The organism is Novacetimonas hansenii (assembly GCF_014843995.1).
GTDB classification, from domain to species: Bacteria; Pseudomonadota; Alphaproteobacteria; order Acetobacterales; family Acetobacteraceae; genus Novacetimonas; species Novacetimonas hansenii.
Genome location: NZ_CP062147.1, coordinates 1140172 through 1255514, shown reverse-complemented (window position 1 = coordinate 1255514; position 115343 = coordinate 1140172). Strand labels below are relative to the sequence as shown.

Annotated in this window: 105 protein-coding genes and 1 pseudogene (2 of these 106 only partly in view); 32 read left to right on the top strand and 74 right to left on the bottom strand. The window is 61.9% G+C overall.

Annotated elements, in window-relative coordinates; genetic code table 11:
- The 3 genes from rpoD to IFJ82_RS05410 form a co-directional block, all read right to left on the bottom strand.
- Positions 1-448, bottom strand: partial view of an RNA polymerase sigma factor RpoD gene (gene rpoD, locus IFJ82_RS05420; RefSeq protein WP_003620998.1) — the 5' portion only. The gene continues 1532 nt to the left of window position 1, outside the view; 448 of the gene's 1980 nt are visible here — the first part of the coding sequence; the start codon lies at positions 446-448; its stop codon lies beyond the left edge, outside the window.
- A gap of 234 nt (positions 449-682) precedes the next feature.
- On the bottom strand, positions 683-2557 hold the full coding sequence (gene dnaG, locus IFJ82_RS05415; RefSeq protein ID WP_003621000.1) for a DNA primase: 1875 nt from the start codon (positions 2555-2557) through the stop codon (positions 683-685).
- A 14-nt stretch (positions 2558-2571) separates the two neighbouring features.
- On the bottom strand, positions 2572-3033 hold the full coding sequence (locus tag IFJ82_RS05410) for a GatB/YqeY domain-containing protein (protein WP_192265835.1): 462 nt from the start codon (positions 3031-3033) through the stop codon (positions 2572-2574).
- 154 nt (positions 3034-3187) lie between these two features.
- Between IFJ82_RS05410 and carA the strand changes: the two genes are divergently transcribed.
- The 4 genes from carA to IFJ82_RS05390 all read left to right on the top strand — a co-directional run bounded on the left by carA (position 3188) and on the right by IFJ82_RS05390 (position 9672).
- Positions 3188-4588, top strand: coding sequence for a glutamine-hydrolyzing carbamoyl-phosphate synthase small subunit (gene carA, locus IFJ82_RS05405; protein WP_192265833.1), 1401 nt, complete (start codon positions 3188-3190; stop codon positions 4586-4588).
- Between the two features lie 13 nt (positions 4589-4601).
- Positions 4602-7859, top strand: coding sequence for a carbamoyl-phosphate synthase large subunit (gene carB, locus IFJ82_RS05400; protein ID WP_192265827.1), 3258 nt, complete (start codon positions 4602-4604; stop codon positions 7857-7859).
- A gap of 132 nt (positions 7860-7991) precedes the next feature.
- Positions 7992-8465 carry a transcription elongation factor GreA gene (gene greA / locus IFJ82_RS05395; protein ID WP_003621009.1) on the top strand — a complete coding sequence of 158 codons (474 nt, stop codon included), beginning with the start codon at positions 7992-7994 and terminating at the stop codon, positions 8463-8465.
- Between the two features lie 10 nt (positions 8466-8475).
- The gene (locus IFJ82_RS05390; protein WP_003621010.1) at positions 8476-9672 is read left to right on the top strand and encodes a threonine ammonia-lyase; all 1197 of its coding nucleotides are present in this window, start codon (positions 8476-8478) and stop codon (positions 9670-9672) included.
- A gap of 532 nt (positions 9673-10204) precedes the next feature.
- Here the strand turns inward: IFJ82_RS05390 and upp are convergent.
- On the bottom strand, positions 10205-10852 hold the full coding sequence (upp, locus tag IFJ82_RS05385) for a uracil phosphoribosyltransferase (protein ID WP_003621011.1): 648 nt from the start codon (positions 10850-10852) through the stop codon (positions 10205-10207).
- The gene (gene msrB, locus IFJ82_RS05380; protein ID WP_192265823.1) at positions 10849-11259 is read right to left on the bottom strand and encodes a peptide-methionine (R)-S-oxide reductase MsrB; all 411 of its coding nucleotides are present in this window, start codon (positions 11257-11259) and stop codon (positions 10849-10851) included. The genes upp and msrB overlap by 4 nt, the downstream gene beginning before the upstream one ends.
- Positions 11260-11346: 87 nt before the next feature.
- Between msrB and gpmI the strand changes: the two genes are divergently transcribed.
- The 4 genes from gpmI to IFJ82_RS05360 all read left to right on the top strand — a co-directional run bounded on the left by gpmI (position 11347) and on the right by IFJ82_RS05360 (position 16528).
- Complete coding sequence (gene gpmI, locus IFJ82_RS05375) at positions 11347-12900, top strand: 2,3-bisphosphoglycerate-independent phosphoglycerate mutase (protein ID WP_192265822.1); 1554 nt, start codon at positions 11347-11349, stop codon at positions 12898-12900.
- 41 nt (positions 12901-12941) lie between these two features.
- A complete protein-coding gene (locus IFJ82_RS05370; RefSeq protein ID WP_225578793.1) occupies positions 12942-14267 on the top strand; it encodes a murein hydrolase activator EnvC family protein in 1326 nt (441 codons plus the stop codon).
- Between the two features lie 150 nt (positions 14268-14417).
- Positions 14418-16019, top strand: a complete 1602-nt coding sequence (locus IFJ82_RS05365) for a S41 family peptidase (RefSeq protein WP_192265820.1) — start codon at positions 14418-14420, stop codon at positions 16017-16019.
- Positions 16016-16528, top strand: coding sequence for an RNA pyrophosphohydrolase (locus tag IFJ82_RS05360; RefSeq protein ID WP_075596061.1), 513 nt, complete (start codon positions 16016-16018; stop codon positions 16526-16528). Before IFJ82_RS05365 ends, IFJ82_RS05360 begins: the two co-directional genes overlap by 4 nt.
- Before the next feature lie 255 nt (positions 16529-16783).
- Here IFJ82_RS05360 and IFJ82_RS05355 read toward each other — a convergent pair whose 3' ends face one another.
- From IFJ82_RS05355 to IFJ82_RS05330, 6 genes are all read right to left on the bottom strand, one after another.
- Complete coding sequence (locus IFJ82_RS05355) at positions 16784-17188, bottom strand: NUDIX hydrolase (RefSeq protein ID WP_192265818.1); 405 nt, start codon at positions 17186-17188, stop codon at positions 16784-16786.
- On the bottom strand, positions 17188-18762 hold the full coding sequence (locus IFJ82_RS05350) for a DHA2 family efflux MFS transporter permease subunit (protein ID WP_003621018.1): 1575 nt from the start codon (positions 18760-18762) through the stop codon (positions 17188-17190). The genes IFJ82_RS05355 and IFJ82_RS05350 overlap by 1 nt, the downstream gene beginning before the upstream one ends.
- Positions 18759-19850, bottom strand: a complete 1092-nt coding sequence (locus IFJ82_RS05345) for an HlyD family secretion protein (RefSeq protein WP_075625019.1) — start codon at positions 19848-19850, stop codon at positions 18759-18761. The genes IFJ82_RS05350 and IFJ82_RS05345 overlap by 4 nt, the downstream gene beginning before the upstream one ends.
- A gap of 150 nt (positions 19851-20000) precedes the next feature.
- The gene (locus tag IFJ82_RS05340) at positions 20001-21755 is read right to left on the bottom strand and encodes an ABC transporter ATP-binding protein (RefSeq protein WP_040512487.1); all 1755 of its coding nucleotides are present in this window, start codon (positions 21753-21755) and stop codon (positions 20001-20003) included.
- A 188-nt stretch (positions 21756-21943) separates the two neighbouring features.
- Positions 21944-23278: a CCA tRNA nucleotidyltransferase gene (locus IFJ82_RS05335; protein ID WP_225578792.1), complete on the bottom strand. Its 1335-nt coding sequence runs from the start codon at positions 23276-23278 to the stop codon at positions 21944-21946.
- Between the two features lie 69 nt (positions 23279-23347).
- Positions 23348-23923 (bottom strand): DUF1285 domain-containing protein, encoded by a 576-nt coding sequence (locus tag IFJ82_RS05330; RefSeq protein WP_075625070.1) that lies wholly within the window; start codon positions 23921-23923, stop codon positions 23348-23350.
- A gap of 258 nt (positions 23924-24181) precedes the next feature.
- On the opposite strand from IFJ82_RS05330, the gene IFJ82_RS05325 reads away from it, so the two are divergent.
- From IFJ82_RS05325 to IFJ82_RS05305, 5 genes are all read left to right on the top strand, one after another.
- Positions 24182-25231 carry an AAA family ATPase gene (locus IFJ82_RS05325; RefSeq protein WP_075596058.1) on the top strand — a complete coding sequence of 350 codons (1050 nt, stop codon included), beginning with the start codon at positions 24182-24184 and terminating at the stop codon, positions 25229-25231.
- A gap of 8 nt (positions 25232-25239) precedes the next feature.
- Positions 25240-26319: a DUF58 domain-containing protein gene (locus IFJ82_RS05320; RefSeq protein WP_225578791.1), complete on the top strand. Its 1080-nt coding sequence runs from the start codon at positions 25240-25242 to the stop codon at positions 26317-26319.
- Positions 26316-29159 (top strand): DUF4159 domain-containing protein, encoded by a 2844-nt coding sequence (locus IFJ82_RS05315; protein ID WP_192265816.1) that lies wholly within the window; start codon positions 26316-26318, stop codon positions 29157-29159. Before IFJ82_RS05320 ends, IFJ82_RS05315 begins: the two co-directional genes overlap by 4 nt.
- The gene (locus IFJ82_RS05310) at positions 29159-31300 is read left to right on the top strand and encodes a glutamine amidotransferase (protein WP_040512494.1); all 2142 of its coding nucleotides are present in this window, start codon (positions 29159-29161) and stop codon (positions 31298-31300) included. Before IFJ82_RS05315 ends, IFJ82_RS05310 begins: the two co-directional genes overlap by 1 nt.
- A gap of 104 nt (positions 31301-31404) precedes the next feature.
- The gene (locus tag IFJ82_RS05305; RefSeq protein ID WP_003621033.1) at positions 31405-32007 is read left to right on the top strand and encodes an ankyrin repeat domain-containing protein; all 603 of its coding nucleotides are present in this window, start codon (positions 31405-31407) and stop codon (positions 32005-32007) included.
- A 34-nt stretch (positions 32008-32041) separates the two neighbouring features.
- On the opposite strand, the gene IFJ82_RS05300 is transcribed toward IFJ82_RS05305, so the two are convergent.
- The 4 genes from IFJ82_RS05300 to IFJ82_RS05285 all read right to left on the bottom strand — a co-directional run bounded on the left by IFJ82_RS05300 (position 32042) and on the right by IFJ82_RS05285 (position 35599).
- A complete protein-coding gene (locus IFJ82_RS05300) occupies positions 32042-33295 on the bottom strand; it encodes a DNA adenine methylase (RefSeq protein ID WP_192266345.1) in 1254 nt (417 codons plus the stop codon).
- Between the two features lie 22 nt (positions 33296-33317).
- On the bottom strand, positions 33318-34427 hold the full coding sequence (locus IFJ82_RS05295; RefSeq protein ID WP_040510948.1) for a site-specific DNA-methyltransferase: 1110 nt from the start codon (positions 34425-34427) through the stop codon (positions 33318-33320).
- A gap of 7 nt (positions 34428-34434) precedes the next feature.
- On the bottom strand, positions 34435-35136 hold the full coding sequence (locus IFJ82_RS05290) for a ribonuclease HII (protein WP_075596098.1): 702 nt from the start codon (positions 35134-35136) through the stop codon (positions 34435-34437).
- Between the two features lie 160 nt (positions 35137-35296).
- Positions 35297-35599 carry a CsbD family protein gene (locus tag IFJ82_RS05285; protein WP_003621041.1) on the bottom strand — a complete coding sequence of 101 codons (303 nt, stop codon included), beginning with the start codon at positions 35597-35599 and terminating at the stop codon, positions 35297-35299.
- Positions 35600-35715: 116 nt separating this feature from the next.
- On the opposite strand from IFJ82_RS05285, the gene IFJ82_RS05280 reads away from it, so the two are divergent.
- From IFJ82_RS05280 to IFJ82_RS05260, 5 genes are all read left to right on the top strand, one after another.
- Positions 35716-37176: an MFS transporter gene (locus IFJ82_RS05280; protein WP_225578790.1), complete on the top strand. Its 1461-nt coding sequence runs from the start codon at positions 35716-35718 to the stop codon at positions 37174-37176.
- A 188-nt stretch (positions 37177-37364) separates the two neighbouring features.
- Complete coding sequence (locus IFJ82_RS05275) at positions 37365-38591, top strand: MdtA/MuxA family multidrug efflux RND transporter periplasmic adaptor subunit (RefSeq protein ID WP_075596054.1); 1227 nt, start codon at positions 37365-37367, stop codon at positions 38589-38591.
- A 73-nt stretch (positions 38592-38664) separates the two neighbouring features.
- Positions 38665-41841, top strand: a complete 3177-nt coding sequence (locus IFJ82_RS05270; protein WP_062809146.1) for an efflux RND transporter permease subunit — start codon at positions 38665-38667, stop codon at positions 41839-41841.
- On the top strand, positions 41838-45137 hold the full coding sequence (locus IFJ82_RS05265; RefSeq protein WP_003621050.1) for an efflux RND transporter permease subunit: 3300 nt from the start codon (positions 41838-41840) through the stop codon (positions 45135-45137). The genes IFJ82_RS05270 and IFJ82_RS05265 overlap by 4 nt, the downstream gene beginning before the upstream one ends.
- Before the next feature lie 5 nt (positions 45138-45142).
- Entirely contained in the window at positions 45143-46729 is a 1587-nt protein-coding gene (locus IFJ82_RS05260; protein WP_003621052.1) for an efflux transporter outer membrane subunit, read from the top strand.
- Positions 46730-46943: 214 nt separating this feature from the next.
- Here IFJ82_RS05260 and IFJ82_RS05255 read toward each other — a convergent pair whose 3' ends face one another.
- From IFJ82_RS05255 to IFJ82_RS05025, 47 genes are all read right to left on the bottom strand, one after another.
- Positions 46944-47120, bottom strand: coding sequence for a DUF1328 domain-containing protein (locus IFJ82_RS05255; RefSeq protein ID WP_003621054.1), 177 nt, complete (start codon positions 47118-47120; stop codon positions 46944-46946).
- A 90-nt stretch (positions 47121-47210) separates the two neighbouring features.
- On the bottom strand, positions 47211-47426 hold the full coding sequence (locus tag IFJ82_RS05250) for a hypothetical protein (RefSeq protein WP_081254525.1): 216 nt from the start codon (positions 47424-47426) through the stop codon (positions 47211-47213).
- Positions 47427-47551: 125 nt separating this feature from the next.
- Positions 47552-48382, bottom strand: a complete 831-nt coding sequence (locus IFJ82_RS05245; protein WP_003621057.1) for an ABC transporter ATP-binding protein — start codon at positions 48380-48382, stop codon at positions 47552-47554.
- A gap of 3 nt (positions 48383-48385) precedes the next feature.
- Positions 48386-49150 carry an ABC transporter permease gene (locus IFJ82_RS05240; RefSeq protein WP_003621061.1) on the bottom strand — a complete coding sequence of 255 codons (765 nt, stop codon included), beginning with the start codon at positions 49148-49150 and terminating at the stop codon, positions 48386-48388.
- The gene (locus tag IFJ82_RS05235) at positions 49147-50187 is read right to left on the bottom strand and encodes an ABC transporter substrate-binding protein (protein ID WP_040512506.1); all 1041 of its coding nucleotides are present in this window, start codon (positions 50185-50187) and stop codon (positions 49147-49149) included. Before IFJ82_RS05235 ends, IFJ82_RS05240 begins: the two co-directional genes overlap by 4 nt.
- 175 nt (positions 50188-50362) lie before the next feature.
- Entirely contained in the window at positions 50363-50788 is a 426-nt protein-coding gene (rplQ, locus tag IFJ82_RS05230; protein ID WP_003621065.1) for a 50S ribosomal protein L17, read from the bottom strand.
- Between the two features lie 33 nt (positions 50789-50821).
- Positions 50822-51841, bottom strand: a complete 1020-nt coding sequence (locus IFJ82_RS05225; protein ID WP_003621068.1) for a DNA-directed RNA polymerase subunit alpha — start codon at positions 51839-51841, stop codon at positions 50822-50824.
- 133 nt (positions 51842-51974) lie between these two features.
- Positions 51975-52367 (bottom strand): 30S ribosomal protein S11, encoded by a 393-nt coding sequence (rpsK, locus tag IFJ82_RS05220; protein ID WP_003621069.1) that lies wholly within the window; start codon positions 52365-52367, stop codon positions 51975-51977.
- 86 nt (positions 52368-52453) lie between these two features.
- Positions 52454-52831 (bottom strand): 30S ribosomal protein S13, encoded by a 378-nt coding sequence (gene rpsM, locus IFJ82_RS05215; RefSeq protein WP_003621070.1) that lies wholly within the window; start codon positions 52829-52831, stop codon positions 52454-52456.
- 237 nt (positions 52832-53068) lie between these two features.
- Positions 53069-53728: an adenylate kinase gene (locus tag IFJ82_RS05210; protein ID WP_003621072.1), complete on the bottom strand. Its 660-nt coding sequence runs from the start codon at positions 53726-53728 to the stop codon at positions 53069-53071.
- Positions 53725-55074 (bottom strand): preprotein translocase subunit SecY, encoded by a 1350-nt coding sequence (secY, locus tag IFJ82_RS05205; protein ID WP_048858896.1) that lies wholly within the window; start codon positions 55072-55074, stop codon positions 53725-53727. Before secY ends, IFJ82_RS05210 begins: the two co-directional genes overlap by 4 nt.
- Before the next feature lie 157 nt (positions 55075-55231).
- Positions 55232-55726 carry a 50S ribosomal protein L15 gene (rplO, locus tag IFJ82_RS05200; RefSeq protein WP_003621074.1) on the bottom strand — a complete coding sequence of 165 codons (495 nt, stop codon included), beginning with the start codon at positions 55724-55726 and terminating at the stop codon, positions 55232-55234.
- 1 nt (position 55727) lies between these two features.
- Complete coding sequence (gene rpmD, locus IFJ82_RS05195; RefSeq protein WP_003621075.1) at positions 55728-55916, bottom strand: 50S ribosomal protein L30; 189 nt, start codon at positions 55914-55916, stop codon at positions 55728-55730.
- Positions 55909-56487: a 30S ribosomal protein S5 gene (gene rpsE / locus IFJ82_RS05190; protein ID WP_003621076.1), complete on the bottom strand. Its 579-nt coding sequence runs from the start codon at positions 56485-56487 to the stop codon at positions 55909-55911. Before rpsE ends, rpmD begins: the two co-directional genes overlap by 8 nt.
- 17 nt (positions 56488-56504) lie before the next feature.
- Positions 56505-56867, bottom strand: coding sequence for a 50S ribosomal protein L18 (rplR, locus tag IFJ82_RS05185; protein ID WP_003621078.1), 363 nt, complete (start codon positions 56865-56867; stop codon positions 56505-56507).
- Positions 56867-57400: a 50S ribosomal protein L6 gene (gene rplF, locus IFJ82_RS05180; protein WP_040510954.1), complete on the bottom strand. Its 534-nt coding sequence runs from the start codon at positions 57398-57400 to the stop codon at positions 56867-56869. Before rplF ends, rplR begins: the two co-directional genes overlap by 1 nt.
- An 11-nt stretch (positions 57401-57411) precedes the next feature.
- Positions 57412-57810: a 30S ribosomal protein S8 gene (rpsH, locus tag IFJ82_RS05175; protein ID WP_003621081.1), complete on the bottom strand. Its 399-nt coding sequence runs from the start codon at positions 57808-57810 to the stop codon at positions 57412-57414.
- A 12-nt stretch (positions 57811-57822) separates the two neighbouring features.
- A complete protein-coding gene (gene rpsN, locus IFJ82_RS05170) occupies positions 57823-58128 on the bottom strand; it encodes a 30S ribosomal protein S14 (RefSeq protein ID WP_003621084.1) in 306 nt (101 codons plus the stop codon).
- A gap of 105 nt (positions 58129-58233) precedes the next feature.
- Entirely contained in the window at positions 58234-58803 is a 570-nt protein-coding gene (gene rplE, locus IFJ82_RS05165; protein ID WP_040510957.1) for a 50S ribosomal protein L5, read from the bottom strand.
- Between the two features lie 10 nt (positions 58804-58813).
- Positions 58814-59134: a 50S ribosomal protein L24 gene (rplX, locus tag IFJ82_RS05160; protein WP_003621087.1), complete on the bottom strand. Its 321-nt coding sequence runs from the start codon at positions 59132-59134 to the stop codon at positions 58814-58816.
- Positions 59134-59502 carry a 50S ribosomal protein L14 gene (rplN, locus tag IFJ82_RS05155; RefSeq protein ID WP_003621089.1) on the bottom strand — a complete coding sequence of 123 codons (369 nt, stop codon included), beginning with the start codon at positions 59500-59502 and terminating at the stop codon, positions 59134-59136. The genes rplX and rplN overlap by 1 nt, the downstream gene beginning before the upstream one ends.
- 15 nt (positions 59503-59517) lie before the next feature.
- Complete coding sequence (gene rpsQ, locus IFJ82_RS05150) at positions 59518-59805, bottom strand: 30S ribosomal protein S17 (protein WP_062809149.1); 288 nt, start codon at positions 59803-59805, stop codon at positions 59518-59520.
- Between the two features lie 13 nt (positions 59806-59818).
- Positions 59819-60055 carry a 50S ribosomal protein L29 gene (gene rpmC, locus IFJ82_RS05145; RefSeq protein ID WP_040510960.1) on the bottom strand — a complete coding sequence of 79 codons (237 nt, stop codon included), beginning with the start codon at positions 60053-60055 and terminating at the stop codon, positions 59819-59821.
- A 1-nt stretch (position 60056) separates the two neighbouring features.
- Positions 60057-60473: a 50S ribosomal protein L16 gene (gene rplP / locus IFJ82_RS05140; RefSeq protein ID WP_048858897.1), complete on the bottom strand. Its 417-nt coding sequence runs from the start codon at positions 60471-60473 to the stop codon at positions 60057-60059.
- A 53-nt stretch (positions 60474-60526) separates the two neighbouring features.
- Entirely contained in the window at positions 60527-61204 is a 678-nt protein-coding gene (gene rpsC, locus IFJ82_RS05135) for a 30S ribosomal protein S3 (protein WP_003621098.1), read from the bottom strand.
- Between the two features lie 3 nt (positions 61205-61207).
- A complete protein-coding gene (rplV, locus tag IFJ82_RS05130) occupies positions 61208-61615 on the bottom strand; it encodes a 50S ribosomal protein L22 (RefSeq protein WP_003621100.1) in 408 nt (135 codons plus the stop codon).
- Positions 61616-61617: 2 nt separating this feature from the next.
- Entirely contained in the window at positions 61618-61896 is a 279-nt protein-coding gene (gene rpsS / locus IFJ82_RS05125) for a 30S ribosomal protein S19 (protein WP_003621102.1), read from the bottom strand.
- 12 nt (positions 61897-61908) lie between these two features.
- On the bottom strand, positions 61909-62739 hold the full coding sequence (gene rplB, locus IFJ82_RS05120) for a 50S ribosomal protein L2 (protein WP_048858898.1): 831 nt from the start codon (positions 62737-62739) through the stop codon (positions 61909-61911).
- A 16-nt stretch (positions 62740-62755) separates the two neighbouring features.
- Positions 62756-63052 carry a 50S ribosomal protein L23 gene (locus IFJ82_RS05115; RefSeq protein WP_174805736.1) on the bottom strand — a complete coding sequence of 99 codons (297 nt, stop codon included), beginning with the start codon at positions 63050-63052 and terminating at the stop codon, positions 62756-62758.
- 35 nt (positions 63053-63087) lie between these two features.
- Complete coding sequence (rplD, locus tag IFJ82_RS05110; RefSeq protein WP_048858900.1) at positions 63088-63702, bottom strand: 50S ribosomal protein L4; 615 nt, start codon at positions 63700-63702, stop codon at positions 63088-63090.
- Between the two features lie 12 nt (positions 63703-63714).
- Positions 63715-64398 carry a 50S ribosomal protein L3 gene (gene rplC, locus IFJ82_RS05105; protein WP_048858901.1) on the bottom strand — a complete coding sequence of 228 codons (684 nt, stop codon included), beginning with the start codon at positions 64396-64398 and terminating at the stop codon, positions 63715-63717.
- A 10-nt stretch (positions 64399-64408) separates the two neighbouring features.
- Positions 64409-64717: a 30S ribosomal protein S10 gene (gene rpsJ, locus IFJ82_RS05100; protein WP_007282720.1), complete on the bottom strand. Its 309-nt coding sequence runs from the start codon at positions 64715-64717 to the stop codon at positions 64409-64411.
- 108 nt (positions 64718-64825) lie between these two features.
- The gene (tuf, locus tag IFJ82_RS05095; protein ID WP_048858902.1) at positions 64826-66016 is read right to left on the bottom strand and encodes an elongation factor Tu; all 1191 of its coding nucleotides are present in this window, start codon (positions 66014-66016) and stop codon (positions 64826-64828) included.
- A 93-nt stretch (positions 66017-66109) separates the two neighbouring features.
- Complete coding sequence (gene rpsG, locus IFJ82_RS05090) at positions 66110-66586, bottom strand: 30S ribosomal protein S7 (protein ID WP_003621106.1); 477 nt, start codon at positions 66584-66586, stop codon at positions 66110-66112.
- A 14-nt stretch (positions 66587-66600) separates the two neighbouring features.
- Positions 66601-66972, bottom strand: coding sequence for a 30S ribosomal protein S12 (rpsL, locus tag IFJ82_RS05085; RefSeq protein ID WP_003621118.1), 372 nt, complete (start codon positions 66970-66972; stop codon positions 66601-66603).
- Between the two features lie 447 nt (positions 66973-67419).
- The gene (rpoC, locus tag IFJ82_RS05080) at positions 67420-71616 is read right to left on the bottom strand and encodes a DNA-directed RNA polymerase subunit beta' (RefSeq protein ID WP_062809150.1); all 4197 of its coding nucleotides are present in this window, start codon (positions 71614-71616) and stop codon (positions 67420-67422) included.
- 105 nt (positions 71617-71721) lie between these two features.
- Complete coding sequence (gene rpoB / locus IFJ82_RS05075) at positions 71722-75894, bottom strand: DNA-directed RNA polymerase subunit beta (RefSeq protein WP_048858892.1); 4173 nt, start codon at positions 75892-75894, stop codon at positions 71722-71724.
- A gap of 290 nt (positions 75895-76184) precedes the next feature.
- Positions 76185-76556 carry a 50S ribosomal protein L7/L12 gene (gene rplL / locus IFJ82_RS05070; protein ID WP_003621128.1) on the bottom strand — a complete coding sequence of 124 codons (372 nt, stop codon included), beginning with the start codon at positions 76554-76556 and terminating at the stop codon, positions 76185-76187.
- Positions 76557-76658: 102 nt separating this feature from the next.
- The gene (rplJ, locus tag IFJ82_RS05065; RefSeq protein WP_003621130.1) at positions 76659-77177 is read right to left on the bottom strand and encodes a 50S ribosomal protein L10; all 519 of its coding nucleotides are present in this window, start codon (positions 77175-77177) and stop codon (positions 76659-76661) included.
- 282 nt (positions 77178-77459) lie between these two features.
- Positions 77460-78155 (bottom strand): 50S ribosomal protein L1, encoded by a 696-nt coding sequence (gene rplA, locus IFJ82_RS05060; RefSeq protein WP_003621131.1) that lies wholly within the window; start codon positions 78153-78155, stop codon positions 77460-77462.
- Positions 78156-78160: 5 nt separating this feature from the next.
- Positions 78161-78595, bottom strand: a complete 435-nt coding sequence (rplK, locus tag IFJ82_RS05055) for a 50S ribosomal protein L11 (protein WP_003621133.1) — start codon at positions 78593-78595, stop codon at positions 78161-78163.
- Between the two features lie 106 nt (positions 78596-78701).
- Positions 78702-80315 carry an efflux transporter outer membrane subunit gene (locus IFJ82_RS05050; RefSeq protein WP_192266344.1) on the bottom strand — a complete coding sequence of 538 codons (1614 nt, stop codon included), beginning with the start codon at positions 80313-80315 and terminating at the stop codon, positions 78702-78704.
- A gap of 11 nt (positions 80316-80326) precedes the next feature.
- On the bottom strand, positions 80327-81622 hold the full coding sequence (locus tag IFJ82_RS05045; RefSeq protein ID WP_003621137.1) for an efflux RND transporter periplasmic adaptor subunit: 1296 nt from the start codon (positions 81620-81622) through the stop codon (positions 80327-80329).
- Positions 81619-84801, bottom strand: a complete 3183-nt coding sequence (locus IFJ82_RS05040) for an efflux RND transporter permease subunit (RefSeq protein ID WP_062809152.1) — start codon at positions 84799-84801, stop codon at positions 81619-81621. Before IFJ82_RS05040 ends, IFJ82_RS05045 begins: the two co-directional genes overlap by 4 nt.
- A gap of 188 nt (positions 84802-84989) precedes the next feature.
- Positions 84990-86414, bottom strand: a complete 1425-nt coding sequence (locus IFJ82_RS05035) for a sensor histidine kinase (RefSeq protein ID WP_003621146.1) — start codon at positions 86412-86414, stop codon at positions 84990-84992.
- Positions 86401-87138: a response regulator transcription factor gene (locus tag IFJ82_RS05030; protein ID WP_040510971.1), complete on the bottom strand. Its 738-nt coding sequence runs from the start codon at positions 87136-87138 to the stop codon at positions 86401-86403. The genes IFJ82_RS05035 and IFJ82_RS05030 overlap by 14 nt, the downstream gene beginning before the upstream one ends.
- A gap of 52 nt (positions 87139-87190) precedes the next feature.
- On the bottom strand, positions 87191-88468 hold the full coding sequence (locus tag IFJ82_RS05025) for a DNA recombination protein RmuC (RefSeq protein ID WP_062809932.1): 1278 nt from the start codon (positions 88466-88468) through the stop codon (positions 87191-87193).
- Between the two features lie 253 nt (positions 88469-88721).
- On the opposite strand from IFJ82_RS05025, the gene IFJ82_RS05020 reads away from it, so the two are divergent.
- Complete coding sequence (locus IFJ82_RS05020) at positions 88722-90059, top strand: dicarboxylate/amino acid:cation symporter (RefSeq protein ID WP_075596046.1); 1338 nt, start codon at positions 88722-88724, stop codon at positions 90057-90059.
- A 94-nt stretch (positions 90060-90153) separates the two neighbouring features.
- Positions 90154-91455, top strand: coding sequence for an MFS transporter (locus IFJ82_RS05015; protein ID WP_192265807.1), 1302 nt, complete (start codon positions 90154-90156; stop codon positions 91453-91455).
- A gap of 314 nt (positions 91456-91769) precedes the next feature.
- On the opposite strand, the gene IFJ82_RS05010 is transcribed toward IFJ82_RS05015, so the two are convergent.
- Together IFJ82_RS05010 and IFJ82_RS05005 are read right to left on the bottom strand one after the other, a co-directional pair.
- Positions 91770-92912 (bottom strand): FAD-dependent oxidoreductase, encoded by a 1143-nt coding sequence (locus tag IFJ82_RS05010; RefSeq protein WP_225578787.1) that lies wholly within the window; start codon positions 92910-92912, stop codon positions 91770-91772.
- An 833-nt stretch (positions 92913-93745) separates the two neighbouring features.
- A complete protein-coding gene (locus IFJ82_RS05005; RefSeq protein ID WP_192265803.1) occupies positions 93746-97102 on the bottom strand; it encodes an AsmA-like C-terminal region-containing protein in 3357 nt (1118 codons plus the stop codon).
- 20 nt (positions 97103-97122) lie between these two features.
- Between IFJ82_RS05005 and IFJ82_RS05000 the strand changes: the two genes are divergently transcribed.
- Positions 97123-100176, top strand: a complete 3054-nt coding sequence (locus IFJ82_RS05000; protein WP_192265801.1) for a bifunctional [glutamine synthetase] adenylyltransferase/[glutamine synthetase]-adenylyl-L-tyrosine phosphorylase — start codon at positions 97123-97125, stop codon at positions 100174-100176.
- A 98-nt stretch (positions 100177-100274) separates the two neighbouring features.
- The gene (locus IFJ82_RS04995) at positions 100275-100778 is read left to right on the top strand and encodes a peroxiredoxin (protein ID WP_003621165.1); all 504 of its coding nucleotides are present in this window, start codon (positions 100275-100277) and stop codon (positions 100776-100778) included.
- A 98-nt stretch (positions 100779-100876) separates the two neighbouring features.
- Here IFJ82_RS04995 and IFJ82_RS04990 read toward each other — a convergent pair whose 3' ends face one another.
- The 4 genes from IFJ82_RS04990 to aat form a co-directional block, all read right to left on the bottom strand.
- Positions 100877-101185: a hypothetical protein gene (locus IFJ82_RS04990; RefSeq protein WP_003621167.1), complete on the bottom strand. Its 309-nt coding sequence runs from the start codon at positions 101183-101185 to the stop codon at positions 100877-100879.
- A 237-nt stretch (positions 101186-101422) separates the two neighbouring features.
- Entirely contained in the window at positions 101423-102058 is a 636-nt protein-coding gene (locus tag IFJ82_RS04985; RefSeq protein WP_075624043.1) for a hypothetical protein, read from the bottom strand.
- On the bottom strand, positions 102055-102744 hold the full coding sequence (locus IFJ82_RS04980) for a hypothetical protein (protein ID WP_003621171.1): 690 nt from the start codon (positions 102742-102744) through the stop codon (positions 102055-102057). Before IFJ82_RS04980 ends, IFJ82_RS04985 begins: the two co-directional genes overlap by 4 nt.
- 71 nt (positions 102745-102815) lie before the next feature.
- Positions 102816-103484, bottom strand: a complete 669-nt coding sequence (gene aat / locus IFJ82_RS04975; RefSeq protein WP_075595329.1) for a leucyl/phenylalanyl-tRNA--protein transferase — start codon at positions 103482-103484, stop codon at positions 102816-102818.
- A gap of 123 nt (positions 103485-103607) precedes the next feature.
- On the opposite strand from aat, the gene IFJ82_RS04970 reads away from it, so the two are divergent.
- Together IFJ82_RS04970 and IFJ82_RS04965 are read left to right on the top strand one after the other, a co-directional pair.
- Positions 103608-104582: a 2-hydroxyacid dehydrogenase gene (locus tag IFJ82_RS04970; protein WP_192265800.1), complete on the top strand. Its 975-nt coding sequence runs from the start codon at positions 103608-103610 to the stop codon at positions 104580-104582.
- A gap of 14 nt (positions 104583-104596) precedes the next feature.
- A complete protein-coding gene (locus IFJ82_RS04965) occupies positions 104597-104785 on the top strand; it encodes a hypothetical protein (RefSeq protein ID WP_003621177.1) in 189 nt (62 codons plus the stop codon).
- A 50-nt stretch (positions 104786-104835) separates the two neighbouring features.
- Here the strand turns inward: IFJ82_RS04965 and IFJ82_RS04960 are convergent, their stop codons facing one another.
- From IFJ82_RS04960 to IFJ82_RS04950, 3 genes are all read right to left on the bottom strand, one after another.
- Positions 104836-105681 carry an EcsC family protein gene (locus IFJ82_RS04960; RefSeq protein ID WP_040510975.1) on the bottom strand — a complete coding sequence of 282 codons (846 nt, stop codon included), beginning with the start codon at positions 105679-105681 and terminating at the stop codon, positions 104836-104838.
- 313 nt (positions 105682-105994) lie between these two features.
- Complete coding sequence (locus tag IFJ82_RS04955) at positions 105995-106408, bottom strand: EVE domain-containing protein (RefSeq protein WP_192265798.1); 414 nt, start codon at positions 106406-106408, stop codon at positions 105995-105997.
- A gap of 7 nt (positions 106409-106415) precedes the next feature.
- The gene (locus tag IFJ82_RS04950) at positions 106416-106709 is read right to left on the bottom strand and encodes a YciI family protein (protein ID WP_003621184.1); all 294 of its coding nucleotides are present in this window, start codon (positions 106707-106709) and stop codon (positions 106416-106418) included.
- A 178-nt stretch (positions 106710-106887) separates the two neighbouring features.
- Here IFJ82_RS04950 and IFJ82_RS04945 point away from each other — a divergent pair, with 178 nt between their 5' ends.
- The 7 genes from IFJ82_RS04945 to ccmI are packed head-to-tail and all read left to right on the top strand — an operon-like array spanning position 106888 to position 112130.
- On the top strand, positions 106888-107676 hold the full coding sequence (locus tag IFJ82_RS04945) for a heme ABC transporter permease (RefSeq protein ID WP_003621187.1): 789 nt from the start codon (positions 106888-106890) through the stop codon (positions 107674-107676).
- Positions 107673-107834: a heme exporter protein CcmD gene (gene ccmD / locus IFJ82_RS04940; RefSeq protein ID WP_003621189.1), complete on the top strand. Its 162-nt coding sequence runs from the start codon at positions 107673-107675 to the stop codon at positions 107832-107834. The genes IFJ82_RS04945 and ccmD overlap by 4 nt, the downstream gene beginning before the upstream one ends.
- Positions 107831-108364 carry a cytochrome c maturation protein CcmE gene (ccmE, locus tag IFJ82_RS04935; RefSeq protein ID WP_003621192.1) on the top strand — a complete coding sequence of 178 codons (534 nt, stop codon included), beginning with the start codon at positions 107831-107833 and terminating at the stop codon, positions 108362-108364. The genes ccmD and ccmE overlap by 4 nt, the downstream gene beginning before the upstream one ends.
- 8 nt (positions 108365-108372) lie before the next feature.
- Positions 108373-110352 carry a heme lyase CcmF/NrfE family subunit gene (locus IFJ82_RS04930; protein WP_062809157.1) on the top strand — a complete coding sequence of 660 codons (1980 nt, stop codon included), beginning with the start codon at positions 108373-108375 and terminating at the stop codon, positions 110350-110352.
- Positions 110349-110927: a DsbE family thiol:disulfide interchange protein gene (locus tag IFJ82_RS04925; protein ID WP_062809158.1), complete on the top strand. Its 579-nt coding sequence runs from the start codon at positions 110349-110351 to the stop codon at positions 110925-110927. The genes IFJ82_RS04930 and IFJ82_RS04925 overlap by 4 nt, the downstream gene beginning before the upstream one ends.
- A complete protein-coding gene (locus IFJ82_RS04920; RefSeq protein ID WP_003621197.1) occupies positions 110924-111400 on the top strand; it encodes a cytochrome c-type biogenesis protein in 477 nt (158 codons plus the stop codon). Before IFJ82_RS04925 ends, IFJ82_RS04920 begins: the two co-directional genes overlap by 4 nt.
- 7 nt (positions 111401-111407) lie before the next feature.
- Entirely contained in the window at positions 111408-112130 is a 723-nt protein-coding gene (gene ccmI / locus IFJ82_RS04915) for a c-type cytochrome biogenesis protein CcmI (protein ID WP_192265797.1), read from the top strand.
- Positions 112131-112158: 28 nt separating this feature from the next.
- Here the strand turns inward: ccmI and IFJ82_RS04910 are convergent.
- Positions 112159-112894: pseudogene (locus IFJ82_RS04910) on the bottom strand (IS5 family transposase).
- A gap of 462 nt (positions 112895-113356) precedes the next feature.
- Between IFJ82_RS04910 and IFJ82_RS04905 the strand changes: the two are divergent.
- Positions 113357-113530 (top strand): DUF1674 domain-containing protein, encoded by a 174-nt coding sequence (locus IFJ82_RS04905; protein WP_192265795.1) that lies wholly within the window; start codon positions 113357-113359, stop codon positions 113528-113530.
- 24 nt (positions 113531-113554) lie between these two features.
- On the opposite strand, the gene IFJ82_RS04900 is transcribed toward IFJ82_RS04905, so the two are convergent.
- Together IFJ82_RS04900 and IFJ82_RS04895 are read right to left on the bottom strand one after the other, a co-directional pair.
- The gene (locus IFJ82_RS04900) at positions 113555-114070 is read right to left on the bottom strand and encodes a hypothetical protein (RefSeq protein WP_003621204.1); all 516 of its coding nucleotides are present in this window, start codon (positions 114068-114070) and stop codon (positions 113555-113557) included.
- Positions 114071-114365: 295 nt separating this feature from the next.
- Positions 114366-115343: the 3' portion of a serine hydrolase domain-containing protein gene (locus tag IFJ82_RS04895; protein WP_192265793.1), read on the bottom strand. It continues 192 nt past the right edge of the window; 978 of the gene's 1170 nt are visible here — the last part of the coding sequence; the start codon falls outside the window, past its right edge; it ends in the stop codon at positions 114366-114368.

The following is a 115343-nucleotide window of genomic DNA, read 5'->3' as shown; positions in this document are numbered from 1 at the left end:
TCCGCTTGGCGATCGCGATCTCCCCCTCGCGGGAGAGGAGTTCGACCGACCCCATTTCGCGCAGGTACATGCGCACCGGGTCATCGGTCCGGCCAAGGTTTTCGCTATCGACGTTGCCTGCGGCCGGTTCCTCGCTATCGCCCTCGGCAGGCTCCTCGCTCTTGGCTTCGGGCTCGGCCGCGGCGTCATCGGACTCGCTGTCGTTGTCTTCATTTTCGACAACCTGCATGCCCATCTCCGACAGGGCCGCCATGACGTCCTCGATCTGTTCGGACGACATCTGGTCCTGCGGCAGGACGGCATTCAGTTCGTCAAAGGTGATATAGCCCCGTTCCTTGCCACGCGCGATCAGCCTTTTGACGGCTCCGGACTGCGTATCCAGCAAGGTGGTGTCGTTGTCCTGATCACCCGAAGCTGCATCCGTTCCCGCGGCTGTCTTTGTCGCCATGCCCGATCAATCCCTACCCAGCAAATCTGTGGCCCGCCCGACCCGGGCGGAAACATCAAGGCTCCCCACATCGGGGGAACAGTGTCGCGTCCGCTGTTCCCGTTACACCGCGCATACGGCGAAAACAGGAATACGGCCATTATATCGCATACAGTTCTTTCGACAGGTGCAGGTGGTCGATTCACCCCCCGAAGTCAAGGGGCACGCCCTGATTTCCGCAAAAACACCGTCTCTTCATTGCGTATCGGGAATATCCCCGCCCCGCCGCAGCGACTCCAGCGTCAGCAGCCGGACACGCAGGCTTTCCCACTGTCGTTCATCAATCGGGCCCGTACTCATCCGCTCGGTATCAAGGCGGATATCGGCGGCGAAACGCTCCACATTCAAAAGCGCGTAAAAATGCCACCACTCCTGCCGTATATCCATCACCATCAGATCATCGCGTTCCTGCGCCGACAGTGGCAGGGGGTGCGACGACAGCACGCGTTCGCGCATGTCCGACAGGTTCGCCTCCCCTATGCGCGCACCCAACGCCTCCAGCAGCGCGGACGCATCGGCATTGCCATCCCCATCCGCCAGCATGTCGAGCATAACGGCCCGTAACGCCGACAGTTCAGGTGGCATGTCCAGGCGACAATATGCGTCCTGCACCTCCTCCAGCACCTCGGGATGACGCAGCAGAATGGCGGTCAGGATACGCATGCGCTCCATCGCCACCGATTGCGCATCAAGGTCCGGCGCCACCGGCAACACCCCCGCCAGCGATCGCGCCGCAGGCGCCGCGCCCTGCCCGCGCCCGCCACGGCCCGACATGGCGGGACGACGGCGGAAGGTGGCGAAAAAACGGTCCAGCAGGGTGGAACGGTATTCCGACGCCAGGGACTTGTCCGGGATCAGGCCCGCGGCCTCCACCAGACGCTGGCGCAGGGCCGCGCGCTGCTCCGGGCCGGGATCGCGCGTGCCCTCGCTCAGCAATCCGAACAGGACTTCGCTCAGCGGTCGCGCGCCCTCCACCAGCGCGGCCATCGCCGCCGTGCCGCGCTGACGCAACAGGCTGTCGGGGTCTTCCCCCTCCGGCAGGGTGCAAAAGCGCAGGGTCCGTTCGACATTGAGCAGTGGCAGCGCCGTTTCCGCCGCCTTCACCGCTGCGCGCTGCCCTGCGGCATCGCCATCGAAACACAGCACCGGCGCGGACGACACCTGCCACAGCGCCTCCATCTGCTCCGGCGTCAGCGCCGTGCCCAGGGGGGCAACAGCACCGGTAAAGCCCGCCTGGTGCAGGGCGATGACATCCATATACCCCTCCACCACCAGCAGTTCGGGGGCCGGGGCCGCATGCCCCCCGCCACGGGGCGCCCGCACCGCGGCACGGGCGCGGTCAAGGCCGAACAGGACGCGACGCTTGGAAAAAATCGCGGTTTCCGGGCCATTGAGGTATTTGGGCTGCCCATCGCCAAGGATACGCCCGCCAAAGGATACCAGCCGCCCGCGCCGGTCATGGATGGGAAACGTCACGCGGTTGAAGAACAGCTCGCCTTTCGGCTGCCCATGTTCATCCACGCGCATCAGGCCTGCCTGCGCCAGCAGGGGCGCCGTGATGTCCTGCGCCGCAAGCTCCGCCACCAGCCCCCCGCGCCCGTCACCGGACCAGCCCAGGCCAAACGCCGCAATCGTCTCGTCCGTCAGGCCACGACCACGCAGATAGGCCAGCCCCTCGCGTCCCTCGTTCCGGTGCAGGCGCAACCGCCAGGCCTGCTGCACCGCCTCCAGCACGTCACCCAGCGTGCGCGCCTCGCGCTGGGCCTCGCGCTGGGTGCGATCCATGCGCGGCATCTCCAGCCCGGCCGCGGTGGCAAGTTCCTCCACCGCCTCAGGGAAGGAACGGCCCTCGCTTTGCATGACAAAGGAGATCACATCGCCATGCACCCCACAGCCGAAGCAGTGGAAATGATCGTCATAGACATAGAATGATGGCGTCTTTTCCCCGTGGAAGGGGCAGCATGCCTTCCAGTTCCGGCCCGAACGCACGAGCTTCGTGCGCCGCCCGATCACCGATGTGATCGGGGTGCGCGCACGCAGTTCATCAAGGAACGCGGGGTCGAACGCCATGGATGGCTATGCCTTCAGCGTGCGGACAGCACAGACTTGACCACCGAACTTGCGATCGCGGCATCAAGCGCACTGCCGAACTGCGTCTTCAGCGCCGCCATGACACGGCCCATATCCTTCATGGAGGTCGCATCCGTGCGTTCGATCGCCTCACGCGCGGCCGCCTCGATCGTCGCTTCGTCAAGGTCGGCGGGCAGATAGGTACGGATCAGCGCGATTTCCGCCTCTTCCTTTTCCGCAAGCTCGGGGCGACCGCCCTGCAGGTACATCGCCACGGATTCCGTGCGTGACTTGACCATGCCCCGCAATGCGCCGATCACGGCATCATCGCTTACCTGGTCTTCGCCTTTCGCACGCCCTGCGATATCGAGGTCTTTCAGCTTTGCCGTAATCATGCGGATCGTGCCGACACGTTCGCTCTGCCCTGCCTTCATGGCGGTCTTGAGGTCTTCGGTGAAACGTGCGCGCAAGGACATTGTTCAAACTCCTGTTGATGATGGGGGACACGGGAACAGCCGCCCCTTGCGGGAATGTTTTTCCCACTCCCTTCAGAACGAAATGGGGCGGAATTTTCTTCCCATCCCCTTCGTCCGCTGATAGGGAATAGACCCGGAAGGGACAATCATCCAGATGCCGATGCCAATAGAAGATATCATAAAACGCCTTGGTGGCCCCGAACAGGCTGCGCGCCTGACGGGCGTCAGCACCGAGGCCGTGCGCAAATGGCGACAGGCCCGCGCCATCCCGCCAAAGCACTGGACCGTTGTGCTGCGTGAAACCGGGCTGTCCCTGTCCGACCTGCAACCCGCCACAGAATCCGACAGACCGGAGCCCCCCATGACCGCGCCCTCCCCGACCATCCCGGCCGAGCGCCCCCCCGCCGCGACCGCCGCCCTGATCCTGGCCGATGGCACCGTCCTGTGGGGACGCGGCTTTGGCGCGCATGGCGAAGCCGCGTCCGCAATCGGGGAAATCTGCTTCTCCACCGGCATGACGGGCTATCAGGAAACCCTGACGGACCCGTCCTTTGCGGGGCAGGTCATCACCTTCACCTTCCCCCATATCGGCAATGTCGGCACCACGCCCGAAGATGACGAGGCCGCGCGCATCGCCGCGCGCGCCCTGGTGGTCAAGGAAGACCTGACCGCGCCTGCGAACTGGCGTTCGGCGGAATCGCTTGATGCCTGGCTGAAGGCACGCGCCATCCCGGGCATCTGCGGCATCGACACCCGCGCGATCACACGCCGCATCCGTGATGGCGGCCCGCAAACGGCCATCGTCGCCTATCCCGCCGACGGCAACATCGACATTGCCGCCCTGCAGGCCCAGGCCCGCGCATGGCCGGGGCTGGAGGGCATGGACCTGGCCCGCGAAGTCACCTGCACGCAGGCCTATGCCTGGGACGAAGGTGTATGGCAGTGGCCGCACGGCACCACGCCCCTGCCCGCAAAGCGCCGCCGCGTCGTCGCCGTCGATTACGGGGCAAAGCGCAACATCCTGCGCTGCCTGACCTCTGCCGGGTGCGAGGTCATCGTCGTGCCCGCCACCGCCACGGCCGAAGATATCCTGTCGCACGACCCGGCGGGGGTGTTCCTGTCCAATGGCCCGGGCGACCCGGCGGCCACCGCGTCCTATGCCGTCCCGGCAATCCGCGGCGTGCTTGACGCGGGCAAGCCGGTGTTCGGCATCTGCCTTGGTCATCAGCTGCTTGCCCTGACGCTGGGGGCAAAGACCTATAAGCTGGAGCGTGGGCATCGCGGCGCAAACCAGCCCGTCAAGGACCTCGCGACGGGCAAGGTGGAAATCACCAGCCAGAACCACGGTTTCGCGGTCGATGACAAATCCCTGCCCGGGGGCGTGCGCGCAACGCATATCAGCCTGTTCGATGGATCGAACGAAGGTATCGCCTCCGACCGCCATCCCGCGTTTTCGGTGCAGTACCATCCCGAATCCAGCCCTGGCCCATCGGACAGCCGTTACCTGTTCGACCGTTTCGTCGCCCTGATCGACTCCCTTTCCCACACCGCCTGAAAGCCGTATCGACATGCCCAAACGGACAGATATCAGCTCCATCCTGATTATCGGCGCAGGCCCGATCGTGATCGGCCAGGCGTGCGAATTCGACTATTCCGGCGCGCAGGCCTGCAAGGCGCTGAAGGAAGAGGGTTATCGCGTCATCCTCGTCAATTCCAACCCGGCGACGATCATGACCGACCCGGGCCTTGCGGATGCGACCTATATCGAACCGATCACCCCGGAATTCGTCGAACGCATCATCGCGCGTGAAAAGCCCGACGCCATATTGCCGACCATGGGCGGGCAGACCGCGCTGAACACTGCCATGGCGCTCGACAAGTCAGGCTTCCTCAAGACGCATAATGTCGAGCTGATCGGCGCGAATGCCGAGGTGATCGACCGTGCCGAGGACCGGCAGAAATTCCGCGAGGCCATGGACGCCATCGGCATCGAAAGCCCACGCAGCGTCATCGCCCATACCCTGGCCGAAGCGCGTGAAGCCCTGAAGCAGGTGGGCCTGCCGTCGGTCATCCGCCCGTCCTTTACCATGGGCGGTTCGGGCGGGGGCATCGCCTATAACCGCGAGGAATTCGACCGCATCGTTACCTCCGGCCTTGATGCGTCCCCCACGACCGAGGTGCTGATCGAGGAATCCGTCCTCGGCTGGAAAGAATACGAGATGGAGGTCGTGCGCGACACGGCCGACAACTGCATCATCATCTGCTCCATCGAAAATATCGACCCGATGGGCGTGCATACGGGCGATTCCATCACCGTGGCCCCGGCGCTGACGCTGACGGACAAGGAATATCAGCGCATGCGCGACGCTTCGCTGGCGTGCCTGCGCAAGATCGGGGTGGAAACCGGCGGGTCGAACGTGCAGTTCGGCATCAATCCCGCCGATGGCCGCATGGTCGTGATCGAAATGAACCCCCGCGTCTCGCGCTCTTCCGCGCTGGCGTCCAAGGCAACGGGCTTCCCCATCGCCAAGATCGCGGCGAAGCTTGCGGTGGGCTATACGCTCGACGAACTTGCCAACGATATCACCGGCGGCAGCACCCCGGCCTCGTTCGAGCCGACGATTGATTACGTCGTCGTCAAGATCCCCCGTTTCACGTTCGAAAAATTCCCCGGCACCCCGGCCCTGCTGTCCACAAGCATGAAGTCCGTGGGCGAGGCGATGGCCATTGGCCGCTCCTTCCCCGAAGCGATGCAAAAGGGCCTGCGTTCGATGGAAATCGGGCTTGCCGGCCTCGACCCCGTGGACGCGCCGGGCGATGGCGGGCCGGACGCTTTCCGCGCCGCCCTGTCGCAGCCGCGCCCCGAACGCATCCTGATGGCGGCGCAGGCCCTGCGCGCGGGCCTGAGTGTCGAAGACATCCACGATGCCTGCAAGTTCGAACCATGGTTCCTGCGTGAACTGCAAAAAATCATCGCAGCCGAACATGCCGTCGTGCGTGACGGCCTGCCGCGTGACGCGGACCGGATGCGTGCGCTTAAAAGCCTTGGTTTCTCTGACGTGCAGCTCGGTCGGCTGTCGGGCACGTCAGCGGCAGAAATCCTCGAACTGCGCACGCGCCTGGGCGTAAATCCGGTTTACAAGCGGATCGACACCTGCGCGGGCGAGTTCGCGTCCCCCACGCCGTATATGTATTCCACATACGAAGGGGGCTTTGGCACGCCTGAATGCGAAAGCGACCCGACCGACCGCCGCAAGATCGTCATCCTTGGCGGTGGCCCCAACCGCATCGGACAGGGGATCGAATTCGATTATTGCTGTGTGCATGCGGCCTATGCCCTGCGCGAAGCAGGGTTCGAGACCATCATGGTCAACTGTAACCCCGAAACCGTATCCACCGATTACGACACGTCCGACCGGCTGTATTTCGAACCCCTGACGGCCGAGGACGTGATTGCCCTGATCCGTCGCGAACAGGAAAATGGCACGGTCCTGGGCTGCATCGTGCAATATGGTGGCCAGACGCCGCTGAAGCTGTCGCATGCGCTGGAGATGGCGGGCATCGCGCTGCTTGGCACGCCTGCTGATGCGATCGACAGGGCGGAGGACCGCGAACGTTTCCAGGCGATGCTGCACAAGGTTGGCCTGCGCCAGCCCGAAAACGGCATAGCGCGCTCCCCGACCGAGGCCGAGGACGTGGCTGACCGGATCGGGTACCCCGTCGTGGTACGCCCCTCCTACGTGCTTGGCGGACGGGCGATGGAAATCGTGCATGACCGCGCCAGCCTGCAACGCTACATGCGCGTCGCCCTCCAGCTTGCGGGGCATGACGTGGCGTCCGGGCCGGTCCTGATCGACCGTTACCTCAATGACGCGATCGAGGCCGATGTGGACTGCATCGCCGATGGCACCGATGTCTATGTCGCCGGTGTGATGGAACATATCGAGGAAGCAGGCATCCATTCGGGTGACAGTGCGTGTTCGCTGCCGCCCTATACCCTGTCGCCCGCCATCGTCACCGAACTGAAGGCACAGACGGAGGCCATGGCACGCGAACTGGGCATTGTCGGGCTGATGAACGTGCAGTACGCGATCAAGGGCCACGACATCTTCGTGCTGGAGGTCAATCCCCGCGCGTCGCGCACCGTGCCATTCGTCGCCAAGGCCACGGGCGTGCCCGTCGCCAAGATCGGCGCGCGCGTCATGGCGGGTGCCCGCCTGTCGGAATTCCGCCTTGATGACCAGGCGGTGGCCCCGCATGTCGCGGTGAAGGAAGCGGTGTTCCCGTTCAACCGTTTCCCTGATGTCGATACGATCCTCGGGCCGGAAATGCGCTCCACCGGGGAGGTCATGGGCCTTGATGCCTCCTTCGAGCGTGCGTTCGCCAAGTCGCAGCTTGCCGCCGGTGTGCGCCTGCCCCTGTCGGGGGAAGTGTTCGTGTCGGTGCGCGACAGTGACAAGGCCGCCGTCAAATCGCTGGGCCGTCGCCTGGCGGATATGGGGTTCAATGTGGTCGCGACACGCGGCACCGCCCAATGCCTGCGCGAAGCCGGGGTGGAGGTGCGCGTGATCAACAAGGTGCTGGAGGGACGTCCCAACTGCGTCGATGCGATCCGTTCGGGCGAAATCCAGATGGTCATCAACACCGCACAGGGCGCGCAGGCGGTGGCCGACAGCTTTGACATCCGCCGTTCCGCCCTGACGCATGGCATCCCGCATTACACCACCATCGCGGGCGCACGGGCCGCAACCTATGCGATTGCCGCGATGCGTGATGGAGTTCTTGAAGTCGCGCCACTTCAATCCTATTTTAAAGGATCGTACTGAACGCCATGCATGCCCCTGCCATCCCGTCGGCCCACGGCCGTGCGGGTGGCGGGGGTCGTTTCATGCGGGCGTCCGCCATGACCACACCATCCGTCAGCCTCTAACGCTGACATTCACCCCCGGGGATACACCTTGCAGAAATTTCCGATGACAGGCCCAGGCCTGCAACGGCTCGAAGATGAACTTCGCAAGCTCAAGAGTGAAGAACGCCCGGCCATCATACGGGCCATCGCCGAGGCACGCAGCCACGGCGACCTGTCGGAAAATGCCGAATACCACGCGGCACGCGAACGCCAGTCCTTTACCGAAGGCCGTATCCTCGAACTTGAGGAAATCGTCTCCTCGGCAGAGGTGATCGACCCGGCATCCCTGTCCGGCGACCAGGTGAAATTCGGCGCGCGCGTTCACCTTGTGGACGAGGAAACCGACAAGGAAGCGACGTACCAGATCGTTGGCGTGTATGAAGCCGACATCAAGCAGGGGCTGCTTTCGGTTTCCTCACCGCTGGCCAAGTCACTGATCGGCAAGAGCGTGGGCGACACCGTGTCCGTTCCCGCCCCCGGCGGCGACCGCACTTATGAAATACTGGCCGTCACGTACGGCTGAGGCGAAAAACGTGATCACATTCGACGATATCCGCGCCGCCGCACGGCGGATCGAGGGACGCGTCCTGCGCACCCCGACCCTTCCGTCGCAGGCGCTTTCGCGGGCGACGGGCGCGGAGATCGTGCTCAAACTCGACAACCTGCAGGCCGTGGGCTCCTTCAAGGAACGCGGCGCGGCCAACAAGCTCGCACTCCTTGACGAGAGCGAGCGCAGGCGTGGCGTGATCACGGTATCCGCCGGAAACCATGCACAGGGCGTGGCGCGACACGCATCCCTGCTGGGGATCGACGCGGTGATCGTCATGCCGCGCTTCACCCCGGTGGCCAAGGTCACACGCACCGCCGCGTGGGGGGCGCGTGTCGTCCTGCATGGCGACAATTTCGCCGAAGCAACAGCACACGCCAATGAACTGTGCGAACGTGAAGGCCGGGTGTTCGTCCATCCCTATGACGACCCGGAGGTCATGGCCGGACAGGGCACCTTTGCGCTGGAACTTCTTGAAGATGCCGGCGAACTTGAAAGCTTCGTGTGCCCTATCGGCGGTGGCGGGCTGCTGTCGGGCTGTGCGGTCACGGCATGCGCACTGCGTCCGGGCATGGACATCATCGGCGTGCAGGTGGAAAATTATTCCTCGCTCTCCGGCTTTCCCGGCGATGAGGTGCTTCCCCCCGGTGGCCCGACCATTGCCGAGGGGATAGCGGTGCTCAAGGTCGGGCGGCAACCGCTGGAGGTGTTGCGCGAACACGTTTCCACCGTGTTGACGGTCCGGGAAAGCGCAATTGAAACCGCGATCACCCTGATGGCCGAAGGCGCCAAGCAGGTGAGCGAGGGCGCGGGCGCCACCGCGCTGGCCGCCGTGCTGACCTATCCCGAACTGTTCCGGGGCAAGCGGGTCGCGCTGCCGATCACGGGTGGCAATATCGACAGCCGCATCCTTGCCAACACATTGCTGCGCTCTCTCCTGCGCGATGGGCGGCTTTTGTGCCTGAAAATGGAGATTCCCGACCGTCCGGGCGTGCTGGCCGATATTTCGCGCAGGATTGGTGATGCGGGCGGCAACATCATCGAGGTCTCGCACCAGCGCCTGTTCACGACGCCAAGCGTGCAGGCGGCCGAACTGGAGGTCATGATCGAGGCCCGCGACCCCGAACATTCCCGCGCTCTGGAAGCCGAATTATCAAAAACCTATATCGTGCGTCGCGCCTGAACGATTGCGAACAGACCAAGGTTTTTTTGAATGCCGCCCCGCCACCTTGGCAAGGGCGGCATTTTTTTTGAAACAGCAGGCCCAGCCCCCCATACGAGGTTGTTTAAAAAGTCAGGATCAATGACATCCTGAAATTATAAAGGTTTTTTGTGAGTTTTTTCGTAAAAGCTTCAGAAGACGCCGCCTTTTTGAAAAAAGGCGGCACCCAAAAACTTTTCTTTTTTAGCAATGCGTTGTTTTCAAACAATCTCTCAGGCCAATAAAAATGTCGGTGCAGCTTTGAGACTATTTGAAAAGGTAAGTCCTATAAAATATCGAAACCATAAAAGTTTTTGGTGAAGCTTTTTTCCAAAAAGCTTCGAAAGACATTGCCTTTTTCGATTGAAAGGCAACACCAGAAATCTTTTTCTATTATTTATCAACGGGGTCTTTCAAACGGTTTGCAGAGACTTTTTGACAGCCGCCCAATGCGCCAGCCCCCTCCTGTCATGTCGGGACAGGTTATGTTGGAACAGGGGCCGGGCATCGTTTCTTATTTCGTACCGAACAGGCGATCCCCTGCATCCCCCAGGCCCGGCCGGATATAGCCATGATCGTCAAGTTCGCGGTCGATTGCGCATGTGACGATCCGCACATCGGGATGTGCCGCGCGCAGGCAGGCGATACCCTGTGGTGCGGCAAGCAGGCAGACAAACACGATCGTATCCGCCCCCGCCTGTTTCAGGCGCGCAATGGCGGCGGCGGCACTATGGCCCGTCGCCAGCATCGGGTCGACCACGATGCAGACACGCCGCCCGATATCATCAGGCAGCTTGAGGTAATATTCCACCGGCTCCAGCGTATCGGGATCGCGGAACAGGCCGATATGACCGATACGCGCCGATGGCACGAGGTCGAGCATCCCATCCAGTATCCCGTTCCCCGCCCGCAGGATGGAGACAAGACAGAGTTTCTTGCCCGCAAGGCGGGGTGCCTGCATGCGCTCCAGCGGGGTTTCGATTTCCACGTCCTCCAGCGGCAGGTCGCGCATCGCCTCATACCCCAGCAGGACGCTGAGTTCGCGCGCCAGGGTGCGGAACTCCCCCGTAGAAGTCCGTACGTCACGCATCAGCGTCAGCTTGTGCTGCGCCAGCGGGTGCGTGACGATTACGATTCCGGGATCATGTGCGAAATCCGTCATGCCCCCACCCCACCATCACGCGCAACGAATTGCAGTACGATGCCGTTCATGCAGTAACGCAGCCCGGTGGGCGGCGGCCCGTCGGGAAAGACATGGCCCAGATGGCCATTGCACCGCGCGCAATGAACCTCTGTCCGGGTCATGCCATGGCTGGTGTCGGTGGTCGTTGCAACCGCGCCGGGCAATGACTGCATAAAGGAGGGCCAGCCGCTGCCGCTGTCATACTTGGCCGTTGAGGAAAAAAGCGGCGCACCACATCCCGCACAGCGATATTCACCGGGACGTTTTTCATCGTTCAGCGGGCTGGAACCCGGCCGTTCGGTCCCGTGTTCACGCAGGACATGCACCTGTTCCGGGGTCAGGCCACCACAGCCTCCCGGGCTGCGCTGTGTCTGGTCCATCGTCATTTTCCTTTCATAATGCCATCGGCAGGCATTCCGCACGGAAGTCATTTAGGGCATTATGGGCGACAAAATAAGGGAGAGGAACAACCCATGCCCACCCATGCACCCACCCACAGCCCCCGCCGTCCCGTCATGCTGGCGATCCTCGACGGTTTCGGCTGGCGCGATGATACGGCAGACAACGCCGTCGCCGCAGCCGACACCCCGACCTTCGACCGGCTGTGGGGCCACGATCCGCACGCGTTCCTGCGCACATGTGGGGAGGATGTCGGCCTGCCGGAAGGACAGATGGGCAATTCTGAGGTCGGGCACCTCAATATCGGTGCGGGCCGCGTCGTTATGCAGGAACTGCCACGCATCAGCGCCGCCCTGCGCGATGGCAGCGCGGCACAGGCACCGGTCATGCGCGATTTCCTTTCCGCGCTGAAGAAAAGCGGTGGCACCTGCCACCTGATGGGCCTGGTGTCCAACGGGGGAGTGCATTCGCATCAGGATCACGCCATCGCACTGGCGAAGATCATCTGTGCGGAAGGGATTCCCGTCGCACTGCATATCTTCAGCGACGGGCGCGACACCGCCCCGCATTCGGGCCGCGATTATGTGGCGTACCTGTTGCGCAACCTGCCGCCCCTTGCGCATGTCGCCAGCATTTCGGGCCGATATTACGCCATGGACCGTGACCGGCGGTGGGACCGCGTGCAAAAGGTCTATGACGTCATCACCGCAGCCCACGGACCGCACGCCGCCAGCGCCGATGCGGTGTTGGAAGCGTCCTATGCCAAAGGTACCACGGACGAGTTCATCGAGCCCACCGTCATTGGCGATTATCAGGGCATGAAGGATGGCGACGGGATCGTATCATTCAACTTCCGCGCCGATCGCATCCGTCAGTTGCTCGACGCGCTGCTTGAACAGGGGTTTGAGGGGTTCCACCGCAAACGCGTCATCCACTTCGCCGCCGTCCTTGGCATGACGCATTATTCCGACCGGCTGGCGCAGCTGATTTCCATCCTGTTCCCCCCCCAGGAACTGCGCGACCTGCTGGGCGATGTGGTGTCGGCCGCAGGGCGCAGGCAGCTTCGCATGGCAGAGACGGAAAAATATCCCCACGTCACCTATTTCCTCAATGGCGGGCGCGAGGCGGAACTGCCTGGCGAAGACCGGATCATGGTTCCCTCCCCCAAGGTCGCGACCTATGACCTGCAACCCGAAATGTCGGCCCCCGAACTGACACAACGCGCGGTGGAGGCGATCGACAGCGGCGAATACGACCTGATCGTCCTGAATTTCGCCAATCCCGACATGGTGGGCCATACCGGTGTGCTGGCTGCCGCCATCAAGGCGGTGGAGGCCGTGGACACCGGCCTTGGCCGCATCGTAGCGGCCATCGACCGCGCGGGTGGTGCGCTGCTGGTCACGGCGGACCACGGTAACGCCGAAACCATGTTCGACCCGGAAACACAGGGGCCACACACGGCCCATACCCTCAACGTCGTACCGGTGGTGCTGCATGGGGTGGCGGGCGCGCATGTGCATGACGGTCGGCTGGCGGACCTTGCGCCCACGCTGCTTGAACTGATGGGCCTGACGCAGCCGGCGGCGATGACGGGACGATCCCTGATGGATGGGCCCACGCCATCCTGACGGGTCCGCTTTACGCCATCACGCTACGTCGCGGCGCCTGCATGGGGGTCATGTGGCTTGCCATCGCGCAGGCCACCATGCCTGCCTCCATCGCGGCCCCGTTGGCATCCCATACGCCCCATACGCCATCCCGGTCCCATGCGGGCGCCAGTGCGGCACCCCAGGGGCATGAGACCCAGACCATCCGTCGCCAGATCGAGAATGCCCGCGCGGAACGCGCGGCGCTGCTGGCACGTGAAAAACAGCAGGGCGCGGAAATGCAGGCCCGCGTGAAGGCCCAGCACGACGCCGAGGCACAGGCCCAGCGTGACGCCGCGCGTGCCACCGAACTGTCTGCCGCCACCGTGGACGCCACGGCGCGCCTGCAACGTACGGAGCAGGATACGGCCGACCTCGACAGCAGGATCGCCGCCCTGCACACCGAACAGGACACCCTGCGCCACGCCCTGGCGCAGGAGGTCGCGGCAATGACGCCCCTGCTGCCGGTGGTCGAACGCCTTTCCCTCTATCCCGCCGACACGCTGCTGGCGGTGCCGCTGCCTGCTGATCGCGCGGTGACGGGGCTGCTGGTCATGCGTGGGTTGATGACACGCATTGCCCAGCAGGCACAACAGATCCATGACCGTCGCACCCGCCTGACGCAGCTTGATACCGAACTGGCGCAGCAGAAGGGGCGCATGGCGCAGTTGCTGGCACAGCAAGAAAGCCAGCGCGACAGTGTCAACCGCTCCGCCCATGCGGCATTGGAGGCGCAAAAGCAGTCCAATGCCGCCGTACGCAGCGCAACCCAGCAGGTAGAGGATGCCGCCCGCCGGGCATCGAGCGTACAGGACGCCATCAGCCGCATCGAAGAGGTGGAACGCACGGCGCAGGCCAACCTTGAACGTGCGGCACAAGAAGCCGAGCGCGCCCACCGCACGCAGGAAGCCGAGGCCACACGCGCCCGTGCCCGCGCGCTTGCCGCCGGTCCCGGCCCGGGCGTCAACACGACACGTCCCGGGGGCGCGGGGGCGCCCGTGCCCGGCAACATCGTCACAGGCTGGGGCCAATCCACCGAAAGTGGCCCGGCCAGCGGCGTGACCTATGCCCCGCCATCGCGTGCGACGGTGCGCGCACCATGCAGCGGGCGAGTCGATTTCGCAGGCCCCTTCCGCTCCTACGGACAGATGATGATCCTCAACTGCGGACAGCATTACCGCTTTGTCCTTGCCGGAATCGGGGACATGGCCGTCGCCCCCGGCCAACAGATCGTCAAGGGCGCACCGGTGGGACAGATGCCCGCATGGTCGGGCACGCAGGCGCGCCCCACCCTGTTTGTACAGTTGCGGCGCGGTGGCAGCACCGTTAACCCCGCGCCCTATCTGTAGAATTGGTTTACACGGTTTCCGTGTGCGCCAAGTTCGGTATAAGATGTGCGACCGACGACGGACGATGATCGCCCCCCCCCTGTATGGGGCAGATCACCATATGCAGGCCAGAAGCCGATGCGCGGATGGCCATTCAGGAGACGACGACGCATGAAGTTCCGTAATGGCCTGCTGCTTGGTTGCGCCTTTCTTGCTGGCATCGCGGCAGGTCCACAGATCGCCTTTCATTCGGGCGGGCGGTGGCTTGACCTGACATCCATCGCCCATGCGGACAGCCCGTCACCCAAGGATAATTCCCCGCACGAAATCGAACAGCTTATGTTCCTGTTCGGCTATGTGCTGGAAAAGGTGAAGGCAAACTACGTCGAACCCGTCTCCACGCGCGACCTGATCACCAATGCGCTCAATGGCATGCTCAGCGGGCTGGACCCGCACAGTTCCTACATGACGGAAAAACAGTTTTCCGACCTGCAGGTCCAGACAAAGGGCACGTTCGGTGGCCTCGGGCTGGAGGTGCAGGGCGAAGACGGGCATGTGCGCGTCGTCTCCCCCGTGGACAACACGCCCGCGGCCCGGGCAGGTATCCGGCCGGGTGACTTCATCGTCGCCATCGACGGCAAGAACATCGACGGGCAGCCGCTCGATCAGGTCGTCACCCGCATGCGTGGCAAACCCGATACGCGCATTACCCTGACGCTGATCCGTGAAAAGACGCCCAAACCGATCATCGTGACCCTGACGCGCGCGATCATACCGCTGCAGGTCATCAAGTCGGCGCTGTATGAATCCACCGGCTATATCCGCATTGCCCAGTTCAATGAGGAAACGCAGCGCGGATTGGTGGATGCCTACAAAAAGCTGCAGGCCCAGACACATGGCAAGCTTAATGGCCTGATCATCGACCTGCGTTCCGACCCTGGCGGGCTGCTGACGCAGGCCATCGACGTTGGCGGCGATTTCATCAAGAATGGCGAAATCGTCTCCACCCGTGCGCGCCACCCACAGGACAGCCAGCGCTGGGATGCCCATAACGTGGACATCACCAACGGACTGCCGATCGTGGTTCTGATCAATGGTGGCTCTGCTTCCGCCAGTGAAATCGTCGCCGGAGCGCTGCAGGACCATCACCGCGCCGTGCTGGTGGGGGAAAAGACGTTCGGCAAGGGATCCGTGCAAACCATCCTGCCGATCCCCGGTGAAGGGGCGATCCGCCTGACCACCGCGCGCTATTACACGCCGTCCGGCCGCTCCATCCAGGGGTTGGGCATCATGCCCGATATCGTGGTCAAGGAAAGCCGCGACGATGACAGCTACAGCATCCGCGAGGCGGACCTGGCGCATATCATCAAGAACAGCGGTGGCAACACGGCGCAGGCCCCGACCCGCACCGACCTGCCCGCCATCGCAAAGACCCTGCCGCATGAACCACCCGCCGGGTGGCCCGATTACGATCCGACCAAGCCGACGACCGACTTTCAGTTGCAAGAGGGCCTGAAGGTCGTCCATGCGATGGCTGGCCTGCCGGTTACACCCGATACCACCAAGGCCAATGCGGCAGCACCCACCACGGTCAACACCCCGACGACACAGGCCAAACCCGGCGCCAAGGCGGCACCTGCGGAACAGCAGGCACCGGTCACGCCTACGGCCCCCGCCACGGCCCCAACCACGCCAGCAGCACCGGCAACGCCCTCCGCCCCTGTTGCACCGGCCACGCCGCCTGCCACACCTTCCGTGCCCGCACATCCATGAGCATCAATAAATCCGACCTACCCTATCGTCCCAATGTGGGGGCCATGCTGTTCAACGCACGGGGCGAAGTGCTGATGGCGCGTCGCACCGACATGCCCGGCGCAGGTGGTCCCGTTACAGAGGGTGTATGGCAATGTCCGCAGGGGGGCATTGATGACGGTGAAACCCCACGACAGGCGGTGATGCGCGAATTGATGGAAGAAATTGGTACCGATCACGCCACCATCATTGGCGAATATCCGCAGTGGATCAGCTATGACCTGCCCGATCACCTGATTGGCAAGGCACTTGGCGGTCGATTCCGGGGACAGACACAGAAATGGTTTGCCCTGCGCTTTGCAGGACACGATGGCGATATACGCCTCGACACGCATCTGCCGGCCGAATTCGACATGTGGCAATGGGTGCCTGCTTGCGACATGTCACGGCTTAATGTCGGTTTCAAACGGTCGGTCTATGATCAGGTCATGCAGGAATTCAGCCGTTTCGCCAAACCGGCCGGGGCATAGGTCCTGTGGAACAGACCTGCGGGAAAACCATATAAGCTTTCAGGCAGTTTTTTAAAAACTGCCTGTCTTTGGCGCTGTTTTTGCAAAAATCCCTTAAAGATTTTTTGAAAACAACGCATTGATAAAAAATAAGGAAAGTTTTTGGGCGCCGCCTTTTTTCAAAAAGGCGGCGTCTTCTGAAGCTTTTTAGAAAAAGCTTCACCAAAAACCTTTATAATTTCAGGATGTTATAAAGCCTGACTTTTCAAACACCCCTTACAACTGGCGAAGTGCGGGCATGACCTGAGTGCGCAGCAGCGGGGCCAACAGTGGCCCGGCCTTGGGATCATGAAGGTCAATCCAGCGAATTTCCGCAATTTCCGCCTGCGCCTGTGGAATGCCTGACAGGTCCGCCAGCCAGATATCGGCATGCACCGTCCGCCCGACCTCATGCGCGGCAGGGGCCGTATACCGCCCCAATGGCCGCGCACCACCCGGGTGCAGGGCACAACCCAGTTCCTCCATCACTTCACGTTGCAAGGCGGCAAGACCTTCTTCCCCGGGTTCGGGCTTTCCCCCCGGCAGCATGAACAGTCCCGTCCCCACCTTACGCACGCATAACAGGGCGCCATCACGGACGATCGCGGCACAGGCAACGCGGATGTCCCCATCCGCCGCCATTACTTGTCCCCTCCCTTGAGCGGCGACATCAGGAAGCAGAACGGCACCACCAGAAGCGATCCGATCCCAAGGATCATGAACACCTCGTTATAGGCAAGGATCGCGATCTGTTTGGAAAACTGCTGGTACAGCTTTCCCATGGCCACGGAATTGACGACAGGTTCGGCAAAGCCCCGCGCCACCGCCGCGATACGCGCCTGTGACAGATATTCGTTAAAGGGCTGATGGAACGGCGTCATCCAGTGGACCATATTGCTCTGATGTGCCTGACGCAGTTCCGTCACCATCGCTGTCGCCCCGGAGATACTGAGCGATCCCAGCACATTGCGCGCCATGCTGAACAACGCGGAACCATCGGCATTAAGTTCACGCGGCAAGGTGGCATAGGTGATGGTCGAAATCGGCACGAACAGGAAAGCCATGGTGGCCGTCTGGCTCATACGGAACAAGACGAGATGGCGGAAATCCAGTGCCGGGACCAGCCGCGCCGACCACAACATCGACATGCCCATCAGGAAAAAGCCAAAGGCGATGATGTAACGCAGTTGCACCTTTTTCATCGCCATGCCGACAAGCGGGATCAGGATGATGACGGCCACACCGCCGGGCGACAGGATCAGGCCCGACAGGGTCGCGGTATAGCCCATGACCTGCTGCGCAAACTGCGGCACGATGATGGCAGAGGAATAGAGCAACGCCCCCACCGCCCCCATCAGCGCAGTGCCGACCGCGAAATTCCTGTCCTTGAACACCCTTAAATCCACGGCCGGTTTCTTGGTATGCAACAGCCAGGCAATGGCCCCGCCGATACCCAGCACCGCCAGGATCGCCATGATGACAATGATGCGCGACCCGAACCAGTCTTCGTCCTCGCCACGATCGACCGCGACCTCCAGACAGCCGAACCCGATGGTGATCAGGCCGATCCCGATGAAATCCAGCGGGGCCGGCTGCTTGCGCGCCCATGGCGGGTCCTCGATCATAAACGACACCGCAACCGTCGCCAGTGCGCCGACGGGCACATTGATGAAGAACACCCACCGCCACGAATAATTGTCGGTAATCCACCCCCCGAGCGACGGTCCGATGACGGGGGCCACCACGGTTGCAATCGCCGTCAGGCCAAAGGCCGCAGCGCGTTTTGCCGGGGGAAAGGTATCAAGGATGATCGATTGCTGGTTCGGTTGCAGGCCGCCCCCGAAAAACCCCTGCAACAGGCGGAAGAAGATCAGTTCAGGCAGGCTGGTCGAAATTCCGCACAGGAACGAAGAGATCGAGAACATCGAAATACATATCAGGAAGTATTTCTTTCGCCCGAACAGCTTCCCCAGCCAGCCGGAAATGGTCAGCACGATGCCGTTGGCGACAAGGTAGGATGTCAGCGTCCATGTCGCATCATCATAGGTGGACGACAGGTTCCCCGCGATGTGCGGCAGGGAGACGTTGACGATGGTGGTGTCAAGGATCTCCATGAACGCGGCAACCGTGACCACCACGGCAATCAGCCACGGATTATGCTTCGGCTTCCACGCCTGTTCGGCGTGGCCATCGGTGGGGGCTGCCGCCGCACTCATCGCGTGAAGACCGTGGGTTCGACCGACAGGCCAAGCGACAGCGGCAGGTCAGGACGCAGCCCTTCGTCGATCAGGATCTTGACGGGGACGCGCTGGACGATCTTGACGTAATTGCCCGTAGCGTTTTCTGGCGGGAAGGCGCTGAAGGTCGCACCGGTACCCAGCTGCAACGAATCAACATGCCCCTTCAGCTTCAGGAACGGATAGGCGTCAACCGCGATATCCACCTTCTGCCCCGGACGCATGTTCGCAAGCTGCGTTTCCTTGTAATTGGCGACGATCCACACCTCGGGCTCCACGATGGAAAAGAGCGTCTGCCCCACCTGTGCAAGGGTGCCGCGCTCGATATTACGCTGCGAGATCCAGCCATCATGCGGTGCGCGGATCACGGTCCATTCAAGGTTCAGCTCCGCCTGCCGCAGCCGGGCTTCCGCCTCATGCTCCTGCGCCTGCGCCTGGGAAACCTTGCTCTGCGTGCTGGAAATATTGGGCTCCACCGGCAGGGCCTGCTGCAATTCGCCCTGCGCCTGCAACACGCGGGCCTTTGCCTCGTCCAATGCCGCGGTGGCGTAATCTATGTCCTGCTGCGACGTGGCGGCACGGGCAACGGAATGCTGCCGCCTGAAATCGGTCTGCGCGCGGAATTCCTGCGCCTGTGCGCCCTGCAACGCGCCTTGTGCCGCCAGCAGGTGGCCGGGGAAGTTCTTCTGCGCAACGGCAAGCATCAGTTCGGAACTTGCAACCTGTGCGCGGGCTATTTCCAGGTTGGCCGCGGCCTGGTCGCGTTCGGCGCGCCAGTCACGGTCATCAAGCCTCGCAAGGACCTGCCCTTCATGGACGAACTGGTTGTCATTGACCAGCAGCTCGGTCACGTAACCACGCACATGCGGTGCGATCGTGACCGCACGGCCAGAGGTAAACGCGTCATCGGTCTCCACCTCGCCCCGATGCAGGAACCAGTACACCGCCGCAGCAAGGACCAGCGCGACGAGTACCGCGATCAAGATGATCTTGCGGGACGATTTTTCCGTGGGCTTGTGGTCGCTTGCCTGTGCTTTGTCTGGCGTCTGGGCTTCATCACCGGCCATGTGGTTCCCTCATTTCGTGCGATTCGTATCTTCCGGCTTCGCGCAGCGCGACCGTATTGACCGAACGGGTCGGTCAATGCATGGCACGAACGCGAAGCGACTTCAACCATCGTGCATGGCTTATTCGCCCCTAATGCACCAGCAGGCGCACTACAGGCCAAAAGCCTGTGTTCGGACCATACGGGCATAGACGCCGTCATGGCGCATCAGGTCATCGTGGGTGCCACGTTCGACGGCCCGCCCTTCGGCCATCACGACCACCAGATCTGCGGAACGAATGGTGGACAGGCGATGGGCGACGATGATGGTCGTCCGCCCGTGACGCAGATGCGCCAGCGCCTGCTGCACGGTGGCCTCGCTTTCGCTGTCAAGCGCGCTTGTCGCCTCGTCCAGCAGCAGGATGCGCGGATTGCGCAGCAGCGCACGCGCCAGGGCGACACGTTGACGCTGCCCCCCCGACAACCTCTGCCCCCCCGGCCCGACGATGGTGTCATACCCATCGGGCAACGCCATGATGAACGCGTCCGCCGCCGCCGCACGGGCTGCCGCACGCATCTGCGTTTCATCGGCATGGCGGTTGCCCATGCGGATATTGTCCCCCACCGACATGTCGAACAGCAGCGAATCCTGACTGACATAGGCAATGGCATCGCGCAGGTCCGACAGGATCAGGTGGCGCAGATCCTCCCCATCCAGCACGATCCCGCCGCCGGACACGTCATGCAGGCGCGGCACCAGCGACAGGGCCGTGGACTTCCCCGCCCCCGACGCCCCCACCAGTGCAACGGTCGTACCGGGGCGGGCAACGAAATCCAGCCCCGCCAGCCCCATCCGCCCGTCGGGATAGACGAAGGACACATCATTGAAACGCAGATCCCCACGCCCGGCGGGCAGGGGCCGCGCGTCGGCAGACTGACACACTGCGGCGGGTTCATCAATGACCTCAAAAACACGCTGTAACCCGCCCATGCCTTCCTGCAGCGCGACATTGAGCGTGCCAAGCGCGCGCAGCGGCCGCGCCGCAAGCAGCAGCGCTGCGACAAAACCGGAAAAATCCCCCAGCGTCGCGCCACCCTGCGTCGCGCGCCACCCGGCAAAGCCAAGCACCGCCGCCACCGCGATCCCGCCCAGCACCTCCAGCATCGGGTCCACGCGCGCACGCCCCCGCGCAATGCGCAGCAGGCCGGCATGCAGCATGTCGAGGACATGGTTCGCGCGCGTCTGCTCCACCGCCTCCAGCCCATAGACGCGGATGGTACGGGCCTGCGCAAAGCTTTCGGTCAGCAACGCGGCAGTACTGCCTGTCTGTTCATGCACCCCCCCCGATTCCCGGCGCAGGCGCTTACCCAGCCTACGCACGGGCATTGCGGCGATGGGATACAGCACGGCGGCGATCAGGCTGAGTTCCCAATCCATGTAGAACATCGACACGATCAGGCCGACGACCGTCACGCCATCGCCAAGCGCGTTGGTCGCACGGATCATCGCCTCGCGGATGGAAACGGCATCGGTGGTGAACCGCGCGGCCAGCCGGGCCGGGGCCTCCGCCTCGATGCGGGAGATGTCGGCATTCACCAGATGGGCGAACATCCGCCCCTGCAGACCCCGGATGACCGACAGGACCAGCCCCTGCACCGCAACACTCTGCCCATATTGGGAAATGGCCTTGGCCGTGGTGATCAGGACCACCAGAATCGGAACCTGATACAGGATGCGCCTGTCCTGCGTTGCGAACATGTCCAGCGCACGCTGGATCACCAGCGGATACAGTGCGCTGAAGACCGCCATCAGGGCCGTCAGCACCACCACCCCCGCGATGCGCAGGCGATAATGGCTCAGCTCCTCGCGCCACAACCGACGGGCAAGCCCGTCGGCTGACGCCGGGGCATGGGGATCTGGCGGCATTCTTTTTCCGGCGGCATCGGGCCGCGTCGATCGAACAACGTTCATACGGCCCTATAAACTCCTGCATGCCTTTAATGCAAAACCGGTTCGTGTTTTTTTCATCGCCCCAGAAAAACGGCACCCAAAAACGGGACGGAAAACCGGCACGGAAAAACCGGGACACCACGAAATCCGGTGTGGCGTGCCCCTCAGGCCCCCAGCACATGTCGCAGGTGCGCAAGGCAGGCGACGCGATCCGCCACGCATCCCCCCGACAGCCACCAGTCCCGCACCTGTGCCAATATCGCCCCTACACGGGGGCCGGGCGGGCATCCGGCCGCCACCACGTCGCGTCCCGCCAGCGTAAAGACCGGGCGTGGGCATCGGGTTATGATGGCACGCAGGTCGTCCCACCCGACATCGGGGCGCCCCAGCACCTCCCCCTGCCGCAGCCATGTGCGCGCGATTAGGATATCGGCCGGGTCCGCCACCAGCATGCGCGCGATCTCCGCTCCTGTCATGCCCGGATGAAGGCCATCGCCCCCACCATGCAGTGCCCCATCATGCACCGCCCGCACGAAACGTTCATCCGCGCGCGACAGCCGCAGCCGTTGCGCCACCGCCTGCATGTCCCCCACAAACAGTGCCGCGCACCGCAGCAGCGCATCTGCCGGCCCATCGCAGGCCAGCAGCCGCCCAAGGCGTGAAAGGTCGTAGCCTTCGGGCAGGATACGGGCCAGCACGCCGCCATGCTCCATCAATGCCAGTGTGGCCGCAACCCGTGGTCCGGTCAGGATACGGCGCAGTTCGGACCATATCCGTTCAACCGACAGGCGTTCGACCATGGGGGCCAACGCGGTTGCCGCCGCCATGGCATCCGCATCGGGCGCGTCGCCACCATAACGGGCATTGAACCGGAAAAAACGCAGGATACGCAACGCATCCTCCGTAATACGGGCGTGCGCGTCCCCCACGAAACGCACACGTCCCGCCGCAAGGTCCGCCCGCCCGCCAAACGGATCATGCACCACGCCCGCACGGTCGCAGGACATCGCGTTGATGGTGAAATCACGCCGGGCCGCGTCCTCGCGCCAATCATCGGTCCATGCAACCTGCGCGTGGCGGCCATCGGTCTGTTCATCACGGCGCAGGGTCGTAATTTCGTAAGGGCGCCCCTCCAGCACCGCCGTCACCGTCCCATGCGCCAGTCCCGTCGGCACAACCCGGATGCCCGCAGCGCCCAGCCGCGCCATGACGTCCTGCGGGGGAAACGCCGTGGCCATGTCCATGTCCGACACCGCACGTCCACACAACAGGTCCCGCACCGCACCGCCCACCAGCCGTGCATCAGGCACGATGTCCCATATCCGCGCCAGTGTCGCGACAGTCTCCGGCCGCGCGCGGTACAGCCGCGCCAGCGGGTCAGAGGCAAGCTGAACATGGGCAAGCTGAACGGGGGCAGGCTGAGCATAAGCAGGCTGACCGGGGGCGGACTGACGCGGCGTAGGCTGGGTGGGGGCAACTGGCGGCAGGGCATCGTTCATCGCCCGTCCCCTGTGCAATAAATCCCCCCACGCACCCCGAAGCATCGGCACATCAGACGAGGCGTGGCGTCATTGCGCACAGCCATCCCCGTCATCATCGTCGCCCATATCCCCCTCCCTGCAACAGGGCAGGCGGCCAAGGGGGAAGAAAACCCCGCCGCTCCAGACCCCAAGGCAGGGGGCGCCGTGGCAATGCCCCGGCACCGCAAGGGCCGCAAGTTCGTAATAGACAGCCCGCGATACCCGTGCCTCGATCGGCAGGGGACCATCGCCCGGCCGCACCTGCACATACGGCACCGCCCCGGCCCCGTCCTCGTCACAGGGACGGTCCCAGTCGACACGAATCGGATGGTCCGGCCCGGCACAGACCACCTGATCCACATTGGTGCGAAAGGACAGGACCTGATTACGGCCACAGCCGCACCATTCAAGGCTGACGGCGACAAAGGGCGCGTCCTCCACCTCTATCGTGCCGGATTCCACCGGGGTCTGCAGCCGGAACGCCCCGGTCAGGTCACGCCGCAATGTGGAGGCGAACAGGCAGACCATCGGCTTGCGCGTAATGGGCGAGCCACGATACAGCCACGTCCCGTCCCGGCGGATCAGGAAAGGCAGCGCCCCGCATGACGGACCGCCCGGCCCCATGGATGCCCCCGTGGATGCCCCCGTGGCCGCGCGCGCCCCTTGCGAAGGCATGCCCGGACCGGCATCGTGCCCCTGTCGCCCGGCAACGGAACCTGCCGCAGCGGGGCGGCCAGCAGCGGGGCGCATGCCACCGAATGTGACTCTCGTCTCGAAATCGTCCGTCAAGTGCGTTAACCCGAACATTATGAAACCTTGCTCCACCTGATATAGGGAGCAACCCCGGCTTGATGAAACCCCCGGACGTGTCAGACTGAAGGAATGATGACCTCCGATGCCTTTTCCCCCTCCCGCGCGGAGCCTGCGAACATGACGATATCCTCCCCCCCCGATGCCATACAGGCCGCGGCGATGGCCGATGCCACTGCCGCACGGCTGCGCGCCGCCCGTGCGGAGGTGGGCAAGGTCATACTGGGACAGAATCGCGTGATCGACCTTGCGCTGACATCCCTCCTCGCGGGGGGGCATGCGCTGCTGGTGGGTGCGCCGGGGCTGGGCAAGACGTTGCTGGTCACGACCATCGGGCGGGTAATGGGCCTTGATGCACGCAGGGTGCAGTTCACGCCCGACCTGATGCCGTCTGACATCCTCGGCAGTGAAATCCTTGACGAGGACGCACAGGGGCGGCGCAGCTTCCGCTTTGTCGCCGGACCGGTTTTCTGCCAGTTGCTGATGGCCGACGAAATCAACCGCGCAAGCCCGCGTACACAGTCCGCCCTGCTGCAGGCGATGCAGGAACACCATGTCGCGATCGCAGGCACCGACCATGCCCTGCCGCGCCCGTTCCACGTGCTGGCGACGCAGAACCCGATCGAACAGGAAGGCACCTACCCCCTGCCCGAGGCGCAGCTTGACCGCTTCATGATGCAGATCCTGCTTGATTTCCCGGACCTTGAGGCCGAGCGCGCCATGCTGCTGGCCACCACCGGCACCACGCAGGCCACGGCGGAACCTGTCATGAGCGCGCATGACGTCATCGCGGCGCAGCAGGTCGTACGCGCCCTGCCCACGGGGGAAAAGGTGGTGGACGCCATCGTCCGCCTGGTGCGCGAGGCCCGCCCGGAAACCACCAGCACCCCCGCGATCCGCGATGCCGTGGCCTGGGGGCCCGGCCCGCGTGCGGCACAGGCGCTGATGCTGGCGACGCGGGCACGCGCGCTGCTTGACGGGCGGCTATCGCCCACGCTGGATGACGTCGCAGCACTGGCCCACCCCGTGCTGGCGCACCGCATGGCCCTGACCTTTACCGCACGGGCCGAAAACCAGAAACTGGAGCAGTTGATCGACGGACTGCTTGGGCATCTGGGCTGATATGGGTCGTGGCTGATCATATGCCCGCGCCCGCTTTCCTCAGACGCTTCTTTCCACGCGCCAGAAGGGGCAATACCCCAGGTCATGGCGTGGGGGATACCGTGGGGAAAAGCGCCACCGTCGGGACCACCACGTCCGCTGTCCTGCCCTCTGGTATCCTGCCCTCTGGCCTCCCCATGGCCACGCAGGACGGACCCGCCCTGGCACGTGCGCTGGCCGCACGGATGCCTGCCCTGATCATGACGGCACGCCGGATCGCACAGGCGGTACAGCAGGGCGGGCATGCCCGACGCCGGGCCGGATCGGGAGAAAATTTCTGGCAATACCGCCCGGCACAACCCGGGGAGGCCGCATCGCGCATCGACTGGCGACAGTCCGCGCGCGGCGAACGTCCCTTTGTGCGCGAAAACGAGGCACAGACAGCCCAGACTATTTTCATCTGGTGCGATAACAGTTCCTCCATGAACTGGCACTCCTCCGACACCCTGCCGAGCAAGGCGGAAAGCGCCCTTGTGCTGGCGCTGGCGCTGGCGGCGATCCTGCTGCGGCAGGGGGAACGCGTGCGCCTGCTGGGCGCGGATGGCGCGACGGTCACGGCCATATCGGGTAATGGCGGGCTGGAACGCATGGCGATAGTGCTGATTGATGCGATGCGCCGCCCTTCCTCGCCCGCAACCCTGCCACAGGCCGGACATCTTGCGCGCAATGGGCGACTTGTACTGCTGGGGGACGGGTTATACGATCCGGCCGCATTTTCGGGCCTGTTGCGCGCGGCGCTGGCGCGACAGGTGCGTACCAGCCTGATCGAGGTTATCGACCCGGCAGAACGCGACATGCCCTATTCCGGGCGCACGCGGTTCATGGGGCTGGAGGATGAAGCCCCCCTGACCCTGTCTGCCGGGACGGACCTGCGCACCGCCTATCGTGCGGCATTCACGCAGCATCAACAGCAGCTTTCGGACCTGTGCCGCGCCGGCGGGAACGCGATGATCACCCAGACCACCGACCAGCCCCCCGAACGTGCCCTGCTGGCGCTGCATGCGCAACTTGCCGCGGCCCACCATACAGGCGGGGGGATACGCGCATGATCCTGGCCGCACCATGGGTCTTGTGGGCGTTCGTACTGCTGCCGGTGGTCTGGCTGCTGTTGCGTGCGCTGCCGCCGCGTCCGCGCGAACAGTCCTTTCCCCCCATCGCCCTTCTGCGCGGGCTGGACGCGCGCAATGATGACGTGGCACGCGCGCCGCTGTGGCTGCTGATCCTGCGTTGCATGGCGGTGGTCCTTGTCATCACGGCCTGCGCACAGCCTTTCATCACGCGTGACCGCGCAGGCATCAGCATGTCTGCGGACACGCTGCTGGTGATCGACAATGGATGGGCCGCCGCCCCCGGCTGGACACAGCGCCTTCGCGCGGTGGACAGCATCCTTGAACGACTGGCGCGCAATGGGCATTCCGTGCGCCTGCTGCTGACGGCGCCACCCACGGGAAATGAGGTCATGCGGGTTGGCGATGCGCAGGACCCTGCGATCATGCGCACGATACTCGCCCCTTCGGAACCGCAGCCATGGGGGGTGGACCGCCGGGCCGCCACCGGGGCGGTGCGGGCGCTGCTGCAACATGGCTGGCACGGGCCGGTGCTTTATCTGGCGGACGGAATGGCGACGGGCGATGACGCGGCGTTCGCCACGGCGCTGCGCGATGTCGGTCCGGTGCATGACCTGCGCCTGCCCGATGCGGATATCGTCACCCTTGCCCCCGGCCATAATGGTGCCGAGGCGCTGGACCTGCGGCTGCGCACGGTACCGCGTCCCGTCCTGCGCCAGGTCAGCGTGCGGGCGCAGACCATCGACAACAGCACGCTACAGGTCCTGCATGTTACGATGCCCCCTGATGCACATCAGGCCGATGTGCGGCTGACGCTGCCGGTGGAACTGCGCAACCAACTGGACCATGTGGAGGTCGATGCCATCAATGGCCCCGCCAGCGTACGACTGCTGGATGAAAATGACCGCAGGCGCCCGGTGGGCCTGATTTCGGGCAACGCGTCGGATACCCCCCTGATGGGCAGCCTGTTCTATCTGCGCCGGGCGCTGGCGCCGGGGGCGGAACTGCGCGAAGGGACACTTGACACATTGCTGTCGCGTCCCCTGTCCATCCTGATCGCCCCGGACGGCACGCTGGGCAGTCCCGATGCACGCCACAAGGTCGAGGAATGGGTCCGCAGGGGCGGCACACTGATCCGCTTTTCCGGCCCGCTGCTTGTACAGGCCGCGGGTGGCACGGGCATTGCCCCCCCCGTCCCTGCCGACGGACCGCGTACCGATCCCCCCCCGGCCGAGACCACTTCGCGCGATATACACGGGGCCAATACCTCTGTGGCGGATACCCTGCTGCCGGTGCCGCTGATGGATGGGGAACGCGTGCTGGGTGGTGCGATGTCGTGGAGCAAGCCTGAACATCTTGCCGCTTTCGATGCGCGCTCGCCCTTCCATGACCTGCCGGTGCCTGCCGATGTCACGGTGTCCAAACAGGTGCTGGCACGGCCCTCGACCGACCTGGACACCCATACATGGGCCCGGCTGGTGGACGGGACGCCGCTGGTGACGCATGCGGCACTGGGGGCGGGACAGGTTGTGCTGTTTCATGTCACCAGCACGGCGGACTGGTCCAACCTGCCGCTGTCCGGCCTGTTCGTCGGCATGCTGCAACGGCTTGGCGAACGGGCGGTCGGCATTGAAACCCCGGCGGACCAGAGCCTGCTGTCACCTTACATGACGCTTGATGGCGCGGGGGTGGAAGGTCCGCCCCCCGCAGGCGCGCAGGCCGTACGTGCCGATGCGTTCGGACATATCGCGGTATCCGCGGCGCATCCGCCGGGCCTGTACGGCCCACGCGCGTCGCGCCGGGCGCTGAATATCGGCGATGATGCGGGGGAAATGCTGCCGCAACAGCCGGTTGGTACGGTCATGGACCTGCGCGGGCAAACCCCCGACCTCGCACTGGGACCGATCCTGGCGGTATTGGCGCTGGGGCTGGTTCTGGTGGACGGGATCGCCGCGATCCTGATGCGTTCGGGCATGATCCGCGCGGGCGGGGGGTGCACGAACGGACGGCGGGCGGGACTTGTCAGCGCCGTCATCCTTGCGGCACTGGCATCGGCGCCCTCCGCGCCCGCATGGGCCGAAACACGCGACGTGCCGGGGGCGGCACTGGAAACGCGTCTGGGCTATATCATCACGAACCATGCAGATATCGACGACGTCTCGCGCGAGGGGCTGCAGGGCCTGTCGGATTACGTGAATGCCCGCACCTCCGCCGTGCTGGGCCATCCCGATGCGCTGGTGCCCGAACGCGATGACCTGTCTTATTATCCCATGATCTACTGGCCGGTAACAGCGGACGCCACCGCCACACCCGCGCGCACGGCGGCGCTGAACGCCTATATGCGCCATGGCGGTATTCTGATGATCGACACGCAGGGGCAGGACCCCGCCACGGCCCAGGCGGGAAATGACGACAGCTTTACCGGTTCCGCCCCCGGAACCGCGGCCGCATTGCGACGCATGACGGCGGGTCTGGACATCCCGCCCCTGACGAAGCTGGATGACCACCACGTCCTGACGCATACGTTCTACCTGCTGCATGACTTTCCCGGCCGTTATGACGGGATGCCCGTATGGGTTGCGCAGGAAGGCGACAGCACCAATGATGGCGTCAGCCCCGTCATCATCGGCAGCAATGACTGGGCGCATGCATGGGCGGTGGATGACAGTGGCGGCACGCCCTATGCCACCATCCCCGACGGCCCCGAACAGAGGACGCTGGCCTATCGCTTTGGCGTCAATGCCGTGCTGTATGCCCTGACGGGGAATTACAAGGCAGATCAGGTCCATGTCCCGGCCCTGTTGAAGCGCCTGGGGGAATGATGCCGTCACTTGACCGCCTGCATCACATGATCGGCTTTCAGCCGCTGGTACCACCATGGCTGCTCTGGGTGCTGGGCGGCGCGCTTCTTGCGATGGGTGCATGGGGGATCGCACGCCGCGCACGGGGCACAACGTGGCGGGTGCTGGCGGGTGCGGGGCTTGTGCTATGGCTGTCGGGGCCACAGCGGTTACGCGAAAGCTGGCATCCCCTGCCGCAGACGGCGCTGGTGGTGGTGGACCAGTCGGCGTCCATGTCCATCCGCGACCGCGCGGTCATGGCCCATCGCGCCGCCGAACGCGTGCAGGAGGAAATCGGCCATATCGACGGGTTGCAGACCCGCACCATTACCGTGCGCGATGCCCATCATGACGGCACGCGCCTGTTTTCCGCCCTGACACAGGCGGCATCGGACATCCCGCCCTCACGCCTGGCCGGTGCGGTCATGATTACCGACGGGCAGGTTCACGACATCCCGGCCCAGTTACCCGAAGTCCTGACACCACCGGATGCGCAGGGCCATCGCCTGACCCTGCCGTTGCATGTGCTGCTGACGGGACAGGGCGAGGAAACGGATCGCCGCCTGCGCATCCTGCAGGCGCCGCCTTATGGCATCGTGGGGCAGGACGTGACGATCCGTGTGGAAGTGGACGACCTTGGCCGTCCCGACGCCCGGAACGCCACGACGGAACTGACGATGACCCAGGGCGGCGCACAGCCCAGCAGCCGGATCGTACGGATCGGACAGCCACAGGACATCACCCTGCCTGTTACCCATCCTGGCCCGATGCTGGTGGGACTGTCGGTACCGGAACTGCCCGGTGAGGCATCGGACATCAACAACCGCGATATCGTGCGTATCAACGGCGTGCGCGACCGGCTGCGTGTATTGCTGGTTTCGGGCACACCGAACCAGGGCGAACGTGTATGGCGGCGGCTGCTGAAGGCCGATCCGTCGGTCGATCTGGTCCATTTCACCATCCTGCGCCCACCCGACAAGGATGACGGCACGCCGCTATCGGATCTTGCGCTGATTGCATTTCCCGTCAACGAACTGTTCCAGCAGAAGATCGGGCAGTTCGACCTTATCATCCTCGACGGGTTTGAAAATCACGGCATCCTGCCCCAGGCCTATCTGCGCAACATCGCCAACCATGTGCGCGAGGGCGGCGGCCTGCTGCTGATTGGCGGGCCGGAGTTCATCGGTCCGGGGTCGTTGCAGGACACGCCCCTGTCGGAAATCCTGCCTGCCCATATCACGCCCGACGGGGTGAGGAACGAGAAGTTCCGCCCCATGCTGACCGAAGCGGGGCAGCGTCATCCCGTGACGGCGCGGCTGCCCGGTGCCCCGGCATCAGCCGGCGGGCCGGGCTGGGGACCATGGTATCGCAGCCTGGCATCCGATTCCGTCAATGGGGAAGTGCTGATGACCGGCCCGCATGAGCAGCCTCTTCTGGTGCTGGACCATGCGGACAAGGGACGTGTGGCCTTCCTGATGTCGGATCAGGCATGGCTGTGGTCGCATGGAGAGGGCGGCGGCGGTCCACAGTCCGAACTGCTGCGGCGGATTTCACACTGGCTGATGAAAGAGCCGGAGTTGGAGGAAAACCAGCTTGAGGCTGAAATCACGGGCGGGCAGCTCAACATCACCCGTCGTTCTCTCCTGCCTGCGCCACCCGCGATGGTGCGCGTGACCCATCCCGACGGCACGATGCAGCAGGTCCCCCTGACCGCGACAGGGGACAAGGGCGTCACCACGGCGCACCTTCCCGCCCGCGAAAACGGGATCTGGAGCGTACGTGACAGCGATGGGCATGAGGCATTCGCGGCCCCCCGCGCCGAAGATCCGCAGGAATTCGCGGACCTGCGCGCCACCGCAACGCGCCTGCAGCCGCTTGTCGCGATGACGGGCGGCGGCATGCACTGGCTGGGGAAACGGGCGGAGAGCGCATCACTGCCCGCGATCGGAATGGTCAATGGCGCGGCGCATTCGACGGCTGAGCGTTTCGACTTTCCCGACCGCCATGCCCATATCGTGACCGGACAGCAGGCACATGCGTTGCTGCCGCCATGGGCGGTGCTGCTGTTCGTGCTGTCGATGCTGATGCTCGGCTGGTGGCGCGAAGGGCGCGCACGGGCATGAGACTAAAGTTTGCGTTACCCTGCCACCGTGCGATATTGCTGCGCTACGGGGTAATGCACACCTGCATCGCGTACGGCGCGCGGCGTTTATTCATGGGACACGACATGCTTTCCAGACCAGGCATCGGGCTTCTTGCGGCGTTTTTCCTGTCGGCCGTTCCTTTCGCCACCGTGCCGCTGCACATGGCCCATGCGCAGGATGCCGATGATGCGGAAGCCGAGGCCGACGCCGCCGACGCCGCCAAGAAGGCGGAGGCCCGACGCGCCGCCAAGGCCGCCGCCCCCCCGGCCGCCCTGCCTGGTGCGGAGTCGAACGAAGAAGTGCGCGGCCATGCCAGCAATGACATGAACCCGACCGATGCCCTGTTCGACGCCATTAACCGTGGCAGCCTTGGCGCAGCGAAAGAAGCACTGAACCGTGGGGCGGACATGACCGCGCATAACGTGCTGGGCCAGAGCCCGCTGGACATGGCCATCGACCTGAACCGCAACGACATTACATTCCTGCTGCTGTCGATGCGCACCTTCTCCGATTCCGACCCACATTTCGCATCCGGTTCGACCCAGGGTCCGGACATGGATGAAGCCGCGGATACGGTCCGCACGCCACCGCTGGCCGGGCGGGCCAGGCATGTTGACTCACGCTATGACGTAACCGGTGGCCATGCGAAACCGGCGGCGGGCTTCCTCGGGTTTGGCGGTAGCTGACGCACACCACGCGGCTGGCACCCCAGGCCCTTTCTCACCCCCCGGCAGAAGCCGTTTCGGGATGCTGCGCCAGGATGCGCGCCTCCGCCATGCGGATTTCGTCCACGATCTGTGTCACCGTGCGCGTGCATCGCTGCCCCACACGCGTCAGGAGGATGAATTCCACATTCATCGGTTTGGATGAAAAACGCTGGCTGCTGACGCGGTAACGCTTGTATCCGCGTGTAAAGACCGATACCTGCCCCAGCGCCCGGTTCGCCGCGACCATATCAGGCAGGTCAATCATCCCGTCAGTGCTATAACTTGTGGCGATCCAGCGCACGGGCAACGTCTCCAGCAGGCGGGCATAGGCCTGCGTGGCGCGATCGCGGTAATTATAGGCGCTGCGCCGTACGGTGCGCCAGTCAGTGCGGATCGCAGCCTTGTCACGTCCGCTGATCTTGGGTGAAAGGGCAGGCTGGTCCCACAGCACGATGCTGTTGAGGACATGGTAATTCGCGCCATAGGGGTGCTGGTTATAAGGCGGGTCGATATAGGCAATGGCCGGACCGCGAAGATAGGGGCGCAGGTTGCGCGCAACGTCCTGCGCATCGGCGCGCAGCACAACATTGTCTCGCCCATTATCAAGGAACGTCGCAGGGCGCAGGCACAGGTCGGCGGCGATACGGTACAGCGCGGTGCCCGTCCGTCCACCCCACCCATTGTGAAACCCCTTGAACAGGCCACTGGTATTGCTGTTGTAACATGCACTGAACAGCAAGGGCGCCAGAAGGCACGCGCGCTGCACCGGCGACAGCAGGCCCTCGGTCTCCCACGTTGCCACCTGTTCACGGATGGCGTCGATCCGCCGCCCGTTCTTGCGCATATAGAACATGCGGTCACGCGCCACATCATAGGCGTCGTCATCGTCAGGACAGAGGTGACGCGTCACCCATCCATCCACCGGCGGTAACGCATTGAGGCGCGCCATGACCTCCTCATACCCCACACCATTGAAAAACAATGGTGCGCGCTGCGCCAGAAGGTAACAGTTGCCAAGAACCTCGCCATAAGGTTCCCAGTCATTGGCAATCACGCGAAAGCCCATCTGCTTGGCCAGCCGCCCGACAACCCCTGTTCCGGCGAAGAGGTCTACGAAATCTGTGGCATGGGGGGGCTCCCCGGTTGCCGCGATCGCCCTGGCGATCAGGTCGAGCAGCTTTCGCTTGCTACCGATATAGGGAATGAGCTGGCTGAACAGGAAATCGTCGGTACTGTTCGCGGAATGCGCTGTGCGGTTCCATTCCATCGCCTGCCGCCCGCCCGGACGATTACGCCCGGGCCTGCTCCGCCCCCTGTTCCGCGCGCAGTTCATTGCGCAGGATATCCAGCGGCTGCAACACCCCTGCACGTTCGAAATGCCAGAAGGTCCAGCCGTTGCATGATGGCGCGTTCGTCAGGGTTGCCCCCAGCTTGTGAATGGACCCGCGATGACCTCCGCTGATCAGGGTGCCATCGGGGGCCACCGTGGCGGATACGCGCTTCTGCCGGTCCATCAGGACCGTGCCCGGCGGCAATATCGCGCGTTCAACCAATGTACCGAACGGAATGCGTGGGCATTCACGCCGTGCGGGCGTGGTCAGCACACTGTCGAGTGGTACGGGCTTTTCACGCCGGGCACGGCCAATCGCCGCCTCGGCATAATCGGGGTGGCGTTCGATACCGATAAAGCGGCGCCGCAGCCTGCGCGCCATCGCGGGCGTGGTGCCAGTGCCGGTAAAGGGGTCAAGCACCACGTCATCAACATTGGTGGACGCAATCAGCACACGATGCAGCAGGCTTTCGGGCTTTTGCGTCGGATGCAGTTTCAGCCCATGTTCATTGCGCAGCCGCTCCCCCCCCGTGCAGAGCGGAAGGTACCAGTCCGAGCGCATCTGCACATCGTCATTAAGCGCCTTCATCGCCTGGTAATTGAAGCGATAGCGACTGTCGGGACCACGTGCCGCCCAGATCAGGGTTTCATGCGCATTGGTAAAGCGCCGCCCCCGGAAATTGGGCATCGGGTTGGATTTGCGCCAGATCACATCATTAAGGATCCAGAACCCCAGATCCTGCAGGATTGCGCCGATGCGAAAGATGTTGTGATAGGACCCGATCACCCAGATCGTCCCGTCCTTGCGCAGGACGCGCCGCGCCTCGCTCAGCCAGGCGCGGGTGAAGCGGTCATAGGCCTGCAGGTCCGCAAATTTGTCCCAGTCATCATCGACGCCATCGACGATGCTGTCGTCAGGGCGACGCAGCTCCCCGCGTAATTGCAGGTTATAGGGGGGATCGGCAAAGACACAGTCGATCGACCCGGCAGGCAGGGTCTGCATCATTTCCACGCAGTCGCCGCGCAGGATCTGGTCCAGCGGCAGTTCCATCATGACTGCACCGCTCATGAGTTTGTCAGCATGATGGCTGCTCCGCATTCTTGGGGGTAAGTGGGGCCGGGGGGCAAGCCACGGATTGAGATTGGGATCGGCTTCTGGGCGGGGGTGCCGACATACCGGCCAGCGCGCGCACCGTGCCGAACGCGGCACGATGATGTGGCGTAACCCCCACGGCGCACAGCGCCGCGCGATGGGCCGCGGTGCCATAACCGGCATTACGTTCCCAGCCATAGCCGGGCCAGCGTACCGACAGGCGTTCCATCAGGCGGTCACGGATGACCTTCGCCACGATGGAGGCCGCCGCGATCGACAGGCTTTTTGAATCCCCGCCCACCACGCATTGCGTGGCGCAGCCGAAATCCGGCGTGGCATTGCCATCAACCAGCACAAGGTCAGGACGTTGGGGCAGGCGCGCGACCGCGCGCTGCATCGCGATATGGGCGGCACGCAGGATATTGTGGCGTTCGATTTCCGTGACGGAGGCCGCAGCCACGCCAATCAGGACAGAAGGCAGCGCCCGAAGCTCGGCAAAGGCACGCAGACGCGCGGCGGGCCGAAGTTTCTTGGAGTCGTCAAGGCGGGAAGCCAGGTCGTCGGGCACGCCGTGCGTGAACATGACGGCGGCGGCCACGACAGGGCCCGCAAGCGGGCCGCGACCGACCTCGTCCACGCCCGCGACCCTGCCGCCATGTGCCTTCTCGCGTGTGTAATCTGGCATCCACCCCTTCCCGACTCGCTGCGAACCGTGCTGCCACAGCCCGATTCGCATGCGAATTCCGTTCTGAAAGGATGAAAACCATTTTTAAGTACTGTTGCGCAAGATGCTCTGGAATCAACGAGTCCCTTAAAATGAAAAAAAAGCGACTCGACAGCTTCCCTCAGCTTTTGCGGCGGGGGACAAACAGCAGCGCAAGCAGCGTCCCGATGGCTGCGGCGATACCCAGCGACGTCAGCGGGCGTTCGCGCACGAACGTCACGGCTTTTTCAAGCTTCCCCTCGGTTTCTTCATACAGCTCGGCGAATTCCTGCCGCGCCATGCCGGACAGTTGATCGACCTTGCCTTCCGCCTGCAGGCCCGCATCCCCCGTCAGGCCCCCCACGGCGTCCTTGACGCGGCCGATGCCCTGTTCCACCAGGCCTTCTGCCTTGTTTTCAAGTGCTTCACTCTTGTTATCGGCCATCTTCAATGCTCCTGCATCCTTAGTGGTGTGTTTCCAAGATTCAACGCATCGCCCGAAAGCACGTTCCCTTGGGCTGTTGCCTATCTTGCACCATAATGCGTTCAATGCCGACCGCCATGCCGACGACCCAGCCCCCACCTTCCTATGCGATCCCGCCATCGCGGCGGCGTATCGTCGCGATGATCGTCGCCAGCACATTGTTCATGGAACAGATGGATGGCACGGTCCTGACGACCGCGCTGCCGACCATGGCGCGCACCTTTGGCGTCGATGTGGCACAGACCGCCGTCGCCCTGACGTCCTACATGCTCAGCCTTGCGATCTTCATTCCCGCCTCCGGCCCGGTCGCGGACCGTTTCGGCGGCCGGCGCGTCCTGCAATCGGCGATTGTCGTCTTCATGGCGGGCTCCCTCCTGTGCAGCATGGCGCCGGGGCTGTGGTCGCTTGCCGCCGCACGCATGCTGCAGGGCATGGGCGGGGCGATGATGGTGCCGGTGGGACGGCTGGTCATCTTGCAGAATGTTCCGAAATCCGCGCTGATCGGGGCAATGTTCTGGATGATGCTGCCCGCGACGCTTGGGCCGATGATCGGGCCTGTGGTCGGTGGCGTGCTGACGACCTACCTGTCATGGCGCTGGATCTTCTATATCAACATTCCCGTCGGGCTGGCGGCCATCGTACTGACACACATCTTCATCCCGCAGATCCGCGCACCTGAAATCATCCCCTTCGACATGCGCGGCATCATGCTGTCGGGTGTCGGGCTGGCTGCGCTGATGCTTGGGGTGGAACTGTCAAGCCATGGGCAGGTCTCCCTGCCCGGGATGGCTGGCCTGTGCGTGGTCGGAATCGCGGGGCTTGTGGCCTATGCCCGCCATGCGCGCCATGTGGCGCATCCCGTGCTGGACCTGTCACTATGGCGGGTTACGACATTTCGCGTGTCGATCTGCGCGGGGATGTTCACCCGCCTTGCGACCGGGGCGATCGGCTTCCTGCTCCCCTCCTTCCTTCAGCTCGAATTCGGCCTCAGCGCGGCGCGCAGCGGTATGCTCACCTTTGTCGCTCCTGTTGGCGCGCTGCTTGTGCGGGTGCTGGCGGTGCGGGTGTATCGCCGGTGGGGGTTTCGCAACATTCTGGCGTTCAATGCCTGGGTCCTGCCCGCCACGTGCTGCTTCCTTGCCATGGTCGGCGCGCAATGGCCATTATGGATACTTGTGGTGACGATGCTGCTGCTGGGCATGTCGCAGGCGTTGCAGTTCACGGGATACAACACCATCGCCTATGCCGACATGCCCACCGAACGCATGAGCGCGGCGACAAGCTTTTATTCCACGGCCCAGCAGATGAGCCTGTCGCTGGGGATATGTGTCTCGGCAGGTGTGCTGTCACTCAGCCGCATGGCATTTTCCCCTGCCTGGGCGGCCGACGCCACCGCTGCGACCTTCAGCGCGGCATTCATGACGATGGGGGTCCTTGCGGCGCCGGCGTCGCTGCTGCTGGCGCGCCTGTCGCCGCGCGCCGGGGCGGAAATCAGCGGACATACACACGAAATGGGGCAACCTGCCCCCAAAGTATAACAAAAATTAAATCGACACTGAAACATTCGCCTTTATAACGAAAAGACCCTTAATCGAGACGTTACATTCCAATACTTTATGCCCCTGTCATTTCAAAGTTACCTTCTTCAAGCCCGTGCCGGTGGGCTGGCAAGCCACCAGCCACCTGATCAACGTGACGCAACCTGCGGTGGAAAACTGACCTGAACATGGATACCCCGAACCAGTCCCCGTCATCCCCGTCCCCCACGAACCGCAGGCCCACTCCCCCGCCCCGGCGCAGGCGTCTGCTTGTATGGGGCGGTATCGGGGTGCTTGGCGTCATGCTCGGGGTTGCGTTCCTGCGCCCCCATGGCGGCAGCGGGAAAAAGCATAACGCGAACAACGCCCCACAACCCGTGGCCGTCGCAACCGTACATGCGGGCGACATGCCCTTCGTGCTGACGGAACTCGGGACGGTCGTGCCCATCACCAACGTGACGGTGCAGTCGCGCATCGACGGCTACCTGATGAAAGTCCTGTTTACCGAGGGGCAACATGTGCACAAGGGCGACCTGCTCGCGCTGATCGACACGCGCCCTTATGACGTGCTTTTGGCCCAATATGAGGGGCAGCTCGCACAGGATGAGGCGCTGTTGCAGAAGGCGCGGGTGGACAATGCACGTTACCAGACCCTGATCCGGCAAAACAGCGTGGCCGCCATGACGGCAAAGGACCAGCAGTTCCTGGTCGAACAGTACGAAGGCACGGTCAAATCCGACCAGGCGCAGGTGGATAACGAAAAGCTCCAGATCGCATACTGCCACATCATCGCGCCGGTGGATGGCAGGGTGGGTATCCGTCAGGTCGATGCGGGCAACTATATCACGGCGGGCCAGACAAACGGCCTGGTCATCCTGACGCAGATGCAGCCGATTTCCGTTATCTTTACCCTGCCTGAAAACGATATCGGCCCGGTGGCCCAGCGCCTGCATGAAGGCACGGCGCTGGCGGTGGAGGCATGGGACAGCAGCAACCAGCACAAGATCGCCGACGGGCAGGTCAGTGTGCTTGACAGCCAGATCGACACCTCGACCGGGACGGTGCGCATGCGCGCCATCTTCCCCAACAACGAAGAAACGCTGTTCCCCAACCAGTTCGTCAATGCGCACCTGATGGTCATGACGGAACATGGCGTACTGCTGGTGCCGACCAATGCATTGCAGACCGGCCCCAACGGGCAGTTCGTGTATGTCGTGAAAGAAGACCACACCGTCGATGTCCGCGATGTAAAGACCGGCCATGCCAATGACAGCATGACGGTCGTGACGTCCGGCCTGAAGGATGGCGAAACCGTCGTGACTGATGGCGTCGATCACCTGCGCAGCGGCATAAAGGTCAGCATTCCGGCCGAAACCCCCGCCACCGCCGCCACGCCCGCGTCAAAACAGGGATGATCCTGCCCGCGCCCATGGCCCGAACCGCCATGTCCCCGCCGCCCATCGCCCCGCCCCTGACGGAGACGCCCGCGTGAATCCCTCCCGCCTGTTTATCCAGCGCCCGGTCGCGACCACGCTGCTCATGCTCGCCATCATGCTGGCGGGCATGCTGGGCTATCACTTCCTGCCTGTCTCTGCCCTGCCAGAGGTCGAATATCCGACCATCACGGTACAGACCTTCTATCCGGGGGCGAGCCCCGATGTGATGGCCACATCGGTTACAGCGCCGCTGGAGACACAGTTCGGGGAAATGTCGGGACTGGACCAGATGACATCGCAGTCATCCGGGGGGGCCTCGGTCATCACGCTGCGCTTTGGCCTGACGATGACGATGGACATCGCGGAACAGGAGGTTCAGGCGTCGATCAACCAGGCCAATTCCCTGCTGCCGACCGACCTGCCCGCGCCCCCCGTCTATGCCAAGGTCAATCCCGCAGATACCCCCGTCCTGACGCTGGGCATCACGTCAAAGACGATGCCCCTGACGGAAGTGGAGGATTATATCGACACCCGTCTGGCGCAGAAGATCAGTCAGATTTCGGGGGTCGGGCTTGTCACCCTGTCGGGTGGCAACCGCAAGGCGATCCGTGTGCGGGTCAATATCCCGAAACTGACGTCGTTCGGCATTGACCTCGATACACTGCGCACGACGATCGGCAATGTGAACGTCAATTCCCCCACCGGCACATTCGATGGGCCGCAGCGCGCGACAACCCTGCGCATCGACGGGCAGATCGCGGGCGTGGATGAACTGCTTAACCAGGTCATCGCCTATCAGAACAGCGGGCCGGTGCGCATCCGTGATGTCGCAAGCGTGGTGATCGGGCCGGAGAACACGGAACTTGCGGCATGGGCGAACAAGACACCCGCCCTTGTTCTCAATGTGCAGCGCCAGCCTGGCGCGAACGTCATCTCCGTTGTGGATAACATCAAATACGCCCTGCCCCACCTGCAGCAATCCCTGCCGCCGGGCATCACCATCACGCCGCTGACGGACCGTACCACGACGATCCGCGCCTCGGTGGAGGATGTGGAGTTCGAACTCGGGCTTGCGCTGTTCCTTGTGGTGGGGGTGATCTTCATCTTCCTGCGCAACGTGCCCGCGACCATCATTCCCAGCCTGTCTGTACCGCTGTCACTGGTGGGAACGCTGGCGGCGATGTACCTGCTGGGCTTTTCGCTCGACAACCTCTCGCTGATGGCGCTGACGATCGCGACCGGCTTTGTCGTGGATGACGCCATCGTCATGATCGAAAACATCGCCCGCTACATCGAAATGGGCGATGACCGTATGACCGCCGCGCTGAAGGGCGCGGGGGAAATCGGTTTTACCATCATCTCGCTGACCGTGTCGCTGATTGCGGTGCTGATCCCGCTGCTGTTCATGGGCGACGTGGTGGGACGCCTGTTCCACGAATTTGCGGTCACGCTGGCAGTCACCATCATCCTGTCGGCCGTGGTGTCACTGACGCTTGTGCCGATGATGTGCGCGCGCCTGCTGTCGGAAAAGCAGGAAAACCGCAAGGAAGCCGCATGGGCGATGCATGTGGAACGCGCGATGGTCGCCACCATCGCCGCCTATGGCCGTGCCCTTGACGTCGTGCTGCGCCATCAGCGGCTGATGCTTGGGGTTTTTGTCGTGACGCTCGGCCTGACCGGGGTACTTGCGGTCGTCATCCCCAAGGGCTTCTTCCCCACGCAGGATACCGGCGTCATCCAGGGCATTTCCGTGATGGCGCAATCCACATCGTTCAACGCGATGAAGCAGCACCAGCAGGAACTGGCCGCGCGTATCCTGAGCGATCCCGACGTGACCAGCCTGTCGTCGTTCGTGGGCGTGGACGGGCAGAATGTGACCCTGAACCAGGGGCGTTTCCTGATCAACCTGCGCCCGCAGGACAAACGCAGCGACAACGCCAGCACCATCGCCAGCCGGATCCAGCGTGAAACCGCGGACATCGCGGGCGCCAGCCTGTATCTGCAACCTGTGCAGGACCTGTCGCTTGATACGTCCGTGGCGGCGACGCAGTACCAGTTCCTGCTGGAAAATCCCGATTACAACCAGTTTACAAGCTGGGTGCCGAAATTCCTCGATCGCCTGCGCAAGGAACCCGCCCTGTCGGATGTGACATCCGACCTGCAGGCGGCGGGGCTGGTTGCGCATGTCACGCTGGACCGTACCACGGGCGCACGATATTCCATCACGCCGCAGACGATCGACAATGTGCTGTATGACTCATTCGGTCAGCGCCAGATTTCCACCATCTTCACGCAGTCGAACCAGTATCGCGTGATTCTGGAGGCCGATCCCCGGTTCCAGACCAGCCTGACATCGCTGGATCAGATGTATCTGCCGGGCATCAGCGGCAATTCGGGCGAAAGCACGTCCGGGCCGACGCGTTCGCCCACATCGGGCCTGGTACCGCTGGCGTCCGTCACCTCCGTTACGCAGGATACGGCTCCGCTGCTGATCACGCATGTGGGGCAGTTCCCGGCAACCACGATCTCCTTCAATGTCACGCCGGGCTATTCCCTGGGCAGCGCCACGAACGCGATCGAAAAGGCGGAGCATGACATCCACCTGCCCTCCACCTTCCAGACATCGTTCCAGGGCACGGCGGCGGCATTCCGCAACTCCCTGTCGAACGAGGCATGGCTGGTACTGGCCGCACTGGCGGCGGTCTATATCGTGCTGGGCATCCTGTATGAAAGCTTCATCCACCCGATCACCATCCTGTCCACCCTGCCCTCGGCCGGGATCGGTGCGCTGCTGGCGCTACTGGTCACGGGATCGGGCCTGGACATCATGGGGATCATCGGGCTGGTGCTGCTGATCGGCATCGTCAAGAAAAACGCGATCATGATGATCGATTTCGCGCTGGAGGCCGAACGGATCGAGGGGATGTCCCCCCTGCATTCGATCCGCCATGCGGCGCTGCTGCGTTTCCGCCCCATCCTGATGACGACGCTGGCGGCGATGCTGGGTGCAATCCCGATGGTGATCGGCACCGGCACCGGGTCCGAACTGCGTCGCCCGCTGGGTATCGCGATTGTCGGCGGCCTGCTGGTCAGCCAGTTGCTGACGCTGTTTACCACGCCGGTCATCTACCTGTTCATGGACCGCATCAGCCTGCGCCTGCGCAGGCGTTTCTCCATGGATGAAGACACGGCGCCACGCACCACCGACCCGACGCAGGCGCCCTCGTGAATCCGATTGCCCTGTTCGTCAGGCGGCCGGTCGCCACGACCCTGCTGACGGTTGCCCTGCTGATTGGCGGGGTCATCGGGTATATGACATTGCCGGTGGCCGACCTGCCGAACGTGGATTTCCCTGTCATCCAGGTACAGGCGCGCCAGCCAGGCGGCACGCCGGAGGAAATTGCAAGTTCGGTCGCAGCCCCGCTGGAGCGTCACCTCGGGCAGATCGCGGACCTGACGGAGATGACCTCGCAATCCTCCGCCAATCAGGCACGCATCACGTTGCAGTTCGCGTTATCGCGCGACATCAACGGCGCGGCCCGCGACGTCGAAGCCGCGTTACAGGCGGCGCATGCTGACCTGCCGACCTCGCTGCGGCAGAATCCCAGCTATTTCAAGGCCAACCCCAACGGCGCACCGATCATGATCCTTGCGCTGACATCGAACACACGCACGGCGCCACAGCTTTACGACCTTGCCTCCAACGTCCTGCAACAGCACCTGTCGCAGATCAGCGGCGTGGGAGAGGTCGAGGTCGGCGGAAGTTCGCTGCCTGCGGTGCGGGTGGAGATGAATCCGCTTGCGTTATACAAATTCGGCATCGGGTTCGAGGACGTGCGTGCGGCGCTGGCATCGGCCAATGCGCACACGCCCAAGGGGTTCATCGACCATGGCAATTACCGCTATACCCTTTCAACCAACGATCAGGTGCATAATGCGCAGGCCTATCGCGACCTGATCGTCGCCTATCACGACAGCCGCCCCGTGCGCCTGGCGGATGTGGCCTATGTCGTGGATGGGGTGGAGGACGTGCGCAACGCGGGGTACGTCAACCGGCAACATGCGGTACTGGCGATCATCTATGCGCAGGCCGGGGCGAACATCATCCGCACCAACGACCAGATCCGCGCGGAAATCCCCGCCCTGCGCACGGCCCTGCCTGCCGATGTCGGTCTGGCGAACCTGATGGACCGTTCGACCACCATCCGCGCGGCGCTGGAGGATACGCAGTTCACGCTGGTTCTGTCTGTCGTGCTGGTGGTGCTGGTGGTGCTGGTCTTCCTGCGGTCGTGGCGCATCACCATCGTCCCCGCGATTGTCGTGCCCACCTCCATCATCGCAACGTTCGCGGCGATGAAATTCCTTGGCTACTCGCTCGACAATCTCTCGCTCATGGCGCTGACGGTCTCCACAGGGTTTGTGGTGGATGACGCGATCGTGGTGGTGGAAAACATCAGTCGCCATCTGGAGGCTGGAATGGGCCGGATGCAGGCCACCCTGCTGGGCGCGCGCGAGGTCGCATTCACGGTCATATCGATCACGGTATCACTGATCGCCGTGTTCCTGCCGATCCTGCTGCTGGATGGGGTGGCGGGGCGCCTGTTCCATGAATTTGCGATGACCATGTCGGTGACGATCGTGATTTCCATGATCCTGTCCCTGACACTGACCCCCATGATCACGGCGCGCGTGCTGTCGCGGGAGGGGGAAAAGCCCCCTACAACCGGCATTCTGGGCCGCATATCGAACCTGCTGGAACGTGGTCTGGTCGGGTTGCAGCAATTTTATGCCCGTACGCTTGATATTGCGCTGGCCCATCGGCGGCTGACGGTCATGTCGCTGCCGCTGACGATCATGCTGATGGCGGCCTTGTTCATGAAAATGCCCAAGGGCCTGTTCCCCGATTCCGATACAGGGATGCTGATGGGACGCCTGATGGGGGATCAGTCGATTTCGTTCCAGGCGATGCAGGGCAAGATCGATACGGTACAACAGGCGATCATGGCCGATCGCGACGTCTCCCGCGTTATGGGGTTCATGGGGGGGCGTGGTTCATCCAACCAGGCCAACCTGTTCGTGATGCTCAAGGACAAGTCCGAACGCAACGATCCGCCGGCGACGACCATCGCGCGCATCAACCATCGCCTGCGCAACATGGTGGGGGCACGTTTCTATGCCACCGCACCGGGCACCCTGCGTATCGGGGGACGCCAGAGCAACGCGGCCTACCAATATTCGCTTCAGTCGGATTCATCAGCCGACCTGTATGAATGGACGCCCCGGCTGGTCACGGCGCTGCAACGCCATCACGAACTGATGGACATCTCCTCCGATGTGCAGCAGGGCGGCGACGCGCTGGAGGTTTCGATTGACCGTGACACCTCCAGCCGCGTCAACATCACGCCGCAGTTGATCTCCAACACGCTGTATGACGCCTATGGCCAGCGTGCGGCCTCGGTCATCTATAACCCGCTCAACCAATATCGCGTCGTGATGGAGGTCCAGCCACGCTTTTGGCAGGACCCCACGACGCTCAAGCAGGTATGGGTCAGCGTCGCGGGCGGCAGTGCCGGTGGTGGGACCGTATCGAACACCATCCGTGTCAGCAGCAGTACCAGCACGACCCAATCCACACTGAGTTCACAGTCCTTTCGCAACCAGATCGCCAACAGGCTGGCGGGGGGCAGCAGCACGTCATCGGGTTCCGCGGTGTCCACGAATTCGGAAACGATGGTGCCCCTGACATTGGTTTCGACGCCAAAGCCGGTGCTGACCGCGCTGAGTGTCAATCATCAGGGGCAGTCGGTCGCGACCACCGTTTCGTTCAACCTCACCAACGGCACATCGCTCAGCCAGGCGGTGCAGATCATGCAGGAGGAAATGGTCCGCCTGCACATGCCCGCCAATATCCAGGGCAGCTTTGCCGGGAATGCGGCGCAGTTCCAGAAATCGGTCAATAATGAACCGCTGCTGATTCTTGCGGCGCTGGCGGCCGTCTATATGACGCTGGGCATCCTGTATGAAAGCTATGTCCATCCCTTTACCATCCTGTCCACCCTGCCATCAGCGGGCGTGGGCGCGCTGCTGGCGTTGCAGATGTTCGGGGAAGAGTTTTCGCTGATTGCGATGATCGGGGTGATCCTGCTGATCGGAATCGTCAAGAAAAACGCCATCATGCTGGTGGATTTCGCCATCACGGCAGAGCGCGAAGACGCAATGTCACCCCATGATGCGATCCGTACAGCCTGCCTGATGCGCTTTCGCCCCATCATGATGACCACGTTCGCCGCCGCCCTTGGCGCGCTGCCGCTGATCTTTGGCCATGGATACGGGTCCGAACTGCGTCGGCCACTGGGCATTGCCATCGTGGGCGGCCTGCTCGTCAGTCAGGCCCTGACGCTCTACACCACGCCAGTTGTCTATCTTTACCTTGACCGCCTTGGCGCATCATGCCGGGACCGTTATCGTCGTCTGACTTCCGGCATTTCCACATCGCGGCCCAACCTTTCCAAACAGGATTCCTGACCCGGATGACACACTCCAGGCCATCCCCCCTTACCTGCCCGCCGTCCCGCACGCCGCTTCCCCGCAACCGGGCGCGGGCGCGACGCGCACTCTGGCGGCTCCTGCCGCTGGCATTGCCTGCGGCCCTGCTGGGCGGATGCATGGTCGGACCGAACTATCACCGTCCCTCCGCCATCGTGTCCGCACGATTCAAGGAACTGCAACCCGCGCCCGGATGGGAACGCGCAGCCCCGCAGATGGCCAGCCTGCCCAAGCATGACTGGTGGACGATCTATAACGACCCGATCCTGAACGGGCTGGAATCACAGGTGGCTGTCTCCAACCAGAACGTCAAGGAATACGAGGCGAACTACCGCAGCGCACGCGCCATGATCGACAGCGTGCGCGCGCAGCTTTTCCCCACCATCAGCGGCAGCCTTGGCTTTAACCGTAACGCGCACGGGGCGGGATCACTGTCGTCATCGGGAAGTTCGCTGTATGGCAAGAGCCAGTACAACACCTATGACATCGGCCCCTCCGCCAGTTGGGATCTGGATGTGTGGGGCAAGATCCGTCGCCAGATCCAGCAGCAGGTTACGACAGCACAGGCCAGCGCCGCGGACCTTGCCAATGCCACCCTGTCCTATCAGGCACAGTTGGCGACGGCGTATTTCAACCTGCGTTATCAGGATTCCCTGCACGACCTGCTCGAACGCTATGTCCGTTTCAATGAACAGGCGTTGCAGATCACGCAGAACCAATATGACGCGGGTACTGCTGATCCGACCGCCGTGCTTCAGGCGCGCACCACACTGGAACAGAACCGTGCCGCACTGGTGCAGACAGGCGTGGCCCGCGCACAGTACGAACATGCGATCGCCGTCCTGATTGGCAAGCCACCTGCCGACCTGACCATCGCGGCGGGTGAACTGACCCGCACCATCCCGCCCATTCCGGTTACGGTTCCCGCCGACCTGCTGCAACGCCGTCCCGACATTGCGTCAGCCGAACGCGCGATGGAGGAATATAATGCCCAGATCGGTGTGGACATCGCCGCCTTCTTCCCCGACATCACCATCACCGCCAGTTTTGAGCAGAGTGGCGGCGACCCTGTCACATCATTGATGAGTGCGGCCAATCGCATCTGGTCACTGGGGGCTGCGGCAACGGAAACCCTGTTTTCCGGTGGGTCGCGCACTGCCGCCGTGCATGAAGCGAATGCACAATATGACGCGGCTGTCGCCACCTATCGCCAGACAGTGCTGACGGCGCTGCAATCGACAGAAGACAGCCTGTCAAACCTGCGTATTCTGGCGCAGCAGCAGGAACAGCAGCAAAAGGCGCTGGAATTCGCCAATCGTTCGGTGGAAGTGGCCCTGAACCAGTACAAGGCCGGGACCGAGATCTATACAACCGTCATCACCAACGAGACCTCGGCGCTAAGCGATGCGGAAAACGTGCTGTCCATCCAGCAACAGCGCGTGGTGGACAGCGTGAACCTTGTCGAGGCACTGGGCGGTGGATGGGATGTGTCACGCCTGCCGACGAAGGCGTCCTTGCAGAAGGATAACCCGTTCCTGCCGTCCTTTATCCAAAAGGACAAGAACCAGTAAAAAAGGCCCCCGGCTCAGGCCGGGGACCCTCTGGAACGCGCAGCCCGGCAACAAGAGCCGGAAAACTGCCGGACATCGCCCTTGAAACAGGGGAGATGCCTTTTACTTTTACGACGGTTGGGTCATCCCCTGCCTCTGGCAGGACGCTGACCGCACTGATGTCCAGGCCACGACATGAAGACCGTCAAAAACTTTTATTATTTACAACATGCATCTAGTTGAACATCGCGCGTGCCAGCAGGACACACAGCACCACCACGATGACAAAGCCCAGGACCGCGATGAAGAGCAGGACTTTGGCCATCCCTGCCGAAACGGCGGAAATACCGCTAAACCCGAACACCCCGGCAACCAGCGAGACGACAAGAAAAAACAACGCCAGTTTCAGCATGATATAAAACCCTGTTTCCCCATACGATTACTGAAACGCGGCAGCATGATCCAGAGTTGCCCCGAACATCATGTATGCCGCATGTCGCAATTAACGCCGACGCCACATCAATGTTGCGACAAACGCCACGAATGAGGCCCCAAGCAGCGCGAACAGCGGACGATCCGCCGTCAGGTCACGCACGGTGTCGCATACACCGCCCAGCCCCCCTGCGCCGCCAACACGCGGGGCGCCAGACGACCATCCATTGGCATCATCCTGCAACCGGCCAACGCCTTCTTCCAGTTGCGCTTCGAATTCATTCATTCCAATTACTCCCTTGCCGGTCATCCGTGGGGCCTGATGCATCATGCGATACCCTGCCCCATGGCCGGGTCATATATCCCCATCATGTCGGGGACATCGCGCCCTGTCCATCATGATGGCGGAATTCAGATTTCGGAAGCCTGCCAATATGCCGGCCGTTCCCCGGGATCAGGTTCCCCGGCGATCAGGGCCTTTAGCCGTTCGACAAGCGCCTGAAGCGCGGGAGAAGAACGGTCACGAGGGCGCGGCCCCACCATGAAATCCCCCCGGACAGAAGCCGGGTGCCCCGACAGGACAATAATCCGGTCGGCAAGGATCAGGGCTTCGTCAATGTCATGTGTGACAAACAGGACCGTCTTGTGCGTCTGTGCCCAAATCCGAAGCAATTCATCCTGAAGGCCACTGCGCGTAATGGCATCCAGCGCACCAAAGGGTTCATCCATCAGCAACAGGTCAGGTTCCACCGTCAGAGCGCGGGCGACACCGACGCGCTGACGCTGTCCACCGGATAACTGTCGTGGCCAGCGATCCGCCCTGTCCGCCAGCCCTACCAGCTCCAGCGACGCCAGCGCACGCGCGTGGCGATCCGCCCGCGACAGGCCGATCCCCTCCAGCCCCAGTTCGACATTCTGTCGCACGGTGCGCCATGGCATCAGTTTGGCATCCTGAAACACCAGTGCGGTCGATCGTCCCAGTGGGGATTCCGGGGCTGTCAGGGTGACTGTTCCCTCACTTGGTGGGGTCAGGCCCATGATGACACGCAACAGGGTGGATTTCCCCACGCCTGATGGCCCCAGCAGGGCCACGAACTGCCCCTTGTCAATGTCAAGGTCAACACCACGCAGAACGAAGCTCCTGCCCCTGTCATGGGACAGGCCGATATCGGACAGGCGGACCATCGTGTTATCAGTCGAACTGTCACTGCGGGTCCCGGTTTCGGGCATCGCCATGTCCATCTTCTATCCCTGCCAGCCCAGAAGCCGCCTGCGCACCACCATGAACAGCATGTCCGTCAACGCGTACAACAACGCCATCGTCAGCATATAGACGACGACCAGATCCGTCGCCAGCAGGCTTGATGCCTGCATCATGCGCGCACCGATACCCGGCACGCCAAACAGTTCCGCCGCCACAACCGACATCCATGCCTGCCCCAGCCCCGTACGCAACCCGGCAAGCAGACCCGGCGCGGATGCAGGCAGCACAACCTTCATCAAACGTCCTGCGAACCCGCCATGACCAAAGGCGGCCGCCACTTCATACAGGTCAGGGTCGATCGACTGTACCGCGCCATAGGCGGCATAGAAATTGATCCAGAAAACCGAAATCGCAATGACAAACGTAGCACCGGCGGTATTCAACCCGAACCACAGGATCGCAAACGGCACCCAGGCCAAGCCCGGTATCGGGCGCAGGACACGCACCACCCCCGCCAGCAATGCATCAAGCGCCCCGACCGCACCGCACAGCAGGCCCACCAGCGCCCCCAGCACCGTCCCGATCACAAGGCCAAGAAGATAATGCGTCAGGCTGTCGCGGATGGCCGTCTGCCATGCCCCATTTCGCACTTCATCCAGCCATGCTGGCCCTAGTGAGGATGGGGCGGGTAACAGTCCGGCGGGCACCCAGCCCAACCGGACCACTGCCTCCCATACACCAAACAGCAGTCCCAGCCCCACAGCCCCCAGGCCGAGGCGGATCAGTGATTTCCGGTCAGGCTTCATTTCCCCAAACGCCGGTAGCTTTCCAGATCAAACAGGTCCGCCACGGGCTGCGCCGTATGCAGAAGGCCATTCTGGACCTCAAAATCCTGCAATTTGGAGACAGAGTCGACAATGATGGAGGGATCGGACACGTAATGCGATGCCGACGCCCTCAGGGATTCCTGAACGATTGCCTGTGGAAGCATCCCACCGGCCAGGGCGCTCCTGACATAGGGAACGGCCTCGTCTGGCGAATGTGACAGCAGGTCGGTCGCCCGCACGAATGCCGCAAGGAACTTATCCTTCCATTCCGCGCGATCGGGTGCATCCTCGTTCAGGATCGCAAGCACCGATCCCGGCTGGCCCGGCATCATGTCGTGCCCGGTGGCAAGGATACGGGCCTGTGGCAGGCGATGGCGCACAAGTGTCAGTGTCGGCTCCCGCAGAACGGCCGCATCCACGGCACCGGCAAGGAACGCCTGCTGTTCTGCATCAAGATCCACCCCCACGATTTCCGCCACCTGCGCAGGGTCAAGATCGTTGCGGGCCTTCAGCCAGTAACGCAGCATGGAATCCGGGACGGAGCCAAGAGGCTGCGCCCCGATCTTGGCCTTGCGACCATTGGTCCGGGCGAAATCGTCAAACCGCTGCTTTAACGCAGCCCCTTCCATTGGTTGGGACGCCGTTTCGGGCAGGCCCTGCGCCAGCGGACCGTTTGCCATGACTTCAAGTTCTTCGATCGCGGCGCTGGCGACCACCTTTACGTTCACACCATGCGCCCGCGCCTGCAACAAGGGCAGCACCCCGGCCACATAGGCATCAATCTTGCCCGCAGCAAGCGCCTGAATCGCCTGGGGGCCTGACTGGAAACGGATCAACTGCATGTCGATACCCGCATCCTTCAGCCAATGCCTGCCATCCATGACAAACAGCGGCGCAGAGCCCAGAACGGGAATATAGCCGACACGCACCGTCGGGGCAGCATATGCCTGCGTGCACAAGGCCATGACCGCAGCAAAAACATACGTTCCAAAACGTGAAAACATAGACCGTGCCATCGCGCGCATTCCCGAAAAATTACCGGAACTTAATCGTTATTAATTCGTACCACCATTCATTAGACGATGCGAATCAGGAAATAAACCTGAGACAACGCATAATATGGGACATATCCAGGCATGGCATAAAAAAAGCCCGGCCGAAGCCGGGCTTTTTCAGGAGATCCCGTGGCGATCAGGCCGCCAGGTCTTCCTTACCTTCGGTCGAAGGACGCGGACCGCTATCCTTGCCCTTGGCCGTCACGTCGCGATCAACCAGTTCGATCACAGCCATGTCGGCCGCATCGCCATGGCGCATACCAGCGCGCAGGACGCGGGTATAACCACCAGAGCGGGCCTTGTAACGTTCAGCCACGGCCGAGAACAGTTTCGTCACGATCACATCGTCACGAAGCTGCGCAAAGGCCTGCCGACGGGCATGCAGGTTGCCCCGCTTGCCAAGGGTGATCAGCTTTTCGACGACCGGACGCAGTTCCTTTGCCTTGGGCAAGGTGGTCGTGATCTGTTCGTGCTTGATCAGGGCGACGGCCATGTTCCGAAACATGGCCTGTCGATGGGACGAGGTAACGCCGAGCTTCCGGCCAGCAACACCGTGACGCATGATGTAGTCTTCCTGTCTTTCCGGTTCAGAGGATCAGAACGGCTCGTCGAGCCTCTTGGCCAGATCTTCAATGTTCTCCGGCGGCCATGCCGGAACGTTCATACCCAGCGAAAGCCCCATGGCGGTCAGGACTTCCTTGATTTCGTTCAGAGACTTCCGCCCGAAATTCGGGGTACGGAGCATTTCCTGCTCTGTCTTCTGAACCAGATCGCCAATATAGACGATGTTGTCGTTCTTGAGGCAGTTCGCGCTGCGAACCGACAGTTCAAGCTCGTCAACCTTGCGCAGAAGGTTGCGATTGAACGGCAGGTCGTCCTGCGGTTCCTCGGTGCGGACCGCACGGGGTTCATCAAAGTTGATGAACAACTGCAACTGGTCCTGAAGGATACGTGCGGCCAGAGCCACCGAATCCTCGGGCGTCACCGCACCGTTGGTTTCCACCGTCAGCAGCAGGCGGTCATAATCCGTCACCTGTCCCACGCGGGTCTGCTCGACCTTGTAGGAAACGCGACGCACCGGGGAGTAGATCGCATCAATGGGGATAAGGCCGATCGGTGCGTCCTCGGGCCGGTTGGCCGCAGCAGGAACATATCCCTTGCCCATGTTGACGGTGAACTCCATCCCGAACTTCACGCCTTCATCAAGCGTGCAGATCACGAGATCAGGGTTCATCACCTCAATATCATGGCCGGTCTGGATCTGGCCTGCACGCACCTCACCCGGACCGGTGGCGGTCAGGACCATGCGCTTGGGGCCTTCGCCATGCATCCGCAGGGCAAGCTGCTTGATGTTCAGGACGATGTCGGTGACATCCTCACGCACACCCGCAACAGAAGAGAACTCGTGCAGAACGCCGTCAATCTGGATCGCCGTAACCGCGGCCCCCTGCAGGGAGGACAGCAGAACGCGACGGATCGCATTGCCGAGCGTCATGCCAAAACCACGTTCCAGCGGTTCCGCAACGACAGTCGCCGTGCGCGACGGTTCTGCCCCCGGTTCAACTTCCAGTTTTTCCGGCTTGATCAGGGATTGCCAGTTTTTCTGGAGGACCAAGGTAATGGCCTTTCAAGACTGATCTGCCGTCACAAAGACAACAGATGGCACCCACACCGGGTGCCTGATGACAATCAGATCCTCCCGCCCCGTCAGGTGACGGAACAGGAAGAAGCGAATTCGATTTCCCGGATCAGACGCGGCGACGCTTACGCGGACGGCATCCGTTATGGGGAACCGGCGTCATGTCACGGATGGCCGTGATGGAGAAGCCAACCGCCTGAAGGGCGCGCAGCGCGCTTTCACGCCCCGAACCAGGACCGGACACTTCGATCTCAAGCGTCTCCATCCCATGCTCACGTGCCTTGCGGCCCGCATCCTCGGCAGCAACCTGGGCGGCATAAGGTGTCGATTTACGCGACCCCTTGAACCCCTGCGCACCAGCGGACGACCATGCAATCGCATTGCCCTGCGCATCGGAGATGGTGATCATCGTATTATTGAAGGTGGACAGCACATGTGCCACCCCGGAAATGATATTCTTCCGCTCTTTCTTACGAATACGCGGTGCCGCAGCTTTCGCCATAATCTTCTAGATCCTGTCAGTTCATTGGGCCTGGCCACAACGCCCCGTGCGGGGCTGTTATGTCCAGGCATATCAAGGCGCCCGTTTTAGCGGGCTGCCTTCTTCTTGCCTGCGATCGCAACCGCCTTACCCTTGCGGGTACGGGCGTTGGTATGTGTCCGCTGGCCATGAACCGGCAGGCCCCGACGATGACGCAGGCCGCGATAGCAGCCAAGGTCCATCAGGCGCTTGATGTTCATCGCGACTTCACGGCGAAGATCACCTTCCACGCGATAGTCGTTGTCGATCAGTTCACGGATCTTGACGATCTCGTCATCGGACAGTTCGTTCACGCGGCGTTCGCCGGGGATCGAAAGCTTGTCACAGATCGTCTGGGCCTTCGTCGCCCCGATACCATAGATATAACGCAGGGCAATCGTTACCCGCTTGTTCGTTGGGATGTTCACGCCGGCAATACGCGCCACGCCACTTACTCCTCGTCCGCCCGTCCGCGACGGGCACTCACATTTCGGCAGGGCTGCTTCACGCCATCGGGTTACAACCCGGAGCGCCGTGAACATACCGGATAAAAACCGGCCAACCCCATCATCAATTCCAGTTGGTCATACCAGTGCTGCGTGGCCGATCAACGACTCACGCGGCACTCATACCTTGAGGGCGCGGAATATACCCGCCAGCCCATCCAAGTCAATTATTCTGCATCACTTTTTCGTGATACCATCGACAGCAGCAAAGACCTGCTTCGTCACATCGTCGATATCCGCCATGCCATCAATGCGGCACAGACGTCCATGCCCCTCATAATATGGCAGGATTGGCGCTGTCTGCTCACGGTATGCCTTCAGGCGTGCCGCCACGGTTTCCCTGCGATCATCCTCACGGCGCACAAAATCGTGCCCACCACAGACATCACATGTTCCTTCGACCCTGGGCCGCTTGTACAGGTCATTATACCCCTCACCACATTTGGCGCAGGTAAAACGTCCAGCAATCCGATCAGCCAACGCATCCTCATCCACATCCAGCAGAAGAACAAGGTCGATATGGCGACCCGTCTTCTTCAACATGGAATCGAGTGCTTCGGCCTGGGCACGCGTCCGGGGGAATCCATCAAGGATAAACCCACGGGCGCAGTCCGGACGGTCGATACGCGCCTCAATCAGGGCGATGATCAGGTCATCGGGCACCAACTGCCCCGATGCCATGACGCTCTTCACCTTCTTGCCCAGCGGGCTGTCCGCCGCGACTTCCGCGCGCAGCATATCGCCCGTGGAAATCTGCGCGATCCCGTAATGGGCCTCCAGCAGTTTCGACTGGGTCCCTTTTCCGGCCCCCGGCGGCCCAAGAAAAATTATATTCACCGGAATTTACCCTTCCTGCCACGCGCCTTGCGCATAAGCCCTTGATACTGATGCGCAACGAGATGGGACTGGATCTGCGTAACCGTATCGATTGTCACCGTCACAATGATAATCAGGCTGGTCCCTCCGAAATAGAACGGCACATTATAATGGCTGATCAGGATTTGCGGCAGCAGACAGACCGCCACCAGATACATCGCACCGATTGTCGTAATGCGCGTCAATATCCGGTCAAAGAAGACTGCTGTATTCGCCCCTGGACGGATACCCGGGACAAAGCCCCCCTGCTTGCGCAGATTTTCCGCCGTTTCCTGCGGATTGAACGTTACAGCCGCATAAAAATAGGAAAAGAACACGATCATGGCAGCATAGAACAGCATATAAAGCGGCTGTCCCTGCCCCAATGACTGCCCCAGGAACGACAGCCACCCCGGAAGGGCGCTATTGTTCATAAAGCCCGCGATCGTCACGGGAATAAGCAGGACGGACGAGGCGAAGATCGGCGGAATCGAGCCCGCAGTATTGACCTTCAGCGGCATATGCGTGGAGTCGCCACCAAACATCCGCTGTCCAACCTGACGTTTGGGATACTGGATCACCACACGCCGCTGCGCCAGTTCCATGAATACGATGAAGGCAATCGTAATCGCCGCAAGAGCGAGGAATACCAGCACGAAGAATGGTGAAAGCGCCCCGGTATAGCCAAGCTGGAACAGGCTTGCCAACGCATTGGGCAGGTTCGCCACAATACCGGCGAAGATAATCAGGGAAATCCCGTTCCCTACGCCGCGCGACGTAATCTGCTCGCCCAACCACATCAGGAACATCGTGCCGCCCACCAGCGTCAGCACACACGAAACAATAAAGAACATGCCCGGGGAAATGACCGCCGATCCGGCTTCTGTGTGCATATTCTCCAGCCCGATGGCAATCCCATAGGCCTGGAACAACGCAATCGCGACCGTCAGATAGCGCGTATATTCGTTCAGCTTGCGACGCCCACCTTCACCCTCTTTCTTGAGGGCCTCCAGCGACGGGATTGCTGCCGACATCAACTGCACAATGATGGATGCACTGATGTAGGGCATGATATTCAATGCGAACACGGTCATACGCCCAAGCGCACCACCCGTGAACATGTCGAACATGCCCAGAATACCACCCTGATGCCGGGCCAGCAGTTGCCCCATAACCGTCGCATCGACGCCAGGAACTGGAATATAGGTGCCAATCCGATAAACGATCAGCGCGCCCAGAGTAAACCAGATGCGCTTTTTCAATTCCGTTGCATTGGCAAACGAATTGAAATTCAGATTGGCAGCCAGCTGTTCGGCCGCGGAGGCCATGCGCCCATCCTTTCACAAGAACAGCGTCACCACATTAAAGCGGGACGCTGTCATGATAAAAACCTGTTAAAAATAATAAAGCGATGCGCCTGCAGAGTGCAAGACGCATCGCTTTCATTATTCTGGTATGGGGGAGATGGAACAGTCCCCCATCCAGTCATTTCGCAGGAGCAGCAACCGCCTTGGCGGCCTTTTCCTTAACCTGCACCTTGCCACCGGCCTTTTCGACCGTAGCAATGGCACTGGCCGATGCGCCGGAAACTTCGATGGTCACACCATGACGAAGCTCGCCATTGCCCAGAAGACGGACACCAGCCACATTCGTTGCCTTGACCAGTCCAGCCTTGCGCAGGGCTTCTTCGGTGACAGGGGCCTTGGCATCAATCTTGCCAGCCTCAATCGCCTTGTCCAGCACATCGAGATTCAGGATCGCAAATTCCTTGCGGAAGATGTTCTTGAATCCACGCTTGGGCAGACGGCGATACAGCGGAAGCTGTCCACCTTCAAAACCATTGAGCGACACGCCGGAACGCGCCTTCTGGCCCTTGACGCCCTTACCCGATGTCTTGCCCTTGCCAGAGCCGATACCGCGCCCCAGACGCTTCTTCTGGTAGCGGGCACCTTCGTTATCGCGCAGTTCGTTGAGATTCATCTCAATTCTCCACCTTCACAAGGTGGGCGACCTTGTTCACCATTCCGCGCACCGAAGGAGTATCCTCCAGTTCGCGGGTACGGCCGATCTTGTTAAGCCCCAGACCGATCAGCGTAGCCTGCTGACCCGGCTTGCGCCCGTTGCCAGACTGGATCTGGGTGATCTTGATGGTTCCCTTTGCCTCAGACATCTGCACCAGCCTCCGCTGACGCAGTCACCTCACGGCGACCAAGGATATCGGAAACCTTCTTGCCACGGCGGTTTGCCACCGAACGCGGGCTTGCGCAGCGTTCCAGGGCGGCAAAAGTCGCCTTGACCATGTTGTGCGGGTTCCGGGTGCCCAGTGACTTCGCCACGACATCATTGATGCCCAGGCTTTCGAACACTGCGCGCATCGGGCCACCAGCGATAATGCCCGTGCCGGCATCAGCCGAACGCAGCACCACCTTACCGGCACCGAAATGACCCGCCACATCATGATGGAGGGTACGACCTTCCTTCATGGGGACGCGGATCATCGCGCGCTTGGCGCGATCTGTCGCCTTGCGGATTGCCTCGGGAACCTCACGGGCCTTACCCGCGCCGAACCCTACGCGCCCCTTCTGGTCACCAACGACAACCAGTGCGGCAAAAGCGAAGCGACGACCACCCTTGACGACCTTTGCCACACGATTGATCGTGACCAGCTTGTCAACGAGATCATCGCCTTCGCGATCACGATCGCGGCCGCCCCGGCCGCCTTCTCTCGGTTCACGTGCCATTGTGCGTGCCCCTTTCGTCAGAACGAGAGACCGCCCTCACGGGCAGCCTCCGCCAGGGCCTTGATGCGCCCATGATACAGATACGAGCCGCGATCGAACACGACCTTCGACACACCCGCCGCAACCGCACGTTCGGCAAGCAGCTTGCCAACGGCACCAGCCGCGGCAATGTCTGCGCCATTTTTGTGGGCGCTGCGCAGATCCTTCTCGATGGAAGAAGCTGCCGCAAGCGTGCGACCGGCGACATCGTCGATCACCTGCGCGTAAATATTCTTACCCGACCGGAACACCGAAAGGCGCGGCCGTCCGCCACTCTTGCGGCGAAGCTGGAAGCGAAGACGCTGACGGCGCCGCTCCCGCAGATCCTGCTGCGCGCTCATTATTTCTTCTTACCTTCCTTGCGACGGATGGTCTCCGTTTCATAACGGACACCTTTGCCCTTATAGGGCTCGGGCTTGCGGAAGCTGCGGATATCAAGCGCAACCTGGCCAACACGCTGCTTGTCGATCCCTTCGACAGTAACAGCGGTCGGACGCGGGGTCGTGATCTTGATGCCAGCGGGGATTTCATACACGATATCGTGCGAATATCCGAGATTCATGACAAGATTCTTGCCCTGAACCGCCGCACGATAACCCGTGCCGCTGATCTCCAGCGTCTTGGAGAATCCTTCGGACACTCCCTTGACCATGGTCGCGATCAGCGAACGTGTCGTGCCCCACATCATGCGGGCCTGCGCCTGCGTTCCGACGGGCTTGACCGAAACCTTGCCATCCGCAATTTCAGCTTCGATGTGGTGCGACAGAGGCAGCTTCAGCTCACCGAGCTTGCCTTTTGCCGTCAGCACACCATCAGCGATGGAAACCTGAACTCCCGACGTAATCTCGACGGGATATTTGCCAACTCTCGACATTCATCCCTCCTTTAGAATACGCGGCAGAGAACTTCGCCGCCAACATTGGCAGCGCGCGCTTCCCCATCCGACAGGACACCACGCGGGGTTGACAGGATCGACACACCCAGCCCGGCATACACCCGCGGCAGCTCCTTGATCTTGGAATACACACGGCGACCCGGCTTGGAGACGCGGTGGATTTCCTTGATCACGGGTTCGCCATCAAGATACTTCAACTCGATACGCAGCTGAGCCACACCCTTGCGCAGTTCTTCCTTGGAAAAACCACGGATATAACCCTCACGGCGCAGTGCCTCGAGTACATTTGCACGCAGCTTTGACGCAGGTGCGACGCATGCCGCGTGACGCGCACGCTGGGCATTGCGGATCCGGGTGAGCAGATCACCCAAAGGATCAGAAAGTGACATCGTTCCCTGCCCTTACCAGCTCGATTTGACCATACCCGGGATCTGGCCATTGGAGGCCAGGTCGCGCAGGGCGATACGGCAGAGTTCGAACTTTCTGTAATTGGCGCGGGAACGCCCAGTCAACTTGCACCGCAGACGAACGCGCACGCGCGATCCGTTTCGCGGAAGTTCAGCAAGCTTCAGCGACGCATCAAAACGATCCTCAACCGGCAGAGAGCGGTCCATGATGATGTTTTTCAATGCTGTCCGCTTTGCCTTGTCCCGTGCTGCCATGCGCTCGCGCTTGACATTCCGGTTTACGGCGGAAATCTTGGCCATGCCTTGTTTTATCCTCCGGAACCTGTCGGGCCATTCCCAACGGTTTTCCAAACTACGTGTGTCTTAGGTCTTCCGGGCTTCCAGTGAAAGCCCCTCTCGCAACTTTTATGCTGCGAAGGGCAGATCGAACGCCTTCAGAAGAGCCTTGGCTTCAGCATCGGTCTTCGCGCTTGTCACGAAGATGATGTCCATGCCGCGAATATCGTCGACCTTGTCGTACTCGATTTCCGGAAAGACGATCTGTTCCTTCAGGCCCATGGCAAAGTTGCCATGTCCGTCAAAACCCTTGTTTGCCGGCAGGCCGCGGAAATCGCGGACACGCGGCAGGGCAATCGTCACCAGACGGTCAAGGAATTCATACATCTGCGCACGGCGCAGTGTAACCTTGCATCCAATCGGCAGACCTTCACGGATTTTGAAGCCCGCGATCGCCTTTTTCGCAACCGTCTTGACTGGCTTCTGACCCGCGATAAGGGTCATTTCCTGAAACGCGGCATCCAGTTTCTTCTGGTCGCCCGCGGCTTCACCGACACCCATATTGAGAACGATCTTCTCAAGGGCCGGAACCTGCATCACGTTCTTGTAACCGAACTCCTCGCGCAGTTTCGCGCGCAGTTCGTCATTGTAACGCTGCTGCAGGCGCGGCACCGAGCGGGTTACGTTAGCTTCTGACATACCCGCCTCCTCAGCCTTCGATGACTTCGCCGGTCGCCTTGGCGACACGAACCTTGCGACCGTTTTCCAGAACGCGATAACCGACACGCGTCGGATCACCGCTCTTGGGATCGATCAGCTTCAGGTTGGACAGGTGAACCGGCATCTCCTTCTCGATGATGCCTCCCTGCTCACCCATGCGGCTGGGGCGTGTATGACGCTTCGCAATCGCGACGCCGCGCACGATGGCCTTTTCGGCCGTCGGCAGCACGGTCACGACTTCACCGCGCGTGCCGCGCGACGAACCGGTGATGACCAGGACCTGATCGCCCTTCTTGATACGTGCGGCCATTACAGCACCTCCGGCGCCAGCGAAATGATCTTCATGAACTTGCGCGCACGCAGCTCACGCACGACCGGGCCAAAGATACGGGTTCCGATCGGTTCCTGCTGCTTGTTGATCAGCACGGCGGCATTGCGGTCAAAGCGGATGGCGCTGCCATCAGGACGACGCACGGGATAGGACGTACGGACGATCACCGCCTGGTGCACATCACCCTTTTTGACCTTGCCGCGGGGAATCGCTTCCTTGACGGACACGACAATCACGTCGCCGACCGAGGCGGACTTCCGCTTGGAACCGCCCAGCACCTTGATGCACTGCACCTGACGCGCGCCGGAATTGTCGGCGACGTCAAGGTTGGTCTCGGGATGGATCATGCTCTATGCCCTTCTTTACGCCTGTGCGCCAGACTGGGCCTCGGTCGCCGGGGCCGCCACCAAGGGGGCACCATTGCGAACCACGACGGTCCAGGTCTTGCGCCGGGAAATGGGGCGGCATTCTTCAATGCGCACCGTATCCCCGATCTTGCATTCATTCAGCTGATCATGCGCCGCGTACTTCTTCGAACGGCGAATGAACTTCTTGTACAGCGGATGGATGATGCGACGATCGACAAGAACGGTAACCGTCTTGTCCATCTTGTCGCTGGTCACCCGTCCGGTCAGGACGCGCCTTGGCATCGCCCGTCTCCCTTCAGGACTTGACTGCCGGCGTAGTACCGGCAGCGATCTTCTTCAACGCCTCAGACGCAATCGTCTTGACGCGGGCAATCTCGCGACGCACCGCACGCATACGCGACTGCCCTTCGGTCTGGCCGGTTGCATGCTGGAACCGAAGATTGAACTGCTCGCGCTTCAGATCAATGAGAAGCGTATCCAGTTCTTCAACAGTCTTGGCACGCAGATCGGCCGGCTTGCTTGCCTTTGCCATCTCACGCGTCTCCAATACGGGTCACAAACTTCGTCTTGATCGGCAGCTTTGCCGCACCCAGAGCCAGCGCTTCACGCGCGACTTCGGGCGACACGCCTTCGATCTCGAACAGGATACGACCCGGCTTCACTCGGGCCACCCAGTATTCAGGCGACCCCTTGCCGGAGCCCATACGCACTTCTGCGGGCTTTGTCGAGACCGGAAGGTCAGGAAAAATCCGAATCCACACGCGACCCGCACGTTTCATCGCACGGGTAATGGCCCGACGGGCCGCTTCGATCTGACGGGCGGTAATCCGTTCCGGCTGCAGCGCCTTGAGGCCAAAGGCCCCAAAGTTCAGGGTCGTCCCGCCTTTCGCCAGTCCATGGATGCGGCCCTTGTGGGCCTTGCGGAACTTTGTCCGCTTGGGAGAAAGCATTGTTTCAAATCCTCAGCGCCGCCTGGCGCACTCTGGTCCCTATTCCCCGCAGATCAGCGCTGCGGGGCCTGCTCGGCGGCGCGACGATCCTGCGCCAACGGATCATGGGCAAGAATCTCGCCCTTGAAGATCCACACCTTCACACCACAGGTGCCATAGGTCGTCTTTGCCGTCGCCACACCATAATCGATATCGGCGCGCAGCGTATGCAGCGGCACGCGTCCTTCGCGGTACCATTCGACACGCGCGATTTCGGCGCCACCCAGACGACCGGAACAGTTGATCCGGATGCCCTGTGCGCCAAGACGCATGGCGGACTGCACGGCGCGCTTCATGGCGCGACGGAAGGCAACACGACGTTCGAGCTGCTGTGCGATGTTATCAGCCACCAGCGTCGCATCGATTTCCGGCTTGCGGATCTCGACAATGTTCAGCGCAACATCGGTCTTCGCCATACGGGTCAGATCCTTGCGCAGCACGTCGATATCCTGCCCCTTCTTGCCGATGACGACACCCGGACGCGCGGCATAGATCGTCACGCGCGGCTTCTTGGCCGGACGTTCGATCACGACACGCGACACGCCAGCGCCAGACAGCTTGCGACGCAGGTAGGAACGCAGCTTCAGGTCATCATGCAGCAGACGGGCATAATCGGCATCCGCATACCAGCGGCTGTCCCAGGTGCGATTGATGCCGAGCCGCAGCCCGATCGGATTGACTTTATGTCCCATGGATCAGGCCGCCTTCTTTCCGGTTGCCGCTTCTGCCTCGGGCTGACGCTCTGCCACGATGATCGTCAGATGGCTGAAAAACTTTTCGATGCGGGCCGAACGGCCACGGCCACGGGCGTGGAAACGGCGCATGACGATCGACTTGCCAACTTCCGCGCGCGCCACGACCAACTGGTCAACATCCAACTGGTGGTTGTTCTCGGCGTTCGCGATGGCGCTTTCCAGCGTCTTCTTCACCTGCTGTGCAATGCGACGCTTGGAGAATGTCAGCGTCGCAACAGCCTGTGCGGCAGGCTTGTTGCGGATCAGACCCGCAACAAGGTTCAGTTTACGCGGGCTGATGCGGATGTTCCGCGTAGTGGCCTGCGCTTCGGTTTCCGCGAGCGTGCGCGGATGCTTAGGCTTGCTCATGATCAGCCCCGCTTCGCTTTCTTGTCCGAGGAATGACCCGTAAAGGTGCGGGTCGGCGAAAATTCACCGAACTTATGCCCGACCATGTTCTCGGTCACCTGCACGGGCAGGAACTTGTGCCCGTTATAGACGCCAAACGTCAGTCCCACGAACTGCGGCAGGATGGTTGAGCGACGCGACCAGATCTTGATCACTTCGTTACGGCCCGACGCGCGCGACGCATCGGCTTTATTCAGTAGATACCCGTCCACGAACGGGCCCTTCCAGACGGAACGTGCCATCTTGTATGCCCCTTACTTGCCGGTCTTCCGGCGACGGATAATCAGACTGTCCGTACGCTTGTTGACCCTGGTCTTGTAACCCTTTGTCGGCTTGCCCCATGGCGTAACCGGATGACGACCGCCCGAAGTCCGGCCTTCACCACCACCATGCGGATGGTCGACCGGGTTCATGACAACGCCACGGTTATGCGGACGACGGCCGAGCCAGCGGGCGCGACCTGCCTTACCCATATGCTGGTTCATGTTGTCCGGGTTGGACACCGCACCGATCGTCGCCATGCACTCGGCACGCACGACACGCAGTTCACCAGACTGCAGCTTGATCTGGGCATAGCCCATATCCTTGCCGACCAACTGTGCATAGGTGCCAGCCGAACGGGCGATCTTCCCACCAGCACCGGCCTTGAGCTCGATGTTGTGGATGATCGTGCCCACCGGCACCGCCGACAACGGCATCGCGTTGCCAGGCTTGATGTCCGCACGCAGGCCGGAAACCACCTGATCACCCGCCTGCAGACGCTGCGGCGCAATGATATAGGCGAGTTCACCGTCAGCATACTTCACCAGTGCGATGAAAGCCGTGCGGTTGGGATCATATTCCAGACGCTCCACCGTGCCGACAACGTCGAACTTGCGACGCTTGAAATCGACATAGCGATAGGACTGCTTATGACCACCACCGATGAAACGCGAGGTGGTGCGGCCGTGGTTATTACGACCGCCGCTCTTGTTCTTGCCCTCGGTCAGCCCTTTGACGGGCTTGCCCTTCCACAGCTCCTTGCGGTCGATCAGGACCGTTCCGCGCAGGCTGGGGGTAACCGGGTTAAAGTGCTTCAATGCCATTTCTTGTCACCCCGCGTCAGGACAGCTTGGCGGTCAGGTCAATGGACTGACCATCTGCAAGCTGCACAAACGCCTTCTTCACATCAGACCGCTGGCCGGGACGTCCCTTGAAGCGCTTCGCCTTGCCCTTCTGGATCAGGGTGTTCACACCCAGAACCTTGACGCCAAACAGTGTTTCCACCGCGACCTTGATCTCGAACTTCGACGCACCGGAAGCGACCTTGAAACCAACCTGGTTCTTTTCAGACAGGGCGGTCGCTTTTTCCGTGATCAGCGGCGCGCGAATGATGTCATACATCGCCTCACGCGACATACGTTCCGCCTTTTTGCGGAGAGCGAGGATGTTGGTCATGCCAGACGCTCCTTCAGACCCTCAAGCCCGGCGCGCGTAATCGCCAGCACTTCGTGATTGAGGATGTCATAGACATTCGCACCGATGGTCGGAAGGATATCGATCTTCGGCAGGTTGCGTGCCGCCCGACCGAAGTTTTCCTCAACCGCGGCATCCACGATCAGCGCGGACTTCCAGCCAAGCACCTTCAGCTTCTTCGCCAGTTCGGAAGACTTGCCCGATGCCGTGGCGGCGTCGAGCACCACCAGCTTGCCTTCGGCGGCCTTCTGCGACAGCGCTGAAATCAGGCCCAGGCGACGCACCTTCTTGGGCAGGTCATAGCCATGGTCGCGCACGACCGGCCCATGAACCACGCCACCAGTACGGTACTGCGGTGAACGCAGCGACCCCTGACGGGCGCTACCCGTACCCTTCTGCCGATAGGGCTTCTTGGTCGTGCCGGAGACTTCCCCCATGCCCTTGACCTTATGCGTGCCCGCACGGCGCTTCGCCAACTGCCAGTGAACGACGCGGGCCATGATGTCGGCACGCGGCTCAACCTTGAAAATCTCGTCGGGAAGCGTTGCCGTACCGGCGCTTCCGTTCTCGAGGGTTTTGATCTCGTAATCCATTGCCCTCTATCCTCAGCCCGCTACCTGGGCCAGGGCGGCCGGATACGGCACCTCGGCATGACGGGGCTTCTTGATCGCATCACGAACCAGAATCAGCTCATTCTTGCCGCCCGGGACGGAGCCGCAGATCATCAGCAGATTCTTCTCGGCATCGACGGCGGCCACTTCCAGATTCAGGGTGGTGACGCGTTCCGAACCGAGATGTCCGGCCATTTTCTTGTTCTTGAAGACCTTGCCCGGATCCTGACGATTACCCGTCGATCCGTGCGAACGGTGACTGATCGAGACACCATGCGAGGCTTCGAGACCGGCAAAGTTCCAGCGCTTCATAGCGCCGGCAAACCCTTTACCCTTGCTGGTGCCGGTCACATCCACTTTCTGCCCAACGACGAAGTGAGCGGCAGAGAGCGTGGCGCCAACTTCCAGAACGGCATCATCTGCCACCCGGAATTCCACCAGCTTCTTCTTCGGCTCCACCTTCGCCTTGGCGAAATGGCCACGGCACGGCTTCGTTACATTCTTGACCTTGGCCTTGCCCGAACCAAGCTGGACGGCTGAATAGCCATCACGCTCCTGGGTGCGGACATCAACCACCTGCAGGTCATCAACCTGCAGGACAGTCACCGGCACATGTGTGCCGTCTTCCTTGAACAGCCGGGTCATTCCCAGCTTTTTTGCGATCAATCCGGTGCGCATCGTCTGGACCTTAGAGTTTAATCTCGACATCCACGCCAGCGGCGAGGTCGAGTTTCATGAGTGCGTCCACGGTCTGCGGGGTCGGCTCGACAATGTCGAGCAGCCGGCGATGGGTCCGAATTTCGAACTGCTCGCGGCTTTTCTTATCCACATGGGGAGAACGGTTGACAGTGAACCGTTCGATATGCGTCGGCAGCGGGATAGGACCCCGAACCCGCGCACCCGTACGCTTCGCCGTATTGACGATCTCTTTTGTGCTGTTATCGAGCACCCGATGATCGTACGCCTTCAGGCGAATGCGGATGTTCTGGTTGTCCATCTTTCTGTTTCAGTCCAACTTTAACTGGTTCGGGGGAACCCGATCCGCCAATGATATCCCCGGCCAGATCACTCTGACCGGGGGCATCATCACTTCAGTTACTTACAATCACGCAGTGATCGAAGCGACCACGCCTGCACCGACCGTACGGCCACCTTCGCGAATAGCGAAGCGCAGGCCTTCATCCATGGCGATCGGGGCGATCAGTTCAACATCCATGGCGACGTTATCACCAGGCATGACCATTTCCGTGCCTTCCGGCAGGTGAACAACGCCAGTGACGTCGGTCGTGCGGAAATAGAACTGCGGACGATAGTTGGTGAAGAACGGCGTGTGACGGCCACCCTCTTCCTTCGTCAGGATGTAGGCTTCAGCCTTGAACTTCGTGTGCGGGGTAATGGAACCTGGCTTTGCCAGGACCTGACCACGCTCCACGTCTTCACGCTTCGTGCCACGCAGCAGCGCACCGATGTTGTCACCAGCTTCACCGCGATCAAGCAGCTTGCGGAACATTTCGACGCCCGTCACCGTGGTCTTCTGCGTCGGACGCAGACCAACGATTTCGATTTCGTCGCCCACGTTCACGGCGCCACGTTCGACACGGCCCGTCACCACGGTGCCACGACCGGAGATCGAGAACACGTCTTCGATCGGCATCAGGAACGGACGGTCAATCGGACGCTCCGGCTGCGGGATATATTCGTCAACAGCGTTCATCAGGTCGAGAACACGGTTTTCGCCAACTTCCGGATCGCCATCTTCCAGCGTCACCAGGGCCGAACCCTTGACGATGGGGATATCGTCGCCGGGGAACTGATAAGCGGACAGAAGTTCGCGAACTTCCATTTCCACCAGTTCCAGCAGTTCCGGGTCATCAACCTGGTCGACCTTGTTCAGGAAGACAACCAAGGCCGGAACGCCAACCTGGCGGGCCAGCAGGATGTGTTCACGCGTCTGGGGCATCGGGCCGTCAGCGGCCGACACAACCAGGATCGCGCCGTCCATCTGCGCCGCACCCGTGATCATGTTCTTCACATAGTCAGCGTGACCGGGGCAGTCGACATGGGCGTAATGACGCTTTGCCGTTTCATACTCAACGTGAGCGGTGGAGATCGTGATACCACGGGCGCGCTCTTCCGGCGCCGCGTCGATCATGTCGTACGCCTTGAACTCCGCACCGCCGCTCTTGGCGAGCGTCTTGGTGATAGCAGCGGTCAGCGAGGTCTTGCCGTGATCGACGTGACCGATCGTGCCGATGTTGCAGTGCGGCTTATTCCGCTCAAATTTAGCCTTTGCCATCGTTTTCTCCGTTACTTCGGCCTCATGCCGAAAGTCGGGTTAGAAAGTTCCGTGTCGGAAGCCGAGCCGGTGAATATACCGACCTGACGCCCTTTACCAGCGGTAATGACTGAACGCCTTGTTGGCTTCTGCCATGCGATGCGTATCTTCGCGCTTCTTGACGGCGGCACCACGGTTGTTGACCGCATCCAGAAGCTCGTTCGACAGGCGTTCCTGCATCGTGTTTTCGCCCCGCTTGCGCGACGCGTCGATCAGCCAGCGGATTGCAAGCGCCTGACGACGCTCGGCCCGGACTTCGACCGGAACCTGGTAGGTTGCACCACCAACGCGGCGCGAACGCACCTCGACGGCAGGCTTCACGTTATCCAGCGCACCGTGGAACAGCACAACCGGATCAGCAGCAGCCCCACCGCGACGACGCAGCACCTCAAGGGCGCCATAGACGATCCCTTCGGCGGTGGACTTCTTGCCGTCGTACATCAGGGCGTTCATGAAACGCGTGATGACGACATCACCAAATTTCGGATCGGGAAGAATCTCGCGCTTAACAGCGCGATGACGGCGACTCATGCCTGATATTCCTTTTACTTAGGACGCTTCGCGCCATAGAGCGAGCGACGCTGACGACGCTTGGCGATACCCTGGGTATCCAGAACGCCGCGCAGAATGTGATATCGCACGCCAGGAAGATCCTTGACGCGACCGCCGCGGATCAGGACGACACTATGTTCCTGAAGGTTGTGGCCTTCACCCGGAATATAGCTCACAACCTCATAACCGTTCGTCAGGCGCACCTTCGCAACCTTACGCAGAGCCGAGTTCGGCTTCTTCGGTGTGGTTGTGTAAACACGAGTACAAACGCCACGCTTCTGCGGACATCCCTGCAGGGCAGGTACCTTGTTGCGTTTGGCTGCGGGCTCGCGGCCTTTCGCGATCAACTGGTTGATGGTCGGCATACGCCTTTCCCGATCCTTACAAATTTCGGCCGGCCAACCCCAAAGTCTGGTTGCCGACTGTCGTTCACAACAAAACCCCAACGAATGAAGATCATTCGGTCGGGCATCATATATGCATCCGGCCTTGGCCGCCCGATTCCCGGGTGGCGGCACCGCATGCGAGCATGCTGCATTCGACGGCCAACGACGTCATTCAGACAGGGCTAGCCGAGGGCGCGGAACCTACGAAGAGAATGGCTTGAAGTCAAGCCTTTGCTCAGGATTCGGCCATGCATGCAGCATGGCCATTCCGCATGGGGTATGAAAACACCCCATTACAATATGAAACGGGATGATTCGGCGTTCCATGCACCGAGTCCCGAATCGGAATCCGCCAGATTGCAGACCCCGATGCAGCATTAGACCGGCGGGTGGGGCGCCACATGGCCCCCACCCGCACAGCCGGTATTATTCGGCGGCCTTTGTTGAGGCAACCGCAGGCTTCGCCTGAGCAAGGCGCTGACGGTCCTGGCCGGCAGCCACTGCACGCAGCTTGTTCATCACGCTGCCTGTGCCCGCCGGGATCAGGCGCCCGACGATCACGTTTTCCTTCAGGCCGTTCAACGTATCCTTCTTGCCCGCCGTAGCGGCTTCGGTAAGGACGCGCGTTGTTTCCTGGAAGGATGCAGCAGAAATGAACGACTGCGTCTGCAGGGAGGCCTTGGTGATGCCCTGAAGCACGGGCATGGCCACGGCAGGACGTTCGCCGATGTTCAGGCGCTTGGTATTCTCCGTCTCGTACTCGATCCGGTCCACCGTCTCGCCAATCAGGTAGGTCGTATCACCCGGCTCAAGGATCTCGACCTTCTGCAGCATCTGGCGGACGATCACCTCGATGTGCTTGTCGTTGATCTTCACGCCCTGCAGACGATAGACGTCCTGAATCTCGTTCACGAGGTAGTCGGACAGCGCCTCGACCCCCAGAACCTTCAGGATGTCATGCGGCACGCGCGGACCATCGACCAGCGGATCGCCAACCTGAACGAAATCGCCTTCCTGAACCGAGACATGCTTGCCCTTGGGGATCAGGTAATCGGTTTCCTCGCCCGTTTCGTCGTTCTTGACGATGACACGGCGCTTCGACTTGTAATCCTTGCCGAATTCGACGCGACCTTCGGTTTCGGAAATGATGGCATGGTCCTTGGGACGCCGCGCCTCGAACAATTCGGCGACACGCGGCAGACCACCGGTAATGTCACGTGTCTTCGAACCTTCGCGCGGGATGCGCGCCAGCACGTCGCCCGCGTTGACATGTGCGCCATTTTCCACCGACAGCAGCGAGTCAGGTGACAGGAAGTAACGCGCATCGTTGCCATTCGCCAGCTTGACCACGTCGCCCTTGGCATCCTTGAGCTGCAGACGCGGCCGAAGATCGACCCCCTTGGACGCCTGCTTGTAGTCAACGACAACCTTCGACGTCAGGCCGGTGACCTCATCCATACGCTCGACAAGCGTGATGGAATCGATCAGGTCGAGATATTCGACCGTGCCTGCCTGCTCCGTAATGATCGGCAGGGTATACGGATCCCACTCGGCCAGTTTCTGGCCACGCGTGACCTCGACCCCATCTTCGATCAGCAGACGCGCGCCATAAGGTACGCGATAGCGCGCACGCTCCGTCCCCTTGTCATCCGTCAGCAGGATTTCGCAGTTACGCGACATGACGATGGTCACGTTCTGGCTGTTCTGCACCACGTTGCGGTTGCGGATCGTCGCCTTGCCATCGCGTGACGCCTCGACCATCGACTGTTCCGCGCCACGCTGCGCCGCGCCACCGATATGGAAGGTGCGCATCGTCAACTGCGTGCCGGGTTCACCAATGGACTGCGCTGCGATGACGCCCACGGCCTCACCGATATTTACCGGCGTGCCTCGGGCCAAGTCACGACCATAGCAGTGGCCGCACACGCCCACGCGGCTGTCACATGTCAGAACCGAACGGATCAGGATGCTTTCCACCCCGGCCTTCTCGATCTGTTCTGCCTGCGCTTCCTCAATCAGGGTATTGCGCTTGAACAGCAGCTCACCCGATGCGGGATCAAGCACATCGGCCGCAAGCGTACGACCCAGCATACGCTCGGACAGAGATGCGACAACCTCGCCGCCATCCATCACCGCACGCACCGTCAGGCCGCGTTCCGTGCCACAATCATCTTCGACGATGATGCAATCCTGCGCCACATCGACAAGGCGTCGTGTCAGATAGCCGGAGTTCGCGGTCTTCAGCGCCGTATCAGCCAAGCCCTTACGTGCGCCATGGCTGGAGGTGAAGTAATCGAGAACCGACAGACCTTCCTTGAAGTTGGCGATGATCGGCTGTTCGATGATCTCGCCCGACGGCTTGGCCATCAGGCCACGCATGCCGGCAAGCTGCTTCATCTGTGCTGGCGACCCACGGGCACCAGAATGGCTCATCATCCATACCGAATTGGTGGGCTTGCCGATTTCCTGCTTGGAAATCTCCTTCATCATCGCGGCCTGCACTTCGTCCGTGCAACGCGACCATGCGTCAACCACCTTGTTATAGCGTTCGCCCGCCGTAATCAGGCCGTCCTGATACTGCTGTTCGAATTCCTTGACCTCATTCGCGGTATGTTCGACGAGCTCCTTCTTCTCCTTCGGCACGATCATATCGTCCTTGCCAAAGGAAATGCCGGCTTTCGCCGCATGCTTGAAGCCAAGGCCCATCAGGCGGTCACAGAAAATGACGCACTCTTTCTGCCCGCAATGGCGATACACCGCGTCGATGACGTCGGACACCGTCTTCTTGGTCAACTGCTTGTTGATCAGCGAGAACGGCAGCGCCGCACTGCGCGGCAGGATCTGCGCGACCAGCATGCGGCCAGGCGTTGTGACGACGGTTTCACGCGTGACGGTACCATCCGCGTCGACATTCTCGATCCGGGCGCGGATCTTGTCATGCAGCTTCACCGCACCGGTGGTCAGGGCATATTCGACCTCTCCCACACTGGAGAAAGAAGAAGCACCGTTCACCGTCACCCTGCCCTGCGCATCATATTCGTTGCGATCAGGGGTAGCGCGGAATTCCGGCGTCTCAAGGCTCAGATAATACAGGCCAAGGACAATATCCTGCGACGGCACGATAATCGGCTTGCCATTCGCGGGGCTGAGGATGTTGTTGGTGGACATCATCAGCACACGCGCCTCAAGCTGTGCCTCAAGGCTCAGCGGGACATGCACGGCCATCTGATCGCCGTCAAAGTCGGCGTTGAACGCGGTGCAGACCAGCGGATGCAACTGGATCGCCTTGCCTTCGATCAACACCGGCTCGAACGCCTGGATACCCAGACGATGCAGCGTTGGCGCACGGTTGAGCATGACCGGATGTTCGCGGATCACCTCTTCAAGGATATCCCAGACTTCGGGACGTTCCTTCTCCACCATCCGCTTGGCGGCCTTGATGGTGGTGGCGTGACCATACTTCTCCAGCTTGGAGTAGATGAACGGCTTGAACAGCTCCAGCGCCATCTTTTTGGGCAGACCACACTGGTGCAGTTTCAGTTCCGGGCCAACCACGATGACCGAACGGCCGGAATAATCAACGCGCTTGCCCAGCAGGTTCTGGCGGAAACGCCCCTGCTTGCCCTTCAGCATGTCCGAAAGCGATTTCAGCGGACGCTTGTTCGCCCCTGTGATGGCGCGGCCGCGACGGCCGTTATCGAACAGGGCGTCAACCGATTCCTGCAGCATGCGCTTTTCGTTGCGCACGATGATGTCAGGCGCACGCAGTTCGATCAGCCGCTTCAGGCGATTGTTGCGGTTGATGACACGGCGATACAGGTCATTCAGGTCGGATGTCGCGAAACGACCACCATCCAGCGGCACCAGCGGGCGCAATTCCGGCGGAATGACCGGGATCAGCTCCATGATCATCCATTCGGGGCGCGATTCACTTTCGGAAAACGCCTCGATCAGCTTCAACCGCTTGACCAGCTTCTTGCGCTTCGCCTCGGACGTGGTGTCCTTCAGCTCCTGGCGCAGCTCAACCTTCTCCTGGTCGCAGTCGATGCGCTCAAGGATCTTCTTGATCGCTTCGGCCCCGATCCCGACCTCAATCCCTTCGTCGCCATGTTCGTCCATGACGTCGAGATACTGGTCTTCGGTCAGCAGGCTGTACTGCTTGAGCGGCGAGGTGCCGGGTTCAAGGACCACATAGCTTTCGAAATACAGGATCTTTTCCAGATCCTTCAGCGTCATATCGACCATCAGGCCGATCCGGCTGGGCAGCGATTTCAGGAACCAGATATGCGCGACCGGGCTGGCAAGCTCGATATGGCCCATACGTTCGCGACGGACCTTGGCCAGCGTGACCTCGACACCGCATTTTTCGCAGATGATCCCACGGAATTTCATCCGCTTGTATTTGCCGCACAGACATTCGTAATCCTTGATAGGACCGAAAATCCGCGCACAGAACAGACCATCGCGCTCCGGCTTGAAGGTGCGATAATTGATGGTCTCGGGCTTCTTGATCTCGCCATAGGACCATGACCGGATCTGCTCGGCCGAGGCGAGCTGGATCTTGATCTGGTCGAAGGTCATCGCCTGGCCCGTCTGGCCAAGGATCTTCATGAGTTCATTCATGCGCCGCAAACCCCCTGAGGGAAAAGAACGAGGGCAGACCGACTATCTGCCCCCATCCCTGAAAATAAAACGTATGGACGGGTCGTTACCTTGTTCATGGAACGATCAGCTACCGCTCTGTTCCAGATCCACGTTCAGGCCCAGCGACTTCAGTTCCTTGATCAGGACGTTGAAGCTTTCGGGGATGCCGGCCTCGAAATCATCCTGCTCGCGCACGATGGCTTCATAGACCTTGGTGCGGCCCGACACGTCATCGGACTTCACCGTCAGCATTTCCTGCAGCGTGTAGGCCGCCCCATAGGCTTCGAGCGCCCAGACTTCCATTTCACCGAAACGCTGTCCACCGAACTGCGCCTTACCACCCAGCGGCTGCTGTGTGACCAGCGAATACGGACCGATCGAACGGGCATGGATCTTGTCGTCCACAAGATGATGCAGCTTCAGCATATAGATGTAGCCGACCGTGGTCTTGCGCTCAAACGGCTCACCCGTGCGACCGTCGATCAACTGCGACTGCCCCGACTTGTCGAGCCCGGCCTTCTCCAGCATCGCTTCGATGTCCGGGATCGACGCACCATCGAACACCGGCGTCGCAATGGGCACGCCCTTGCGCAGGTTATTCGACAGTTCAAGCAACTGGGCATCCGTCATATCGGCGATATTGGCTGCGAAAGCATCCTCGCCATAGACGGAACGCAGTTCGTCAAGCAGTTCCTGCCGCTTCTCACCCGTCTTGTGATAGGTATCGACAAGCTGCCCGATCCCGCGACCGATATTGGCGCAGGCCCAGCCAAGGTGGGTTTCAAGGATCTGCCCCACATTCATGCGCGACGGCACGCCAAGCGGGTTGAGCAGCAGGTCCACGGGGGTGCCGTCCTCAAGGAACGGCATGTCCTCCACCGGTACGACGCGGGAGACAACACCCTTGTTGCCATGGCGACCGGCCATCTTGTCACCCGGTTGCAGCTTGCGCTTCACCGCGACGAACACCTTGACCATCTTCATCACGCCCGGCGGCAGTTCGTCGCCACGCTGCAGCTTTTCGACCTTGTTGTCGAAACGTGCCTGAATGCGCGACACCGCCGTATCGAACTCACGACGCAGGACTTCCAGTTCGGCCATCACCGCATCGGACGTCACGGTGACATTGCGCCACGCACCACGCGGATGCTCCGACAGGACCTCGTCCGTGATCGGCGTGCCAGAACGGATACCCTTGAAGCCCGCCCCTGCCGTCTGCCCGATCAGATGTTCACGCAGACGGTTGTAGAAGGAACGCTCCTGAATGGCGCGCTCGTCATCGCGGTCCTTCGCCAGACGCTCGATCTCCGCGCGTTCGATCGCCATCGCGCGCTCATCCTTGTCCACGCCACGGCGGGAGAAGACACGCACATCAACAATCGTGCCACTGGTGCCCGGCGGCAGCTTCAGCGAGGTATCGCGGACGTCGGATGCCTTTTCACCAAAGATGGCGCGCAGCAGCTTTTCTTCCGGCGTCATCGGGCTTTCGCCCTTTGGCGTGACCTTACCAATCAGGATATCGCCCGGATTCACCTCTGCGCCGACATAGACGATGCCGGCTTCGTCAAGGTTACGCAGCGCTTCTTCGCCAACATTGGGGATGTCGCGGGTGATTTCCTCCTGGCCCAGCTTCGTATCACGGGCCATGACCTCGAATTCCTCGATATGGATCGAGGTAAAGACGTCATCACGCGCGATGCGTTCGGAAATCAGGATCGAATCTTCGAAGTTGTAGCCGTTCCACGGCATGAACGCGACCAGCACGTTCCGCCCCAGCGCCAGTTCACCAAGTTCGGTGGAAGGACCATCAGCGATGATCTCGCCCGCCGAAACCTGATCCCCCACGCGGACCAGCGGACGCTGGTTGATGCAGGTGGACTGGTTCGAACGCATATATTTGCGCAGGCGATAGATATCGACACCCTGCGTCGCACCCGCATCGTCGGTTGCACGCACCACGATACGCGCACCGTCGATCTGGTCCACGATGCCACGACGCCGGGCAACAATGGTCGCACCCGAATCATGGGCGACGGCCGCTTCCATCCCGGTGCCAACCAGCGGCGCGTCGGAACGCACCAGCGGCACCGCCTGGCGCTGCATGTTCGATCCCATCAGCGCGCGGTTTGCGTCATCGTTTTCAAGGAACGGGATCAGGGCCGCGGCAACCGACACAAGCTGCTTGGGCGACACGTCACAGGCCGTCACCTCATCGGGCAGGACCTGACGGAAATCACCGCCACGACGCACTGACACCAGCTCGTCCGTCAGCTTCCCGTGGGCATCCTGCTCTGCGTCCGCCTGCGCGACGATGAGCTTGTCTTCCTCCATCGCGGACAGGTATTTCCAGCCGCTCTGCAGGACACCGCCCTCGACCATGCGGTACGGGGTTTCGATGAATCCGTACTTGTTGACCTTGGCATAGGTCGCAAGGGAGTTGATCAGACCAATGTTCGGGCCTTCCGGCGTTTCGATCGGGCAGATGCGGCCATAATGTGTCGGGTGGACGTCACGAACCTCAAAGCCCGCGCGCTCACGCGTCAGACCACCCGGACCAAGCGCCGAAAGGCGACGCTTGTGCGTAACTTCCGACAGGGGGTTGGTCTGGTCCATGAACTGGCTGAGCTGCGAGGAGCCAAAGAATTCGCGCACGGCGGCGGCGGCAGGCTTCGCATTGATCAGGTCATGCGGCATGACCGTGTCGATATCGACGGACCCCATGCGTTCGCGAATCGCACGCTCCATACGCAGCAGGCCGACACGATACTGGTTTTCCATCAGTTCGCCGACCGAACGGACACGACGGTTGCCAAGATTGTCGATATCGTCGATCGCACCGCGACCGTCCTTCAGCTCGCACATGATCTTGACCGTGCGCAGGATGTCTTCCTTACGCAGGACACGCACGGTGTCAGGCACGTCAACCCCCAGGCGCATGTTCATCTTCACGCGGCCAACGGCGGACAGGTCATAGCGGTCAGGGTCGAAGAACAGGCCGGAGAACATGGCTTCCGCCGTTTCCGGCGTCGGCGGTTCGCCAGGACGCATGACACGATAGATATCGGTCAGCGCATCGTCACGCGATGTGTTCTTGTCAATCGCAAGCGTATTGCGGATCCACGGACCATTGGTCGCATCGATCGCAAGCGTCACCAGCTTGGTGACACCATCGGCCTCCAGCGCCTCAAGGCGGGTTTCGGTCAGTTCATCACCAGCTTCGGCAAAGATCTCGCCCGTGTCGGGGTTGACCATGTCGAACGCGATGAAACGCCCGATCAGCCCTGCGGGACCGACCAGCACGTCCTTTGTGGTTTCCGCGATCTTGCGGACCATACGCGCCGTCAGCTTGGTGTCCACCTGGGCAACGATCTCACCCGTATCGGCATCCACCAGCGGTTCCAGCAGCTTCTGGCCACGGAACGCATCGGGGTCAAAACGGCGGGCCCATCCCTTTCCGCTCTTGATGAACTCGACCTGGCCATAGAAATAGCCAAGGATTTCATCGGGGCTCATGCCCTGGATTTCCATGGAATCGACGTCGCCGCCCTCGGCCGCCTTCGCTTCGCGCGCGGCTCGCGATTCCTCGCCCTCCAGCGCGTACAGAAGCGTCGTGACCGGCAGCTTGCGCTTGCGGTCGATGCGGACGTAGATCAGGTCCTTACTGTCGAATTCGAAATCCAGCCACGACCCACGATACGGAATGACGCGTGCGGCGAACAGGAACTTGCCCGATGAATGGGTCTTGCCCTTGTCGTGGTCGAAAAACACGCCGGGGCTGCGATGCATCTGGCTGACGATGACGCGCTCGGTCCCGTTGATGATGAACGTGCCGTTGTCGGTCATGAGCGGCATGTCGCCCATATAGACCGGCTGTTCCTTGATATCGCGGATCGAACGCGATCCCGTATCCTCATCCACGTCCCACACGATCAGGCGCAGGATCACCTTCAGCGGCGCGGCAAAGGTCAGCCCGCGCTGGATGCATTCCTCAACATCGTATTTCGGCTCTTCGAGTTCATAGCTGACGAATTCGAGTCGCCCACGTCCGGCAAAATCATTGATCGGAAAGACGGAACGGAACACTTCCTGCAAACCGGTCGGCGTCCGGCTGTCGGGTGACACGTTCATCTGCAGGAATGCCTCGTAACTGGCACGCTGCACGTCGATCAGATTGGGCATCGGAGCGATTTCGGGTATACGCCCGAAGCTCTTGCGGATGCGTTTGCGTCCCGTGAACGATTTCGTAATCGCGTTCATCGCCTATCCAGCCCCCATCCACACAGACCTGCTCCCCGTCCTCCATCATGGCCTTGCGGCTCGGGACAAAGACAGATCCAGAAATTCTTTCAGGTTGCCCATCCTCATGGACCAACCCCGGACCCGTCCCTTCACATGACTTGAGGACGGCCCCTTCTACCGCCAAAGGCACCCGAGACCTTGACGGTCAGGGTGCCTGTAACGCCCAAGGGGGCGGAGGTCTGACGACCTCCACCCTCACCTGAATATCATCTCAACATCCACAACAGGGAATGCTGACAGGATACATCTTATTTGATTTCGACAGAAGCGCCGTTATCTTCAAGGGTCTTCTTGATCTTCTCGGCTTCATCCTTGCTGACGCCTTCCTTGACGGTCTTGGGCGCGCCCTCGACCAGGTCCTTGGCTTCCTTCAGGCCCAGGCCCGTGATGCCACGGATTTCCTTGATGACGTTGATCTTCTTGTCGCCAGCCTTCGCCAGCACCACGTCGAATTCGGTCTTTTCCTCAGCAGCAGCGGCCGGAGCAGCAGCAGCGGCAGCAACAGCAACCGGAGCAGCAGCGGAAACGCCCCACTTCTCTTCGAGCAGCTTCGACAGCTCAGCAGCTTCGAGAACCGTAAGAGCGGACAGTTCGTCAACAAGTTTGTTCAGATCGGCCATGATTCAGTCTTCCTAATTTATACACTGGTTGGCGTGGCACAATCCCGAAATTTCGGAAAAGTACCATTTTGTTGATATCCCGGCTTACCGGGACAGGGGTGGCTAGGCTGCCTCGCCCGTCTTGGCATAGGCACCAAAAACCCGTGCAAGCTGTCCGCCCGGCGCCTGCAGCACGCCCGCGATGCGCGTTGCCGGCGTGGAGATAAGCCCCACCAGCTGCGCCCGGAGCACGTCCAGGGAGGGCAGTTCCGCCAGCGCCTTGACACCCTCGACACTCAGTGTCTGGGAGCCAAGCGATCCGCCGAGCAGAACAAGCTTGTCATTGGTTTTGGCGAACTCGACCAGCACCTTTGCAACTGCAACAGGTTCATCCGCCCACGAAATCGCGGTCGGCCCCTTCAGCAGCGGCGCGATGCCTTCGAACTGGGTCCCTGCCAGGGCGAGATTGGCCAGCCGGTTCTTCGCGACCTTGTAAGTCGCTCCGGCCGCGCGCACACGCCGCCGAAGTTCCGTCACATCAGCCACCGTCAGCCCGTCATTACGGGTGACAACGACCATGGACGTCTCGGCGAACACGGCCGCGAGGGAGGCAACAAACTCCCGCTTCTCCGTACGGTCCAAATCCCGTCTCCATCGTCATCCACCAGAAAACCTGGTGGATTGGGTTTACCCTTGGGGCCTGCCCAACATGGGCCTGCCCCGGTTCGCCTGTCCTTTGTAAACGGAACAACCAGTGTCAGGTGACATGCACCTGCGGCCCGGCAATCCCCGTCTTCCGGCTGCAACCCCACAGGGGTAATCAAGGCACAAGGCCACATCCGGTCATGGACAGGTTCGGAAAACGGCCCGCAGGACGGGCCATTCCCTTTTATCCCACCCCATCAGGGGCGGGACAATCCTTCATCAGGATGCGGCGAGCGTCGCCACATCGAGATGCACACCCGGTCCCATCGTGGACGACAGGGACACCTTCTTGATGTAGGTGCCCTTCGCGCCCGTGGGACGGGCCTTCTGCACCGCATCGACGAATGCGCGGATGTTTTCAGCAAGCTTGGCTTCGTCGAACGAGGCCTTGCCGATACCGGCATGCACGATACCGGCCTTTTCCGCACGGTATTCGACCTGACCGGACTTCGCCGCGGTAACGGCGCCCTTCACATCCATCGTGACCGTGCCCAGCTTCGGGTTGGGCATCAGGCCACGCGGGCCAAGGATCTTGCCCAGACGGCCGACCAGCGCCATCATGTCCGGCGTCGCGATGCAGCGGTCGAACTCGATCTCGCCAGCCTGCACCTTGGCGGCCAGGTCTTCGGCACCGACAACATCGGCCCCGGCGGCAGTCGCTTCCTCGGCCTTCGGGCCACGGGCGAACACGCCAACGCGCAGGGTCTTGCCCGTACCATTCGGCAGGGACAGCAGGCCACGGACCATCTGGTCGGCATGACGCGGGTCAATGCCCAGGTTCATGGAGATTTCGACCGTCTCGTCAAACTTCGCCTTCGCACCCTGCTTCACCAGGGAGATGGCTTCGTCCAGGCCATAGGCCTTGGTCGCATCAACATTGGCGCGCGCGGCGGCCAGACGCTTGTTCTTTGCCATGGACTTTAGCCCTCCACCACGTCGAGGCCGATGGAGCGCGCTGAACCGGTCAGCATGCGCACGGCGCCGTCGATGTCATTGGCGTTCATGTCTTTCATCTTCACCTCGGCGATCTCGCGCAGCTGCGCAATCGTCACCTTGCCAACCGTCGCGGACTTGCCAACGGTGGAACTTCCCTTGTTGACCTTGGCGGCCTTCATCAGGAAATAGGTGTTCGGCGGGGTCTTCGTGATGAAGCTGAAGGTGCGGTCAGCATAGGCGGTGATGACCACGGGAATGGGCATCCCCGGTTCCATACCCTGCGTCTTCGCGTTGAACTCCTTGCAGAACTGCATGATGTTCAGGCCGCGCTGACCAAGGGCCGGACCAACCGGCGGGGAGGGATTCGCCTTGCCGGCGGGGATCTGCAGCTTGATGTAGCCAACGATTTTTTTGGCCATATCCGGGGCTCCTGACTGTTTCACCCGGACCGCGGTTCTGGCGGTCACCCCTGCCATGATGTGACAAGGGCAATGGACCTCCCGCGTTCCGATAAGAGGCGGGCACCTACCGCTGATTCGGGGGTGCTGTCAACCCCTGCGCGGGCAGGGCAGGCATTTCGAGGTCCTTCGACTCCGCGCCATTATCGACATTTACGCCACCTGCGGCCTTGGGAATCCGCAGGTGGGAATATTGCAGCGGGCCAAACGGACGGATCTGCCGGTGGTTCGGCAACTGGCTGCTGTCCCATCCCCCGCCAAGCGCGCGGATCAGTTCGACCTGCGCCTGCATGTAGCGGGTCTCCACCTGCACCTGGGCGATGCGTGCAGTCAGCGCCGCCACCTGTGCCACCACCACGTCAAGGTAGTTGGTCAGGCCGCCGGTATAAAGCTGCATCGTCATGTTCTGTGTGCGCAGCGACGCCTTGACGGCCTCGCCTTCCTGCCCCGCCTCGACATCAAGGTCATGGGTCAGGCTCAACCCGTCCTCCACATCCTTGAACGCGGCAAGCACCGTGGCGCGATACCGGTCTTCCGCCTGACGGTATTGCGACCAGCTACGTTGCAGTTCGGCGCGCCGCATCCCCCCCTGGAACAGGGGCAGCACAGCCTGCGCGGCATAATTGTACATGCCGTTCGCGACCTTATCGAGGGTAAAGCCATTATCCATGAACCCCGCCATCGCGCTGAAGGTTACATGTGGATAAAATGCCGCGCGCGACACGCCAATCGCCCGGTTTGCCTGCGCCATGTTGCGTTCGGCACTGGCGACATCGGGACGGCGTTCCAGCAGGGTGGAAGGCAGCCCCACCGCGATCTTCACCTTCGGGAAGCGGATTTCGGTAATCGGCGTGATATGAAAGGCGGATGGCGAGGTGTTCACCAGCACCGCAATCGCATGTTCCATCACCGCGCGGCGGGCCTGCAGGTCGGTGTCGGACGCCTGCGTGGCCGAAAGCTGTGTCTGCGCGCGCGATACGTCAATACCTGCCGCGATCGCCCCGGCCTGACGCATCTGGGTGATCTGCACCGCCGTCTGGTAATATCTGATCGAGTCCTGATACACCGCATGCTGCGCGTCCATGCCACGCAACTGCATATAATCATTAGCCAGTTCGGACTGGATACTCAGCCGCGCCACGGCGAAATCGGCGGCGGCGGCCTGTGCCTGCTGCTGGCGCATACGTTTGCGGTTGCGGATTTCAGACCAGAAATCAGGCTCCCACCGGACGCTGGCCCCCCACTGCTGCGATGACATATAGGTGGGGCCCTGGGCACCCGCCCCACGCCATAGCCGGTGCTGCGACGACTGGTTATTGGATGCCCCTGCATTGCCACCGATCTGCGGATACAGCGCCGACGCCGCCTCCGCCGACAGGTCGCGTGCCTGCGTAAAGGTTTCAGCCGCGGCCTGCAGATCAGGGTTCAGGCGGCCCGCCCTCTCCTCCAGCTTGTTGAGGAGCGGGTCGTTAAAGACCACCCACCAGTCGCCACGCGGCGCACCATCGGCGGGGGCACCATAATGCATGATGCCCTCCCCCTGCCAGTTATCGGGATAGAGGTAGTGCGCGTGCCTGTATTTCGGCGCAAGGTCCACACACCCGCCAAGGCCCGCAGCCATCATCGCGCATCCGGCAAGGCAGGCCGCGCGCATCGACTGGCGGCGTGCCCGCCCCCACATGAGGCCGCCCCTCATCGGCGCGCCCCGGCGTCCGTCGCCCCCTGATCCGCGGGCATGGCCCGGACATCGTCGTCCTTCGTGCTTTCACGCGCCGGGGTCTTCGCCATCGCGGACGCACCGACATCGTTATATCCGGGGGTGGAGCCGACAAGATACACTTCCTGTCCCTCCAGCAGGCCGGAAGACGGGTTGTTGACCACACGGTCATGCAGCCCCACGCCCGCGAGTATCTGCACCTTGGTGCCAAGGTTCGTACCCACGGTGACATTACGCAGCCTGATGCGGTTATGGTCATCGACCACCGCCACCTGCATGCCCTGCGCACGGAACAGCAGCGCACCTTCGGGCAGGATCAGGATATCAGGGTCCCCCGGCGCGGTGAAATGCACGGTGGCATAGGAATCGGGCCACAGTTCACGTTTGTCATTATCAACCACCAGTTCGGTCGTCACCGTGCGGGTGGAGGCATTGAACGCCTTGGCCGTGGCAAGGAACTTCGCCTTGAAGACCCGTCCCGGATATTGCGGCACGGTGATGTCGCCCGTCAGCTTGGGCCCGATGATGTCGGCATAATCCTGTGGCACGGACACAAAGATACGCATGCGATGCACGTCCGCCACACTGAACAGCTCACTTGCCGTCCCGTGGGAGGAGACATCCCCACCGCCCGCATTCACATAATCACCCACGTCAGCCAGACGTGATGTCACCACACCATCAAACGGGGCGACGATCTGCTTGAACCCGATCAGCGCGGCATAACGCGACACCTCATGTCGGGCGGCCTCGACCTCGGCGGCCTGCGCCTCGGCATTGGCGGCCTGCACATCGACCTCCTGCTGAGAGACAGCCTGCGTGCCCTGCAACGCCTTCCAGCGTTTCGCCGTGATCTGCGCCAGCTTGTAACGGGCCATTGCAACGTCGAAATTGGCCTTGGACGCGGCATACTGCGCATCAAGGCCCGGCGTGTCGATCGTGGCCAGGATTTCGCCTGCCTTCACATTCGCACCGATATCCTTGTACCACATCTGCACATAGCCCGAGACCTGCGCATAGATCGGGGCCTGGTACCATGCGGAGATATTGCCCGGCAGGTCCAGCGTGCGTGTCTTTGGCCCGTGTTCCGGCTCGATCACCTGCACGCGCGGGATGGCGGCATCGGCTGTCTGGCGGCTCAGGCTTTCGACATGCATGCGGCGTTCGACAATCCCGCCGACAACGATGACGGCCACCACGACCACCCCCAGCCAGACCCAGATCCTGCCGCCGCGCCCGCGCTGGCCCTTGATATCATCGGCGCCCGTCATGCGCGTTCTCCCTCGGCAGTCGTGGTCTTGGATTTTCGTGAATGAATAAGCGCGAACACGCATGGCACGAACAGGAGCGTGGCGCACGTGGCCACCATCAGTCCGCCCATCACCGCGCGGCCCAGCGGCGCGTTCTGCGAATTGCTCAGCGACATGGGCAGCATGCCGATAATCATGGCCGATGCGGTCATCAGCACGGGACGGATACGTTCATATCCCGCCTCGATCGCGGCCTTGACCGCATCACCGTGCAGGTCCATCCGCTCACGCGCGAAGGACACCACCAGGATTGAGTTCGCCGTCGCGGTGCCCATGCACATGATCGCCCCCGTCAGCGCCGGCACCGACAGCGCGGTATGCGTCAGGAACAGGCTCCACGCGATACCGGCCAGCGCGCCGGGCAACGCGGTGATGATGATGAAGGGGTCAAGCCACGACTGAAAATTGACGACAATGATCAGGTAGACCAGCAGGATCGACATCGCGAGACCGGAAATGAGCTGCACATACGCGCCGTTCATGGTCGTCGCCTGCCCACGGACATACAGGCTTGACCCATGGGGCAGCGACTTGCGCTCCTCCTCCACCACACGCGTCACCTCGCGTGAGACGGTGCCAAGGTCCAGCCCCTCGTTCGTGGCATAGATGTTGAAGACCGGCATGATGTTGTAATGCGCGACCTCCCCCGGCGTGCCGGTCTGCACGATCTGGCTGAGACCGCCAAGGATCTGCGGCGGCAGGTTCCGCGGGTTACCGTCCCCCCGGTCGATGGGGATCGTCTCCAGGTCGTTCATCGTCTGCAGGAACTGCAACGGTGTCTGGATATCCACCAGATGCGACACCCCGGTCTTGGGGTCCAGCCAATAGGTGGGCGCGACCTGGCCGCTGCCCGACAGCACGGCAAGCGCATTGTTCGCCACGTCCGCTTCCGTCAGGCCGGTCCCCAGCGCATAGGTCCGGCGCGCATTGACGCGCAAGGTGGGGGTATTCATCGGTTCCTGCACCGCAACGTCGGTCACGCCGGTAATCTTGCGCAGGCGCGCTGCAAGGTGCTGCGCGAAATCGAAATTACCATACAGGTTACGGCCCGATACCTGCACGTCGATTGGCGCGGGCAGGCCGAAATTCAGGATCTTGGCCGTCAGGTCGGCAGGCATGAAGGTGATTTCGGTGCCGGGGAATTTCTCCGCCAGTCCCTTGCGCAGGACGGCACGGTATTTCGCAACCGGCGCTTCCTCATCCTTCAGCGTCACCGTCAGGTCGCAGTCCTGCGTGCCGACGGTGGGCGTGGGAATGAAGGCCTGGTTCAGCGGACTGAATGGCAGGCCACAATTATTGACGATGCCCTCGACCTCCCCGGGCAGCAGGCGGTCGATCTCGTCATTCACCAGCATGGAAATCTTGCCTGCCTCGGCGATCTTGGTGCCAAGCGGCGCGCGCATATGGATCGACAGCGCGTTCGAATTGATTTCGGGGAAGAAATCCTGCCCCGCAAAGAACAGCAGCCCGAGCGAACAGAACGCCAGTATCGAAAACAGCGGCACGAAGCGCCTGCGCGTCGCCAGCAGGCGGATCAGGATCTCGCGGTAGCGATTGCGGAAAAGGACGAAATACGCCTCGAACCCGCGCTGGAACCGCGCAAAGATGCTCTGCGACGGGGCCGCCTGCCCCGTCGCCAGCGCATGGTGGGCGGCCACCTGGGCCGCAAGCATGTATTTCGCCATCGTCGGCACCAGCGTGCGCGACAGGATGAACGATGCGATCATGGCAAAGATGATGGCTTCGGCCATCGGCATGAACAGCCACCCCGCCACCCCCGTCAACTGGAACAGCGGCATCCACACGATACAGATACACAAGGTGGAGACGAAGGTGGGGATGACGATCTGGTTCGCCGCGTCGATGATCGCGGTTTCCAGATCCTTGTCCATTTCCAGATGGGCGTCGATATTCTCGATCATGACGGTGGCGTCATCGACAAGGATACCAACCGCCAGCGCAAGCCCGCCAAGCGTCATGACGTTGATCGTCTGCCCCGCCATCCCCAGCCCGATGACCGAACACAGCATCGCCAGCGGGATGGAGGTTGCGATGATGACCGTAGATCGCCATGACCCGAGGAACAGCAGCACGACCAGACTGGTCAGCAGCGCCGCGGTGCCCATTTCCTGCACCACGTCGCGCACAGCCTCCTTCACAAAGGTGGAGGCATCGCCCAGCACGGTGATGTTCACCCCGGCCGGCAGCGTCTTTATGATACCCGGCAGCAGCGCCTTGACCCCGCTGACGACCGCAAGTGTGGAGGCGTCACCACTTTTCATGATGACAATCAGGACCGCCTGGTGCCCCTTGACCAGCACCATATTGGTCTGCGGCGGGCCGCCGGCATGCACCCATGCCACATCACGCAGGTAGACGACGGAATTACCTTCCTGCTTGATCGGCATGTTGTTGAAGGTGTCGATCACCTCTGGCGAGGCATTGGTCTGCACCATGTAATCGAAGGCGCCAATCTGCTGGTCACCGGCAGGCAGCACGATGTTCTGCTTGCCCAGTGCATTGCCGATATCGGTTGCCGACAGGCCATGCGCCAGCAGCTTCGTCTGGTCCAGGTCAACCATGATGTTGCCCGGCTGTCCGCCATAGGGGTTCGGAATGGCGGCGCCCGCGACCGACACCAGCGCGGGGCGGATCAGGTTGGACGACATGTCATAGATCTGCGAGGCGGTCATCGAATCAGACGACACCTGCAACGTCAGCACCGGGACAGAGGACGCGTTATAGGTCAGCACCAGCGGCGGGGTCATGCCCGCGGGCATCTGTTTGATGACCGTCTGTGATACCGATGTGATCTGCGTCTGGGCCACGGCGGTATCCGTGCCGGGCTGGAAGAAGACCTTGACGATGCCACGCCCGTAATAGGACTGGCTTTCGATATGTTCGATATTGTTGACCGTCGCGGTCAGCGCACGTTCATAATAATAGACGACACGTCCTGACATGTCCTCCGGCATCAGGCCGGTATAGGTCCAGCAGATCGCGACGACGGGGATATTGATGCTGGGGAAAACGTCGGTGGGCGTACGCAGCAGGCCACGCACGCCGAAAACAACAATCAGGATGGACAGGACGACGAATGTGTAAGGCCGCTTGAGCGCGGTAACAACGATACCATTCATGCGCGGGTTATTTCCTCCGGCGCTGGAGTGCGGCCATCGGCCGCGTTTTCCGTTGCGGGCAGGGACAGGATGTTCCCATCGCGTGCGCCCGGCAAGGCTTGCTCATGCATCGTCATAATCTCTCCATCCCTCATCTGGTGTTAAAATGAGGAACGCTCCAGACAAATGAAAATTCTGTTTAATGTCCTTCACGCCGCCTCCTCGCCGGGAATGAGCGTGTGCGAAAGGGGGGCGAAACAGATCGTGAAAACCGCACCCGGCAGGGCAGTGTCGCACCGCGCCGCACCAATACGCAGGCTGGCGTTATGAAGTTGCACGATCGCCCATACAAGGCTCAGCCCCAGCCCGCTTCCGGGGACATGCCTGCTTTTGTCGGACCGATAGAAACGCCCCGTCACCGCCCTTCGTTCCTCGGGCGGGATGCCGATTCCCGTATCTTCGACCTGTAACACCACACCCTGCGCGTCCTCGGACGTGCGGATCGTGACATGGCCGCCTTCGGGGGTGAACTTCATGGCGTTATCCACCAGGTTGGCCAGCACCTCGATCAACAGGTCGCGGTCGCCAAACACCTCTCCCACCCGTTGTCCGCGCACATGCGCAAGCGTAATGCCCTTGCTTTCGGCAATCGGTTCATAAAGGTCGATAATGTCATCGGCCAGGCTGTCGAGGTCCACCCTCGCGAACCCCACCCGACGGCGGCCGTTCTCGATCTCACCAATACGCAGCAGCGCGGTAATGACGGCAAAGGACTGGTCAAGGTCGTCAATGGCGCGCGCGATGACATTGCGCAGCGCCTCTGCCGAATGTCCTGCCGCGCGCGCCCGGTCAAGACGCGCGCGCACCCGTGTCAGCGGCGTGCGCAGATCATGGGCGATATCGTTGCCAACGTCACGTATCTCGTCCATCAGGCGTTCAAGGCGATCGAGCATCCTGTTGACGCTTCCCGCAAGGCGCTGGAGGTCGTCACGCTGTCGGCCGGCGGGCAGGCGTTCGTGCAGGTCGCCTTCCATGATGCGGTCGATGGCCTCGTGCATGTCCTTGACGCGGGCAAGCGCACGGTGGCTGAGCACGATGCCGGTCATCAGCGCGAACAGCACCGTGGGCACGATCGACACCAGCAGCGAATGGCGCATCATCAGGCGCAGTTCACTGCGCATATGCCAGCTTCGCCCCAGCACAAGGACACGCCCGCCGCGCACCCCGACCGCAAGCATGCGCAGGACACCCGGGGAATGATCGGTCGGCGTGGCCCTGACGGGGGGCTTGATGTTGATTTCATGGACATGGCCGTCCGCCACCAGCCCGGCGGGCCAGTTATGCAGGTCGCCCACGATATACTGATGGTCCTGACTGAACAGCGTCGTGACATTCATGATGACGCGCAGGTCATCGGTCGCGCGGTCACGGACCTTGCGTTCCAGATCCTCGGCGCTTTCGGTCTGCAGCAGGGCGGCTTCGCGATACAGCAATGTGTCCGAACGCCGCGCCTCGAACACGGTGGCCTGGCTGTAGCCCAGGAAGAACTGGAACGCGGCGGACCCGATCATGGCCGCGACAACCGCCAGTGTCAGGCGGAATGTCGCGGTGCGGAACAGTTCATTTTGAAACACGAAGCATGAACCCGGCACCGCGTATGCTCTGGATCAGCGAGGGCGCACCGGGTTCATCCACCTTGCGCCGCAGCTTGCCGATATGCACGTCAACAAGGTTGGTCTGCGGGATGAAGCGGTAATTCCACACATCCTCCAGCAGCATGTTGCGCGTCAGCACCTGGTCGGGCCTGCGCATCAGGTATTCCAGCAGCCGGAATTCGCGCGGCAGCAGCTCGATCAGTTCCCCATTGCGGGTCACGGTGCGTTCGATCAGGTCCATCGCCAGCGGGCCGGCATGCAACATCGTCTCGCGCGAGTTATTGGGACGGCGCAGCAGCGCCTCCAGCCGCGCGGCCAGTTCCTCCATCGCAAAGGGCTTGGTCAGGTAATCGTCGCCGCCAGCCTTCAGGCCGCTGACACGGTCATCGACCGCCGACAATGCGGAAAGCACCAGCACGGGCGCACGCACCCGGCGTTCGCGCAACGTTTCAATCAGGCTGAGGCCATCCAGTTCGGGCAGCATGCGATCGACGATCATCACGTCGAAATCATGGGCAAGCCCGACCTCCAGCCCCAGGGAGCCGGACACCTCATGACGGACCCGGAAACGGCGACTTTCGAGTTCCTCCACCACTTCCTGCGCAATCTTGACGTCATCTTCAACCAACAGCACGCTTGGCCCGGTGGACGTGGCCGGGGGGGGCATGGTGTCAACGCGATCAGGGGGTGTGGGACCTATCATTGCATCTCCGAATATGCGCGAGGGAGGCGGCGTGCGCCTATTAAAATCCCTTTCACTCGAACGGCGCGGCGACAGGCGGGGTTGCCTCGCACAGGGGATCTTCCGTCATGTCCCCAACGAACGAAGCGGTGTCAAGGTCGCGTAACTGTCGCGTCACGATACCGGTACGGCGCCGCGCCTCGTCGATCGAATTCGTCATGGCGGATGCATTGCGCGCCAGTTTTTCAAGCACGTCATCCATCCGCAGCATTTCCTGCCGCGTGGCCCCCAGCAGGCGGGCGATATCGTCCGTACGCTTTTCCAGCGCCAGCGTGACATAGCCAAGGTGAATCGTACGCAGCATCGCAGGCATCAGGCCCGGCCCCATGATGATGACACGGCTGGTGCGGCCGATTTCGTCAATCAGGCCGGGAATGCGCGCGACCTCCGCATACAGCCCGTCGGTCGGCAGGTAGAGGACGGCGAATTCCACGGTCACGGGGGGCTGGATATATTTGGCCGCGATCTTGCGCGCCTCGATGCGCAACGTCGTCTCCAGCGCGCGGCGGGCCGCGCGTTCGGCGTCGGGATTGACGTCCTCGACCGCCTGCAACAGCCGTTCATACGCCTCGGTCGGGAACTTGGAATCAATCGCCAGCAATGGGGGCACGGATGCCTTGACGGGCATACGCACGGCGAATTCCACCACATCGCGGCTCTTGTCGCTCAGGCGGCAGTTCATTTCGTATGCCCCTTCGGGCAGCACATCATCAAGGATGGCCCGCAACTGTGCCTCCCCCCACCCGCCGCGCGTCTTGACGTTGGAAAACAGCCGCTTGAGATCGCCCACCTGCGCGGTCATGGCCGAGACTTCGCCCATCGCCTTCTGCATGGCGGCAAGCTGTTCCAGTACACGCTGGAACGAAGTCTGCATCTGACGCTCGACCGCTTCGTGCAGGCGCTCATTGACTGCACTGCGGATGGCCTCAAGCTGGCTGGCGCTCTCGGCGGCCATCATGCGCAGGGCCTCGGACTGGCTGAGGCGCATTTCCCCCATCTCGCGGCTGACGATACTGGCGATGCGTCCCAGGCCCTGGGATGTGTCCTGATGGCGCTGCTCGATCCGGCTGGTCAGGACGCGTTCGACCTCTGCAAGGTGCCCGCGCTGGTTCTGCGCATCGGCCATGCGGGCGGTGCCTTCACGCTCCATCATGACATACAGCCGCGCCAGCAGGTCTTCTTCGCCGCGCCCGTCCCCACGCTGGCGCAGCAGCACCAGCAGCAGCAGGCACGCAAGCCCCGCCCCCAGCGCGGATGCCCAGATCGCGATCGTGCTCAGCGTATCGAACAAGGTTGATATCCCCCCAAAGCCATTGATTCCCATTCAAAAGAACAAACCATGTCCACAGCCTGTAATGCAGATATAACAGGCCGACCATACATTTTTGGAATATCTGCCCTTCATGCTATGTCGGCTGTGGCCTTTACCTCCGGGCAGGTCACCAGTTTTTCAATCCCCGATATGCCAGGGGCGCGATAGGCTGCATCCCCTTCCGCGTTTTCCCGGCACATCCGGACCTGATTTCCTGACCAAGGCGCCAACCATGATCGACGTGTCCCCGCCAACCGCGCCAAAGCGGCGTTCCCTGTTTCGGAGCCTGTATTTCCAGGTCATCGTTGCGGTTGTCGCAGGCATTGCGGTCGGCCATTTCTGGCCCCATGCGGGAACCGCGCTGCGTCCGCTGGGCGATGGATTCATCCGGCTGGTCAAGATGATCATCCCGCCGGTCATTTTCCTGACGGTCGTCACCGGTGTCGCGGGCCTGTCGGACCTTGGCAAGGCCGGGCGCCTTGCGGGGAAGGCGATGGTCTATTTCCTGACATTTTCCACCCTTGCACTGGTGGTGGGGATGCTGGTGGCCAATATCGTGCGGCCCGGCGCAGGTGTGCATGCAGACCTGTCGACACTGGATACCCAGTCCGTTGCCGCGTTCGTGGCGCGCGCACAGGCCCATTCCTTCAGCGGGTTCATGCTGAACATCATCCCCGACACCGTACTCAGCGCCTTTGTTTCGGGTGATATCCTGCAAGTGCTGCTGATTGCGATCCTGTTCAGCATCAGCCTGTCGCATATGGGCGCGCGCGGACATGCGGTCCTGTCGCTGTTCAAGCAGTTGACCGAACTTGTCTTTGGGGTCGTACGGCTCGTGATGCTGGCCGCACCGGTCGGGGCGTTCGGGGCGATGGCGTTCACCATCGGGCGTTTTGGCATCGGTTCCGTGCTGGACCTTGCGTTCCTTGTCGCCACTTTCTACGCCACGTCGGCGCTGTTCATCATTGTCGTGCTGGGACTGGTCGCGCGGTATAACGGGTTTCGCATCCTGCCGCTGCTGGCCTACCTGCGCGAAGAGCTGCTGATCGTTCTGGGCACGAGTTCATCGGAATCCGCGCTGCCCACACTGATGACCAAGATGGAGAACGCAGGCTGTGCGCCGTCTGTTGTCGGGCTGGTGGTGCCCATGGGATATTCCTTCAACCTGGATGGCACCAATATCTACATGTCGCTGTCCGCCCTGTTCATTGCACAGGCGACCGGGGTGCATCTGGACCTGGGGCAGCAGGTCTCACTCCTGCTTGTCGCGATGATCAGTTCCAAAGGGGCGGCAGGCGTGACGGGTGCGGGATTCGTCACACTGGCGGCCACACTTGCGGTGGTACCCGATGTCCCCGTCAGCGGCATGGCCCTGATTTTGGGGATCGACCGTTTCATGTCGGAATGCCGGTCGCTGACGAACATCATCGGCAATGCGGTTGCCACCCTTGTACTGGCGCGATGGGAAAATGAACTGGACACAAAACGCCTGCATGCCGCGTTGAGCGGGACCATCCCCGAAGATGAGGCCGATCGCCCGGTCCTGAACGCCGGGCCTTACAACGCCTGACGCAACACAATACTTGACGTAATGCCTTCATCATATTCGCATTATCGCAGAGACCTCCCCCTTCCATCCCAGACGCAGGACCGTTCGGAATTATATGGACATCACCCCCACGCCCCATGTCCCGCTGACCACGCGCCAGCGGATACACAGCATCATCGCCGGATCATCAGGCAACCTGATCGAATATTACGACTGGTACGTTTATGCGGCATTTTCGCTGTATTTCGCCCATGCGTTCTTCCCCCATGGGAACCAGACCGCAGAACTTCTGCGTAGTGCGGCGATCTTTGCCATCGGGTTCCTGATGCGCCCGATCGGGGGATGGATCATGGGGCTGGTGGCCGACCGGAACGGACGTCGCTTTGCGCTCAGCACGTCAGTGCTGGCGATGTGCGTGGGGTCACTGACGATCGCGCTGTGTCCCGGATATGACAGCATCGGCGTCCTGGCGCCGGCCATCCTGCTGCTTGCACGCCTGGTGCAGGGACTCAGCCTTGGTGGGGAATACGGCGCCAGCGCCACATACCTGTCGGAAATCGCCCCCCCGGCGCAACGCGGGTTTTATGCCAGTTTCCAGTACGTCACGCTGGTGGCCGGGCAGTTGCTCGCCCTTGTCGTGCTGCTGGTCTTGCAGTTCGTTGTACTGACACCACAACAGATCGGGGCATGGGGGTGGCGCATCCCGTTCGGCATCGGCGCGCTGCTGGCGCTGTCGGTATTATGGTTCAGGCGCGGCATGGCCGAAAGCGAGCAGTTCAGCAGGGCAACCCGCGACCCGGCGGCAAAAGGCGGCCTGCGCGTGCTGCTGCATCACCCGAGAGAGGTCGTCTCCGTCTGTGGCCTGACGCTTGGCGGGACGGTCGCGTTCTATACCTTCACCATCTATATGCAAAAATACCTCGTCAACACGACCGGCCTGACCAAAGAAGCCTCGACGGTCATCTCCACCACCGCACTTGCCGCATTCGCGCTGGCGCAACCCCTTTTTGGCGCACTGTCGGATCGTGTCGGGCGGCGGCCGATGCTGCTGTCATTCGGGATCATCGGATGCAGCGTCACCGTCCCGTTGATGCACGCACTGGCGCATGCCCATTCCCCCGTGACGGCACTGCTGCTGCTGGTTACGGCGCTGCTGTGCATTTCGGGCTACACATCCATCAACGCGGTGGTCAAGGCAGAACTGTTTCCCGCGCGTATCCGCGCCCTTGGCGTGGCGCTGCCTTATGCGCTGACGGTGTCCATATTTGGCGGAACGGCGGAATATGTGGCCCTGTGGTTCAAACAGGCCGGGCATGAGGACTGGTTTTACTGGTATGTCACGGGCTGCATCGCCTGTTCTTTGCTGACGGTGCTGTTCTTGCTGCCATCGCGGGATGCAATCACCACAGAGGCATAGACCGTTGTAAAACAAACGTTTCCAGACGTTTCCTTCCCATCAACAGGCAACGTCTTTCCAAAGCGTTAGGTGCGGCCGACCCGAAGCATATTTCATGTTCGTAATGTTTTATTGCACACTGTTTTGCTGCGCCCTCTTTACGGGTCGCTGCTCAGATATTGTTTGAAAACAAGCCATTGATACAAAACAAGAAAAATTTTTGGGTGCCGCCTTTTTTCAAAAAGGCGGCGTCTTCTGAAGCTTTTTAGAAAAAGCTTCACCAAAAATCTTTATAATTTCAGTATGTTATCGAGGCTGACTTTTCAAACAGTCTCTCAGACATTGTATCCCATGCCTTTATACAGACCGTTGATGATGGAGACGCCCTTGTGCGCCTCGTCAAGATCTGGGGTTTCATCAGTGCGGTTATACCCATGCCCCATATCCTCCCCCTGCCACTGCACGACGATACCGTCACGCCGCGACACGACATAGACATTGTCATATTCCATGCTGAACAACGCCTCGGGCTGCGGAATCAGCCAGGCGATCTGCCCCCGGATGGGAATGATGCTCTGGTCATTCCACAATGCACGGGCACCATAGCCGGTGCAGTTGATGAAGACAGGTTCCGGCAACGCCGTAAGTTCTGATGGATGATGCAGCGTCATGGTACGGATTTTGCCCCCACGCTCAAAAAACTGGCGCATGAGATAATCGGTATAGGTCGTGACGTTGAAGATCAGGTTCGGCTGCTTGCGCACCTCGTCATAGGGCAGGCGCCCGTCATGGACAGGGATCGTGTTCCCCTGCGGTTCGATATCACGCAAACGGTCGTTCATTTCGGCGAAACCGATGGGATCGGGCGAAACCGGCCGACGTGCGCGCGCCTGCAGGCCATAAAACGTATCCCATTCGACAGGATTTCCCGGCAACCCCTGAAGGTTCTGGTAACAGGAGAAGGAATAACGGGCCATCCTCTCCCACCGTGCTGTAAATTCCGGGGTCAGGTCGCTGGTCTTCGCAATCCGTGACGCGGGCGTCCAGCTTCCGGAAGCCCGGGCGGAACGGACGAAGGGCGGCATTTCGCGCGCATAGATCGTCACCTGCGCGCCCGCCTGCTGCGCAACGATGGCGGTGGTCAGGCCGATCGCACCGCACCCAATCACGCCCACCTTCTGCCCGGATGCCGTCACCGCACGTTCCACCGCAAGCTGCGCCGTTCCCCATGACAGCGACCAGCCACTTCCCCCATGGCCATAATTGTGGACCACGGACTTGCGCCCGACCTGCTCGACCCCAAGGCGTGGCCCGGAGGCGCGGAAGGGACGCAGGCAGACCGTGATACGGTCAATCCGGTCCGTACGCGCCCGGATGACCGGGATATGACGCACATCCGCGTCCAGGTCATACCGGCGGGAGCGGGCACCGGCACATCCCGGCAGGGCGGAAAGCCCCGCCAGCGAAGCGGCGGTCATCAGTGCGTTTCGACGATGAAAAAGACGCGTCATGAAAGGGGACACTTCATTTCAAGTAATGTTAAAGAAAAAAGGACACCGTATTATTGGTTTAATTTCGGCCACCCAACAAGCCCGCAATTTGCAATCCTATTTTCAAGAGGCTGCCTGACAACAGGGTGTTGGGCAAGAGGCCACCCGAAAAGGCAGGATCAATAACATCATGAAATTATAAATGTTTTTGGTTAAGCTTTTTCTAAAAAGCTTCAGAAGACGCCGCCTTTTTGAAAAAAAGCAGCACCCAAAACTTTTCTTTTTTTATCAATGATTTGTTTTTGAACAATTCCCAAGAAATGGAAAAACTTTGGATAGCTGGCGAATTTTTCAAAACATACAATATCTTCAGGCCGCTTCCAGAAAACAGAGCCCGCAAAAAAAACACCGCATGATTACAATAAGTTATACGGACGCATGTTGAAATGAGACCTCCCAAAAAACTGAAAGGCCGTTTGGAATGTCAAAATACTCAACTGCCTGAAATAACAAATTTTTGGCGGTTTTCACCAGATCACATCAAAAGACATCGCCTCTTGTTAAAAATACGGCAACGTTTCAAAACTGTTTCATTCCCTCATCAATGCAAGGCATTCCCCGAACAATCCCTGATAACGACATGAATTTTGGGATACCTTAAAGACTGTTTGAAAAGTCAGGCTCGATAACACCCTGAAATTATAAAGGTTTTTGGTGAAGCTTTTTCTAAAAAGCTTCAGAAGACGCCGCCCTTTTGAAAAAAAGCAGCACCCAAAAACTTTTCTTGTTTTTTTATCAAGTACTTGTTTTCAAACAATCTCTTAATGGATATGGGCCAGGTCGCGCAGGAACCCGGGCAATAGCAGGGCATACGGATTGACATGCACGTTCGGGTTATCGAACGGTCCGTTGATCTGATACGTGGCCGACACCACGCCACCATTCTTTTCCGGGCTGAACAGCCAACCCAGCACGCCCGGCAGGTGTCCGGGGGCCGCATTGACGGCAAAGGCCGGGATGATTGTCCCGTCAAGGTCAAGCGTCGCCGTATCCAGGTTGATACGCCCCGCAACCGTCGCCCCAAGTGACGTATTGCTGACGAGGCCATCGGTAATATTGACCACACCGTCCCGAAACGTCAGGGGCATCTTGACGTGTTCGACCTCGAATTCCGGTGCATGGGGTGCCTTCATCCAGCCATAGATGGAGGCATTGTTGACCATACGCACCACGGTGGGCACCTGCCGCAGGACGAATGGCCCGGTCGTCAGATTACCGGAAAAGGGTGCGCTGGCATCCATGTCATCGAATGTTCCCTCCAGATCGACCTGTCCCCCCTCCATACGATCCCCCAGCTTCATGTCCTTAAGCAACGCGCCAAGGTCCGCGATATGCATCGACAGCACCCGGCTCTTGCCATCGGGCGTCAGCGTGGCGGAGGCAGGCGTCGGCCCGGTCATGGAAAATGACGCGCGCGTCAGCCGCACGCCATCATCCTCCAGATGGCTGCGCACACCCTGTATCGACTGTGTCTTGGTATAAAAGACGGTGCGGGCATCGACATTGATGTTCCAGCTCCGCCCCGGCGCGCTTTTCACCCGTCCACTCGCGGCCTCGGGCATGTGATACCCCTTGGCCGGGGCGGCGGCGGTACCACCATCGGCCGTCGCCCCGGCCTGCCGCTGATAGGTCAGCAACGGCGACAGGTCGAGCACCCGGGCCGCAACCGATACGCCATATGGCTCCTTCTCCCCCGCCGGGATGGTGATAATCGCGTTCCCGTTCGAACGTCCCACGCGGAACCCGTGCAGGATCAGGCGCCTGCCCGTTCCCTCCGCCGTTTCGGCATGCCCATCAATCAGAAGTTCCGGACCCGCCGCGCGTATGTCCTCGATGGAGGACACATGCCCGTGGTCAAGGTTGATGACCACGGACGCATTGGCATCTTCGCCCACACGCTTGCTCCAGATCGGAATGGTAAGCGATGCGTGCTTGAGGTCGAGGTCGATATCCACCTGCGCCCGCCCACCGGGATAACGGTCATAATCCACATCCAGCGCGGCGCTGCCCCCGAAATGCTCGCCCATGTCCAATCCGGCGCGACGCACACCGCCGGGCGTCAGGTATCCCTGCACGCTTGCGCTTTCAACCGCGCGGTCAGACGGCCCGGACCGGAAATCCATCGTATACAGGATGGTGGAGGGTATGCCCGACAGGTTCCCCGTTCCCTTGAGCATCAGCCCGTCGATCGAGGCGTCGATCCCGAAACGCCCGCTGTCGAGGGCACGGCCCATCACCACATTGCCCAGATGCACCTGTGCCAGGTCGGTATGCGTGCGCAGGTCGATCTGCGCCAGCTTGACATGCGCATCAAGGGGCAGCGCGATATGCAGCGAGACATTGGCCTTGCCGGAGGGGGAGGTAAAGCTCATCGGGTGGCGTGACAGCACGTTCAGCCTCGGCTCAGCCAGCAGGGCAAGGATATCACGCGCATTGCCCTGCAAGGTGGTGTTGATGTCCCCCATCTGGATCTTCTTCATCAGGCCGGTAATCAGCATTGATCCCGGCCCGACCTCGATCCGGCCGATACCGGTCGCATTGACGTGACGGTCCGTCCGATCCACGAGCTGATAGGCATGGCCAAAGCTGATCGCGATTTCGTCCGGCCCCTTGAACGTCAGGTGGGCATCCATGTCATGCAGCGGCGGGATCGGACGCAGCCAGTACAGCTCCATCCCCTCTGCACGGATGTCACCCGTCAGCGATGTCAGGTCCAGCCCGTCCCAGCCATCGTGACTGACCAGCCCGACACGCGCCTGCAGTTCGCTGACATGGCCTTTCGTTATGTTCGCCGTCACCCACCGGCGCGCGCCCTTCATCGCGCCAGGCGGCCAGAAATCACCCAGCGTGGCGAAATCAAGGGCCAGCGCCTCCGCCGAGATGCCGATGCCGACATCACGCGGATGCAGCATGGAGGAGGCATGCATGCTCCCCGTGGCTGTCAGCGTCGGGCCGCTGCCGTCATCTTCGGCATGTCCCGGTGCCCGCAGATGTACGACCATCTTCTCCAACGTGGCGCGAAAGGGGCCGTCGAACGGTGCATCGGCCGGGCCGGGGTCAAAGGACGCGACAATATGGGCCTCCCCATCACCAACAAGCACCGTCCCGTTACGCCGCGTCACCACCGTACCATTACCAACCTTCAGATAGGCGCCCAGTGTGCGCGGGGCCATGAACTGCCCCCCTCCCCCGGACGCCAGCAACACCTGCAAGGTCCCGCCCACCGGCAGGTCGAGCGGCGCAACCTCCTTCTGCCCCGGGGCGAAGGCGGACGGACTGACGGGATCAAGCTTCAGCGTCCAGTTGATGCGTCCCGGCGCATCCTGCTGTCCCTCCCCCCGCAGGACAAGGTGCTTGCCATTGCCCTCCAGCATGAAGCTGACCGAACCGCTGGCCCCGACCTGCCCCTGATGGGAAATGACATGCAGGTTGGCGGAGGCATCGCGCGTGCGCCATACGCGCTGCGAAATCTGGTCACTGAATTTTACCTGCGCATCCGACACGATGATCCGCCGCAGCAGCGACAGGTCCACCGAATGTCCGTGGGAATGGGTGCTGTCCTCGGGCGTGCCGGGGCCAAGGTCAAGACCGATATCCCCTTCCGGGTTACGCGCCAGCGCAAGGCGGACACCAGTTACCGACAGTTGTTCCAGCACCACGTCACCATGCACCAGCGCAGGGGTGTCGAGCACGACATGGCCGTGCTCGATGCTGTTGGCCAGCGTGCCATCCGCACTCATGATGGACAGGCCATCGGCCCATACTTCCAGCGGGCTGCGTATTCCCGCATGCAGCGCATTCCATCCAAGGCGCACCTGCCGCACCGTCAGGCGTCCCTGCCGCCGGCTGGCCCCCGGCCCATGCAGGACCGACAGCGGCGTCATCATGCGCACCATCGGCGTCACGTCGATCGGCCCCGTTGACAGCCGCAACGTCAGCGCCAGCAGCAGCACGGCAGGCAGCACGATGCACGCAAGCCCCGTCCAGACCAGCACACGCACCACACGCAACCCGATCAGGCGCAGCCACACATCCCGCGTGGGGGACGGCGGGGGTGGTGGCGGCGGGGTGTCTTGACCATCATGCTTCATGGCGTCCACGCTGCGCCCCGTCGCCATTGCTGCCCAGGTTGTCCCAGATGTCCCACCTTCCCACCAGCCCCGATCTCCATCACGGCTGGCATGCCTGCACCTGGCCTCCGGCCGCCGATGCGCGCGGCGCACATCTGCTGCATGAGGACATGGAACGCACCTTTGCCGAATGCGGGCTGGACATGGCGTGGCTGTCTGCGCCTGCTGTCGCCGCGATGCTTGATGCCATGGGGGGCAACAGCCCCTATCTGTCGGACCTTGCGCGACGCGATACCGAAACCTTCGCCCGGCTTCTGCGCGACGGGCCGGACCGGGTCATGCGCGACATCCTTGCCGACATGCGCGCCGAATCGCCACAGCAGCCCCGTCACGCGATCGCCCATACCCTGCGCACGGCCAAGCGGCATGCCGCCCTTACCATCGCACTGGCGGATATCGGGGGGGCATGGTCGCTGCAACAGGTGACGCACGCGCTGAGCCACCTGGCCGAAACAACCCTGCAGGTCGCGGTCAGACATCTGCTGCGCACGGCCCATGATGCAGGCCATCTGGTTCTGCCTGACCCGGACGACGCTGCACGCGGCAGCGGCTTTGTCGTCCTGGCCATGGGGAAATTGGGCGCGCGGGAACTGAACTACTCCTCCGATATCGACCTGATCGTCCTTTACGACCCGGCCTGCCACCCCGAACACGAGGACCTGCGGCGTATCTTCGTCCGCATGACTAGCGACCTTGTCGGCCTGATGGAAGCACGCGATGCAGATGGGTATGTTTTCCGCACCGACCTGCGCCTGCGCCCAGATCCGTCGGCCACCCCCCTTGCCGTCTCGTTTCCCACGGCCATCACCTATTATGAAAGCATGGGACGGACATGGGAACGCGCCGCCATGATAAAGGCCCGCCCCGTCGCAGGCGACATTGCCGCGGGACAGCGTTTCCTTGCCGCGATCCATCCCTTCGTCTGGCGGCGTCATCTTGATTTCGCGGTGATTGACGACATCCATGACATGAAAGCACGCATCGACAGGCACCGGAATGCCGGGCGTGGCGGGCTGCTCGACATGGCGACGGACACCCCCGCCTGCGCGGACGCGATGCGTGACTGGTTGCTGGGCCATGATGTGAAACTGGGCCAGGGTGGCATCCGCGAAGTGGAGTTCGTGGCACAGGCGCTGCAACTGGTCTGGGGTGGGCGCAGGCCCGACCTGCGCGACCCCACGACGCTGGGTGCGTTGCGGCACCTGACACAGGCGGAACTGATTACGCATGCGCAATACACAATCCTGTCGCGCAACTATCACATGATGCGACAGGTCGAACATCGCCTGCAGATGCGCGCCGACCACCAGACGCACAAACTGCCCGAAACCACCGACAGATTCGCACAGTTCGCCATTTTCATGAATGAGGTGGACGGCCCCGCCCTCGCCCGCGCCATGTTGCCCGTCATGCAGCAGTCGCGCCGCATTTTCGAACACCAGTTCTCCGAACCTGGCCGTCCCGACGACACCATCGCCCCAGAGGACGCACAGGTGGGCGAGCACCTTGAACAGGCCGGCTTTGCACCCGATACGCTCGACGCGGCGCGCGGCATCCTGCAACGGTGGGATACCAACCGCCTGCGCGCCCTGCGTTCGGACCGCGCACGGATGCTGCTCCATCGCCTGTTGCCGGGGATATTGCGTGAAATCGGGGCGCGGCGCGATCCGCTGACGGTGCTGCGCCGCTTTGACACGCTGCTGGAACGGCAATGGGCGGGGGTGCAGTTCCTGTCGCTGCTGGAACGCAATCCCGCGCTGGTGCGCCGGATCATGACCGTACTCGACTGTTCCGCGTTCCTTGCCAACCATCTGGCGCAGGCGCCCTCCGCACTGGACGGATTGCTGGATGCCAGCACGATCGAGGCAGCGGACGACACCGCACGTGCCGCCGTACTGCTGGTACGCCAGCATGTGGCGCAGGCGATGGGACCTGAACGCCTGCTGCCGGTGCTGCGCGGGCTGGTCTGTGGGGAGGAATTCCGCCTGTCCGTCGCGCGCCTGGAACATCGCATGACGGAGGACCGCACCGCGCGTGTGCGCACCGCGATGGCCGATGCGGTCATGCGCGGGCTTTTGCGCACCGTCATGACCGAACACCGCGCACGCCATGGTCACGTGCCCGGCGGGGCGATGGCAGTGGTGGCGATGGGCAAGGCCGGATCGCGCGAGATGATGCCGGGGTCCGACCTTGACCTGATGCTGGTGTTCGATCACCCCGATGATGTGATGGAAAGCGTGGTGCCACGCACGCGCCGTGCAACAGGCGCGCCGGTGGCACGGCCATTGGGGGCGGGTACCTATTACGTGCGGCTGGCGCATGCCTTCATCGCCACGCTGACCGCACCGGGGGCCGAAGGGCCGTTGTATGAGGCCGACATGCGCCTGCGTCCGTCGGGATCGAAGGGACCGGTCGCGGTGTCGCTGTCGTCGTTCCGCCGTTACCATGCGGAATCGGCATGGACGTGGGAACGCATGGCCCTGACACGTGCGCGCATCATCGCGGGTGCGCCCGCGATGGCCGAACGCCTGCGTGCGGCCATCGACACCGCACTTGATGGCACCAGCGGCAATGCACGCGCGCTGCATGCAGATGCGTTGCGCGCGGATGTCTGTTCCATGCGCGCACGCCTGATGCGCGACCTGCCGCCACAGGGACCGTGGGACATAAAACGCCGTGCGGGTGGGTTGATGGAGGTCGAATTCATCGCACAGGGCCTGCAACTCCTTGCCGCTGCCCCCGGCGCGCGTTCCCCATGCACGCGCATGGCATTCACACGGCTGGCGCGCGCGGGGATGCTGTCGGCCGCCGATGCGCGCCTGCTGCGGCGGGCGGACCTGTTCTGGCGTTCGGCGCAAAGCATGCTGCGCATCCTGATGGGTACCGAAATTCCCGATGCGCTGCCCCCCGCGGCCCAGGAAATCATGATGCGCGAACTCGATGCCCGCGACGAACAGGGCATGCTGGCGCGCATGGATGACATGGCGCAACGTGTGCGCGATACGTTCGTCCGCCTGATCGGCCCATTGCCGCCCATCGGAAACATCGACGATGGGACATGAAGGAAACCATTGCGCAACGGCACAAAGCCCCACACAAACACAACAGCATGGCGGGTGTCCCCCTCCCTGCACCCCATGATGACTTTCGAAGGCATTTCATGATGAACGAGACTTCACCCCCCGTCTTTCCCGAACCCGGCGCACCGGTGCCCGATTTCGACATGGCGGCAAGCCATGACCGCCATGTCAGCCTGTCGGCACTGCGGGGCAAGCCGTTCGTCCTGTATTTCTATCCCAAGGCGAATACGTCGGGCTGCACCAAGGAAGCCTGTGGCTTTCAGGAAGCTCTGTCGGACCTGGGCAAGGAAGACGGCATCACCGTCATTGGCGTGTCACGCGATGCCATGCCCGCAATCGAGAAATTCGCGGATGCACAGAACCTGTCCTTCCCCCTGGCCTCCGACGCCACAGGCGCGGTGACGGAGGCCTATGGCGTATGGATCGAAAAATCCATGTATGGCCGGACCTATATGGGGATCGAACGCGCGACCTTCCTGGTCGATGCGCAGGGCCGGCTGGTGCAGGCATGGCGCAAGGTCAAGGTGACGGGCCACGTCGCCGCCGTGATGAAGGCCGTCCACGCCCTGCGCGCTGGAAAGTGAGCGGACACGCACGACCGGCAACCTGATGGGCGGCGACCTGATGGACTGGCACCTGATGGGCTGCCACTGACTGCCCGATACCGCCCCCGCCGCATGCATCAGTAAGGCGGCGGCCCGTAATACCCGCCGCCATAACCACCATACGGACCCGGCGGCGGCGGAGGGGGCGGCCCATAGGCCATCGGTGGGGCGTAATACATCATCGGGCGGGGCGGCGGCGGGGGTGGTGGCGGCGGGCCATAGGCGTTCATGACGGCGCCTTCGACCATTCCACCCACCAGCCCGCCGACAAGTCCCCCCACAAACGCATCACCCGCGCCCCTGTGGGCCTGTGCCATGGATGGGGCGGCAAACAGCATCCCCCCCACCACCGGCACAACCATCATTATCCGCATAAAACCGCGCATGCCCCTGAAACTCCCTTGACCCATGCCGTCGGGGGACGGCCGTGGGAACAGGTAACATCGCGGTCATGGCGATTTGCAGGCACGTCCCGCCCCTTTCGCGCCATAAACCCGCGCGGGCGCGTCTCCCTGCCCCCTCGCGCATGGGGGCATCGGGAAAATATCCGGAAAAAACAGCCGTTATAAACCGCCAGTCCTTATCGGACAGGCAGATTGTCCGGACGGGCCAGAAACCCGCCCTCAGGGGTTGGCGGCCCGGACTTCCTTCAGGCCGGAGGGCACATCGAACGTGGTGGAATCCTGTGGCGCGGTATCTATGGTGGTGGCCTGGACCATCACCTTGCCATCGCGCACGACCTGCAGCATGACACCATCATCGGTATAGCAGATCTCGCTTTGGCGCTGGTCGGTATCACTGGTCTGCCACAGGGTACAGGCATGGCCTGCCACCGTCGCGCTGCCGGTACGCAGCCATGTCCCTTCCGCCCGGCGTGATGGATCGACAGAGGCCGCACCCGGCGCGGGAACAATGGTCCTGATCCGCCGGTCCGGGTCGATCACCGTCAGCGTCTTCGCCCGGTAATCGGTAATCATATAGGTATCGGTATTGCCCGGGTCGATACGTTGCGTCATCCGTGCCTCTGACCAGCGCATGCGCTGTTTAAGCGACATCTGCGATGCATGGGGCGGATAGATCGTATAGGTCACGTCCACATCGTGCTGTGGGGTGACAAAGGGACTTTGCGCCGTGGTATCGGTGGTATCGGCGGCATGCACGCCACCAGCAGGCAGGGTTGCCAGCACACCTGCCACCGCACTGACGAGGCAGGCGCGCATGACGGGTCCGAAACGGCGTGTCGCTGATGTCATGTTCATTTCTTTTCCCCTCCCTTCGGGGTGCCGGGCGGTGGTGGCGGGTCAATGCGACGGTAATTCGCAGGGGGCTGGAACATATCGAGGGCAATCGGCCCGTACACTACATGCACGGCCTCGATCCGTCCCTTCAGCCCATCGCCATCGACCCCGACCTCACGCAGGATCACGCCGTCCTCCGTCACGCAGGCGACGGCGGTACCCTGGTCGGTGCGCACGTCCCATTCGGTGCACGCCACCCCCGCGATACTGGATGTGCCCTTGCGCGAAAATGACATGGACAGGTCCAGCAGGAACGGGTTGCTGATACCATAACGGGCATCCAGCTGACTGTAGATCTTCTGCGTGTTGATGATGATCGTGACCTGGCGGGTCATGCGATTGAGGACCGTCTCCCCCATTCCCTGCGGGCTGTCGATTCGCATCAGGCCACCATTCTGGGCGAACCATGTTCGCACCCGCTTGGGTTCGGGCATGCCATCAGGCTGCACGTCGTAATCGACCTGCACGTCGCGCGTGGGTGTCAGGGGGGGATGTTCGCCCACGGGGGGGATGGTGGCGTCCTGCGGCGGGGCCGTGCCCTGCGCCTGCGCCAGACCACGGCCCATGCCCGATACCAGCAGCGCCGACAGCAGCGCCAGACGCCACGCCACCGCGCGACGTGGGGCGGCAGGCGCTTTATCATGCATAAACACTGCTTCCGTCATGGTTTTCCCCCATCGTGATGTCGCGCTGACCCAACCCCGCAGGACGGGCCGTGTCAACCTCCGGCACGGATTGCATGCATGGCTGCCGCGATTTCGGGACCATGATCGACACCGGGCCATGACGCCTGCATTGCAATGGCATGGCCAAGCTGACGCTTGTAGTGCGCTGCCGGAATCTCCAGCCCGCCAAACGTCGCGAGGTGGGATGTGCCGAACTGCGTATCAAGCAACCCGTATCCCCCCACCCGCAACCGCGCCACAAGATGCACCAGCGCAACCTTGGAGGCATCGCGTTCACGGCTGAACATGCTTTCACCAAAGAACGCGCCCCCGATGGACACGCCATACAGGCCACCGACCATCCGCCCGTCGCGCCATGCCTCCACGCTGTGGGCATATCCCATGTCATGCAGCGCGCAGAACAGGTCGATGATCCGCGTGTTGATCCATGTCTGTTCCCGCCCCGGTGCGGGTTGCGCGCATGCGATGATGGTGGCGCGGAAATCACGGTCCGAGACGACCTCGAACCGGCCGGACATGACCGTACGGTACAGCCTGCGCGGCACGTGAAACGCGTCAAGCGGCAAAACCCCACGCATCGGCGGGTCATACCATTCCAGTTCCGCCGACCCCGCGTCAGGCGCCATGGGGAACAGGCCGATGCAATAGGCACGGATCATCAGATCTGGCGTGATCTCCAGCACTTCCCCTTGACCCGTCATGATCTTCGGATAACCCTCCCGCTTGCACCGTAACCGGACCTCACGTCCCGCGTCATAGGGCCGGAGCCCGCTTGCGGACAAGCCGCCAATCGCCATTCTGTTAACAAGGGAAGACGTTTTACCATGGCCCCTCCTCGTCCCCGCCTGCTCCTTGGCCAGCGCCAGACGCCTGCCGTGATGGCGCGCCTGCAAAAGGATTTCACCCTGTTCGCCATCCCTGAAACGCAGATGACGCCAACAGAGCTTGTCGCGGCGGCACGGGAATTCGCGCCAGAGGCCATCATGGTGTCCTCCCCCCTGCCAATACGCGCGACAGACGTAGCACAGCTTCCGCCATCCGTGCGCGTCATCGCCACCGTCAGCGTGGGGACAGACCATCTCGACATTCCCGCCATCCTCGGACGCGGGATCGCGCTGAGCAATACGCCCGATGTCCTGACAGACTGTAATGCGGACCTTGCACTCATGCTGATCCTTGCCGCGTCGCGGCGGGCTGCGGAATATCGCGACCTGATGAAACAGGGCTGGGGACGTGGGCTGGCGATGGATGAAATGCTGGGTGTTCGCGTGACGGGCAAGACGCTGGGCATCATCGGCATGGGGCGCATCGGGCGTGCGGTGGCGCAGCGCGCACGGGGGTTCGGCATGAAAATCCTGTATTCCAACCGTCGCCGCCTTGGCGCCGAAGACGAACATGGCGCGCAGTATTTCGCAACGCCGGAAGAAATGTTGCCCCATTGCGACATCCTGTCGCTGCATCTGCCGGCATCGGCGGCATCGGACGGCATGATCAACGCGCGGATGCTGGCGCTGTTGCCGCGCGGTGCGATTTTCGTCAATGCCGCACGCGGCGCGCTGGTGGATGAACAGGCATTGATCGCCGCCCTGCGTGATGGACAAATCGCGGCGGCGGGCCTGGATGTGTTCCGTAACGAACCCACCCCGGACCGGCGGCTGCTGGACCTGCCCAATGTCTTCGCGACACCACATGTCGGCAGCGCTACGATGGAAACCCGCACCGACATGGGCATGCTGGCGGTGGATAATATCGAGGCGGCATTGGCCAACCGGCCGCTGCCCACACCTGTTACAGCCTGAAGGACGGACGGATCATGGGTATCGCGGGTGTATTCCTCGCCTTCATGGCGGGAACCTATGTCACCGAAGTCATTTTCCCCCACATGTCGGGTTACTGCCGGACGCTGGAGGGATTTTACCTGGCGTTCGCGATGGTCGCGCTGGTGCTGGGCATCACGCGGCGCGATCGCACCCCAACCGTGCCGGATGCGGCGGGAAAATAATTCTCCCCTCCGGCGGTGACATGACGCACCGCCGGAGGGGGATGGAGATATCAGGCCTGCACGCCTGCCGCCGCCTGGGTTGCGACATGGGTGCGCATGTCCTGCGCGGTGCGCCGCACCTCCGGCCCGAATTCACGCTCCAGCCGACGGATGGTGAAATGGGCCTGCGCCACCGCACGGTAATGCGCAAGGAAGGCGGAATTGAGCGATGCGCCACACAGCGCGCCCGCCACCGGCATCATCTGCACCGCGAGCTTGCGCGACAGGCCAAGGCCGTAATGGGTCGCGACCTCGCTGATCAGCATGACGACCGGACGCCCCCGCAGCATCGCGCGGGCAGAGAAATATCCAAGCTCGCTTTCCTGATCGCGCGCGGCGAATGGAAACGCCCGTAATGCGAACACTTCTAGGCAGGCCGTCCGCGCCTCTGCCGTGGACAGGTCCTCGCCCTGTTCCCGGGCGATTCGCGCGATTTCGCGCATGATGGTCATGGTGGTGAACCCGACATCGGCCACCAGTCCCGGCAGCCCCGTAAAGCCGCCCACCGCGCCCGACACCGCCACCGCGGTGCGGACCGCCGGGTCACGCCATTGCGACAGGGCGCCGGGTTCGGCACGGGCGTCCTCGGTCGGTTTCATGCCAAGGATGGCAGCATCAAACGCACGCGTGATCGCGGATTCCGCCACGGACTGGAGCTTTGCCTGAAAGGCGGGTGCCATGCCAAGGCTGCGCACACCAAGCCGCGCCGCCTGTCCCACCGCGCCGCCCATCAGGTCCGCAAGGCGGACAATCACGCCACGCCCACTCTCCACACGCTCAAGTGCCTGCTGGAGTTCGGTCATCGACGTGCTGTCCAATGCCATCGGCGCCAACTCGCTTCCGGTACCTATACTCATTGCCATGCCCCTTTGCCTGATGGTGCCGTGTGGTCGCGCTGTCCATGCCCTGTCCACCGGCATCCCCGCCGCACATCGCCGTGCTGGGCCGGGACACCGGCGGGCGCATGCACGCTGACCGGTCTGCTGGTTTTGAACATCATACCATGCCTTTGGCAATTCGCCTGCCGCCGGGCGGCCCCGCGTAAAAAGCCGGGCCACCGTGCGACATCAACGCGCAAGGCGGGAAAATCGCCGCCCTGCACGCCGTTGCGCCACCCTTAACTACTCAAGCGGTACCACAATAAGGCCGGGGGAGGGCACACCCGGCCCATCATGCCGCCCATCCCCCCATCCGGCACAGATGGGACCAGTGCGCATCCGACACCGGCACAACAGACAGGCGCGACTGCCGCACCAGCGCAAGGTCGGACAGAACGGGGTCTGCCTTGATCCGTACCAGCGTGACAGGGGTGGGCATCGGTCCCACCGCACGCACATCGACACAGACCCATCCCCCCTGCGGGGCAGTCGGGTCGGGATAGGCCGCGCGCACGATTTCCACCACGCCCACGATTTCCCGCCCGACATTGGAGTGATAGAAAAATGCCAGGTCGCCCACAGCCATCGCCATCAGGTTCTTCTTTGCCTGATGGTTGCGCACCCCCGTCCAGGGTTCGACATTATTGGCAACCTGTTCATCCCATGAGAACGCATCAGGTTCCGATTTCACCAGCCAGTAGGCCATGCCCGTTTCATTCCACCCGCGCGCCATCACGAAAAACTGAACGGAACGGACGGATGACCACGCTCTCGAACAGGTCGGCCTTGGCATACGGGTCGCCCGCGGCAAAGCCTTCGGCGGCGGCACGGTCGGCCACCTCAATCAGCAGAAAACTGCCGCACGGACGGTTATCCGCATCAAGGATCGGCCCCCCCTGCACCAGTCGCTCGCGATAGGTTTCAAGATAGGCCAGATGGCGCGTGCGCGTGGCCTGGCGGGTTTCATGGGAGGCGGGTTTGTCAGTACAAATAATCGCGAACAGCATGTTTTTCTCCTCTTTGCACGGCCCCGCGCCTTGTCTGGACAGGACTGGCCGTGTCTTTTTTGACACGATAGTGTAGAGCAGGAAAACACAAGCACACGCACATGTGCCAAGAGACTGGTTTTTTGCGGATCCCTTCCCCTTATTGACGGGTGCCCCACGGCACGGATGGACTCAGACCTTGAACGCGACGCAGAGCCTTACCGCACGGACAGGCAACCTCTTTCATCGCTATGCCAATCCCGGCCGCTTCCTGCGGCTTGGCGCACGCCTGCAGCCATGGCTGACATGGCCCGCCCTTGTGCTGTCCATTGCCGGACTGGTGTGGGGGCTGTTCCTGTCACCCGCCGACTGGCAACAGGGGGACAGCGTGCGGATCATGTATGTCCATGTGCCCACCGCATGGCTGGCATCGTCCGGTTATATGGGGCTTGCCGTATGCTCGCTGCTCTCCCTCGTGTGGCGCCATCCGCTGGCGGACCTTGCGGCCGTGGAAATCGGGCCGGTGGGTGCGGCCATCACCGCCGTGTGCCTTGCGACCGGGTCCCTGTGGGGCAAGCCGATGTGGGGAACATGGTGGGTATGGGATGCACGGCTGACATCGGTGCTGGTCCTGTTTTTCCTCTATCTTGGCCATATTGCCCTGATTCGCGCGTTTGACGAACCACAACGTGGTTACCGCGCCGCCGCGATCCTGGGGCTGGCGGGGGCGATCGACCTGCCGATCATCAAATTCAGCGTGCAGTGGTGGAACACCCTGCACCAGCCAGACAGCATCACCGTAACCGGCGCCCCCACGATGTCCACCTCCATGCTATGGCCGCTTGCGGTCGTGACGCTGGGCTTTACGCTGGGATTCGGGGCCATCGTGCTGGCGCGCCTGCGGGCCGCCGTCATGGAAAGCCGCATCCGCACCGCCCTGGCCGCGAACCGGGGCCGACAGGACACCTCCACCGGTAACGCCACATGACCCATCTTCCTTATATCATCGCGGCCTATGGCCTGACGCTTGGCGTGGCCATCGTCCTTTCTGTCAACGCCGCACTGCGCCTGCGCCGGGCGCGGGCGCGCCTGGCCACAATCGAACGCCCTGGCCGCGCCGCCCGCACACCGGGACGCCCGGCATGACGCGCAAGACGCGCCGGCTGTGGCTGGTGGTTGCGTGCCTGATCGGACTGGGTTCGGCGGCCGCACTGACGCTGAATGCATTTTCGTCCAACATCGTCTTTTTCATGGCGCCATCGCAGGTGCATATGAAACCACCGCCAAAGGACCGGACCATCCGCCTTGGCGGCATGGTCGTGGCAGGCAGTGTGCGACAGGAAAAGGTGAAGGACACGCCCGTTGCGATCTTTGACGTCACCGACGGGCAGGACGCCGTAAGCGTGCGGTATGAAGGCATCCTGCCCGACCTGTTCCGCGAGGGGCAGTCCGTGGTGGCCGTGGGCACGATCAATCCTGATGGCACGATGCGCGCGACCGAAGTGCTTGCCAAGCATGATGAGACCTACATGCCCAAGGAAGTGGCCGAGGAACTGAAGCGCACCGGCAAATGGGATCCGCGTTACGGCAAGGCCCCCGATGCCGCAAGCTGGAACACCATGACCGCCAAGGACGCGCCCGCGAAGGCGTCCGACCCCACGCAGCACGGAAGCTGATTGCCGCAATGAATCCGGAACTTGGAAATTTTGCCCTGGCGCTGGCCTGCGGGATCGCCGCCGGGCAGGCCATCCTGCCCCTGATCGGCGCGCAACGCCGCGACCCGCGCCTGATGGCGCTTGCCCCCGCGCTGGCGGTGGGACAGATGCTGTGCCTCATCACGTCGTTCGCCTGCCTGATCCATGCGGCGATCACCAATGACTTCTCGGTCCAGAATGTCGCGGCCAACAGCGCGGTGGACAAGCCGCTGCTGTACAAGATCACCGGCGTATGGGGCAATCACGAGGGATCGGTCCTGTTGTGGGCGATGATCCTGTCGATCTGTGGCGGTGCGGTGGCGCTGTTCGGGCGTAACCTGCCCTCCGCCCTGCAGGCGCGCGTGATCGCGGTGCTTGGCGGGGTTGCGGCGGGGTTTGAACTGTTCTGCCTGCTGACCTCCAACCCGTTTGCCCGCGTCTGGCCCGCGCCAATGGATGGGCAGGGCATGAACCCGCTGTTGCAGGATCCCGGCCTCGCGTTCCATCCCCCCATTCTCTATACCGGTTATGTCGGGTTCGCCGTGCCGTTCGCCTTTGCCATCGCCGCCCTTATGGAAGGGCGCGTGGATGCGGCATGGGGGCGCTGGGTACGGCCATGGGCGGTCGCGGCATGGTGCTTCCTGACCTGCGGCATCGCGCTGGGGTCATGGTGGTCCTATTATGTGCTGGGCTGGGGTGGTTACTGGTTCTGGGACCCGGTGGAGAATGCTTCGCTTATCCCATGGCTGACGGGCACCGCGCTGGTGCATTCCGCCATTGTCGTGGAAAAGCGTGAGGGGTTGAAGATCTGGACGGTGCTGCTTGCGATCGGCACGTTCTCCTTCTCGCTGTCGGGCACGTTCCTCGTGCGTTCGGGCATTCTCAATTCCGTGCATGCCTTTGCCAATGATCCGGCGCGCGGCATCTTCATCCTTGGCCTGCTGGCGCTGGTCATCGGGGGGTCACTTCTGCTGTTCGCCATGCGTGCGCCGCAACTGACGACCGGCGGCCTGTTCGCCCCAGTCTCACGCGAGGGGCTGTTGGTTCTCAACAACATCCTGCTGTGTTCGATCTGCGCCGTGGTTCTGACGGGCACGATGTACCCGCCGTTCATGTCGCTCCTGTTCGGCAAGACGATTTCGGTGGGCAAGCCGTTTTTTGACGCGACCACCATCCCGCTTGCCATCCCGTTGATGGCGTTCATGGGCTTTGGCCCGATGATGCCGTGGAAACGCGCGCATATGTGGCCGGTGCTGCGTCGCCTGTGGTGGGCGGCGGCGCTGGCGCTGGTCGCGCTGGTGATCGCGGTGGTGCGCATGCGCGACATCCTGCCGATCCTTGCGACGGCGCTTGCGGTCTGGGTCATCGCCAGCAGCGCCACCGACATTGTCGAGCGCCTGCGCCTGTTCCGCCAGCCCCTGTCCGCCAGCCTGCTGCGCGCGCGCAGCCTGCCGCGCGCGGTGTTTGGCGCGGCGCTGGCGCATGCGGGCGTGGGGGTGACTGTCCTTGGCCTTGCCGGAATGTCACAGGCCAGCCACCGCATTGTCGAAGTGCATATCGGCCAGACCGAGATGCTGGCCGGTGATGCCTGGACCCTGACGGACGTGCGTAATGCCAAGGGGCCGAATTACGACGCCATGATCGCCACGATCGAGGTACGTCACAATGGCCGGCTGGTCACGACGCTGCACCCGGCCAAGCGGACCTTTGCCAGCCAGCACCAGACCACGACCGAGGTTGCGATCCATACCAACCTGATTTCCGATACCTATGGCGTGCTGGGCGACAAGCATGGCACGGATGCGAATCCAACTTATGTCCTGCGCCTGCACCACAACCCGCTGGCGCCGTGGATGTGGCTGGGTGGTCTGGTCATGGCCATTGGCGGCGCGCTGTCGCTGTCGGACCGCCGGATGCGTGTGGGCGCGCCGCGCCGGGCGCATGCGGCCAATATGGTGACACCGGCATGAACGACACCACGCCCCCCCCTTCCCCCACGCGGCGGCGGCTGCTGATGGCGACACCCCTTGTCCTTGCCGGGGCGACCGGGGTTGCCTTCTGGCGGATGCTGTCGGGCATGTCGCATGGGTCATTCGACCCGCATGACATCCATGCCCCTGTCCTGAACAAGCCGGTGCCGGATTTCACCCTGCCGGACCAGCCGCCGTCACAGGGATTTGGCGCCGCCGACCTGCGTGCGCTCAGGACACCGGTGCTGGTCAACTACTTCGCATCATGGTGCATCCCCTGTGTCGCGGAAATGCCGACCCTGAATACGCTGAAGGCGCAGGTGCCGATATGGGGCATCGCGTACAAGGATAAACCCGAACATGCCCTGGGCTTTGTGGAGCGCGCGGGCAATCCTTATGCCCGCATCGCCGCCGATCGCGACGGACTGGCGGCGATCGACTGGGGCGTGTCAGGGGTGCCGGAAACCTTCCTGATCGGGCCGGGGGGGATCATCCGCTGGCACTCCGCCTCCCCCATTACGGAGGAATTGATCCGCACGACCATCCTGCCCCTGGTGGATCGCCTGAAACAATGACAGTCCGTATCCTGCGACGCGCGCTGCTCGCGCTGACCCTGTGCCTTGCACTGCTGCCTCTGGTGGCTGGCGCCGTGGATGACCCGTCCGAAATGCTGCCCGACCCGGCACAGGAACAGCGTGCCGAGGCGATCGGCGCACAGTTGCGCTGCCTTGTCTGTCAAAACGAATCGATCGAGGACAGCAGCGCCGACCTGGCGCGTGACCTGCGTCATGTGGTGCGCGAACACGTGGCCAAGGGCGAAAGCAACAAGCAGGTCATGGACTGGATGGTTGAGCGTTATGGCAATTTCATCCGGCTGCGCCCCCCCTTGACCATCGGCACGCTGCTGTTGTGGCTGATGCCGGTCCTGGCGCTTCTGGTGGGGGTGATGGTGGCATTGCGTGCCTTCCGCCGCCCCAGAACGTCCGCCCCTCCGCCCCTGACCGACGCCGAGCGCGCACGGTTGGATGACCTGACCCGACCGCGCTGAGAAAATCATGATCTGGATTGGTATCTTCCTGCTCTGCGCAATCGCGCTGCTGCCCTGCCTCATTTCCCTGCGCAGGACGACATTGCTGCGTGATGAACGTGAAAGCGCCTTCGCCCTGCATCAGGCACAGATGGTCGAACTTGACCGTGACCTGGCCGAAGGGCTGATTGCACCGACCGAACGTGACAGCGCCCGCCTGGAAATCCAGCGTCGCCTGCTGGGTTCGGACAACATGGCCGTCCCTGCCGCACGAAAAGGATGCTCGACACTGGCGATTGCGGGGGGACTGCTGGCACTGCCTTTGTTGTCGGTGGGGCTTTACCTCACCTGTGGGCATCCCTCCATGCCTGCGATGCCGCTGGCCCCGCGCCTTGCGGCGGCGGAAAAAGCAGATCATCGCAATGACGACCTGATAAACCGCCTGCGCGACAGCCTGCAGCACATACCCGCCGACGACCCGAACCGTTTCCAGGGATATGTCCTGCTGGGACAGGCCGAGGCCGCGCGTGACCATTACGCCGCTGCCGCGCAGGCATGGCGTGAAGCCATCGCCATCAGGTTCGAACCCGAACTGGCCGCCCGCGCGGCAGAGGCACAGACAATGGCGGATGGTGGCCATATCTCTGCCGAGACGGCAGACCTTTACCGTCGCGCGCTGGATGCGGCGCCAGCGGATGCACCATGGCGCATGGCAGTGCAGCAGCGCATCGCCCAATCCGAACACCAGTAACCGGATGGGACCTAGGGCCGATCGACATTCATGCCATCCAGATCATGGCTCCGGCGGGGTGAACAAAGCCAAGGAAATGGATGGTGCGTCGATCATATCGGGCGGCAAAGCGTCTGAAGTGCTGGAGGCGGTTGAAGCAGCCCTCGATACGATTACGCAGCTTGTAAGCTCTGGTATCATGCGGGTGCGATTGCAGGGAATGACAGCTTCTGCGCCCATCTGAGCGACAGGAGCACGTCATGCATTACTGTCATAGGCTTGGTCGGCCATAACGGCCGCCCCTTCCTGACCTGCAGGCAGAGCCTGTGCCTGGGTGACATCGCCAACCTGCCCAGCTGTAACAACGAAGCGCAGCGGGCGGCCCGGCATATCGGTCCGCATGTGGATTTTGGTTGTCAGACCACGTCGGGAACGCCCCAGCGCCTGATCCTTGCCCCCCCTTTTCCGTTCGCAGCCTGCTGATGGGCGCGAACGATGGTTGCATCGAACATCAGATACTGATTGTCCAGATCGGCCGTCAGCGTCTCGAAAATCCTGTCCCACACCCCGGCATGACACCATCGGCTGAAGCGACGATGTACCGTCTTCCAATTGCCATAACGCTCAGGCAGATCCTTCCAATGCGCGCCAGAGCGTAGAATCCAGAGGCAGCCGTTCACGAACAGGCGGCCATCCGCTCCACTGCGGCCTTCATCTCCAGCTTTCCCGGGAAGCAGAGGCGCAATCCGCTGCCATTGCGCTTTATTCAGCTCGTACCGCTTGATTCCCATCCCGTAACTCCGTGTTCTGATACGGCACTCAGTGAAACATCCATGCCACAAAAAGAAAATCCTGAATGTCGATTGGTCCTAAGAGATTGTTTGAAAACAAGTCCTTGATAAAAAACAAGAAAATTTCTGGGTGCTGCCTTTTTTCAAAAAGGTGGCGCCTTCTGAAGCTTTTTAGAAAAAGCTTCACCAAAAACCTTTATAATTTCAGGGTGTTATCGATCCTGAGTTTTCAAACACTCCTCGTTGATAAGAAAAAATTTTCAGATATTGCCTGGCTTTAGAAAAGGCGGCGCCTTTCAAAGCTTTCATTTTTTTATCAATGGGTATTCTGGACAGGGGCCTGGAAATTTTTACCCTTCTGCCCTGCGCCCAATCTTTCCTGCCCCGCGCTTCATGATACCGCGATCACGTCCTTTTGCCCTTGCCGGGTGTGGCGATTGGATCAACACTTTTCCCATGAGCGACAAAAACACCCATCCCGAGCCCCTGACATCCGAAAAGGCGCTGGAGGAGGCGGACAAGGCCCGCCTGAAACAGCCCGCCGAACCTAACGAACGTGGCGGCCCCAAGGGACCGGAACCCACGCGTTACAACGACTGGACCGTCAAGGGACGCTGCATCGATTTCTGATACCTGCGCACCATATGCAGGAAATCAGCTTTCGTTGGGTTGCAGGCCCCGGCCAAATCCCTGCCGCGCCCGCTGGCGCGGCGGTGGCATATGGCACGAAATCAGATAGATCCCGGCCACGAACACGATTTGTGACAGCGAATTGAACCATAACGCCAGTTCATACGCACGCTCAGCCGTGATGGCCTGATAGATCGCGTATATGGCAAAGGGAATCGAAATTGGGCGCATCCCCGCCAGCATCCCACGCAGGGGATTGAGGTATCCGGGCCGGACCATGCCACGCATGCGATGGATGCCGATGTAGAAAATGACCTCGAAACACCAACCAAGCATATTTGTAATAACGTTGTCGAAAGACATGCCCTGCAACATGAGCAGCGCGGAAATCGACACAGCCGACAGCACGATCGAGCCGACCTGAAAGTTCATTCCCAGATCCATCGCGGACAGACGTTCGGGCAATGCATCAGCAAAAGGCTGGAACACCCGATCCAGCAGCCATGCATCCAACTGGTTGACGCGATCACCAAAAGACATTGCAGTTCCCGTAACGGTCCAGATGCCAGCGGCAGGAGGAGGTATCCTGCGGCGATGGCATGTTCATAAATGGCAGTGTCATACCGGATATCTTTATACTGATATTTTTATGCCGGGTGCATCTTGGAGACTGTTTGAAAAGTCAGACTCAATAACATACTGAAATTATAAAGGTTTTTGGTGAAGCTTTTTCTAAAAAGCTTCGAAAGACGCCGCCTTTTTGAAAAAAGGCAGCACCCAGAAACTTTTCTTGTTTTTTATCAATGACTTGTTTCCAAGCAGTCTCTTACCCCTATTATTCTCCATACACAGCCCGCACGACCGCATCAGGATAGGCCCCGGCCATTCCCGCCAGGGCCGTATTGCTCAGCATCACAATGGAAATGCCACGCGCACGGTCCACCGTCCATTGGTGCCCGTAAACCCCGCCCCAGGTAAAGCTGCCTGGCGAAAGCGGCGTACGCGCCATGACAGGATCGGTTACGATCGCCCCGCCAAAGCCAAAACGCCGCCCGCGGTCAAGCGGCCCCATCGGCAGGTTCCCCACGGCATTCGCCCCAAAACGTTGGGCGGATTCGCGCGACAGGATGGGGTCGCCACCACGGCGTACGGCCTCCAGGAACATCATGAATTCTTCCGCCGTTCCCACCATGCCCGCCCCACCCGATGGATAGGATGCGGGGTCGCGGATACGGTCAGGCACGAAATGGATTTCCGACACCCCACCACAAGGTAACAGCCGCGACAGGCGATAATCAGCAGGCATGCGCACCGGCATGGGGCGGGCATCTGCGTAACAGGTCGCCAGCACCAGATCCGGCGGCGCATGAAACCCCGTACGCGTCCATCCGCCCAGCCGGTCACCAATATGACGCCGCACCAGATCCGGCAGGGACGCATTTCCCACCTGTTCCAGCACGCCCCCCATGACATCCAGCCCCAGCGAGTAAGCCCAGCCTTCCCCCGGGGGAAAGACAAGCCGCACCTGCGCCAGGCGTCGCAGGTTTTCATGCAGCGACAGGCCAGGTTCCGCCAACCCGTCGGAAACACCGGCACGGGCATAGGGATTGTCGTCACGCGGAAATTGAAACCCGTAGGACAGACCACTGCTATGGCTGAGGAGCAGGTGCAACGGGATCTCCGTCTCCCCCCCATCCGGCAGGCGCGGGCGGAAGAACGGCAGGTAGCGCGACACCGGCGCCCCAAGGTCCAGCACCCCGCGTTCCGCCAGTGCAAGCGCCAGTGCCGTCACGACCGGCTTGGTCAGCGAGGC

What these genes read in the sequence shown, in the direction of transcription:
- carA (WP_192265833.1), top strand. Translation starts at nt 3,188, where the DNA reads ATGCCGATGCCAATAGAAGATATCATAAAACGCCTTGGTGGCCCCGAA.
- IFJ82_RS04920 (WP_003621197.1), top strand. Translation starts at nt 110,924, where the DNA reads ATGACAGTCCGTATCCTGCGACGCGCGCTGCTCGCGCTGACCCTGTGC.
- IFJ82_RS04995 (WP_003621165.1), top strand. Translation starts at nt 100,275, where the DNA reads ATGATGAACGAGACTTCACCCCCCGTCTTTCCCGAACCCGGCGCACCG.
- rplB (WP_048858898.1), bottom strand. Translation starts at nt 62,739, where the DNA reads ATGGCATTGAAGCACTTTAACCCGGTTACCCCCAGCCTGCGCGGAACG.
- IFJ82_RS05345 (WP_075625019.1), bottom strand. Translation starts at nt 19,850, where the DNA reads ATGGCCGGTGATGAAGCCCAGACGCCAGACAAAGCACAGGCAAGCGAC.
- upp (WP_003621011.1), bottom strand. Translation starts at nt 10,852, where the DNA reads ATGACGGATTTCGCACATGATCCCGGAATCGTAATCGTCACGCACCCG.
- rpsQ (WP_062809149.1), bottom strand. Translation starts at nt 59,805, where the DNA reads ATGCCAAGGCGCGTCCTGACCGGACGGGTGACCAGCGACAAGATGGAC.
- rpsS (WP_003621102.1), bottom strand. Translation starts at nt 61,896, where the DNA reads ATGGCACGTTCCGTCTGGAAGGGCCCGTTCGTGGACGGGTATCTACTG.
- IFJ82_RS05030 (WP_040510971.1), bottom strand. Translation starts at nt 87,138, where the DNA reads ATGATAGGTCCCACACCCCCTGATCGCGTTGACACCATGCCCCCCCCG.
- rplV (WP_003621100.1), bottom strand. Translation starts at nt 61,615, where the DNA reads ATGAGCAAGCCTAAGCATCCGCGCACGCTCGCGGAAACCGAAGCGCAG.
- rpsN (WP_003621084.1), bottom strand. Translation starts at nt 58,128, where the DNA reads ATGGCCAAGATTTCCGCCGTAAACCGGAATGTCAAGCGCGAGCGCATG.
- IFJ82_RS04930 (WP_062809157.1), top strand. Translation starts at nt 108,373, where the DNA reads ATGAATCCGGAACTTGGAAATTTTGCCCTGGCGCTGGCCTGCGGGATC.
- rplC (WP_048858901.1), bottom strand. Translation starts at nt 64,398, where the DNA reads ATGCGCACCGGATTGATCGCAAAAAAGCTGGGAATGACCCGGCTGTTC.
- IFJ82_RS05280 (WP_225578790.1), top strand. Translation starts at nt 35,716, where the DNA reads ATGCCGACGACCCAGCCCCCACCTTCCTATGCGATCCCGCCATCGCGG.
- IFJ82_RS05260 (WP_003621052.1), top strand. Translation starts at nt 45,143, where the DNA reads ATGACACACTCCAGGCCATCCCCCCTTACCTGCCCGCCGTCCCGCACG.
- IFJ82_RS05020 (WP_075596046.1), top strand. Translation starts at nt 88,722, where the DNA reads ATGATCGACGTGTCCCCGCCAACCGCGCCAAAGCGGCGTTCCCTGTTT.
- rplA (WP_003621131.1), bottom strand. Translation starts at nt 78,155, where the DNA reads ATGGCAAAGAACAAGCGTCTGGCCGCCGCGCGCGCCAATGTTGATGCG.
- rpsE (WP_003621076.1), bottom strand. Translation starts at nt 56,487, where the DNA reads ATGGCACGTGAACCGAGAGAAGGCGGCCGGGGCGGCCGCGATCGTGAT.
- secY (WP_048858896.1), bottom strand. Translation starts at nt 55,074, where the DNA reads ATGGCCTCCGCGGCCGAACAGCTGGCTGCCAATCTGAATTTCAATTCG.
- carB (WP_192265827.1), top strand. Translation starts at nt 4,602, where the DNA reads ATGCCCAAACGGACAGATATCAGCTCCATCCTGATTATCGGCGCAGGC.
- rpmD (WP_003621075.1), bottom strand. Translation starts at nt 55,916, where the DNA reads ATGTCTGAGGCAAAGGGAACCATCAAGATCACCCAGATCCAGTCTGGC.
- IFJ82_RS04900 (WP_003621204.1), bottom strand. Translation starts at nt 114,070, where the DNA reads ATGTCTTTTGGTGATCGCGTCAACCAGTTGGATGCATGGCTGCTGGAT.
- IFJ82_RS05255 (WP_003621054.1), bottom strand. Translation starts at nt 47,120, where the DNA reads ATGCTGAAACTGGCGTTGTTTTTTCTTGTCGTCTCGCTGGTTGCCGGG.
- IFJ82_RS05050 (WP_192266344.1), bottom strand. Translation starts at nt 80,315, where the DNA reads ATGTGGGGGCGGGCACGCCGCCAGTCGATGCGCGCGGCCTGCCTTGCC.
- IFJ82_RS04905 (WP_192265795.1), top strand. Translation starts at nt 113,357, where the DNA reads ATGAGCGACAAAAACACCCATCCCGAGCCCCTGACATCCGAAAAGGCG.
- IFJ82_RS05275 (WP_075596054.1), top strand. Translation starts at nt 37,365, where the DNA reads ATGGATACCCCGAACCAGTCCCCGTCATCCCCGTCCCCCACGAACCGC.
- IFJ82_RS04965 (WP_003621177.1), top strand. Translation starts at nt 104,597, where the DNA reads ATGGGTATCGCGGGTGTATTCCTCGCCTTCATGGCGGGAACCTATGTC.
- IFJ82_RS05240 (WP_003621061.1), bottom strand. Translation starts at nt 49,150, where the DNA reads ATGAAGCCTGACCGGAAATCACTGATCCGCCTCGGCCTGGGGGCTGTG.
- IFJ82_RS05370 (WP_225578793.1), top strand. Translation starts at nt 12,942, where the DNA reads ATGGGGGTCATGTGGCTTGCCATCGCGCAGGCCACCATGCCTGCCTCC.
- ccmD (WP_003621189.1), top strand. Translation starts at nt 107,673, where the DNA reads ATGACCCATCTTCCTTATATCATCGCGGCCTATGGCCTGACGCTTGGC.
- rplK (WP_003621133.1), bottom strand. Translation starts at nt 78,595, where the DNA reads ATGGCCAAAAAAATCGTTGGCTACATCAAGCTGCAGATCCCCGCCGGC.
- rplD (WP_048858900.1), bottom strand. Translation starts at nt 63,702, where the DNA reads ATGGATTACGAGATCAAAACCCTCGAGAACGGAAGCGCCGGTACGGCA.
- IFJ82_RS05315 (WP_192265816.1), top strand. Translation starts at nt 26,316, where the DNA reads ATGATCCTGGCCGCACCATGGGTCTTGTGGGCGTTCGTACTGCTGCCG.
- IFJ82_RS04955 (WP_192265798.1), bottom strand. Translation starts at nt 106,408, where the DNA reads ATGGCCTACTGGCTGGTGAAATCGGAACCTGATGCGTTCTCATGGGAT.
- IFJ82_RS05335 (WP_225578792.1), bottom strand. Translation starts at nt 23,278, where the DNA reads ATGAACGATGCCCTGCCGCCAGTTGCCCCCACCCAGCCTACGCCGCGT.
- IFJ82_RS05285 (WP_003621041.1), bottom strand. Translation starts at nt 35,599, where the DNA reads ATGGCCGATAACAAGAGTGAAGCACTTGAAAACAAGGCAGAAGGCCTG.
- IFJ82_RS04985 (WP_075624043.1), bottom strand. Translation starts at nt 102,058, where the DNA reads ATGAACATGACATCAGCGACACGCCGTTTCGGACCCGTCATGCGCGCC.
- IFJ82_RS05355 (WP_192265818.1), bottom strand. Translation starts at nt 17,188, where the DNA reads ATGGCGGCGGATGGGGACATCCGCGTTGCCTGTGCCGCGATCGTCCGT.
- IFJ82_RS05340 (WP_040512487.1), bottom strand. Translation starts at nt 21,755, where the DNA reads ATGCCGCCAGATCCCCATGCCCCGGCGTCAGCCGACGGGCTTGCCCGT.
- IFJ82_RS04980 (WP_003621171.1), bottom strand. Translation starts at nt 102,744, where the DNA reads ATGCATGATAAAGCGCCTGCCGCCCCACGTCGCGCGGTGGCGTGGCGT.
- IFJ82_RS04950 (WP_003621184.1), bottom strand. Translation starts at nt 106,709, where the DNA reads ATGCTGTTCGCGATTATTTGTACTGACAAACCCGCCTCCCATGAAACC.
- IFJ82_RS05290 (WP_075596098.1), bottom strand. Translation starts at nt 35,136, where the DNA reads ATGCCAGATTACACACGCGAGAAGGCACATGGCGGCAGGGTCGCGGGC.
- rpmC (WP_040510960.1), bottom strand. Translation starts at nt 60,055, where the DNA reads ATGGCAAAGGCAAGCAAGCCGGCCGATCTGCGTGCCAAGACTGTTGAA.
- rplQ (WP_003621065.1), bottom strand. Translation starts at nt 50,788, where the DNA reads ATGCGTCACGGTGTTGCTGGCCGGAAGCTCGGCGTTACCTCGTCCCAT.
- IFJ82_RS05305 (WP_003621033.1), top strand. Translation starts at nt 31,405, where the DNA reads ATGCTTTCCAGACCAGGCATCGGGCTTCTTGCGGCGTTTTTCCTGTCG.
- IFJ82_RS05250 (WP_081254525.1), bottom strand. Translation starts at nt 47,426, where the DNA reads ATGAATGAATTCGAAGCGCAACTGGAAGAAGGCGTTGGCCGGTTGCAG.
- IFJ82_RS05325 (WP_075596058.1), top strand. Translation starts at nt 24,182, where the DNA reads ATGATGACCTCCGATGCCTTTTCCCCCTCCCGCGCGGAGCCTGCGAAC.
- IFJ82_RS05300 (WP_192266345.1), bottom strand. Translation starts at nt 33,295, where the DNA reads ATGGAATGGAACCGCACAGCGCATTCCGCGAACAGTACCGACGATTTC.
- IFJ82_RS05000 (WP_192265801.1), top strand. Translation starts at nt 97,123, where the DNA reads ATGTCCCACCTTCCCACCAGCCCCGATCTCCATCACGGCTGGCATGCC.
- IFJ82_RS05310 (WP_040512494.1), top strand. Translation starts at nt 29,159, where the DNA reads ATGCCGTCACTTGACCGCCTGCATCACATGATCGGCTTTCAGCCGCTG.
- rplE (WP_040510957.1), bottom strand. Translation starts at nt 58,803, where the DNA reads ATGTCAGAAGCTAACGTAACCCGCTCGGTGCCGCGCCTGCAGCAGCGT.
- IFJ82_RS05115 (WP_174805736.1), bottom strand. Translation starts at nt 63,052, where the DNA reads ATGTCGCGTGAGGCGATGTATGACATCATTCGCGCGCCGCTGATCACG.
- rpsH (WP_003621081.1), bottom strand. Translation starts at nt 57,810, where the DNA reads ATGTCACTTTCTGATCCTTTGGGTGATCTGCTCACCCGGATCCGCAAT.
- IFJ82_RS05330 (WP_075625070.1), bottom strand. Translation starts at nt 23,923, where the DNA reads ATGGGGCCGGGCGGTCCGTCATGCGGGGCGCTGCCTTTCCTGATCCGC.
- ccmE (WP_003621192.1), top strand. Translation starts at nt 107,831, where the DNA reads ATGACGCGCAAGACGCGCCGGCTGTGGCTGGTGGTTGCGTGCCTGATC.
- IFJ82_RS05015 (WP_192265807.1), top strand. Translation starts at nt 90,154, where the DNA reads ATGGACATCACCCCCACGCCCCATGTCCCGCTGACCACGCGCCAGCGG.
- IFJ82_RS04960 (WP_040510975.1), bottom strand. Translation starts at nt 105,681, where the DNA reads ATGAGTATAGGTACCGGAAGCGAGTTGGCGCCGATGGCATTGGACAGC.
- rplR (WP_003621078.1), bottom strand. Translation starts at nt 56,867, where the DNA reads ATGAGCGCGCAGCAGGATCTGCGGGAGCGGCGCCGTCAGCGTCTTCGC.
- IFJ82_RS05350 (WP_003621018.1), bottom strand. Translation starts at nt 18,762, where the DNA reads ATGAGTGCGGCGGCAGCCCCCACCGATGGCCACGCCGAACAGGCGTGG.
- tuf (WP_048858902.1), bottom strand. Translation starts at nt 66,016, where the DNA reads ATGGCAAAGGCTAAATTTGAGCGGAATAAGCCGCACTGCAACATCGGC.
- rplX (WP_003621087.1), bottom strand. Translation starts at nt 59,134, where the DNA reads ATGGCCGCACGTATCAAGAAGGGCGATCAGGTCCTGGTCATCACCGGT.
- IFJ82_RS04970 (WP_192265800.1), top strand. Translation starts at nt 103,608, where the DNA reads ATGGCCCCTCCTCGTCCCCGCCTGCTCCTTGGCCAGCGCCAGACGCCT.
- rpsC (WP_003621098.1), bottom strand. Translation starts at nt 61,204, where the DNA reads ATGGGACATAAAGTCAATCCGATCGGGCTGCGGCTCGGCATCAATCGC.
- IFJ82_RS05365 (WP_192265820.1), top strand. Translation starts at nt 14,418, where the DNA reads ATGAAGTTCCGTAATGGCCTGCTGCTTGGTTGCGCCTTTCTTGCTGGC.
- IFJ82_RS05040 (WP_062809152.1), bottom strand. Translation starts at nt 84,801, where the DNA reads ATGAATGGTATCGTTGTTACCGCGCTCAAGCGGCCTTACACATTCGTC.
- aat (WP_075595329.1), bottom strand. Translation starts at nt 103,484, where the DNA reads ATGACGGGTCAAGGGGAAGTGCTGGAGATCACGCCAGATCTGATGATC.
- rpsK (WP_003621069.1), bottom strand. Translation starts at nt 52,367, where the DNA reads ATGGCGAAAGCTGCGGCACCGCGTATTCGTAAGAAAGAGCGGAAGAAT.
- rpsG (WP_003621106.1), bottom strand. Translation starts at nt 66,586, where the DNA reads ATGAGTCGCCGTCATCGCGCTGTTAAGCGCGAGATTCTTCCCGATCCG.
- rpsJ (WP_007282720.1), bottom strand. Translation starts at nt 64,717, where the DNA reads ATGGACAACCAGAACATCCGCATTCGCCTGAAGGCGTACGATCATCGG.
- IFJ82_RS05010 (WP_225578787.1), bottom strand. Translation starts at nt 92,912, where the DNA reads ATGACCGCCGCTTCGCTGGCGGGGCTTTCCGCCCTGCCGGGATGTGCC.
- rpsL (WP_003621118.1), bottom strand. Translation starts at nt 66,972, where the DNA reads ATGCCGACCATCAACCAGTTGATCGCGAAAGGCCGCGAGCCCGCAGCC.
- IFJ82_RS05295 (WP_040510948.1), bottom strand. Translation starts at nt 34,427, where the DNA reads ATGAGCGGTGCAGTCATGATGGAACTGCCGCTGGACCAGATCCTGCGC.
- IFJ82_RS04990 (WP_003621167.1), bottom strand. Translation starts at nt 101,185, where the DNA reads ATGCGCGGTTTTATGCGGATAATGATGGTTGTGCCGGTGGTGGGGGGG.
- IFJ82_RS05045 (WP_003621137.1), bottom strand. Translation starts at nt 81,622, where the DNA reads ATGACGGGCGCCGATGATATCAAGGGCCAGCGCGGGCGCGGCGGCAGG.
- rpoB (WP_048858892.1), bottom strand. Translation starts at nt 75,894, where the DNA reads ATGAACGCGATTACGAAATCGTTCACGGGACGCAAACGCATCCGCAAG.
- IFJ82_RS04925 (WP_062809158.1), top strand. Translation starts at nt 110,349, where the DNA reads ATGAACGACACCACGCCCCCCCCTTCCCCCACGCGGCGGCGGCTGCTG.
- IFJ82_RS05005 (WP_192265803.1), bottom strand. Translation starts at nt 97,102, where the DNA reads ATGGCGACGGGGCGCAGCGTGGACGCCATGAAGCATGATGGTCAAGAC.
- IFJ82_RS05410 (WP_192265835.1), bottom strand. Translation starts at nt 3,033, where the DNA reads ATGTCCTTGCGCGCACGTTTCACCGAAGACCTCAAGACCGCCATGAAG.
- rplO (WP_003621074.1), bottom strand. Translation starts at nt 55,726, where the DNA reads ATGAATCTCAACGAACTGCGCGATAACGAAGGTGCCCGCTACCAGAAG.
- rplF (WP_040510954.1), bottom strand. Translation starts at nt 57,400, where the DNA reads ATGTCGAGAGTTGGCAAATATCCCGTCGAGATTACGTCGGGAGTTCAG.
- rplN (WP_003621089.1), bottom strand. Translation starts at nt 59,502, where the DNA reads ATGATCCATCCCGAGACCAACCTTGACGTCGCCGACAATTCCGGCGCG.
- msrB (WP_192265823.1), bottom strand. Translation starts at nt 11,259, where the DNA reads ATGACGATGGACCAGACACAGCGCAGCCCGGGAGGCTGTGGTGGCCTG.
- rpoC (WP_062809150.1), bottom strand. Translation starts at nt 71,616, where the DNA reads ATGAATGAACTCATGAAGATCCTTGGCCAGACGGGCCAGGCGATGACC.
- gpmI (WP_192265822.1), top strand. Translation starts at nt 11,347, where the DNA reads ATGCCCACCCATGCACCCACCCACAGCCCCCGCCGTCCCGTCATGCTG.
- rplP (WP_048858897.1), bottom strand. Translation starts at nt 60,473, where the DNA reads ATGCTTTCTCCCAAGCGGACAAAGTTCCGCAAGGCCCACAAGGGCCGC.
- IFJ82_RS05360 (WP_075596061.1), top strand. Translation starts at nt 16,016, where the DNA reads ATGAGCATCAATAAATCCGACCTACCCTATCGTCCCAATGTGGGGGCC.
- rplL (WP_003621128.1), bottom strand. Translation starts at nt 76,556, where the DNA reads ATGGCCGATCTGAACAAACTTGTTGACGAACTGTCCGCTCTTACGGTT.
- IFJ82_RS05245 (WP_003621057.1), bottom strand. Translation starts at nt 48,382, where the DNA reads ATGGACATGGCGATGCCCGAAACCGGGACCCGCAGTGACAGTTCGACT.
- dnaG (WP_003621000.1), bottom strand. Translation starts at nt 2,557, where the DNA reads ATGGCGTTCGACCCCGCGTTCCTTGATGAACTGCGTGCGCGCACCCCG.
- ccmI (WP_192265797.1), top strand. Translation starts at nt 111,408, where the DNA reads ATGATCTGGATTGGTATCTTCCTGCTCTGCGCAATCGCGCTGCTGCCC.
- IFJ82_RS05235 (WP_040512506.1), bottom strand. Translation starts at nt 50,187, where the DNA reads ATGGCACGGTCTATGTTTTCACGTTTTGGAACGTATGTTTTTGCTGCG.